The organism is Aquirufa sp. A-Brett2-W8 (genome assembly GCF_054558755.1).
Genome location: NZ_JBPXKS010000002.1, coordinates 57,672 through 173,014, shown reverse-complemented (window position 1 = coordinate 173,014; position 115,343 = coordinate 57,672). Strand labels below are relative to the sequence as shown.

Annotated in this window: 91 protein-coding genes and 1 tRNA gene (1 of these 92 only partly in view); 38 read left to right on the top strand and 54 right to left on the bottom strand. The window is 41.5% G+C overall.

What is annotated here, in order from left to right; genetic code table 11:
* Positions 1 to 126: 126 nt before the first annotated feature.
* Positions 127 to 1,467 (bottom strand): trigger factor, encoded by a 1,341-nt coding sequence (locus ACST13_RS00730; RefSeq protein WP_459521304.1) that lies wholly within the window; start codon positions 1,465 to 1,467, stop codon positions 127 to 129.
* Positions 1,468 to 1,536: 69 nt separating this feature from the next.
* Positions 1,537 to 1,621, bottom strand: a tRNA-Leu gene (locus tag ACST13_RS00725).
* A gap of 184 nt (positions 1,622 to 1,805) precedes the next feature.
* Here ACST13_RS00725 and ACST13_RS00720 point away from each other — a divergent pair.
* Positions 1,806 to 3,467, top strand: coding sequence for a sodium:solute symporter family protein (locus ACST13_RS00720; protein WP_459521303.1), 1,662 nt, complete (start codon positions 1,806 to 1,808; stop codon positions 3,465 to 3,467).
* On the opposite strand, the gene ACST13_RS00715 is transcribed toward ACST13_RS00720, so the two are convergent.
* Positions 3,427 to 4,002, bottom strand: coding sequence for a peptidylprolyl isomerase (locus tag ACST13_RS00715; protein ID WP_459521302.1), 576 nt, complete (start codon positions 4,000 to 4,002; stop codon positions 3,427 to 3,429). The two genes, ACST13_RS00720 and ACST13_RS00715, sit on opposite strands and share 41 nt — an antisense overlap.
* Before the next feature lie 47 nt (positions 4,003 to 4,049).
* Positions 4,050 to 5,258: an MFS transporter gene (locus ACST13_RS00710; RefSeq protein WP_459521301.1), complete on the bottom strand. Its 1,209-nt coding sequence runs from the start codon at positions 5,256 to 5,258 to the stop codon at positions 4,050 to 4,052.
* A gap of 272 nt (positions 5,259 to 5,530) precedes the next feature.
* Here ACST13_RS00710 and ACST13_RS00705 point away from each other — a divergent pair, with 272 nt between their 5' ends.
* From ACST13_RS00705 to ACST13_RS00695, 3 genes are read left to right on the top strand one after another with little or no spacing between them, the layout of a single operon-like run.
* The gene (locus ACST13_RS00705; protein WP_459521517.1) at positions 5,531 to 6,670 is read left to right on the top strand and encodes a Gfo/Idh/MocA family protein; all 1,140 of its coding nucleotides are present in this window, start codon (positions 5,531 to 5,533) and stop codon (positions 6,668 to 6,670) included.
* A 7-nt stretch (positions 6,671 to 6,677) separates the two neighbouring features.
* Positions 6,678 to 7,823 (top strand): Gfo/Idh/MocA family protein, encoded by a 1,146-nt coding sequence (locus ACST13_RS00700; protein WP_459521300.1) that lies wholly within the window; start codon positions 6,678 to 6,680, stop codon positions 7,821 to 7,823.
* Positions 7,824 to 7,836: 13 nt separating this feature from the next.
* Positions 7,837 to 8,889 (top strand): sugar phosphate isomerase/epimerase family protein, encoded by a 1,053-nt coding sequence (locus tag ACST13_RS00695; RefSeq protein WP_459521299.1) that lies wholly within the window; start codon positions 7,837 to 7,839, stop codon positions 8,887 to 8,889.
* A gap of 36 nt (positions 8,890 to 8,925) precedes the next feature.
* Here the strand turns inward: ACST13_RS00695 and ACST13_RS00690 are convergent, their stop codons facing one another.
* The 14 genes from ACST13_RS00690 to ACST13_RS00625 form a co-directional block, all read right to left on the bottom strand.
* Entirely contained in the window at positions 8,926 to 9,354 is a 429-nt protein-coding gene (locus tag ACST13_RS00690; RefSeq protein WP_459521298.1) for a hypothetical protein, read from the bottom strand.
* Positions 9,355 to 9,365: 11 nt separating this feature from the next.
* Positions 9,366 to 10,874 (bottom strand): vanadium-dependent haloperoxidase, encoded by a 1,509-nt coding sequence (locus ACST13_RS00685; RefSeq protein WP_459521297.1) that lies wholly within the window; start codon positions 10,872 to 10,874, stop codon positions 9,366 to 9,368.
* A 1-nt stretch (position 10,875) separates the two neighbouring features.
* Entirely contained in the window at positions 10,876 to 11,760 is an 885-nt protein-coding gene (locus ACST13_RS00680; protein WP_459521296.1) for a hypothetical protein, read from the bottom strand.
* A gap of 75 nt (positions 11,761 to 11,835) precedes the next feature.
* Positions 11,836 to 12,354 carry a hypothetical protein gene (locus ACST13_RS00675; RefSeq protein WP_459521295.1) on the bottom strand — a complete coding sequence of 173 codons (519 nt, stop codon included), beginning with the start codon at positions 12,352 to 12,354 and terminating at the stop codon, positions 11,836 to 11,838.
* Positions 12,355 to 12,371: 17 nt separating this feature from the next.
* Complete coding sequence (gene dnaG, locus ACST13_RS00670; RefSeq protein ID WP_459521294.1) at positions 12,372 to 14,324, bottom strand: DNA primase; 1,953 nt, start codon at positions 14,322 to 14,324, stop codon at positions 12,372 to 12,374.
* Between the two features lies 1 nt (position 14,325).
* Positions 14,326 to 15,564, bottom strand: a complete 1,239-nt coding sequence (locus ACST13_RS00665) for a NupC/NupG family nucleoside CNT transporter (RefSeq protein WP_459521293.1) — start codon at positions 15,562 to 15,564, stop codon at positions 14,326 to 14,328.
* A gap of 24 nt (positions 15,565 to 15,588) precedes the next feature.
* Positions 15,589 to 17,877 carry a polyphosphate kinase 1 gene (gene ppk1, locus ACST13_RS00660; protein ID WP_459521292.1) on the bottom strand — a complete coding sequence of 763 codons (2,289 nt, stop codon included), beginning with the start codon at positions 17,875 to 17,877 and terminating at the stop codon, positions 15,589 to 15,591.
* Positions 17,878 to 17,880: 3 nt separating this feature from the next.
* Positions 17,881 to 18,099, bottom strand: coding sequence for a hypothetical protein (locus ACST13_RS00655; RefSeq protein ID WP_459460714.1), 219 nt, complete (start codon positions 18,097 to 18,099; stop codon positions 17,881 to 17,883).
* Position 18,100: 1 nt separating this feature from the next.
* Positions 18,101 to 20,071: a DNA topoisomerase (ATP-hydrolyzing) subunit B gene (gene gyrB, locus ACST13_RS00650; protein WP_459521291.1), complete on the bottom strand. Its 1,971-nt coding sequence runs from the start codon at positions 20,069 to 20,071 to the stop codon at positions 18,101 to 18,103.
* Positions 20,072 to 20,164: 93 nt separating this feature from the next.
* Entirely contained in the window at positions 20,165 to 21,688 is a 1,524-nt protein-coding gene (purH, locus tag ACST13_RS00645) for a bifunctional phosphoribosylaminoimidazolecarboxamide formyltransferase/IMP cyclohydrolase (RefSeq protein ID WP_459521290.1), read from the bottom strand.
* A gap of 53 nt (positions 21,689 to 21,741) precedes the next feature.
* Positions 21,742 to 22,905, bottom strand: coding sequence for a glycoside hydrolase family 88 protein (locus ACST13_RS00640; RefSeq protein WP_459521289.1), 1,164 nt, complete (start codon positions 22,903 to 22,905; stop codon positions 21,742 to 21,744).
* 176 nt (positions 22,906 to 23,081) lie between these two features.
* Complete coding sequence (locus tag ACST13_RS00635; protein WP_459521288.1) at positions 23,082 to 23,846, bottom strand: SDR family oxidoreductase; 765 nt, start codon at positions 23,844 to 23,846, stop codon at positions 23,082 to 23,084.
* Between the two features lies 1 nt (position 23,847).
* A complete protein-coding gene (locus ACST13_RS00630; protein WP_459521287.1) occupies positions 23,848 to 25,143 on the bottom strand; it encodes a glycoside hydrolase family 88/105 protein in 1,296 nt (431 codons plus the stop codon).
* A 59-nt stretch (positions 25,144 to 25,202) separates the two neighbouring features.
* Positions 25,203 to 28,034 carry a PQQ-dependent sugar dehydrogenase gene (locus ACST13_RS00625; protein ID WP_459521286.1) on the bottom strand — a complete coding sequence of 944 codons (2,832 nt, stop codon included), beginning with the start codon at positions 28,032 to 28,034 and terminating at the stop codon, positions 25,203 to 25,205.
* A 205-nt stretch (positions 28,035 to 28,239) separates the two neighbouring features.
* Between ACST13_RS00625 and ACST13_RS00620 the strand changes: the two genes are divergently transcribed.
* Positions 28,240 to 28,665: a YybH family protein gene (locus tag ACST13_RS00620; protein ID WP_459521285.1), complete on the top strand. Its 426-nt coding sequence runs from the start codon at positions 28,240 to 28,242 to the stop codon at positions 28,663 to 28,665.
* Between the two features lie 113 nt (positions 28,666 to 28,778).
* Here the strand turns inward: ACST13_RS00620 and ACST13_RS00615 are convergent, their stop codons facing one another.
* The 6 genes from ACST13_RS00615 to ACST13_RS00590 all read right to left on the bottom strand — a co-directional run bounded on the left by ACST13_RS00615 (position 28,779) and on the right by ACST13_RS00590 (position 32,996).
* Positions 28,779 to 29,384, bottom strand: a complete 606-nt coding sequence (locus ACST13_RS00615) for a low molecular weight phosphatase family protein (RefSeq protein ID WP_459521284.1) — start codon at positions 29,382 to 29,384, stop codon at positions 28,779 to 28,781.
* A gap of 1 nt (position 29,385) precedes the next feature.
* A complete protein-coding gene (locus ACST13_RS00610) occupies positions 29,386 to 29,901 on the bottom strand; it encodes an ArsI/CadI family heavy metal resistance metalloenzyme (RefSeq protein WP_459521283.1) in 516 nt (171 codons plus the stop codon).
* Between the two features lies 1 nt (position 29,902).
* Positions 29,903 to 30,238, bottom strand: coding sequence for an ArsR/SmtB family transcription factor (locus tag ACST13_RS00605; RefSeq protein WP_459521282.1), 336 nt, complete (start codon positions 30,236 to 30,238; stop codon positions 29,903 to 29,905).
* A 70-nt stretch (positions 30,239 to 30,308) separates the two neighbouring features.
* Complete coding sequence (locus ACST13_RS00600; RefSeq protein ID WP_459521281.1) at positions 30,309 to 31,727, bottom strand: amidohydrolase; 1,419 nt, start codon at positions 31,725 to 31,727, stop codon at positions 30,309 to 30,311.
* Positions 31,724 to 32,575 carry a diacylglycerol/lipid kinase family protein gene (locus ACST13_RS00595; RefSeq protein WP_459521280.1) on the bottom strand — a complete coding sequence of 284 codons (852 nt, stop codon included), beginning with the start codon at positions 32,573 to 32,575 and terminating at the stop codon, positions 31,724 to 31,726. The genes ACST13_RS00600 and ACST13_RS00595 overlap by 4 nt, the downstream gene beginning before the upstream one ends.
* Positions 32,568 to 32,996, bottom strand: coding sequence for a CBS domain-containing protein (locus ACST13_RS00590; protein ID WP_459521279.1), 429 nt, complete (start codon positions 32,994 to 32,996; stop codon positions 32,568 to 32,570). Before ACST13_RS00590 ends, ACST13_RS00595 begins: the two co-directional genes overlap by 8 nt.
* A gap of 123 nt (positions 32,997 to 33,119) precedes the next feature.
* Here ACST13_RS00590 and ACST13_RS00585 point away from each other — a divergent pair, with 123 nt between their 5' ends.
* The 4 genes from ACST13_RS00585 (at position 33,120) to ACST13_RS00570 (ending at position 38,084) form a co-directional block, all read left to right on the top strand.
* On the top strand, positions 33,120 to 33,836 hold the full coding sequence (locus tag ACST13_RS00585) for an SDR family oxidoreductase (RefSeq protein WP_459521278.1): 717 nt from the start codon (positions 33,120 to 33,122) through the stop codon (positions 33,834 to 33,836).
* Between the two features lie 76 nt (positions 33,837 to 33,912).
* Positions 33,913 to 35,223, top strand: a complete 1,311-nt coding sequence (locus tag ACST13_RS00580) for an MFS transporter (protein ID WP_459521277.1) — start codon at positions 33,913 to 33,915, stop codon at positions 35,221 to 35,223.
* Positions 35,220 to 36,161: a carbohydrate kinase family protein gene (locus tag ACST13_RS00575; protein WP_459521276.1), complete on the top strand. Its 942-nt coding sequence runs from the start codon at positions 35,220 to 35,222 to the stop codon at positions 36,159 to 36,161. The genes ACST13_RS00580 and ACST13_RS00575 overlap by 4 nt, the downstream gene beginning before the upstream one ends.
* A 6-nt stretch (positions 36,162 to 36,167) precedes the next feature.
* Positions 36,168 to 38,084 (top strand): alpha-amylase family glycosyl hydrolase, encoded by a 1,917-nt coding sequence (locus ACST13_RS00570; protein ID WP_459521275.1) that lies wholly within the window; start codon positions 36,168 to 36,170, stop codon positions 38,082 to 38,084.
* A 75-nt stretch (positions 38,085 to 38,159) separates the two neighbouring features.
* Here the strand turns inward: ACST13_RS00570 and ACST13_RS00565 are convergent, their stop codons facing one another.
* Positions 38,160 to 39,050 (bottom strand): sugar phosphate isomerase/epimerase family protein, encoded by an 891-nt coding sequence (locus ACST13_RS00565; protein ID WP_459521274.1) that lies wholly within the window; start codon positions 39,048 to 39,050, stop codon positions 38,160 to 38,162.
* Between the two features lie 60 nt (positions 39,051 to 39,110).
* Positions 39,111 to 40,067: an alpha/beta hydrolase gene (locus ACST13_RS00560; protein ID WP_459521273.1), complete on the bottom strand. Its 957-nt coding sequence runs from the start codon at positions 40,065 to 40,067 to the stop codon at positions 39,111 to 39,113.
* A 32-nt stretch (positions 40,068 to 40,099) separates the two neighbouring features.
* Here ACST13_RS00560 and ACST13_RS00555 point away from each other — a divergent pair, with 32 nt between their 5' ends.
* Positions 40,100 to 41,173, top strand: a complete 1,074-nt coding sequence (locus ACST13_RS00555) for a Gfo/Idh/MocA family protein (RefSeq protein WP_459521272.1) — start codon at positions 40,100 to 40,102, stop codon at positions 41,171 to 41,173.
* A gap of 65 nt (positions 41,174 to 41,238) precedes the next feature.
* On the opposite strand, the gene ACST13_RS00550 is transcribed toward ACST13_RS00555, so the two are convergent.
* A complete protein-coding gene (locus tag ACST13_RS00550) occupies positions 41,239 to 43,284 on the bottom strand; it encodes a S9 family peptidase (RefSeq protein WP_459521271.1) in 2,046 nt (681 codons plus the stop codon).
* A gap of 57 nt (positions 43,285 to 43,341) precedes the next feature.
* Between ACST13_RS00550 and ACST13_RS00545 the strand changes: the two genes are divergently transcribed.
* Entirely contained in the window at positions 43,342 to 45,372 is a 2,031-nt protein-coding gene (locus ACST13_RS00545) for a M13 family metallopeptidase (protein WP_459521270.1), read from the top strand.
* A gap of 121 nt (positions 45,373 to 45,493) precedes the next feature.
* Here ACST13_RS00545 and ACST13_RS00540 read toward each other — a convergent pair whose 3' ends face one another.
* From ACST13_RS00540 to ACST13_RS00520, 5 genes are all read right to left on the bottom strand, one after another.
* Positions 45,494 to 47,905 (bottom strand): alpha/beta hydrolase family protein, encoded by a 2,412-nt coding sequence (locus ACST13_RS00540; protein ID WP_459521269.1) that lies wholly within the window; start codon positions 47,903 to 47,905, stop codon positions 45,494 to 45,496.
* Positions 47,906 to 47,972: 67 nt separating this feature from the next.
* Entirely contained in the window at positions 47,973 to 49,454 is a 1,482-nt protein-coding gene (locus ACST13_RS00535) for a RagB/SusD family nutrient uptake outer membrane protein (protein ID WP_459521268.1), read from the bottom strand.
* A 10-nt stretch (positions 49,455 to 49,464) separates the two neighbouring features.
* On the bottom strand, positions 49,465 to 52,617 hold the full coding sequence (locus ACST13_RS00530) for a SusC/RagA family TonB-linked outer membrane protein (RefSeq protein WP_459521267.1): 3,153 nt from the start codon (positions 52,615 to 52,617) through the stop codon (positions 49,465 to 49,467).
* Between the two features lie 266 nt (positions 52,618 to 52,883).
* Complete coding sequence (locus ACST13_RS00525) at positions 52,884 to 54,314, bottom strand: SusD/RagB family nutrient-binding outer membrane lipoprotein (RefSeq protein ID WP_459521266.1); 1,431 nt, start codon at positions 54,312 to 54,314, stop codon at positions 52,884 to 52,886.
* 21 nt (positions 54,315 to 54,335) lie between these two features.
* Entirely contained in the window at positions 54,336 to 57,542 is a 3,207-nt protein-coding gene (locus ACST13_RS00520; RefSeq protein ID WP_459521265.1) for a SusC/RagA family TonB-linked outer membrane protein, read from the bottom strand.
* 276 nt (positions 57,543 to 57,818) lie between these two features.
* On the opposite strand from ACST13_RS00520, the gene ACST13_RS00515 reads away from it, so the two are divergent.
* Genes ACST13_RS00515 through ACST13_RS00505 form a run of 3 tightly spaced genes read left to right on the top strand, consistent with a single transcriptional unit; the run spans position 57,819 to position 63,683 of the window.
* The gene (locus ACST13_RS00515) at positions 57,819 to 61,055 is read left to right on the top strand and encodes a SusC/RagA family TonB-linked outer membrane protein (protein WP_459521264.1); all 3,237 of its coding nucleotides are present in this window, start codon (positions 57,819 to 57,821) and stop codon (positions 61,053 to 61,055) included.
* Positions 61,056 to 61,073: 18 nt separating this feature from the next.
* Positions 61,074 to 62,729 carry a SusD/RagB family nutrient-binding outer membrane lipoprotein gene (locus tag ACST13_RS00510; protein ID WP_459521263.1) on the top strand — a complete coding sequence of 552 codons (1,656 nt, stop codon included), beginning with the start codon at positions 61,074 to 61,076 and terminating at the stop codon, positions 62,727 to 62,729.
* Between the two features lie 24 nt (positions 62,730 to 62,753).
* Positions 62,754 to 63,683, top strand: coding sequence for a hypothetical protein (locus tag ACST13_RS00505; RefSeq protein ID WP_459521262.1), 930 nt, complete (start codon positions 62,754 to 62,756; stop codon positions 63,681 to 63,683).
* 156 nt (positions 63,684 to 63,839) lie between these two features.
* On the opposite strand, the gene ACST13_RS00500 is transcribed toward ACST13_RS00505, so the two are convergent.
* Genes ACST13_RS00500 through ACST13_RS00475 form a run of 6 tightly spaced genes read right to left on the bottom strand, consistent with a single transcriptional unit; the run spans position 63,840 to position 70,030 of the window.
* Entirely contained in the window at positions 63,840 to 65,141 is a 1,302-nt protein-coding gene (locus ACST13_RS00500; RefSeq protein WP_459521261.1) for a gluconate:H+ symporter, read from the bottom strand.
* 40 nt (positions 65,142 to 65,181) lie between these two features.
* Entirely contained in the window at positions 65,182 to 66,051 is an 870-nt protein-coding gene (locus tag ACST13_RS00495) for a sugar phosphate nucleotidyltransferase (protein WP_459521260.1), read from the bottom strand.
* Positions 66,048 to 67,103, bottom strand: coding sequence for a GHMP family kinase ATP-binding protein (locus tag ACST13_RS00490; protein WP_459521259.1), 1,056 nt, complete (start codon positions 67,101 to 67,103; stop codon positions 66,048 to 66,050). Before ACST13_RS00490 ends, ACST13_RS00495 begins: the two co-directional genes overlap by 4 nt.
* A 1-nt stretch (position 67,104) precedes the next feature.
* Positions 67,105 to 67,494, bottom strand: coding sequence for a group III truncated hemoglobin (locus ACST13_RS00485; RefSeq protein WP_459521258.1), 390 nt, complete (start codon positions 67,492 to 67,494; stop codon positions 67,105 to 67,107).
* Complete coding sequence (locus ACST13_RS00480; protein ID WP_459521257.1) at positions 67,494 to 68,807, bottom strand: vanadium-dependent haloperoxidase; 1,314 nt, start codon at positions 68,805 to 68,807, stop codon at positions 67,494 to 67,496. The genes ACST13_RS00485 and ACST13_RS00480 overlap by 1 nt, the downstream gene beginning before the upstream one ends.
* Before the next feature lie 59 nt (positions 68,808 to 68,866).
* The gene (locus tag ACST13_RS00475; RefSeq protein WP_459521256.1) at positions 68,867 to 70,030 is read right to left on the bottom strand and encodes an NAD(P)/FAD-dependent oxidoreductase; all 1,164 of its coding nucleotides are present in this window, start codon (positions 70,028 to 70,030) and stop codon (positions 68,867 to 68,869) included.
* Positions 70,031 to 70,120: 90 nt separating this feature from the next.
* Here ACST13_RS00475 and ACST13_RS00470 point away from each other — a divergent pair, with 90 nt between their 5' ends.
* From ACST13_RS00470 to ACST13_RS00460, 3 genes are read left to right on the top strand one after another with little or no spacing between them, the layout of a single operon-like run.
* The gene (locus ACST13_RS00470) at positions 70,121 to 70,882 is read left to right on the top strand and encodes an alpha/beta fold hydrolase (RefSeq protein ID WP_459521255.1); all 762 of its coding nucleotides are present in this window, start codon (positions 70,121 to 70,123) and stop codon (positions 70,880 to 70,882) included.
* 1 nt (position 70,883) lies between these two features.
* On the top strand, positions 70,884 to 71,528 hold the full coding sequence (locus tag ACST13_RS00465; RefSeq protein WP_459521254.1) for a CBS domain-containing protein: 645 nt from the start codon (positions 70,884 to 70,886) through the stop codon (positions 71,526 to 71,528).
* Positions 71,528 to 72,409: an NAD kinase gene (locus ACST13_RS00460; RefSeq protein ID WP_459521253.1), complete on the top strand. Its 882-nt coding sequence runs from the start codon at positions 71,528 to 71,530 to the stop codon at positions 72,407 to 72,409. Before ACST13_RS00465 ends, ACST13_RS00460 begins: the two co-directional genes overlap by 1 nt.
* A gap of 224 nt (positions 72,410 to 72,633) precedes the next feature.
* Here ACST13_RS00460 and mutS read toward each other — a convergent pair whose 3' ends face one another.
* A complete protein-coding gene (gene mutS / locus ACST13_RS00455) occupies positions 72,634 to 75,264 on the bottom strand; it encodes a DNA mismatch repair protein MutS (RefSeq protein WP_459521252.1) in 2,631 nt (876 codons plus the stop codon).
* Between the two features lie 73 nt (positions 75,265 to 75,337).
* Here mutS and ACST13_RS00450 point away from each other — a divergent pair, with 73 nt between their 5' ends.
* From ACST13_RS00450 to pgeF, 3 genes are read left to right on the top strand one after another with little or no spacing between them, the layout of a single operon-like run.
* Positions 75,338 to 77,095 (top strand): GMC family oxidoreductase, encoded by a 1,758-nt coding sequence (locus ACST13_RS00450; RefSeq protein ID WP_459521251.1) that lies wholly within the window; start codon positions 75,338 to 75,340, stop codon positions 77,093 to 77,095.
* A 1-nt stretch (position 77,096) separates the two neighbouring features.
* The gene (locus tag ACST13_RS00445; RefSeq protein WP_459521250.1) at positions 77,097 to 77,720 is read left to right on the top strand and encodes a gluconate 2-dehydrogenase subunit 3 family protein; all 624 of its coding nucleotides are present in this window, start codon (positions 77,097 to 77,099) and stop codon (positions 77,718 to 77,720) included.
* Positions 77,710 to 78,453 (top strand): peptidoglycan editing factor PgeF, encoded by a 744-nt coding sequence (pgeF, locus tag ACST13_RS00440; protein WP_459521249.1) that lies wholly within the window; start codon positions 77,710 to 77,712, stop codon positions 78,451 to 78,453. The genes ACST13_RS00445 and pgeF overlap by 11 nt, the downstream gene beginning before the upstream one ends.
* Here pgeF and ACST13_RS00435 read toward each other — a convergent pair.
* Genes ACST13_RS00435 through ACST13_RS00425 form a run of 3 tightly spaced genes read right to left on the bottom strand, consistent with a single transcriptional unit; the run spans position 78,430 to position 81,001 of the window.
* On the bottom strand, positions 78,430 to 79,152 hold the full coding sequence (locus ACST13_RS00435; protein WP_459521248.1) for a peptidase associated/transthyretin-like domain-containing protein: 723 nt from the start codon (positions 79,150 to 79,152) through the stop codon (positions 78,430 to 78,432). The genes pgeF and ACST13_RS00435 overlap by 24 nt on opposite strands.
* Before the next feature lie 53 nt (positions 79,153 to 79,205).
* Positions 79,206 to 80,045: a phosphatidate cytidylyltransferase gene (locus ACST13_RS00430; RefSeq protein WP_459521247.1), complete on the bottom strand. Its 840-nt coding sequence runs from the start codon at positions 80,043 to 80,045 to the stop codon at positions 79,206 to 79,208.
* A gap of 5 nt (positions 80,046 to 80,050) precedes the next feature.
* Complete coding sequence (locus ACST13_RS00425) at positions 80,051 to 81,001, bottom strand: CPBP family intramembrane glutamic endopeptidase (protein ID WP_459521246.1); 951 nt, start codon at positions 80,999 to 81,001, stop codon at positions 80,051 to 80,053.
* Positions 81,002 to 81,034: 33 nt separating this feature from the next.
* Between ACST13_RS00425 and dusB the strand changes: the two genes are divergently transcribed.
* Positions 81,035 to 82,030, top strand: coding sequence for a tRNA dihydrouridine synthase DusB (gene dusB / locus ACST13_RS00420; RefSeq protein WP_459521245.1), 996 nt, complete (start codon positions 81,035 to 81,037; stop codon positions 82,028 to 82,030).
* Positions 82,030 to 82,905, top strand: coding sequence for a DMT family transporter (locus ACST13_RS00415; RefSeq protein WP_459521244.1), 876 nt, complete (start codon positions 82,030 to 82,032; stop codon positions 82,903 to 82,905). The genes dusB and ACST13_RS00415 overlap by 1 nt, the downstream gene beginning before the upstream one ends.
* Here ACST13_RS00415 and ACST13_RS00410 read toward each other — a convergent pair.
* Positions 82,894 to 84,663, bottom strand: coding sequence for a family 43 glycosylhydrolase (locus ACST13_RS00410; RefSeq protein WP_459521243.1), 1,770 nt, complete (start codon positions 84,661 to 84,663; stop codon positions 82,894 to 82,896). The two genes, ACST13_RS00415 and ACST13_RS00410, sit on opposite strands and share 12 nt — an antisense overlap.
* A gap of 42 nt (positions 84,664 to 84,705) precedes the next feature.
* On the opposite strand from ACST13_RS00410, the gene ACST13_RS00405 reads away from it, so the two are divergent.
* From ACST13_RS00405 to frr, 3 genes are read left to right on the top strand one after another with little or no spacing between them, the layout of a single operon-like run.
* Entirely contained in the window at positions 84,706 to 85,407 is a 702-nt protein-coding gene (locus ACST13_RS00405; RefSeq protein ID WP_459521242.1) for a fatty acid desaturase, read from the top strand.
* Between the two features lie 48 nt (positions 85,408 to 85,455).
* Positions 85,456 to 86,166: a UMP kinase gene (pyrH, locus tag ACST13_RS00400; RefSeq protein ID WP_459521241.1), complete on the top strand. Its 711-nt coding sequence runs from the start codon at positions 85,456 to 85,458 to the stop codon at positions 86,164 to 86,166.
* A gap of 7 nt (positions 86,167 to 86,173) precedes the next feature.
* Positions 86,174 to 86,734 carry a ribosome recycling factor gene (gene frr / locus ACST13_RS00395; protein WP_459521240.1) on the top strand — a complete coding sequence of 187 codons (561 nt, stop codon included), beginning with the start codon at positions 86,174 to 86,176 and terminating at the stop codon, positions 86,732 to 86,734.
* Between the two features lie 28 nt (positions 86,735 to 86,762).
* Here the strand turns inward: frr and ACST13_RS00390 are convergent, their stop codons facing one another.
* On the bottom strand, positions 86,763 to 87,623 hold the full coding sequence (locus tag ACST13_RS00390; protein WP_459521239.1) for a patatin-like phospholipase family protein: 861 nt from the start codon (positions 87,621 to 87,623) through the stop codon (positions 86,763 to 86,765).
* 61 nt (positions 87,624 to 87,684) lie between these two features.
* Between ACST13_RS00390 and ACST13_RS00385 the strand changes: the two genes are divergently transcribed.
* The gene (locus ACST13_RS00385) at positions 87,685 to 88,659 is read left to right on the top strand and encodes a polyprenyl synthetase family protein (protein ID WP_459521238.1); all 975 of its coding nucleotides are present in this window, start codon (positions 87,685 to 87,687) and stop codon (positions 88,657 to 88,659) included.
* A 50-nt stretch (positions 88,660 to 88,709) separates the two neighbouring features.
* Here the strand turns inward: ACST13_RS00385 and ACST13_RS00380 are convergent, their stop codons facing one another.
* The gene (locus tag ACST13_RS00380) at positions 88,710 to 91,322 is read right to left on the bottom strand and encodes a TonB-dependent receptor domain-containing protein (RefSeq protein WP_459521237.1); all 2,613 of its coding nucleotides are present in this window, start codon (positions 91,320 to 91,322) and stop codon (positions 88,710 to 88,712) included.
* 102 nt (positions 91,323 to 91,424) lie between these two features.
* Here ACST13_RS00380 and ACST13_RS00375 point away from each other — a divergent pair, with 102 nt between their 5' ends.
* From ACST13_RS00375 to argH, 5 genes are read left to right on the top strand one after another with little or no spacing between them, the layout of a single operon-like run.
* A complete protein-coding gene (locus ACST13_RS00375; RefSeq protein WP_459521236.1) occupies positions 91,425 to 91,973 on the top strand; it encodes a GNAT family N-acetyltransferase in 549 nt (182 codons plus the stop codon).
* A gap of 48 nt (positions 91,974 to 92,021) precedes the next feature.
* Positions 92,022 to 92,996 carry a Rossmann-fold NAD(P)-binding domain-containing protein gene (locus ACST13_RS00370; RefSeq protein ID WP_459521235.1) on the top strand — a complete coding sequence of 325 codons (975 nt, stop codon included), beginning with the start codon at positions 92,022 to 92,024 and terminating at the stop codon, positions 92,994 to 92,996.
* Positions 92,996 to 93,778: an acetylglutamate kinase gene (gene argB, locus ACST13_RS00365; protein WP_459521234.1), complete on the top strand. Its 783-nt coding sequence runs from the start codon at positions 92,996 to 92,998 to the stop codon at positions 93,776 to 93,778. Before ACST13_RS00370 ends, argB begins: the two co-directional genes overlap by 1 nt.
* Position 93,779: 1 nt before the next feature.
* Positions 93,780 to 94,850: a M20 family metallo-hydrolase gene (locus ACST13_RS00360; protein ID WP_459521233.1), complete on the top strand. Its 1,071-nt coding sequence runs from the start codon at positions 93,780 to 93,782 to the stop codon at positions 94,848 to 94,850.
* A 4-nt stretch (positions 94,851 to 94,854) separates the two neighbouring features.
* On the top strand, positions 94,855 to 96,195 hold the full coding sequence (argH, locus tag ACST13_RS00355) for an argininosuccinate lyase (RefSeq protein WP_459521232.1): 1,341 nt from the start codon (positions 94,855 to 94,857) through the stop codon (positions 96,193 to 96,195).
* Here the strand turns inward: argH and ACST13_RS00350 are convergent.
* Entirely contained in the window at positions 96,173 to 96,757 is a 585-nt protein-coding gene (locus tag ACST13_RS00350; RefSeq protein ID WP_459521231.1) for a riboflavin synthase, read from the bottom strand. The two genes, argH and ACST13_RS00350, sit on opposite strands and share 23 nt — an antisense overlap.
* Before the next feature lie 46 nt (positions 96,758 to 96,803).
* Here ACST13_RS00350 and ACST13_RS00345 point away from each other — a divergent pair, with 46 nt between their 5' ends.
* The gene (locus ACST13_RS00345) at positions 96,804 to 97,403 is read left to right on the top strand and encodes a DUF1684 domain-containing protein (RefSeq protein ID WP_459521230.1); all 600 of its coding nucleotides are present in this window, start codon (positions 96,804 to 96,806) and stop codon (positions 97,401 to 97,403) included.
* Here the strand turns inward: ACST13_RS00345 and ACST13_RS00340 are convergent.
* Genes ACST13_RS00340 through ACST13_RS00330 form a run of 3 tightly spaced genes read right to left on the bottom strand, consistent with a single transcriptional unit; the run spans position 97,396 to position 100,896 of the window.
* Positions 97,396 to 98,100 (bottom strand): head GIN domain-containing protein, encoded by a 705-nt coding sequence (locus tag ACST13_RS00340; protein ID WP_459521229.1) that lies wholly within the window; start codon positions 98,098 to 98,100, stop codon positions 97,396 to 97,398. The two genes, ACST13_RS00345 and ACST13_RS00340, sit on opposite strands and share 8 nt — an antisense overlap.
* 49 nt (positions 98,101 to 98,149) lie before the next feature.
* Positions 98,150 to 100,546 carry a PspC domain-containing protein gene (locus ACST13_RS00335; RefSeq protein ID WP_459521228.1) on the bottom strand — a complete coding sequence of 799 codons (2,397 nt, stop codon included), beginning with the start codon at positions 100,544 to 100,546 and terminating at the stop codon, positions 98,150 to 98,152.
* 11 nt (positions 100,547 to 100,557) lie between these two features.
* A complete protein-coding gene (locus tag ACST13_RS00330; RefSeq protein WP_459521227.1) occupies positions 100,558 to 100,896 on the bottom strand; it encodes a PadR family transcriptional regulator in 339 nt (112 codons plus the stop codon).
* Positions 100,897 to 101,034: 138 nt separating this feature from the next.
* On the opposite strand from ACST13_RS00330, the gene ACST13_RS00325 reads away from it, so the two are divergent.
* The 4 genes from ACST13_RS00325 (at position 101,035) to porT (ending at position 104,658) form a co-directional block, all read left to right on the top strand.
* On the top strand, positions 101,035 to 102,240 hold the full coding sequence (locus ACST13_RS00325) for a sensor histidine kinase (protein WP_459521226.1): 1,206 nt from the start codon (positions 101,035 to 101,037) through the stop codon (positions 102,238 to 102,240).
* The gene (locus tag ACST13_RS00320) at positions 102,241 to 103,167 is read left to right on the top strand and encodes an AEC family transporter (RefSeq protein WP_459521225.1); all 927 of its coding nucleotides are present in this window, start codon (positions 102,241 to 102,243) and stop codon (positions 103,165 to 103,167) included. It begins immediately after the preceding gene.
* A gap of 70 nt (positions 103,168 to 103,237) precedes the next feature.
* The gene (ubiE, locus tag ACST13_RS00315; RefSeq protein ID WP_459521516.1) at positions 103,238 to 103,975 is read left to right on the top strand and encodes a bifunctional demethylmenaquinone methyltransferase/2-methoxy-6-polyprenyl-1,4-benzoquinol methylase UbiE; all 738 of its coding nucleotides are present in this window, start codon (positions 103,238 to 103,240) and stop codon (positions 103,973 to 103,975) included.
* Complete coding sequence (gene porT / locus ACST13_RS00310; RefSeq protein WP_459521224.1) at positions 103,972 to 104,658, top strand: type IX secretion/gliding motility protein PorT/SprT; 687 nt, start codon at positions 103,972 to 103,974, stop codon at positions 104,656 to 104,658. The genes ubiE and porT overlap by 4 nt, the downstream gene beginning before the upstream one ends.
* Here the strand turns inward: porT and ACST13_RS00305 are convergent, their stop codons facing one another.
* Both ACST13_RS00305 and ACST13_RS00300 read right to left on the bottom strand, forming a co-directional pair.
* Complete coding sequence (locus ACST13_RS00305; RefSeq protein ID WP_459521223.1) at positions 104,659 to 105,567, bottom strand: DUF4249 domain-containing protein; 909 nt, start codon at positions 105,565 to 105,567, stop codon at positions 104,659 to 104,661. It lies immediately after the preceding gene.
* A 1-nt stretch (position 105,568) separates the two neighbouring features.
* The gene (locus ACST13_RS00300) at positions 105,569 to 107,938 is read right to left on the bottom strand and encodes a TonB-dependent receptor (RefSeq protein WP_459521222.1); all 2,370 of its coding nucleotides are present in this window, start codon (positions 107,936 to 107,938) and stop codon (positions 105,569 to 105,571) included.
* Positions 107,939 to 108,092: 154 nt separating this feature from the next.
* Between ACST13_RS00300 and ACST13_RS00295 the strand changes: the two genes are divergently transcribed.
* Both ACST13_RS00295 and nagB read left to right on the top strand, forming a co-directional pair.
* A complete protein-coding gene (locus ACST13_RS00295; protein ID WP_459521221.1) occupies positions 108,093 to 108,308 on the top strand; it encodes a helix-turn-helix domain-containing protein in 216 nt (71 codons plus the stop codon).
* A gap of 4 nt (positions 108,309 to 108,312) precedes the next feature.
* Positions 108,313 to 110,214 carry a glucosamine-6-phosphate deaminase gene (gene nagB / locus ACST13_RS00290; RefSeq protein WP_459521220.1) on the top strand — a complete coding sequence of 634 codons (1,902 nt, stop codon included), beginning with the start codon at positions 108,313 to 108,315 and terminating at the stop codon, positions 110,212 to 110,214.
* Here nagB and ACST13_RS00285 read toward each other — a convergent pair.
* From ACST13_RS00285 to ACST13_RS00275, 3 genes are all read right to left on the bottom strand, one after another.
* Positions 110,211 to 113,135 (bottom strand): FAD-binding and (Fe-S)-binding domain-containing protein, encoded by a 2,925-nt coding sequence (locus tag ACST13_RS00285; RefSeq protein WP_459521219.1) that lies wholly within the window; start codon positions 113,133 to 113,135, stop codon positions 110,211 to 110,213. The genes nagB and ACST13_RS00285 overlap by 4 nt on opposite strands.
* 3 nt (positions 113,136 to 113,138) lie before the next feature.
* Positions 113,139 to 113,783: a lysoplasmalogenase gene (locus tag ACST13_RS00280; protein ID WP_459521218.1), complete on the bottom strand. Its 645-nt coding sequence runs from the start codon at positions 113,781 to 113,783 to the stop codon at positions 113,139 to 113,141.
* Between the two features lie 78 nt (positions 113,784 to 113,861).
* Positions 113,862 to 115,343 carry the 3' portion of a ribonucleoside-diphosphate reductase subunit alpha gene (locus ACST13_RS00275; protein WP_459521217.1) on the bottom strand. 969 nt of this gene lie beyond the right edge of the window, so the window shows 1,482 of its 2,451 coding nt (coding positions 970-2,451); its start codon lies beyond the right edge, outside the window; it ends in the stop codon at positions 113,862 to 113,864.

The following is a 115,343-nucleotide window of genomic DNA, read 5'->3' as shown; positions in this document are numbered from 1 at the left end:
TCAATGTTTAAAAATCAAAATTAAAATATTTCTGCAATTAATAAGCAAAACACAAATATACGAACCTTAGTTCACAGAAAACCCCGCGGTATGCGGGGCTTTCAAAAAATAATGACAATTCTAGGATTAAAGCGCCGCAGCGATCGCCTTAAATTTGTCAACTTCTATTTTCGTTACTTTATGAGGGATATTTTCTACGATTGCAGTAGAAACTTTATCCGCGAAAGCTTGATTATACAAATTCATGAAGTTATCTGATTTCGATTTATCACTCAAATAACCCATCGCAATTTTTTCAATCATTTCTTCGATACCTGGCTCATTAGACGATAAATATCCGCCAAATTGCCCACGCACCATTTCTTTTGCCTTCTCTACCACCTCGGCATATTCTACTTTGACGTCGAATTTCTCAGCGATTTCATTTTTAATCAAGTTCCAACGCATGTCTTTCTTCACATTATCAAAGTCTTGATCAATTTGCTCTGCCGTAAATTTACCTTCGTTGATACGAATCAACCAAGTACGTAAAAATGCTTCTGGTAGAGCGATTTTTACTTGCTCTAAAATTGCCTTTTCTGCATCAATACGTAATAAATAGTCTGCCTCACGCTTGTAGTTCTCTGTGACAATTGTTTCTACTTGCTCGCGGAATGATTTCTCATCTGTCGCTTTTCCAGCACCTAACACTTTGTCATAAAAAGCCACATTCAATTCTGATGGCACTTGACGTGTGATATCTTCCACTACGAAAGAAACCTCGCCAGTTAAATCAGCTACTTCGTCTTCTTTTTTACCTGTTGCTAAGGCTAAAGCTTTCGCATCTACGAACACTTTATCAATCGCAAATTTCAAGGTATCCTCTTTTTTAGCGCCGATGAAAACCTTTTTTGATTTGTCATTGATAGCGTGCATTGGAATAGCCGATTTCTCTACCCAGTCACCTTGTGTGAAAGTTCCGAATACTAAATCACGGTCTTCTACTGAATCTGGATGAGTTTGATCGCCAAATTGCTTCTTCAAGTTTTCGATCGTTTCTTCGATTTCCTTCTTGTCTGCTTTGATTTCGTAGGAGTTGATTGATTTGATTTTGGCCAAATCCACCGTGAAATCTCCGTGAAAACCTAAATCATAATGGAACGTAAATTCTGTATCTTTTTCCCAATCGATCGCATCTGCCTCATCTACTGCTGGCAAAGGCTCCCCTACTAGGTTCAATTTATTCTCCTTAATATAATCAGAAACGGCATGGCCTAACAAGTGATTTATCTCGTCTACTAAAGCAGATTGACCATATAATTTCTTTACTAACGCTACTGGAACCATACCCGGACGAAATCCTTTGATGGATGCTTTTTTGCGATAATCCTTCAATTTAGCCTCTACTTTTTCCGCGTAATCTGCCGGTGAAACTGCAACGGTCAAACGACCTTCTAAATCCCCTGCCTTGTTAAGTGAAATGTTCATTTGTTCTTATTTATAATTAGCTATTAAAATAAAACCCTCAAAACCTTTTTGGTGTTGAGGGCTTGCTATTGGTACGGGTGAAGGGACTCGAACCCCCATGCCTCGCGGCGCCAGATCCTAAGTCTGGTATGTCTACCAATTCCACCACACCCGCGTAATTTGGAGTGCAAAGGTAGTCAGCAATTTTAAAATTTCAAAAGCTTTTAAATATAAATATTGGATTAACTTTGGACAAAATTGTAGTGCTATGAATTTCAATCGCTGGTACGGAACCTTGCTCGCCTTCTTAGGAGGGATCATTCTTTTGTTTATCTACCTGACTGAAACATTTAACTAAAATGCAAGGACTAGATTGGATTGTTTTATTGTGCACGATTGGTGGAATTGTGGCTTATGGAAGCTGGAAAGGGAAGAAAACGAAGCATTCTTTGCAGGGATTTTTATTAGCTGACCGGGAACTTCCTTGGTACCACATTTTACTTTCTGTGATGGCCACTCAGGCCTCTGCGATCACCTTTTTATCAGTTCCGGGTCAGGCTTACCACGATGGAATGCGTTTCGTCCAGTTCTATTTAGGTTTACCGATCGCCATGATTATCCTATCGGTGACCTTTATTCCCCACTATTTTTCGTTGAAAGTGTTTACCGCGTATGAGTTTTTGGAGAATCGTTTTGATGCCAAAACCCGGGTGCTCACTTCCTTGCTGTTTTTAATCCCACGGGCCTTGTCTACTGGGGTCACTATTGCAGCCCCCTCCATAATTCTTTCCACTTTATTGGGATGGGATTTGACGTGGACAAACGCCGTGACCGCTGCGATTGTGACTACTTATTGTATGCTAGGCGGATCAAAAGCTATATCCTATACACAAATGCTACAGATGGCGGTGGTGTTAGTCGGCATGATTTTCGTAGGCTTTTATGCTGTTTCCTCTTTGCCAGATGGGATTGGAGTGAAAGAATCCTTGCAGATTGCGGGCAAGATGGGGAAAGTCAATTTGATTGATTGGAAGTTTGATTTGAATAATCGATACAATATATGGTCTGGAATTATCGGTGGGTTCTTTTTGCAACTCTCTTATTTCGGTACTGACCAAAGCCAGGTAGGCCGTTACCTTTCAGGCGTTTCAGCTTCAGAGATTAAGAAAGGTCTTTTAATGAATGGATTTCTGAAAATCCCCATGCAGTTTTTCATTTTGCTCGTAGGGATTTTGGTATTCACTTTTTACCAGTTTAACGCCCCTCCTACTTTTTTCAATAAAAATACGGAGGCCGTGTTTAGCACTATTCCAGGACATAAAGCCATTGACCAAGAAAAGGGAGCTATTTTTGAGGCGAAGAAATCAGCTATTTTACAGCAGGATTTTGATCGACTTGATGGTTTGAATAAACAAGCTACGAAGAACCAAGAAAAGGCGGTGGAGCTCCTAAAAACGGCCAAACCAAACACCGACGCGCAAGACACTAATTACATTTTCTTACGCTACATCATCGATCATTTACCGATTGGATTCATAGGATTCCTCATCGCGATGATTTTACTTTCCTCCATGGGCTCGATGGCATCGGCATTTGGTTCTTTGACCTCCATCTCCATGGTGGACATCTATCAGCGATTTATAGCACCTGATCGTGGAAATCAGCATTATTGGTGGATATCTAAAATCATCACACTAGGCTGGGGAATTCTCTGTTTAGTGGTAGCTCAGTTTGCCGTCAATATGGGAAGTTTAATTGAAGTCGTCAATATTTTAGGTTCTTGGTTTTATGGTACGATCTTAGGTATCTTCTTGTGTGCCTTTTATTTACCTAGAACGACAGGAAATCAAGTGTTTATCGCAGCATTGATTGCTGAAGCCTTTGTGATTTATGCGTGGAAAATGGACTGGATGGCCTTCCTTTGGCTTAATGTCTTAGGCTGTTTATTAGTGATGGCGATTGCCTTACTTTTGAGTCTTTTTATGGGGCCAAAACAGACATCGAAAACTTCACCGGAATAACCGGTTTCTCATCGAAGGAGCGTTCTTTTTTAATTGAATCCACAACGGCCATGCCTTTAGTGACTTTTCCAAAAACCACATATTTACGATAAAAGCGACTCGCCTGCTCTGTGTCCGTCACAATAAAAAATTCTGTGGGCGAAGATGATTGCAGGGGATTTCCTTCGTCATAACGAGCCATCGCAATCGAACCCCGTACCGGCCTCAATTCATCGTAATATTCTGCTGGAACTAAGAAATTTAAGCGATCAAAGTACTCTCCTCCTCCTTGAATTCCTATTTCATACACATTACGATAGAAATAACGGTCTTCGAAATAACCCATCTTTACCAGTCGAATAAAGTTCACCGAATGTAGAGGTGTTCTAGCATCTAACTCTAGTTCAAAATCACCTAGATGGGTACTTACCTGAATCCGACGCTCCATATTTTGCGCTGATTGCGCCTGTAATTCCTCCTGTACTTTGGCAGGATCAATGCGCCAATTAGGCTTACACGCAAATAACAAGAAGGGAATCAAAAACAGATAACGCATAAAAAAAGGGGGCCTTTCGAGCCCCCTAAATTAATTAAAATTCTAGATTAAGCGTTTGATGTTTTCTTTCCGGAGAAATAAAGAATCGCAAATGCTACAATTAAGATGGCTGGAAATAATAACATATTTGACAAGGTTGCTTGGCCTGCCGCTAAATCAGCTACATCACCCGTTAAGCCATTGCTAACTGCCACCACTTTATTTTTATCAATCCATCCACCAATAATTGGCTGGAACATAGAAGACGAAAACATCCCGATTCCACCCATAATGGAAAGACCCAAAGCACCTGTTTTAGGCATCGCTTCCGCGACATAACCTAACATGTTTGGCCAGAAATAACAAATACCTAAGGCATAGATGAAGGCAGCGAAGTACAAGGTAGTTCCTGACATCGTACTCATCATATATAATCCGGCTAATGCAAATACCGCAGAAGCTAATAAAACACCTACTGTATTAATCTTAGCAATAATGGAACCAGCGAAATAACGACCCACGGCCATCAAACCTGTCACCAAGGCTAATATTAACATCGGACTAGCACCCGCTTTTGCTAAAATCGGCCCTACCCATTGCTGAGGACCAAATTCTGAAATAGCTGTTAACGCCATACAAGCCGCCATAAATAAATACAATGGATTAAGCATAGCCTTAAAACTATCCAAAGTCGAACTAGCATCAGCCTTTGGTTTAGGGAAAGCTTGACCAAAGAACAAGACTGCATAAATGACAGTTGGGATAATAATTACCCAAACTTGTGTTTGCCAAGCCATTCCTGCATCCGTCATGAACTTAGAGATTAAAGAACCTACCACAATTCCACCTGGGAACCACATGTGAAAACGATTCAGCTTACTACTCATCTCGTTACCCGTGTAGGCATCAGCAATCATCGGATTACAAGCTGCTTCTGTGCAACCATTTCCTAATCCAATTAAAAGAGTAGAAATTAATAGGGTATTATAGTCAACTGCATAAATGGTCAATAAAATACCAGCAGCATGTGCTACTAAAGCAATTTGCATAATCAACTTTGGCCCGATGGACGTGTAAAAAACACCCCCCAAGATCATGGAAATAGGAAAGCCTAGAAACCACATTTGATTTATATGACCTAATTGTTCATTCGACAAATTTAATTCTAGTCCTAATTGCGGTAAAATACCTGCACGGATACTAAAAGAGAAGGCAGTCGTAATGAGGGCAAAACAGGACGCCAAAAATAATCGATTGGCATTAACAGTTTGATTCATAATTGTTTGGGGTTTAGATAATAGATTATGATTTGGTTAATCTTTAAAAAATTAAATTCTTCATTAGAAAAATCGTAACAAAAAAACAAAAAGTTTTTGGGATAATGGCATGCAGAGGCAATTATTTTTGATAAAATTTTAAAAAAAGAGCTATTTAGAGGCTATAAAACCAAATTTTGCTCTATTTTTGTGAGATATCTAAATCTATAATACTTATGATTCAAGGAGGTTCTGCTACACAGGCAAAATCACGCCAAAGCAGGAAAATCAGAATGGGAATGATCGGAGGAAGTCAAGAGGCTTTCATCGGTGCAGTTCACCGTCGCGGTTCCCAACTAGACGGAGAAATCGAATTAGTTTGCGGCGCATTTAGTTCCAGCGCGGAGAAATCTAAAGCCACAGGAAACGCTTTATATCTTCCAGAAAACCGTGTTTACGGATCTTATGAGGAGATGATTCTGAAAGAAAAAGAATTGCCTGAAGGCGAAAGAATGGATTTCGTTTCCATCGTTACCCCTAACCACGTGCATTTTCCGGCGGCTAAAATGGCCTTAGAAAATGGATTCCACGTGGTTTGCGATAAGCCGGCTACGTTGAATTTAGCTGAGGCAAAAGTATTGAAGCAAATCATCGATAAATCGGGGTTGATTTTTGCTTTGACCCATAATTATACGGCCTATCCGATGGTCAAAGAGGCGAAACACCTCGTGGACTCCGGACAATTAGGCGAAATTCGCAAAATCATCGTGGAATATCCTCAAGGGTGGTTAATCGACTTAGTAGAAGCAACCGGCCAAAAACAAGCCGCTTGGAGAACCGATCCAGCTCGTTGTGGTGCCGCAGGTGCCATCGGCGACATCGGTACGCACTGCGAGAATTTGATCGAATACATCACGGGATTACATATAAAAGAACTTTGCGCAGATCTAACCATCTTCGTGGAGGGACGCTTATTAGATGATGATGGCAATATTTTAATCCATTATGATAATGGAGCAAAAGGTGTTTTGCATTGCTCTCAAATCTGTAATGGCGAAGAAAATGACTTCAACTTCCGTATCTATGGAAGCAAAGCGGGAATTACGTGGCACCAAATGGAGCCGAATACGATGGTGTTTAGGACGCGCGACGACGGAGCGCGGATTATTCGTACGGCCGTAGGCCAGCTATCTCCTGCCGCTAATGCGCATACGCGTCAGCCTGCTGGACACCCGGAAGGCTACGTAGAGACTTTCGCGAACATTTACCGCAATTTTGCCTTTGCTTTAAGAGCGAGATGGGAAGGAAAAGCACAAGATCCTTTGTACGATTTCCCTGGAATCGACGAAGGAATTATGGGAATGGCCTTCATCGAAAATGTGGTGAGATCAGCCCAAGACAATACAAACAAGTGGACAAAATTTGAACTATAATATAACCATGACTAAAATCAAAGTTGGAATCGTAGGAACCGGATTTATCGGACCCGCTCATATCGAGGCTTTACGCCGTTTACCTAATATTGATGTCGCTGCGCTTTGCGAGGTGACTATCGAACTAGCTGAGGCGAAAGCAAAGCAATTAGGCATCAGCCGTTGGTATACCTTCGAAGACCTATTAAAACAAGACGACATTCAGTGTGTGCATATTTGCACGCCTAACTTCTTACATTATTCACAGTCGAAAGCGGCTTTATTAGCTGGAAAACATGTCGTGTGCGAGAAACCTTTAGCAAAAGACCTACACGAAGCGGAGGAATTAGTCGCGTTAGCTGCTAAAACTGGCTTAGTGAATGCCGTTCACTTCAATCTGCGCTACTATCCTCTCGTACGTCAAATGAAGACGATGCGCGAGAAAGGTGATTTAGGCGAGATTTATTCGATTATCGGTAGTTATTTACAAGACTGGTTATTCTACAATACGGATTATAACTGGCGTTTAGAGCCGGACAAATCGGGGGATTCACGTGCTATCGCAGATATCGGATCTCACCTATTAGATATTATTGAATACATCACTGGTTTGAAAACGGTCGAAGTAATGGCTGATTTTAATACGGTTCACAAAGTGCGTAAGAAGCCTTTGAAGCCCGTAGAGACTTATTCAGGCAAAATGTTGCAACCAGAAGATTATGCAGATGTGCTAATTAACACGGAAGACCACGCGAACGTTTTATTACGTTTTGACAATGGAAACCGTGGTTCTGTAACAGTATCACAGGTTTCAGCAGGTCGTAAGAACCAATTGAAATTAGAGATTTCAGGATCCAAAAAGACATTTGCATTTAACTCGGAGTCCCCGAACGAAATGTGGATCGGTAACCGTGATCAAGCAAACCAAGTTTTGATGCGTGATCCATCTTTAGCTTATCCAGAGGCAACTGCCTTAATGACTTTCCCTGGAGGACATAACGAAGGCTTCTCTGATACTTCGAAGCAATTATTCAAAGAGGTGTATGCAGCTGTAGAAGCTGGTAAGCAACCAGAGAATCCAATGTACCCTACTTTTGCAGATGGATACCGAGAGTTATTAATTTGCGAGCGCATTTTAGATTCAACAAGGTCTCAAAAATGGGTTAAAATCTAAACCTTTAAAAAATATGAAAACGATTCAAGGGCCAGCGATATTTTTGGCACAATTTATGGGCGACGAAGCCCCTTTTAATTCTTTAGACAGCATCACGACTTGGGTAGCCTCTTTAGGTTACAAAGGAGTTCAAATTCCGTCTTGGGATTCCCGCTGCATTGACTTGCAGAAAGCGGCAGAATCTAAGACCTATTGCGATGAAATCGTAGGGATGTTAGCTGCTAAAGGCTTACAAATCACCGAATTATCAACCCACCTTCAAGGTCAATTAGTAGCGGTTAACCCAGCTTACGACCTAGGTTTCGACGCTTTTGCTCCAGATTCCGTAAAAGGGAATCCGAAAGCACGCACTGAATGGGCGATCCAACAATTGAAATATGCTGCCAAAGCATCTCAAAACCTTGGTTTAAATGCCCACGCCACGTTCTCTGGCGCTTTGATGTGGCACACGGTTTATCCTTGGCCACAACGTCCCGCTGGGTTAGTGGAGCAAGGTTTTAAAGAATTAGGTCGCCGTTGGTTACCCATCTTAAATACGTTTGATGATTGTGGCGTGGATTTATGCTACGAGATTCATCCAGGCGAAGATTTGCACGATGGAGTGACGTTCGAAATGTTCTTAGACGAAGTAAAAGGCCACAAGCGCGCGAATATATTATACGATCCATCGCACTTTGTGTTACAGGCTTTGGACTACAAACAATACATCGACTTCTACCACGAGCGCATCAAGATGTTCCACGTAAAAGACGCCGAATTCAATCCAACGGGAAAACAAGGGGTTTACGGTGGCTACCAATCTTGGATTAACCGCGCAGGCCGTTTCCGCTCTTTAGGCGACGGACAAGTAGATTTCAAAAGTATCTTCTCTAAATTAACCCAATACGGATACGACGGATGGGCGGTTTTAGAATGGGAATGCTGTATTAAAGATCCTGTTCAAGGAGCTACGGAAGGAGCACCATTTATCTCGAGCCACATCATCAAGGCAACCGAAAAGGTCTTCGATGATTTCGCTGGAACCGGAGCTGACGAAGAGTTTAATAAGAAGATTTTAGGTCTATAAGTAAAAAGCCCCCGACGTGTCGGGGGCTTTTTTTCTTTATTCTTTCTCCCAGAATATATAAACAAACCAGGCGGCAGACAACAAAACCACATTCTTGATAATGTATTGCCCTGTCAGAGTCAATGAGAAAAAGGATTGCCACGTATCTTCTACCAAAAACAATACCGGTAAAAAAGTAGTAAATAAATGCCCTGTCATCACCCAAAACGCGATTTTAGTCAAACGAGGAGACAACCACAACATTCCAATCGCACACTCCCCTATTCCTAAAATCAACAGAAACGTCTGAATGCCCATGAAGGGCTCTAACGTGATATTAAAAAGCTTAGACACAATTCCTTCTGCCGGAGAAGTGCCCAAAACCTTTAAAAATCCAAACCAAATATACACCACCGCGATCATCGCGCGGTTTAACCAAGCTGCCGTAACAAGGGCTTGGAGGCGTGTTTTGCTAATAGTTACCATCGTGTTTATAGTTAATTAGCCCCCTCTGATTTCGCTCGTTGCACGGCGTAATCACCAATTATCTTTCCGTGTTTTCCACCCATCGTACAATCCACTCGGAAGTGAATCAACCCATAGACGCGAGAATCAGAGGCCTGTTGTGCATTCGCCATAAAGGTATTCGCCCTATCCGGAAAAAAGTCTGCTAATACAGCTGCTGCTGCAAATGAGAAGGTCGAGTGACCTGACGTATAACTAGGAAAATTAGGCAACCCAACAGAGGTCTTCAAATCGAACTGTTGAGGACGAGGACTATAATAAAAATATTTTGTTTCCCAACAAGCCACACCTGCATCCATCAAAGCCGTTCCTACATAAGCTAACATACGCGCCATCCGAACCTCTGAGTATTTTGCGTCTACACCCGCTTCACACGCATAGCGATGCCAGTGTCCTGGTGGCGTATACGAGCCTGGTCCATCTGCCCAGTAATTAGCAATGGCTGCTTGTTCTCTAGTTTGGGTTTTGTTAATGGTCTGCAATTCCGCCAAATCTTTATTAAATGCTTCGGAACCTGGCAAATAAGGAATAGCTGGACGAATCGACTCTAAGGTGGTTCGGTCAAAATTCCACGTTTTTACCGCACCATAGTTTGGCAACATCGGCGGTCGTGCGGGCAATTCTTGACTCGCCCAAACCGTGGTAAATCCGATTGATTTTGCATGTGCAATCAAATCAGGTACGATCGCTTGGTTATTTGAGGCGCTCATACCATCCGTTTTCGCTCTAGCCATTACCTTAGCTGCTACAGCAGCACCTAAATTAGCCCCTGCAATCACGTCCGAATTCACATTTGTTTTAGCCCAAAGCGGTACATTTTTAGCTTCCGCTAGTTTAGCCGCTAAAAAAGGTCCCTCTCCTGGAAACATCGCTAATAAAATCACATAGCTTGCTTGAGCCACCACCGCATCTTCAGATGGATAGGCTGGTAAAGTCGAAACCGGCAACAAAGGTTTAATAGAGGCATCCAAAACAGATGGTGCAGGGCGATTGTATTGGTATTTATACTTCCAGGCGCTGACTAAGGCATCGTATTGCGCTACACTTAGATAAGCTAAAGCTCTAGCTGTATAAGGCGGATTAGCAAAAGGAAATTTAGGATCTGCCAAAGGATCCGCTGCATTAGGCACCGGATAAACACCCGCAGCATTTGCAGCCGGAGGAATGTTATATCGAGCTGCTAATTCTCTAGCAATTTCATTCCAACGCAATACCGCTCCGGCACCCCAATAGAGTACCGCTGCTTTTTGAGAAGCCGTCACTTCGATAGACTTCAACGAATCTACTTCTTTCTTATAAGCAGCATCCGAATTTAAGCCAGGCAATACCACTTCCGTAGAATTGGTTAAAATAAAAGTTTTCCAGTTACCGGCCGCTTCATCGACTTTAGCTGGAGAATAGGGTTCGATAATCGATTCAGAGACCGATTTATCGCAGGATACTAAACCTAGTAGCATCCATAAACTTAACATATATCTCATCTTATTTGATTTTAAAAAGGTATAGTAAACCAATGGAAACGGTCGTACTTTGACCCACATTTTGGCCATCGACTACATAGGCAACGCGCGCATTCACCCCAATGGACTTAGGTTGGTATTTTCCATACATTCCCACAGTAGTCATCGTCATATCATTCGTCAAGAAAGGCATATCATTCCGGCGAATGTCATCACCTTTTGTACACGAAAAATGTTCAGCAAATACTTCTAGTTGATTATCTTTTTTCAGATAGCCCAAACGAAGAGCCGCATCAAAGGCATCCGGAACGGCTACCTGATTAGTTTGGTACAACTTAGAACCCGCTAGATAGGAATCACGATCTGCTTTTACCTGACTTCTCGCTTGATAAGCGATCGAGGAATTTACATATAAATGCTTTGGTAAAGCATAAGAAAGCATTCCACGAACCACCATAGTTTTTGCTCCTAATCCAATCGACATAGGCATAAAATCCGGCACATAATTCGTTACCGGGATGCTGAATCCCACCACACCGTGAGCCGTGATACCATGGTATGCCTTCGTTTTTGTTTTAACAAACACAGAGGCATCCTGCAAACCTTCTTGACCCATTAAATTGCCTTGACTTGCATCTGTCTTTACGTAAGGAACCATCGCAATCACATTAATGTCCCGTGTAATGCCGTAGGCAATCATCGCAATAGCCGATTGAGTCGTTAATCGACCAATATTGGGATTATCCCGTTTTAATCCATTTTCCCAATAAGTAGTCCAAGAACTAGTACCATAGACCAAAGCCCCACAGGCTAGTTTTTTGTTCATATAGATCGCGTCATGAGGCATTTGTGCCTTTAATCCGACGAAACCTAGCAAACAAAATAAAAGAGTACATAACTTTTTCATTTGCTTCATTTTAAAAATAATACACCATCGCCTGGGACAGATTTGTCCTAGGCTAAAAAGGGAATCAAAAAAAAATTAAGCTTGCCGCGGCGGCGAGAAAAAATCAGACGAGAAGTCTTTGGTAGATAAAATAGAATGAATGGGCGCCTCAATCGAAACAGGCCATTCGATAATATAAAATACCCAGCCAGACGACTGAGCACAATATTCTTTTATTAGGGTATTGATTAATTTCGATTTAGCTGGGGTCGAACCCGGCTCATCCGTTAAATGCTCATTCACTTGCTGTGCTAAATCGAAGAAATTTTCGCGGGCATTTCGGTCTTTTACCATGACCGTCACCAAGGTATCATTTTCCACCTTACGCTCCTTCATTTCGTAGAATTCATCGCCTTGACGAACGGAACCCTCTACTTCTTCTGAAGAAACCCAATCCGTTTGGTAAGGTAAATTAATAGGGATTTTAATGACTACCGTTTCTTCCGTCTCTGAATCAATCGCTACCTTATTACCTTCGGATAAATACTGCAATGCAAATCCACCTGCTTGATAAAGCAGAATTCCGAATAGCATTATGGCAAGTATTTTTTTCATTCAAAGGCAAAAATAGGCTATTTTTCGATTACTGTGCCTAATTCCTGGGAAATATTTTTTTGAATTTCTTTCAAACGGATGAATTCGTTGAAGACCTCCCCCATTTCTGAGGCATCTGCTTGCAAGGATTGTAAACGCGAAAGTGTTTCCTGCAAATGCTGATCGTTATACACTTTTCTCAAGCGCAAGACATTTTTATAGGCTAAATCCTCCAACATTTCTTCATCCGTATTCACCCGAATCTCGTGCTTATCCTTCCATTCAGAAGAAATAGAATGCTTATCGGAGGAGATATTGATGGAGAAAGACTGAATTTCTTCGTCGGTATGATGCAGAAAGAAATCAGCTTGAGGAGCTCTTTTGGCAGCAAATTCCATTTTACATAAGTCCAAAATCCGAATAAATAAAGGCGTTTGAAAAACAGTGCCTTCTAATTCATCGATGAGATAATGTACCACTGTTAAACCGGGTGCCTTCTCCGGATTAATTTCTAAGTGTCCGTAATTGATCATCAATCGAACACATTCTAATTCTTGGTAATAGGCTAAATTTTGAACCTCTAAAGGCTGATCCGCTCCCACCGGTTCAATAAGATCCCGTACCTCCGCATATTGCAGCGCTGAGATTTGTTGAGGATCAGAACTGGCGCCCTTTATTTTCTTCAGCTGAATCTTATTCAATTCCGCTAAAAGGACATCTTCGTCCATCCGCATCATGGCCGCGGTCTTTTGAATGAAAAGACTACGCTGAATGGCATCTGGAATTTTAGAAATGGATTGAACCATTTCCTTTATCATTTCTGCTTTTTTGAAAGGATCGTCCCCAGCTTCTTCTTTAAAGAGATTCGCTTGAAAAGAAATCACATCCTTCGCTTCCTTTTTGATATACTCAATGAAGGCCTCTGAACCGATCTTTCTGACGAATGAATCGGGATCATTTCCTTCCGGAAAAACGACTAAGTTAACTTGCAATCCTTCTTCGAGGATTAAATCCATTCCTCTCAAAGCGGCCTTAATACCCGCCGTATCCCCATCATATAGCACTGTCACGTGTTGCGTGAAACGACCAATTAATTTGATCTGCTCGATGGTTAAAGAGGTGCCAGAAGAGGCCACCACATTTTTAATGCCCGCCTGATGTAAGGAAATAACATCCGTATAACCTTCTACCAGGTAACAAACATCTTTTGTGCGAATTTCATTCTTCGCTTGCGCGATGCCATAGAGCGTCGCTGATTTATGGTATACTTCGGTCTCGGGGGAATTAAGGTATTTGGCCTGATTCTTCGCATCATTTCGGAGGATACGCGCGCCAAAAGCAATAATCTTTCCAGAGACATTATGAATCGGAAATATGACACGGTTACGGAAGCGATCGTAGACCTTTCCGTCGTCATTCTTTTGCGTGACTAGTCCCGCTTTTTCGATTATTTCTTGAGTAAAACCCTGTTTTAACGCTGACTTCAGGAATGCATCCCAGGCTTCTGGGCTATAGCCTAAATCAAAGGATTGAAGCGTCGCATCTGAGAATCCACGCTCCTTAAAATAAGGCAAGGCGATTGATTTTCCTTCTTCTGTATCGTATAATTGTTTTTTGAAGAATTCTTTCGCGTATTCGAGGATGATAAGTAAACTTTCTCGTTCGTTTTGACGTACGAGCTGATCATCTGTCATTTCCTCTTCTTGGATGTCAATGCCGTATTTTTTGGCCAAATGACGTAAAGCCTCTCCGTAACCTAGGCCTTCCATATCCATCACGAAACGAACAGAATCGCCGGCCTTACCACAACCAAAACATTTATAAATTCCCTTCGCGGGCGAGATAGAAAAGGACGGAGTTTTCTCTCCGTGAAAAGGACAGCAAGCCCAATAATTCGCCCCTTTTTTCTTAATCGTTACATAATCCCCGATCACGTCTGCTAACGCAGCCGTTTGCTTAATTCGCTCGACGGTTTCGGGATCAATGCGCATATTAAAATAATAAACCGGCTAGAGTTGCAGATAAATAAGAGGCTAAAGTTCCTGCGATCAAGGCCTTAAAGCCTAATTTCGCCAAATCTGAACGACGTGAGGGAGCTAATTCTCCGATACCCCCGATTTGGATCGCAACAGAAGAAAAATTAGCAAAACCACAAAGTGCAAAGCTCGTAATCGCGATCGTCTTAGGATCTAATGTCGCTTTTAAATGCACCATATCTAAATACGCTACAAACTCATTCACGACCATTTTCTTACCCATTAAAGCACCAGCCACCTCGATATCTTGTGCTGGAACGCCCATTGCAAAAGCGAAAACGGAGAATACTTTTCCTAAAATAGTGTTCATCGATAACTCAGGGTAATTAATCAAAGATCCAATGTGGCCTAAACCTAAATTCACTAAAGCAATCAAGGCAATGAAACCAATCAACATGGCAATCACGTTTAAACCTACTTTTAATCCTTCGCTTGCTCCTGCAGCAATCGCATCCACTAAATTAGCATGTGTTTTAGATAATTCTAATTTCACTTCTCCTTGCGTTTCCGACTTCTCGGTTTCAGGGAACATGATTTTGGAAATAACCAAAGCCCCTGGAGCCGCCATTAAACTAGCCGCTAATAAATACGCAGCGGGAACACCTAAGGAAATATAAACGGCCATTACTCCTCCTGCAATACAAGCGAATGAGCCAGTCATCGAAGCCATTAACTCCGAGTTCGTCATATTTTTCAAATAAGGTTTGATCATGATTTGGGCCTCTACTTGACCTACAAACGTGGATGCCACATTCGAAAGCGCTTCTGCCCCACTCACACCCATTAACCTGTGAACACCCTTACCAATAAAGGAAACAACACGTTGTAGTATGCCTAAATGATAAAACATGTTCACTAGAACGGCCACAAAAATGATGGTAGGAACTACTTTAAAGAAGAATATATAATCATTACCTGGACCAAAAGCTTTTATCATCATGTCGCGATTCACTAAGGAACCGAACACAAATTGAGCCCCTTTATCCGCTTGCCCTAAGAGTGTATTGATGGCATCACCTAACCATTGAAATAGGTTTCGGCCTACTTCCGTCTTCAAAATGAACACAGCTAACAACACCTGCATTAAAAGACCTACCCCTACCGTCCGGTAATTGATTGCTTTTCGGTTATTTGACATTAAAAATGCCACGCCCAAAATCAATACGATACCGAGCAATCCAGTAAATCTTTCCATGTGTTGTTTGTTGGTGTAATCAGCCTATTTTTTTTCTAGTTTTGTTTCTAGGCTAACAGTAAATTTATCAAATGCTAATTCGGCAACCAAATCCTCTTCTTTGATTTCAAAAAATTTCGTATGTATATCAAAAGGAATATCACTGTCAATTTTCCAATACGTGCCATCCTCCTGCATCTCATAAGAATTCTTCGTATCTCGTAGATTCCAATCTAAGATGGTGATAGCTAAGTTTTTAGCGCGCGTATTCACTAATTCAAAAAGAGACTCAATACGTCTATCAAAGCTTCGAACCATCACATCCGCACTACCACCATAAATTGTAGGAGCCCCGGCATTATGGAAGTAATAAAGTCGTGTATGCTCTAGATATTCTCCCACAATCGACTTGATAAAGATATTTTCTGATAAGCCCTTCCTTTGTGGACGCAAACAACAAATTCCACGTACAATTAAAAGGACTGGCAAACCCGCTTGCGACGCCTTATAAAGCGCTTCCATCGTCTTTAAATCTTGCAATGAATTAATTTTCCAGCAAATACCCGCTGGCAAACCTTCTTTGTGATTCTTCACCTCATTCTCGATCATTTCAATCAAGCGATTCCGCATATCGCGAGGCGCAGTGATTAAATGCTCATAATGAGTGGGCATCGAATGACCCGTTATTACATTAAAGAACTCGGCTATATCTTGTGTAATACGCGTATCCGTTGTTAAAAGTCCAATATCCGTATATAATTTTGCTGTATCCTCATTATAATTTCCAGAAGATAAATGAGCATAACTCACCACATGATTCCCCTCATTACGAATGACTTGCAATAATTTCGTATGCGTTTTTAATCCTGGAATACCATAAATCACGAAACAACCTGCTTTCTGTAATCTAGTCGCCTCCTTTATATTATTTTCCTCATCAAAACGGGCCTTCACTTCAAATAAAACAGAAACGTGCTTCCCTTGTTCAGCCGCGCGTAATAAAGCACTCGAAATACGCGAATTTTTCGAAATTCGATAGAGCGTTATTTTAATTGCTAGCACATTCGGATCATCCGCCGCTTGCTCTAAGAGTTGAATGACCGGCTCAAAATTATTATACGGATGGTGCAATAAGATATCACCCCGCTTAATCGTATCGAAAATATCATCGATTACGACTGATTTTAAGCCTAAGGCTGGAACAACCGCAGGACTTATAGCCTGATGTGATTTGAATTCCGGGTGTTTTAATATTTGCCAAAAAGACGTAAAGTCCAAAATGGAGTTCTTTACAAAAATGTCAGCTTGATCTAGATTCCAACGCTTCAACATTTCAGTCAATAAGAATTCCGAATGAAACTTCTCCACCTCTACCCGCGTCACCCGACCCAAACGACGATCTTTGATCTTCTTCTTTACTTCATCAACAAAATCCGTATCCGAATCCTCATGCTCCACTAAATCAAAATCCCCATTCCGAGTAATGCGGAATAAAGTCGTAGATTCAATTTCCACATTTCGATATAAGAGCTGTAAATGATGGCGAATAATTTCCTCAATCGGGACAAATAACACTTTATCATCCCGCTCAATCACATAGAAACGCTTTAAATTTAAAGGGATTTGGACGAAAGAGATTTTTTGTTCCTTTTCATTCCTCGTCTTCTTCTTATCCGAAAGACCTACCGTCACTACCCCAAAAATCAAGGTCTTCGCCAGCAAACTTGGGAAAGTATGCGTATGATCGAAAACCATCGGGGTTAACATCGGATAAATAGTCCGTTGAAAATAAGACGCCACTTCTTCTTTTTCCTCCGCATCTAAATCATCTAAGCAAGCTAATAGGAGTCCATTCTCAGGGAAAAGAGGTAAAATTTCCTCCATGAAAAGACGGTGCTTCTCCTGTGTAAATTCCTGTGCTTCGTTAATTATCGCTTGCTTAAAGGGAATCTCACGCAAGCCACAATAATCCGTTCTCTCTTTCCCTAAATCGATATAATTTAACAAAGAACCCATTCGGATAGTAAAGAACTCATCTAAATTAGAGGCCGTAATAGCTAAGAATTTTAAGCGATCAAATAAGGATTTCGAACTATCTCTAGCCTGATCTAAAACGCGCTCATCAAACTTTAACCAAGATAAATCGCGGGAGATAAACTTTGCCTTGGCAATAGTTTCATTCGACTTTTGAATTGACTTATCTATCTTCCGATTTTGCTCTCTAGGAGCCATCAAATTAATCTTCCAATTCGTAGGCGTAAGTAAAGACAAAAGATTCCCAGTAAGGGAATCTTTTGTCTCTTCGTGTTTCAGTATTTTATCTAATTCACTCATAGGTTATTCAGTAGGGACTTGATTTTTAATTGCTTGGTAATCAGAACCTAATCGCCCCATTTCGGTAGCCAAAAACTTCTGAAGTTCTAAATTAAACAAGCGTTTCTCCTCTTCTGTTAAGGAATTGTAAAAGTCCTTCAACTCTTGATTGATCTTTTGCTTTTCTTCTACGGTTTCCGCATGAATGCCACGCAAATGATAGGATTTAAAATCAAAACTCATTCTAAACGTCTACCTTAGCGTATTTAGCATTCTTTTCAATAAAGTCACGACGTGGCGCCACTTCATCACCCATCAGCATAGAGAACAATAAATCTGCATCAATGGCGGATTCAACAGTCACTTGCTTCAACGTACGGGATTCAGGATTCATGGTTGTCTCCCATAATTGCTCCGCATTCATCTCTCCAAGACCCTTATAACGTTGAACACCCACATTATCTTCTTTACCTCCACCAGCTAATTCCTGAATAGCTTGTGCTCGTTGATCTTCTGTCCAAACATAACGCACTTGCTGCCCCTTCTTCACTTGGTAAAGCGGTGGCTGTGCGATATAAATACATCCACGATCCACTAATTCACGCATGTAACGGAAGAAGAACGTTAAAATCAACGTACGAATGTGGCTACCATCAATATCCGCATCGGTCATGATGATCACCTTGTGGTAACGTAATTTATCCATATTTAACGCACGCTCATCTCCATCTTTTCCGAAGGAAACACCTAACGCCGTAATCATATTCTTAATCTCTTCGTTCTCGTAGATACGGTACTCTTGTGCTTTCTCTACGTTCAGAATCTTTCCACGTAAGGGAAGAATCGCTTGGAATGCACGGTTACGACCTTGTTTCGCCGTACCACCCGCTGAATCTCCCTCGACAAGGTAAATCTCACAGGTTTCTGGATCAGAATCCGAGCAATCGGCTAATTTACCTGGCAACGAGTTAGAACCTAAAACTGTTTTACGCTGTACCATTTCACGTGCCTTACGAGCAGCATGACGCGCTTGCGCAGCTAATATAACTTTAGCCACGATTTGACGAGCCTCTCTAGGATGCTCTTCTAACCAAGACTCTAGCATATCTGACATAGCAGAAGAAACCGCACCAGATACCTCGCCATTACCTAGCTTGGTCTTTGTTTGGCCCTCAAACTGAGGCTCAGCCACTTTCACTGAAATAACCGCCGTCAAACCTTCCCGGAAGTCATCCCCTGCGATGTCAATTTTTAATTTTTCTAAAGCACCTGACTTATCTGCATAATTTTTCAACGTACGAGTCAATGCTCCACGGAAACCCGCTACGTGCGTTCCTCCTTCGATCGTATTAATGTTATTCACATAAGAAACCACATTCTCCGAGTAAGATGTGTTATACATCATCGCCACTTGAACAGGTACGCCATTCTTATCGCCTTCCATGTAGATAGGCTCAGAGAGTAATGGCTCACGTGTCGAATCTAGATACAAAACGAATTCACGAAGACCACCTTCAGAAAAGAATTCATCTGATTTAGCTACGCCCTCTTCATCTAATTCACGCAAATCCGTTAATTCAATACGGATACCTGCATTTAAGAACGATAATTCACGTAAACGACCTGCAACGGTTTCATATTTATATTCAGTTACGGTAAAAATCGATTCATCCGGCTTAAATAATACCGACGTACCCGTACGATCCGTAACACCTACTTCTTTCACCGGGTATTGAGGAACTCCAATTTTATATTCTTGCTGGTAAATTTTACCATCTCTACTGTAAACAGTTACTTTTAAATCAGTCGACAAGGCATTCACACAGGAAACCCCCACACCGTGTAAACCTCCTGAAACCTTGTACGTGTCTTTATCAAATTTTCCACCGGCGTGTAGAACGGTCATTACTACTTCTAGTGCAGAACGTTGTTCTTTCGTATGCATGCCTGTCGGAATACCACGACCATTATCTTCTACTAAAATGGAATTATCCGTATTAATGGTCACCTTAATGGTGTCGCAATGGCCTGCTAAGGCCTCATCAATCGAGTTATCGACAACCTCCCAAATCAAGTGATGTAGACCCTTAAAGCCGGTATCACCGATGTACATGGAAGGACGTTTACGAACTGCCTCTAATCCCTCTAAAACTTGAATATTATCTGCACCGTAATTTGCCCGATCTTCAGCTGATGAATCTTTTGCTTCTGACATAATATTATTTAACTGGGTTAAACGGAGGGATAAAAACCTCCGCATTTGTTGTTGAATTTAATCCTTAAAAATAGTAATTTTAACTGAATAATCCTAGTGTTTGAAGTGACGAATTCCTGTCATTACCATCGCTAAATCATTTGCATCGCAGTAATTTATTGAATCTTGATCTTTGATGGATCCGCCTGGCTGTGTAACAGCCACAATACCTGCATTTCCAGCGATTTCTACGCAATCAGGGAATGGAAAAAATGCATCTGATGCCATTACTGCACCAGTTAAATCGAAGCCAAACTCCTTCGCTTTGTCGATCGCTTGTTTTAAGGCATCTACGCGAGAGGTTTGGCCCACTCCTGAAGCCAATAACTGACCGTCATTCGCTAAAATGATTGTATTCGACTTTGTATGCTTACAGATCTTTAATGCGAAGGCCAAAGCCCGCTTCTGTTCGTCTGTCGGAATGCGTTTCGTCACTGTTTTGAAATCTTCTACACCCTCCATCACTAAATCCTTATCCTGCTCTAAAACACCGTTCAACAGGGTTTTGAACATCACTTTAGGGGAAGCTACTTGGTTACGTTTTAATAATATACGATTTTTCTTCGTCTGCAAGATTTCCATAGCCTCCGCTGTAAAGTCTGGCGCGATCAAAATTTCACAGAATAACGGATTAATCGATTCTGCCGCTGCTTTATCCACCGTATTATTCGTCGCTAAAACACCACCAAAAGCAGAGATAGGGTCACAAGAAAGTGCCTTATCGTAGGCTTCCTTTACGGTAGAACCAGTCGCCACACCACAAGCATTCATGTGCTTGATGATCACGAAAGCTGTTTCCTTAAACTCATCTAATAAAGAAAGACACGCATCTACGTCTACTAAATTATTATAAGACAATTCCTTGCCGTGTAATTTATCGAAAAGTGATTCTAAATCTCCGTAGAAAGTACCTTGCTGATGCGGATTTTCTCCGTAGCGCAAGCTATGTGCTGGCAAGGTCGTGTAATTAGCTAAATCCGCTGATTGACCAGCGAAATAACGTTGAATAGCTCCATCATAGTGAGAAGAAACTGCGAACGCTTTACCCGCAAAGCTTCTACGCTCTTCCAAGGATGTCGAAGCAGAACCATGTGCTGCAAAAATAGCTGACACCTCCGCATATTGATCACGTGACGAAACAATTAAAACATCGTTAAAATTCTTCGCACCACCACGGATTAGAGAAATACCACCAATGTCAATTTTCTCGATAATATCCTCATCTGAAGCCCCAGAAGCTACTGTTTCTTCAAATGGATACAAATCCACCATCACTAAATCTAAGGCTGGAATGTCGTATTGTTTGGCCACTGCAACATCTTCAGTAAGATCCCGACGGTGCAAAATTCCACCAAAAACTTTCGGATGTAGGGTCTTCACGCGACCGCCAAAAATGGACGGATAACCCGTTAAATCTTCGACTGCAATCACGGGAATACCTAATTCTTCGATGAAAGACTGTGTCCCTCCCGTAGAATAAAGTGTCACTCCGTTCTTATGAAGCTCTTGAATAATGGGCGCTAAACCGTCCTTGTAATAAACCGAAATTAAGGCTGATTGAATTTTCTTTACTGACATGGGGCTTGATAAAATTGAAGCCACAAAGGTACGAAATTCAGCCCAAAATTCGTCTATTTTTTAGCCATTTTTTGGTAGCGCAATAAGCCTTCTAAATAATAGTAATCCGCATAGATTAGCGGTACGTCTATCTCCGAATTCAACGATTTCGCTCCCACACAGTGCTTGATCAAGAAGTGATTATTTTCGCCCAAAGCCGCCCGGTAAGCCGGCGAAGAAAGGGATTCTAACATCTTCACCGCATCTGCATAGTAACGCTTGCCTTTTTCCCCAGAATACGTACTCAATTCTAATAAGGCTGACGCTGCAATCGCAGCCGCTGAAGCATCACGCTCTTCTGTAGGAATGTTAGGCGCATAAAAATCCCAATAAGGAACCTTATCAGCCGGCATATTCGGGTGATTTAGATAGAAATCAGAGATTTTTTGCGCGAAATCCAAGTATTTCAGATCCTTCGTGTTCCGGTACATTTCCACATAACCGTACATCGCCCAGGCATGCCCACGTGTCCAGGTCGATTCATCTTGGTAGCCTTGGTGTTGTTTTTTGGCCAAAACCTTACCATCCACATCATAGCAAATCACATGATAACTCGAAAAATCCGGTCTAAAATGATGCTTCATCGTATTATCCGCGTGAATAATAGCAATCTCTTTAAAACGTGGGTCACCCGTCTCGCGTGACGCCCAGAACAATAATTCCAAGTTCATCATATTATCAATGATTACCGGATATTTATAACCACCTTTAAAACCATTCCAAGACTTAATCAAACCAATCTTAGGGTCAAAACGCGTCGCTAAAGACTTAGCCGACTGAATCAATACCTTCTTATACGCTGGATCTTTGGTCAAGCGCAACCCATTCCCGAAAGAATCGTACATCATAAATCCTAAATCGTGTGTCCCTGTGTTATACTGCTCTTTCTTCACAGCCGCCGTCCATAATCTAGCAGCAGACTCCCACTTCGGATCTTTTGTCTTTTCAAATATATACCAAAGTCCACCCGGGAAAAATCCCGAACACCACCAATGGGACGGCTTATTGCTATACGATCCATCTTGTTTTGCGGAGTGAATGGTCGTACTTGTATCTGGTCGAGCAGCAAGCATCAATTGATACTGCTGGCCAGCTAAGGCAATTTGTTTATCTACGTCGGTTTTCTGTGCGAAAAGGGAGGTGGAGATTAAAGCGATTAATAGAGTTAGTTTTTTCATAGGTTTATTATTTAAAAAGCATAAAGAATAGAGCACTCTTTTAAAGAATAGAGCATAAAGCACAAAGAATAAAGTTGGCATCTCCTACGGAGATATTTTCATGAAGTATTTTCCCATAATTCATCCGCGCAGCGGATTCAAACTTTATGCTTTATGCTCTATGCTTTATTATTTAATTACCTGCCCATCCAACCGCCATCAACGGTTAAAATGGTTCCATGTACATAATTAGAAGCGTCAGATGCTAAGAAAACCACTGGACCTTTAAAGTCCTCCGGTTCTCCCCAACGTCCTGCCGGTATTCGTCCTAAAATGGAGCTGCTGCGATCTTTATCTTCGCGCAATGCCGTGGTATTATCAGTAGAAATATAACCTGGAGCAATCGCGTTCACATTCACACCCTTCCCAGCCCATTCGTTCGCTAAAGCCATCGTTAAACGAGCTATTCCTCCTTTGCTTGCTGCATAGCCTGGCACGTTAATTCCTCCTTGGAAACTTAATAAGGAGGCGGTGAAAATGATTTTGCCACTCCCTTGAGCAATCATTGCCGAACCGATTTCACGGCTCAATACAAACTGAGACGAAAGATTCACTTCCAAGACCTCATCCCAAAATTCATCCGAATGTTCCGCCGCTGGATTGCGCTTAATGGTACCCGCATTATTTACTAAAATATTGATGCGGGGATAATCCGCCTTTAATTGCTTGATAAAAGCGTAAAGCGAATCTCGATTCGAAAAGTCTGCTTGGTAGGCTTTGAACTTGCGCCCTAAGCCGGTAACTGCTTTTTCGATGTCAGACCCGGACATTTCCAACGAAGCCGAAACACCAATTATATCTGCACCAGCCTCCGCTAAACCGAGTGCCATCGCCATTCCAATTCCTCGCTTGCATCCCGTAACTAGCGCTATTTTCCCTGTTAAATCAAACGTATTTTTCATATTATTTCAAATTTACGGCGGAATCATTGATTTGGTAATTGTACTGCTTCACTAAATCCAGCATGGCTGCTCCGGCTAATAAAACAGGACCATATCCATGCGCCGCATAAGGTGAGATTGGACGGTGGTAGTAAAATGCCGGGTCCCAGGCTAAGCCTGTTCCCACGCAAGTGCCTTCTACTTGACCTTTTTCGTTTACTTTGGTGTTTACGGCATTCCAGCCTAAAATGGCTGCGGGGCCGAAGATTTTAGGGTCTAACCAGCCTTTATTGATTCCTTTGGCCATCACATAGGTATAAATCGCCGTGCAAGAGGTCTCTAAATAGGAATCGTTTTTATCTAATAACTGATGCCAAAACCCGGTTCCATCCTGCAAGGCCATCAGCCCTTTCAAGTGATTTTTTAATTGCTTTAACATGTCTGGTCGGGCCGGGTGATTCGCCGGCAAATGCTCCAGTAATTCAGCATTCGTTAACAAGGCCCAGCCATTTGCTCGTCCCCAATGGAATTCTGGGTGTTCCGTAGCGTCCACTAAATAACCGTGCATATAAATGTTATGGCTGGGATTGAACATCCGCTTTTGGTAAGCATTAAACTGAAAAACGGCCTCCTTGTACTCCCCTAATTGCAATAAGGCAGGAATTGCCATATAGACATCATCTAACCATAAAGTGTTTTTCAGAGGGCGAATTCGCACCAATGTACCATCGGGTAAACGATGCTCTTCATTTAATATAAAATCGGAGGCACGTTTCGTGATATAAGACATGTCGGTGGTGAAGCCTGCTTTATTTGCTTTAATCACCGCCATCCCCATCGCTCCGATATCATCCAAGGCGCGAGGATGCACTAAACCTCTCAAAACGTGGGATTGGTTCGCTGGTATCTTTATCGCCTCGGGTACGGCAGAATTAATCAAATTCAATCGATTAAAAACATAGTCCTTGTATTTCACATCACCGGTCACCTCCGTTAAAGCTAACATACCGGAATAAGTAACTCCCCATTCATATGAAATAGGTCGAAAATCACCTTGGCTAAAAATGGCATTCGCGTTATATGTTTTCACCTCTGCTCCGGTCGTCTTATCTACAAAACGGTTGGGGGTGGCCACCTCTAAGTAAGAAAATACTCGATCGATCGTTTTTTGGATATTTTCGACTGTGGGCGCGCCATAAGGCGTAGGGTAATCAGGCTGCAAGGCATGCAAAGGCGCTGTGGCATCAGATGCGCTGGTGATGTTTTTTTGACCCAAAACAGACCCAGAAAGCAACAAGAACAAAAATGTATAGCGCATAAAAAAGGGGTTCTCTCTATTAAAGCAGAGAGAACCCCAGAATTACTATAATCGAATGACTATTTTTTCATTTCAATACCCGAAATCTGCAACACAATTTGTTGTTCTGTCGCTTTCGGATTCACTGCCACAAAATACAGATCGTGTGATCCAGAAGTGGCTTGAATGGCTACTTTTTGGGCAGCAGGGCCAGACATTCTTCTTTGACCCGCAGGTGCTGCTGGAGCTGCTGGAGCCGCAGGTGCAGCTGCTGCAGGTGCTGCTACGCCTGTTCCTAGTGGAGCCCCTTTTCCTGGGGTTGCTGCAGCTGTTGGTGGTCCACCAAATCCGCCTTGAGCCACTTCAATAGAAGCAGTTTTACCAATGATGGCCCCCGTAGGAGAATCCAAGTGAATTTCAATTAAACCTCCAGCGGCATTTGCTCTTGCTTGTGCCGAAGCAGCAATCTCAATCGTTGAAATACCTGTTAAATCTAGGTCTTTATAGCCCAAAAAAGGATTTTGGCCTACCATATTCGTCGAACGACCTGGCGTAATTAGTTGCAAAATTCCTTTAGATACATCTGCTTTCTCCACATTTAACGATGGATGACGCAAGAACAACCACTTCTCCGATTGAACCGGAGCAATTTTCTTATTCCCTTTATCTAAATAGGTCGCACGTACAATGAATACCCCTTTCGACGCCGACTGATCAGCTGGTTTCTTTAATCCTAATTCACCTGCTAAAGCAATCGCGTTACTAGCTTTTGCATCGCCTAAACTTACGATATAATTGACCATCGCTTTCGCATCCGCTTTCGAAATGTTCGGGTGGGCAGACATGGCATGCTCTCCCCAAACTCCCATTCCACCTGAAATCACCTTATCAGATAATTTCTCTACCATATCTTGTCCTTTGTACTTCTCAGCTACCTCCTTATAGGAAGGTCCTACTGAACGAAGGGACATTTGGTGACATGATTTACAATCGCTTGCGTTGATTAAACGAAGACCTGCAGAAGCCAGTAAATCGCTATCAGCTTTGCGGTGTGATTGTGCCATCTCGATAGGATCATAACCTGAAGCGATATAATCAACCGTCGTTGCTACGGCCTCCGTCTGAATTCCCATTCCTAAAGATCCGTCTTCCTTATCATCTACCTTCACTTTGTACTTAAGTGGCTGCCCTTCGAAGTAGAATGACTTATTGCCTTCCACCGCGATATCCACTACAGGAGCTTCGTTTCCGACTAATATTTCCAAAGAAGTGGTATTAGACAATCCCTTCGGATCTGATGCTTTCAATATAACTTCATATTTTCCAGCGTCTTTTAAGCTCAAAGTAGGCGAAGCACCTGTTAGATTCTTCACGAATACCCCCGTTTTCTTCACTGTCCAAGTATAGCTTAATTTATCACCGTCGTAATCTTTAGTACCCTCCGCCGAAAGCGTCGTAGTAAATGGAGCGGCACCCGCCTTTTTAGCTGCCGATGCTTCTACATAAGGCTTACGGTTACCACCTTGGTATTCAATCTTAACCAAACGGGCATTTTCATTGCCACGGAACCAAGCTGATCCATATTCTAAAACATATAAATCTCCTTCAGGACTGAAGTCCATATCGATCGCAGAACCAAAAGTCGTCGAAGGCATAAAGCGCTCCATCGATTTGTAATCCCCTTTTTCATCCATAGTCACGGCCATAATCCAGCCACGCATAAACTCAACGATTAACCATTTGCCTTCATAATAAGAAGGAAATGCCCGTTTCGCAGCAGCAAAATCTGACTTTCTAAAGACCGGACCACCCGTCGCCGAACGACCAGATGAACCTACTAATGGAAACTCCTCTGAAGTTCCATATGGATACCAAATCATCGCCTTCGTCGCCGCAGGCAATTCACGTAAACCTGTATTGTTAGGCGATTCGTTAATAGGTGCAGCTGGATTGAACTTAGGTCCAATAGCCATTGTCTCAAAATTCACATCAGTATAGGCTTGGTTATTTCCAATGAAATAAGGCCAACCATAGTAGCCTGGACCTTTGGCCTGATTAAATTCATCATAACCACGAGGACCTTTTTCTGAATCCACCGATGCATCCGGACCTACTTCGCCCCAATACAAGAAACCTGTTTTAGAATCAATGCTAGGTCTCCAAGGATTACGGTGACCCATGGTATAAATCTCAGGCTTAGTCTTAGGCGTGCCTGGAGAAAATAAATTTCCTTTAGGAATCGAATACGTTCCATTCACTTCTGGGTGAATGCGTAAAATCTTTCCACGTAAATCATTCGTATTCGACGCACCGCGTTGATCATCCCAATAGGCTTGACCCGGACGCTCATCGATAGGCGCATAACCGTCTGAATTACTGTTACTTGTATTATTTCCTACCGTTAAGAATAGGTTTCCTGATTTATCAAAAACCATGCCACCACCGGTATGACAACATTCCTCCCGCTGGGTAGGAACCTCTAAAAGCACTTTTTGCTGCTCTACTAATAACTCATCACCACGCAATTCCATACGAGCTAAAATATGTTTAGTCTCGGTCGGATGCGCATAATAAAGATATAACCAGTGATTTTTGCTGAAGTTAGGGTCCAAAACAATGCCCATCAATCCCTCCTCTGCCACACGTTCTTGGCCTAGGCGGTTCTTGTATTTCGTGTTCACATTTAAATGAGCGATTACCTTCGTTTCTTTGGTCTTCGTATTATAGGACTTCACATCCCCTTTTCTTTCAACGAAAAGAATACGTCCATCCGGCAAAAAGGTGAACTCCAAGGGCTCATCTAATTTGTCCACTAGGACCGATTTAACAAAACGATTTTCATCTGGGGCCTGCGCAAGCGACTGCAGCACAGGAAAAGCCACTAAAAGGGCGAGGGTAATTTTCTTAATCATAGGTCTAATTTAGTATTATGCAAAAATGATACAATAATTGGTTTTTTAAAAATCTGTAGGCAAAATTGAGACGAAATGCCGGTTTTTAGAGCACAAAGAATAAAGTCCGAAGGGAATTAGTCCGAAGGAATCAATCAGAATTCATCCCCACAGGGGATTCCTACTTTATTCTTTATGCTTTATTCTTTATTAATATATTTACAAGATGAAAACAATACTCACTCTCCTACTACTTGTTCCCTCCCTCCTATTTGCTCAAACAAATAAAGACGAATCCGATATCAAATCTGTCCTGAATACTCAGATTATATTTTGGAATAAAGGCGATGTTAAAGGCTTTATGGAATATTACGAAAAATCGCCTAACCTAAAATTTGTTGGGAAATCAGGCGTCGTATCGGGCTGGGAGGCTACTTTGCAACGCTATTTGAAATCCTATCCCAATCGCGAGACGATGGGTACCTTGGATTTTGACATTCAAGAAGTAGATGTTACCGAGGGAAAAACGGCTTATGTGTTAGGCCGCTGGCATTTAACCAGACCTACCGTAGGAGATGCTGGTGGATACTTTACTTTGTTGATGAAGAAGATTGATGGGAAGTGGCTGATTACTAGAGATCACACCTCGTAGTAGAGTATAGATTATAGAGTAGAGAGCAAAGATGGTTTTATTTTATCTTCACTCTCCTAACTCTAATCTCATTTCCTCCGGACTAGCAACTCCCGTCTACTGATTACTGGATACTAGATACTGACTCTTGAAAAGACATAAAACATCTCCCCTGCAATCTGTCTTGATCTTGCATCGTATTGCGAAGCCTCCTCAGGGCTGTCATCAAAAGCTTTTGGATCCTCATAACGCACCGGAATGCGAGCTTCAGCACCTGGAATGAACGGGCAATTTTCGTCTGCATGAGAACAAGTCATTACAGCGGCAAAAATGCCATGCGGATTGATAACGTCATCAACTACTTTAGAGAAAAGGATGATGGGGCGTGCATCCTGTGTGTGCAGTACAAAATAAATCGGGTTGGAATGACCGTGTTTGGAAACAATAAAACCCATTCGATCTAATGAAGCGACTGTGCGTTCGTTACAAGCCGTCACTTCCACTCCACCTGAATAGCATTGGGCGGGAATTTGGAAATAATCAGCGGCGGTTTGGGCCCAGACTTGTGAGAATTGGGAGCGGCGCGAATTGTGCGTACAGATAAAATTCAGGCGAATAGGCTGTTCCTTTTTGCGTTTGTCTTTGATGTAATCGATCAAGACTTGTAGAATTTCTCTGCGCTCAGTTGGGATATCGAGAGAGAGAATTTGGTCCAAATTTTGGTTTAAAATAGCTTTCATCTTAGCAACATCCAGAGCCTGGAGCACAAGCGTTTGCAGCTTGAACCTCGGCTATTTTTAATTTTGGTTTTTCTATGGCGACTGCTTCTGGCGGCATGCAGCAAGCCGATGCATCCTGAGAGGCATAATGTGGGTCATTGAATTCTGCGTCTTCATGGAAATAGTAGACTTCCCACTGAACACCGTCAGGATCCGTTGCCCAGAATTTGTCTTGAACCGCAAAGCAACAAGACGTACCTATTTCTTCTTTAGAAACAATTCCTTGTGTTCTTGCCACTTCTAAACGGGAATTCATTTCTTCCGCTGTCTCTACTTGAAATCCTAGGTGGCCAAAATTCGACTGAACGCGTTCCGAATTTTCAATAAATGAAATAATCAGAGATGGACTATTTAACACGTATTTCGCGTAGCCTGGCTTCACTTTCGTGGCTGGCTGACCGAAAAAAGTGGAGTAAAAATTCACCGATGCCGCTAAATTGCTGACATACAAGGAGACATGCATTCGTGGAAAAGACATATTAACAACAAGTAGATTTTTGTGCAACAAAATAATTTTCAAAAAACTCCCCAAAAAGCTGGCTAAATTCTGCCCATTTTTCTGGGTTAATGCAATAACAAACGGAGACGCCTTCGATGGTTCCTTGAATAAAACCGACTTCTTTTAATTCTCTTAAATGCTGAGAAACGGTGGCTTGGGCTAGACCTAGTTCTTGGACTAAATCTCCGTTGATACAGGTATTGGATTTCACCAAATGCTGTAAAATGGCGACGCGTGCAGGATGTCCGAGTACTTTGGCCATCTGCGCAATCGCATTTTGTTCTTCGGTAAAGAGATCTGTTTTGGTAATTCCCATCTTGTCTGTTATTACATTGCAATATTACGATGAATGTAGTAAATAAAAAAGGCCGAAGCCAATTTTATTTTTAATCTCTATAATTCAAAGCCGGCTTTCGATCACCTAAAAGGGCCTTGTATTTAAATTCTGTTCCTTTACGTTTGTTCCATTCAACTTTAGCGGCTTCAATCAAGGCCGGGTTTTTGAATAAATCCAGGGCTGTTGAGGCTAAGGTTTTGGCAGCCACCATCATCCCTTTCTTCCCTATACTCATACCACCTGCTGCTACCGCTTGCCAGCTGTGCGCCGTTGTTCCTGGCACCCAAGTTGCCGTCCCTAAACCAATAGTAGGAACTACCCAACTCACATCCCCCACGTCCGTCGAACCACCACCGCTCGGATCAGGACGACCCGGAACCACGGAAGAAGTGGAGGCTAATTCTGTCTGCAACATACCTGGGGTTTGCTGAATCTGTTTGGCAAAAGCCAATTCCGTTGGATTCAAGGTATATCCTCCTACTGCTTGCAAGTTTGCATTCATCACGGAAGCTAATTTATCATTTGGCAATATTTCATACACACCGCCTATTACTTCTAATTCAAATCGAGTTCCCGTTCCTAAGGCAGCACCTTCGGCAGCTTTTTTCAAGCGATTCCAAACATCCGTCACGATATCGCGTTGCGGTGAACGTACATAATAATAGACCTCTGCGAAATCAGGGACGATATTAGGAGCCTTACCCCCATTCGTAATTACGTAGTGAATTCGGGTCGAAGATGGCACGTGTTCGCGCATCATATTCGCCATAAAGTCCATCGCTTCCACCGCATCTAATGCAGAACGCCCTCTTTCAGGAGAGGCGGCGGCGTGAGACGAAAGTCCGTAGAAACGAAATTTACCTGTTTTATTCGCTAAGGATGAACCTGTGGATACGGAGTTTGCATCACTTGGATGCCAGTGCAGCATTACGTCCGCTTCATTAAAAAGACCTTCGCGCACCATATAAACTTTACCTGAACCGCCTTCCTCAGCTGGGCAACCATATAATTTAATGGTTCCTTTTCCGCCGGTTTCCTTTAACCATTCTTTGACCGCAATCGCAGCAGCGGACGAGCCAGTACCAAATAAATGGTGGCCACAGGCGTGTCCTGACGCTCCTCCTAAAGAACGTTTAGTCGGAATCGAATCCTGTGACAAACCTGGTAAGGCATCGTATTCTGCCATAATTCCGATCACCGGTTTTCCTTGACCGTAAGTCGCCACAAAGGATGTTGGTATTCCAGCTACTCCTGATTCGATGGTAAAGCCAGCTTGTTTCAGGGTTTCTTGCAATAAGGCAGAGGATTGTTTTTCCTTGTAACCGACTTCGGCGAAGTTCCAGATTTTCTGGGCGATGGCACTGTAGTGTGATTCTTGTTGTTGAATTCTGGCTAAGACTTTCTTTTTGTCAGCGTCTTGAGCAAAAGCTTGAAGACTAATTAAGGCAAGAATAAGTATTTTTTTCATAGTTGAGGAATGATGAAAGTAAATTTAGAAGGAAGTACGGAGAAATCAAAAACGTCCGAGGTTTGGACTTCTCCATCCACTTGGGCACTTAGTTCGCGACTCGTTTTTATGACGATCTTTTTCTCTTTTGAAAACTCGACGATAGGTAAGTCTACGTGTTTACCAGATTGAATGATGGGCATGTAATAGAGTCTTTTCCAAACAGGGATAGGCTGACAGAAAAGTAGATCGAGCAGGCCGTCTTGCACAGAAGCTTTGGGAAAGAAATGAAAGCCTCCTCCTGCCCGAGAAGAATTGAAAACCATGCATAAAAAGACCTCGCGACCGACCGTTTTTCCGTAGGTTACCGAATAGGTCTTAAACTTCAATAAGTTTGGGATAGTTGCCAAATAATAGCCTAATCCCCCTTTAAAATAGCGAATGGAATCCATCGACTTCAGCACTTCACCTTCGATACCGATGCCGACACCATTCAAGAAAATTTGCCCATTACAAGAACCGGCATCGAAGGCCTCCGCATGTCCCGCTAAAACAGCATCCAGATGTGCGCGCCGTGACAAATTCCCATATAATTTCCAGTAAAAATCATTCCCAGTACCACCTTTAAACAAAGCAATAGGAATCTCGACTGAAGGATATTTATTTACAAAATAATTGAACGTACCATCACCCCCCATCACCCAAACTTGATCAAAATCACCTAGTTCTGAGGGCCACTCTTTCGCAAAAAGCTGAATTTCCCAATCCGTTTTCTCTACTTTTACGACCTCCATCACCCAAGAAAAATAGTTCGCAATCGCAACAGTCCTCTTTAAAGGATTGATTAGAAATGCAATTTTACTACGCATGTATGTAATTTTTCAAGTGTTCAATTGTTTCCAAATGATCCTGAATCGTTGCTTTAATCAAATCATTGCTAGAAATAATCCCAATTAATTCCCCCTTTTCTATGACAGGAAGGTAGCGAATATTGTTTTCTGACATGAGTATCATGCAGACCTCGACCGAACTGCCTAATTCCACGCCTGGTAAATCCGTAGACATAATTTCAGAAACCACTGTATCAGAAGAATTTTTATCAAGTAATATGACCTTTCGAGCATAATCACGTTCAGTCAAAATTCCTCGGTATTTTCCCTGATCCATAACGACCACGGAACCTACATTACTATCTTGCATTAATTGCAAAGCCTCAATAATCTTTGCTTCAGAAGAAATAGAGATGACCACCGCTCCCTTTTTAGTCAAAATGTCATTTACCTTTTTCATAGTCTTTTAAATTAGAATTATATAAATTAATACAAAAATAATTCAATAAGCAACAGATTTAAAGGTGCTGATTAAATTTTAAACACCCTCCTAGATTAGTGAAATATTACGTAATTTTAAATTATGAACTCTAACCTCCCTACCGCCATCATCACTGGAGCCTCTCGTGGCATCGGTCGTGCACTTGCTCTTTTACTTGCTCAAAACAATTTTCAATTAAGCTTAGTCGCTCGTAATAAAGGAGAATTAAAAGATTTAGCAGCTGAAATCACGGAAATCGGACATCGTCCTTTGTATTTTGACGGAGACGTTTCAGATGAAAATTTCGTCACAGACGCGGTAGAAAAAACGATACATACTTTTGGACATATTGATTTTGTGATAAATAATGCGGGGGTTGGGGCTTTTGGTCCTACGGAATCCTATTCTGCTGCGCAATGGGATCAAGTATTTGATACGAATGTAAAAGGAACTTTTTTATTTTGCCAAAAAGCCCTTCCGCATCTAAAAGCTGCCAAAAAAGGCCATTTCATTACGATTGCTTCCGATGTGGCGAAGCGGGTATTTGATGGTGGATCACTTTATTGCGCCTCTAAATATGCACAGCATGCCTTCACAGAGGCATTGCGCAAGGAAGTTAGAAAAGACGGTATCAAAGTCAGCACCGTTTATTCTGGTCTAGTAGATTCACATTTTCATGCAGATCCTGCTGGAGATCCATCGCACCAGGGTTGGTTAAGCCCAGAAGATATGGCCAATAACATCTATTATGTGATGAATCAACCGGCTCACGTGGTCATTGATGAATTGATGATTCATCCGCTTAATCAAGAATATTAATTCGCTAACAGTGTAGGACAGCTTGCAGGTCTAGATTAGAATTTTTAAATTTAATCTACTAATAACCCTATCAAACATGTCTAAGTGGAAACCCTCTTTAAACTTTAGCCAAATCGTCAACATGAACGTTGGATTTTTTGGCATTCAATATAGTTTTGGTTTGCAGCAAAGCGCTGTAAATCCCATCTATGATTTTTTAGGGGCTAGTCCAGACGAGATTCCATTGTTAAATCTAGCGGGACCTGTGACGGGTTTATTAATACAGCCCTTCATCGGTGCTTTGAGTGACAGTACCTGGCATCCCAAATGGGGACGACGCAAGCCCTTCTTTCTGATAGGTGCCTTAATATGCAGCATCTGCCTTCTTTTATATCCCTTTAGTTCGTCCTTATGGATGGCGGCTAGTTTATTATGGATCTTGGATGCGGGAAATAATACGGCTATGGAGCCCTACCGCGCGTTTGTGGCAGATAAATTAAATGAAGATCAGCAGCCGATGGGCTTTCAGATGCATAGTTTTTTTACGGGTTTTGGCCAAACCTTAGCCAACCTATCCCTCTTCATTTTCCCCCTAATCTTCATCGGGAAAACCGGTTCGTTACCCACCTGGGTTTATGCCTCCTTCTTTTTAGGAGCGGTTTGTTCCATAGGTTCCATCTGGTGGAGTATGCACACCACCTCTGAAATCGAGCCTACAGCCGAAGAACTAGCCGAGATTCGATCTCGTAAATCAAGCATCTTAGAATCCATCTTTGAAATCTTCCATGCGATAGGCGAAATGCCGAAGGTGATGTGGCAATTAGCCTTGGTTTATTTATTCCAATGGTATGCTTTGTTCTGTTATTGGCAAAACTCTTCGAAAAGTATTGCGCTATCTGTTTGGAATGCAACACCTAAAGGCAATCCAGAATTATACGAAAAAGCGGTTTCTTGGACTGGCTTAGTGAATGGATGGTACAATATTGTGACTTTCTTGTCTGCACTAGCTTTAGCTGGTTTTGCTAAGAAATATGGGGCAAAGTCGGTGCATATGATTTGCCTTATATTAGCGGCAGCTGGATTTTTTGCGTTCCCTCACATCGAAAATAAAAATCTGTTATTTTTCGCCATTTCTGGTTTCGGAATCGGTTGGGCAAGTATGATGGGAATCCCTTATTTACTGGTAGTTAGCGACATTCCGAAAGAACGGTATGGTGTCTATATGGGTATCATCAATATGATGATTGTGATTCCGATGATCATACAAAATCTATCGTTTGGTTATATTTTAAAGCATTTTTTAGACAACGATCCCAGAAATGCGATTACCTTTGCAGGGGTTTTATTAGCCATTGCAGCCTTAGCGACTGCCTTTATTCAACCATCCCCATCTAAACAATCCGCATGAGTGTCATCTGTATAGGCGAAGCCTTAATTGATATGATTTGTACAGATAAAGGCTCTAGCCTTTCTGAAGGTCAACATTTTTTAAAAAAACCGGGTGGTGCACCTACGAATGTGGCGGCGGCGATTGGAGCTTTAGGGGGTGATGTTTTATTGAGTGCTAAAGTGGGGGATGATCCTTTTGGCCGTCAACTGATTTCCGTGATGCAAGAGTTCCATGTGGATACGAAACACGTTCACTTAGACTCGCAATCTTTCACGACTTTTGCCTTCGTTTCTCTCATGTTAGATGGAGAACGTGATTTCGTTTTTAATCGAGGTGCTGATGCGGAATTAACCGAGGCAGAAGTATCTTCGATTGATTTAGTGGGCGTGGAAATTGTCCACTTCGGTTCTGCCACCGCTTTTTTAGATGGCCCCTTAAATGCGGCTTATTATTCTTTAAAAGATCGTTCTAAAAAAGCCGGAAAAATCATCAGCTTTGACCCCAATTACCGACATTTATTGTTCGGAGACAAAATACCTTCTTTTATTAAGCAGAGCTTAATTTTCTTAAAGGAAGCGGATTTTACGAAGCTTTCAGATGAAGAAGCCATGCTCATTACGGAAACTGATTCCTTAGAAGTGGCTACGGCTAGGTTATTAGACATCTGTCCAGGCGTATTCGCCATTACTTTAGGAAAGGAAGGAACATTGCTAGGTCTCTCTGGTAAAACGTATGTGATACCAAGCATTCCGGTAAATCCTGTCGATACGACAGGGGCTGGAGATGCCTTCGTGGGAGCCGTACTTTATCAATTAGATGGATTAAAAATCCAAGACCTTGATTTTTTAGCCTGGAAAAAGATGGTTGAAAACGCGAATAAGGCAGGAGCCAGAACTTGTGAATACCTAGGTGCGATGGAAGCCTTCAAGAACCTAAATAATAGTATTTTTAATTAATATACCGTGTACAATTCCGCATTACAAAAGCAGGCGAATGCGCTTGTGAAATCTTATAAAATTAAAGACGCTAGCTTTCAAGAACGTTTGACGGCTAATCTAGATGATATCCATTCGCATTTCAAAGCGATTTACGGAAATAGTCCATTGTTTGCGGAATTAATCAATTCAATTTTTCAAGCCTATGAAGACCGCAGTCCCGCTTTAAAAAAGCGCGATGAGGTGAAGGCACAGCAAGAGGAGAATTGGTTCTTGAGCCAGGACATAGTGGGAATGAGTCTGTATGTAGATCGTTTTGCAGGAAAGATTAACGATTTGGCTTCGAAAATCCCCTATCTGGAAAAGCTAGGAGTGAATTTTCTACACCTGATGCCCTTGTTCAAAAGTCCAGAAGGAGAAAGTGATGGCGGTTATGCCGTGCAAGATTTTCGCGAGGTGGAGGAGAAATTAGGCACGATTGAGGATTTGCGCACATTCCAACAGGAATTGCAGCAAAAGGATATGTACCTAATGATCGACATTGTACTTAATCATACGTCGCATCACCATGAATGGGCGAAACTAGCGAAGGCTGGAATAAAAGAATACCAAGATTATTTCTATATGTACGATGACCGTCGCATTCCTGATGCAATGGAAGAATCGATGCCGGAAATATTCCCTGAAAGCTCGCCTGGTAGTTTCACCTACGACGAGAAATTAGACAAGTGGGTGATGAGCGTTTTCCATCATTACCAATGGGATTTGAATTATACGAATCCCAAAGTCTTCGTGGAAATGCTTTCGAACGTATTCTATTATGCGAATTTAGGCGTGGATGTCGTGCGAATTGATGCCCCGGCCTTTATTTGGAAACAAATGGGTACGACTTGTCAAAACCTACCCGAAGCACATCAATTATTGCAATTAATTAAAATGTGTGTTGAAGTAGCTACACCGGGAATGGCCATTTTGGGTGAGGCGATTGTGGCTCCAGCTCAGATTATGGAGTATTTTGGTACAGGTCGTTTTGCAACCCATGAATGTGATTTTGCCTATAATGCCACCCAAATGGCGGTTCAATGGGATGCTCTCGCAACGGGGGATATTCGCGTGATGCGTTTAGCACAAAATGAATTACTGCGCAAGCCGAAGGGGGCCACTTGGTTAACCTACACCCGCTGCCATGACGATATCGGTTTAGGTTATGATGATTGGATGATCGAACAGTCAGGTTATAGCCCCTATGATCACCGGTCTTATGTTAAAAACTATTATAGCGGTGGAGTGGAGTCTCCGGCTACAGGAGCACTTTTTGCGATTAATCCCAAAACACAGGATGCTCGAATTTCCGGCTCCTTAGCCTCCCTCTGCGGACTAGAAAAAGCGATTGCATCGAAAAATGCATCGGCCATTCAGACTTCGATTGATAAAATAACTTTGATGCAAGCGCAGAGTTTGTTCGTGGGCGGTGTTCCCATGTTATTCTACGGAGATGAAGCAGCCTATACGAACGACTATAGCTATTTAAAAGATACAGGAAAATCCTATGATAACCGTTGGATGCATCGTCCTATAATTGATTGGAAGAAAAATGCGGCAGTTGATAAAAAGGATACAGTGGAGAATAAAGTCTTTACTAACCTACAGAAACTAATCAAGCTGCGCAAATCCTTGAAGGTGCTTGCCGATTTAAAAAATATCCATTGGCTAGAGGTTCATAATAACTCGATCATTGGTTTTGAGCGGTATTTGAATGGAGAGAAAGTGTATTTTCTATTCAACTTCGGTGTAGAGCCGCAAGAGGTAACGTATTATATGTTAGGAGCGTACGGAGAACGAGCGAATCAGATGATTGACCTTTGGTCTGACAAAATAATATCGATCGGAATGGATCACGAGCATTTAACTTTCGCTCCCTATCAATTTTATGTCTTAAAATAAAAAAACATCCTCCAATGGGGGATGTCTTTCCAGATTCTAAATTCAATCATTAAACACTAAAAAACAATAGGCGGATTATAATATTATGTCCAAAGCCTTCTTACTAATGCGAAGACTTTCAAAGGCATCTTTTGGGAAGTCGTGTTCAACAAAGAAGTGCTCAAGTCCTCCTGATTTTGCCGCTTCAAAAATGCGTTTGTAGTTCACTACTCCCTCTCCCACGGGAAGAATATTTTTAAACTCCGCATCTAGGTCTTTAATATGGCATAAGGGGAAACGACCTGGATGTTGTTTAAACAATTCCACGGGATCCACACCTGCCTTTACAGCCCAACCCAAATCAATTTCAAATTTCAACAAATCGGCAGGTACCTGGGAGGTAAATACGTCGAAGGCTTTTTGGCCATCTACTTCTTTAAACTCTGCATCATGGTTATGGTAACAGAAAACTAGTCCTGCTTTCTTCGCTAATTCTGCCGCCTTGTTCAACGTAAGCACCGAAGCAGAAACTTCATCTTTTGTCTCGATCGGCGTATTCGCACACACTAAATATTTCACGCCTGCTTCGGCAGCTAAATCTACGGCCTTCTGAGCATCGTCGCGCAGATTCAGCATCTTAGGAAAACGAGACATATCTGCGCCTGGACGAGGCTTCATGGGTGCCCCACCGACGTGATGAGATAACCATTTTAAGCCTAAATCTTTATTCAAAGTCATAAACTCCTTACCCGTCATACCATAGTAGCCTGGCAACATGCTGAAGGCTGATTCAATTTCTGAATAACCTAAATCCGCAATTTTCTGAAGATTTCCCTTTACATCTTGATCAAATTTCCCAAAAAAGGTAAACAATTGAATTCCTACCGGACGGCTAGTAAAGGATTGAGCTGACAAGAAATGAGGAGCTAAAACACTAGCGGCTAAGAAGGCGCTGGATTGTTGAAGAAATCTTCTTCTAGAATTCATAAAAATAGGTTTAGAGGTTGTAATCAAAGTTAATGTATTTTGTTGATACAATAACTTATTTTAGTGAAAATTCTTCATAAATTGATCCATTCGATGTACGACCTGATCGAACCAATGATTCATTAAGACAAAGGTATGCGGTGATTTTTCAAAGGTATAATATTCCGTATGAATGCCGTTCGATGCCATTTTTTTCATAAAATCGGTTCTGCCCGCATGCATACGTTCCACACCGGAATTCAAGAATAACACAGGTGGATCCCCTGCCGAAACATGACTCAGCGCAGAACCTTCATTCCAAATCGCCTCTCCATCTACTTTATTATAACCGAAATAATAGGTCGCCGCCGATGTTCGCTTACTATCGTCCCCCTCCCCTGATTCCGGATGAATAAAGGCCAAAATCCCATCGATATCAATTACTGCTGCGACTTTGACTCCTTCACCATAGGTGTTTTCATCTTGAACTGATCCCAAAAGTACGGCCATTTGGCCACCTGCTGAATAACCTGCCACATATATTTTTCCCACATTCTTCCGCTTCGAAACCCATTGCAAGGCGGCTTGCGCATCCAACATAGCAGCTGGGTATAAGGCTTCGGTGGACAAGCGGTATTCCACTAAAAAGACGCGACAGCCGCGATCAGCTAAAGCTTTCGCCAATGGAATATGTTGCGAACGATGCCCTGTTCTCCATCCACCGCCGTGAAAAAACACCAAAGTAGGCAGCACGCGCGAGGTGGAAATCGCATATTCATCTACTACCAGTTTCCGGGTACCCTGCGTCTTGTAGACAAAACTTTGCTCTTTGCTCTTTGAACTTTGAAATTTGGCTAGGCGAACCGTGGAATCCTCTTTTAACAGACTCTGCCAGGCAGAATAATTGGCAAAAGAGGTGTCTGGTTTCCCGGTGATGCCCGTTTTGTTTTGGGCTTGAAGGCCCCACGAACTAAGTAAGATCAAAATTAGGAGGTTGCGCATAATTTGTAAAGGCGAAGATTCGATTATTCTAATCATTCTTCCTAATTTAAGGGTCTAAATCGATTAACATGAAAAATATACGCGTACTCGTAGTGGGCTGCGGAAACATGGGAGCCTCCCATGCGAAAGCCTACCAAAACCTAGCTGGATTTGAAATTTGTGGTCTCGTTTCTCCTGGAAATAGTAAAGAAACCCTAAATGAAGCATTAGGTGGTGGCCAAAAGCTCTACAGCGAATACTATAGCGCACTAGCAGATTCAAAACCCGATGCGGTTTGCATCTCCACTTACCCCGATACCCACGAAGCTTATTCCATTGCTGCTTTAGAGGCTGGATGTCATGTATTCCTAGAAAAACCCATTGCAGATTCGTTAGCAGGTGCCATTCGCGTGGCTGATGCAGTGCAGAAAAGCGGCAAAAAACTAGTCGTGGGCTATATTTTACGCCACCACCCCTCTTGGATTAAATTTATTGAGATCGCGAAAACGATGGGCAAACCATTAGTGATGCGAATGAACCTCAATCAACAATCGCACGGATATATGTGGGATGTGCATCGGAATTTAATGAAATCCTTAAGCCCTATCGTGGACTGCGGAGTGCATTATATTGATGTAATGTGCCAAATGACGCGCTCTAAGCCCGTTCGCGTTTCTGCCATCGGTGCGAGAATGACGGAAGATATTCCAGCAGGAAATTATAATTACGGTCAGCTTCAAATCCATTTCGAAGACGGATCCGTGGGCTGGTACGAAGCTGGTTGGGGACCGATGATCTCGCAGAATGCGTATTTTGTGAAAGATGTTTTTGGGCCAAAAGGTTCCGTTTCCATCGTCGCTAAAAATGCAGGGGGTGAAGGAAAATCAGATGATGTGGAATCACATACTAAAACGGAATCCCTTCGCGTGCATCACGCAGACATCGATTCCAAAAATGAATTTAACCGCGATGATGAATGGGTTAATCTAACAGACGAACCCGATCACCAAGGTCTTTGCGATCGCGAACAATCTTATTTCCTCCAGGCCATAAATGAAGGCATCGATTTAACTGATCACGTAGAAGATGCCGTAAATAGTTTGCGCATTGCCTTTGCTTGTGATGAGTCGGTGAGGACGGGGGAAATGGTTAGGTTAAGTTAGTCCGAAGTCCGGAGGGAGAGAGTCGATAGTTTAGACTCATTCCCTTCGGACTCATTCCCTCCGGACTACTTTAAATACTTCACTAACCAACCCTGAATTTCCGAATAATGAAACTTCGAATTATCAGGATTTAGGATCCAATGGTTCTCGCCTGGGAAGACAATTAGTTTACTTGGAATTTGTAAACGTTGGTGAATGCTCCAGTTTTCTAAGGTATTGTTAATAGGAACGCGGTAATCATTCTCCCCCACAGTCAACAACATCGGGGTTTTAAAGTTTGCCGCGAATCGCATCGGATTTTGTTCCTTCCATGTTTTAGTCGGAACCCAAGGAGCTCCACCATTCATTAATTCTCTACCCCAAATCACATCTGAAGTACCCCATTGCGCCTCCGAGTTCACTAAACCCGCATGTGCAATTAAACATTTATAATGTGAGGTTGTCGCCTGCATCCAATTCGCTAGGTGTCCTCCGTATGACGCACCTCCGGCAGCTTGCTTACTTCCATCGATATAGGAGAATCGCTTGATGGCGTCTGCAGCGGCTTCTTGGATTTCTTGGCCTGGTCCTTTGAAGGGATCAAACTGAATATCTTGTGCAAATTTCTCGCCATAACCCACCGAACCCGTGTAATCCGTCATCACTAAAACATAGCCCGCTGAACCTAAAATATAGGGATTCCAACGGTACCCGAACACATCCTTAAACGAACTTGCTGGACCGCCGTGCATTAAAACAAAGAGTGGATATTTCTTCGAGGCATCGAAACCAGTTGGTTTCAATACGACCGAGCGGATATTTTTTCCCCTGGATGACTTCGTCCAAATCACTTCCGGCTTTGGTAAATCTAAGCCAGCTAAGACTGCGTCATTTGCCTTTGATATTGCTTTTATAGCACCATTAGTTGATACCCACACTTCTGGTGGAGATGCCACATTTTGGTATTGATAAGCAAAAACGGATGGCATGGAAGAAAGACTTAGTCCTGTATAGGATCCAGATTCCGATCCTAAAACAGGTTTTACAGAACCATCAGCCACAGAAATTTCCACAATACGATCTACCCCTTGATCTTCAATACTTGCATAAATAGATGATCCCGAGATCTCCATATCATTGATGGGACGATCTAGGGTGGCGGCTAGTTCTTTTTTGGCAGACGTAGACGACGCATCAAAACGATACATGCGATTCAAGTAATAGATTTTATTTCCAATCGAAGATCCAGTCGTAAGTAGGTATTTACCATCCTCCGTGAATTCTACAGTTGAATAATCAGTCTCATCATTGACAAGAACAGATTCTTTACCTCCAGCTATACTCACCGAATATATATTCGATTTCGCGGATTGATAGGCAGTTGTATTGTATTCTGTGGTGGCCACAAATACGACAGATTTGCCATCTGAGCCAAAATTAAAGCCACCTAATCGGAAACCGGGGGAATTCACAAGTGAAACATTTGCCATTAAATTCACCGGCTTTGAACCTGACTTTAGTTCCATCGTGAAGATGTGGCCTTGTTTTTCATCTAACCAAGCGTCCCAATAGCGCACGGGGAAAGATTGGTAGACGCGGGCTTTGGTTTTGATTTTTTTCTTTTCATCCGCTAATTTCTTACTAGCTGAATCGGTGAAAGCCGTAGGAAAAACACGGCTAGAGAAAATGATTCGTGAACCATCCGCTGAGAATTTAACATCACTCACTCCGGTAGAAAGGGAAGTTAGTCGTTGGGATTCACCTCCGGCTAAAGGCAATACATATAGTTGCGCTGCTTCGTCGCCATCGCGTTTTGCGATGAAATAAATCTTATCTGAGGCGGCTGACCATTGGTAATTATCCTCACCTCCTTTTGAATTAGTTAATTTACGAGGTTCAGAAGAACCATCAGCTGAGGCAATCCACAGGTCGGAGGTTTGTTCGTCTAAATTATAGGATGTCTCCATGCGAGAATAAATGACGAAGCGTCCATCCGGCGAAATCTTGGGGGCTCCCACTTTTTTAAGCTTGATCATTATCTCATGTGACATGGGATAAGTGATGGGCTTTTGGCCGATAACAGAGAGGGTAAATGCTAAAAAGCAGGACAGTGATAGTAACAATTTCTTCATATAGGTTTTTTAGATGCATTAAATTAATTAATTTAATGGCACATCAACCTTTTTCAAATGAAAAATAATTACTTACAACTCGTCCTTGCCTGCTCTGTTTTAACAACAAGCAGCCTTTATGCGCAAGAAAAACCGGGAAAATTTATTGATCGCGATAATATGAATCTTAGCGTAAAAGCGGGAGACGACTTCGTGGAATATTCCAACGGTCCTTGGGTAAAGAAAAATCCAATTCCAGCCAAAGAAACTCGCTGGGGAGCCTTTAATCAATTGCGTGATTTTAATATCAATGCGATTAAAACAATTTTAGATGAGACCAAAGACACGAAAGCTGCCGCTGGTTCAATCGAAAAAAGAGTAGCGGATTTCTATGCTGCCGCTATGGATAGCTTAGCGATCGAAAGACTAGGATTCACTCCTATTCAAGCTGATTTACAGCACATTGCTGGATTGCAGTTCAAGTCTCAAATCGTGACTGAAATTGCTCGTTTACGTTCATCGGGTACAGCATCACCCCTATTTGGTTTCTACATCGGTCAAGACCGCAAAAATGTAGAGAAAATGGTACCGCAATTAGGCCAAGGTGGAACTTCCCTTCCTGATCGCGATTATTATTTAAAGAATGATTCGCGCAGCGTAAAGATTCAAGAAGCATTTAAAAAATACGTGGCGACTTTATTTACTTTAACAGGAACTCCGGAGGCTCAAGCGAAAGCGAATGCAGAAACGGTTTTCCAATTAGAGAAGATATTAGCCGAGGCTCAAATGGCTCGTGTTGAAATGCGTGATCCATACAAAACGTATAATAAGTATGCTTTCGCAGATTTCAATCAAAAGACACCAGCATTTAACTGGGCGTTGACTTTCCAAGACTTTGGTACATCTGCTCCTGATTCCATCTTAGTAGGTGCACCTAAATTCTTCGAAACAGTTAACAAAATGTTAATTGAAACGCCTGTAGATACGTGGAAAACGTATTTGACATGGAATGTTTTACGCAGCAGCGCAGGCTATTTGAGCTCTCCATTCGTGAAAGCAAGCTTTGCGTATTCTCAAGTATTATCAGGCCAAAAAGTGCAAGCCCCAAGATGGCAACGTATGTCTTCTATGACGGACGGAACCTTAGGTGAACTTTTAGGTCAATTATATGTAGCCAGATTCTTCAAGCCAGAAGCAAAGGCGAGAATGGTGGAATTAGTAGCCAACCTACGTAAAGCATTCGCCGTTCGCATCAACAAATTAGATTGGATGAGCGCGGAGACGAAGGAAAAGGCTTTGGCAAAATTAAACGCCTTCACTCCTAAAATAGGATATCCTGACAAATGGAAAAACTACGATGGCTTAGAGGTAACAGCCACTGAATACTACGGAAACATTCGCCGTGCAGGTGCATGGGGCTTCCAAGAGAATTTAGCACAATTAGGCAAGCCGGTAGACAGAAGCCGCTGGGGCATGACGCCACCAACGGTGAATGCTTACTACAGCCCTGTGATGAACGAAATCGTTTTCCCTGCAGGTATACTTCAATTCCCTTTCTTCGCGGCTGATGCAGATGACGCGATCAACTATGGTGGAATCGGAGCGGTTATTGGACACGAAATGTCACATGGATTTGACGATTCAGGTAGCCAATACGACAAAGACGGTACGCTACGTAACTGGTGGACAAAAGACGATTTAGCTAAATTCAAAGCAAGAACAGAGCTTTTAGGCAAGCAATTCGATGCCTATACAGTTCAAGACACCATCCACGTCAATGGTAAATTAACGATGGGGGAAAACATTGGTGATTTAGGTGGTTTGAATATGGCTTTTGAAGCTTTCAAAATGACGAAGCAAGGAAAGTCAACGAAGAAAATCGATGGCTTCTCACCAGACCAACGTTTCTTCTTGGCTTGGGCGCAAGTTTGGAGAGGATCATCTCTTCCTGAAACAGAGGCTCAACAAGTATTAACAGATCCTCATTCGCCTAACCAATACCGAACGATCGGTGCTCCAGTGAATATGGACGCTTGGTACACGGCTTTCGGTGTGAAAGCAGGTGATAAGCTGTACAAGAAGCCGGAAGATCGAATTAAGATTTGGTAGAATAAGTCCGGAGTCCGCAGGAAATGAGTCCGAAGGAATTTAGTCCGGACTCTTTCCCTCCGGACTTCTTAAAAAAAAGAGGGCGCCCCGTAGGGGCGCCCTCTTTTTTTTTAACCCTATTTTACTTGACGTATTTTTCTAACCATTGGAATTGCTCCCATAGCAAGTGTAATACATTTTCTTTTCCTCGGTAGCTATGCGCTTCGTAAGGCAAGTAGACAAAACGAGTCGTTCCCCCGTTTCCTTTCAAAGCCGCGTAAAGGCGCTCCGAATTAATGGGGTAAGTACCTGTATTATCATCTTGCTCGCCGTGCACTAATAATATTGGTTCTTTGATTTTATCTGCATAGCTAAATGGACTCATTTCAAAGTATAATTGAGGTGCTTGCCAGTAGGTGCGATCCTCGTTTTGGAAACCAAACGGAGTCAACGTACGGTTATAAGCTCCACTACGTGCGATACCCGCTTTAAATAAATCGGTATGTGCTAGTAAATTAGCTGTCATAAAGGCACCATAACTATGTCCACCTACGGCCATACGTTTGCGATCGCCTACACCTAAAGAAACTAAATAATCAATTGCCGCAGAAGCATTTAGCTTTAATTGATCGACAAAGTTATCATTGGGCTTTTTCGAAGCATCTGTTGATACAATTGGCATCTCCGCATTGTCTAAAATCGCGTAGCCTTGTGTCGCATAATAGATAGGCGACGCCCAGCTTAACATGGTGAATCGATCCTTGCTTCCACGAATCTGAGCCGCATCGGCAGCTGAATTAAATTCACGTGGATACGCCCAAATCAAAACCGGAAGTGGACCGTCTTTTTCTTTGTTATAGCCTTTTGGCAAATATAAATCACCCGTTAGATCTACTCCATCCGCGCGCTTGTACTTGATTTTCTCTTTAGTGATACCCACTAAATTAGGATATGGATTTTCAAATTGCGTCAACGCTTTATCTTGAGCAGGATTTAACAAGTTCTTGATGAAATAGTTCGGCACCTCGGTTTGAGATTCCTTTCTGCTTAAAACAATCAATTTTTCGGCATCAATCACTTCCTCTACTTGTTCGAAATAACCTGGTTTAGCGCGCCAAATGATCTCGTTTTTCTTCGTCGCTAAATCAAATTTGGAAATAAAAGGAAGATCCCCCTGATCAGATGATCCAACTGGATTATTCATCAAAATTTTAGTTCCATTATCCGTTAACTGGATCACATCACGCCCTAAAGCATTTTTTGTACGAACTGGGCTTCCCGGATTTCGGTAAGCATCCGTTATATTTCTTTCATAAAGTAGTTCCATGGTACCATCAGCCGAAGAATAACGACTCACCTTAGAGCTCTGTTTCCCACGCAAAACCTCGGTCACTAAAGCCACCTTATTATTTCCCCAACTCACATCGGCAAAACGTGTTTTAGTCTTAAATAACTCCTTAGGCGCCTGTGTGAAGGGTGCAGATAGAGAGTAAACCGCATCATGGAATTCAACTGATTTTTTAATCAACCCACTATCTAAAGGCATCGCATAAACAAGCGATGCGGGTTCATCATCGCGCCATTCAAATCCACGAGGCACATTCTGTACATTATCGTTCCCAGCTGGAGCACTTTCAGCTGAAGGTAATTTGGCAATTTCTTTGATCATTTTACCTTCCAAATCAAGCACTTTCACTGTCGTAGGAAATCCATACGCAGGTACGGCATACGAAAAAGGCTTCGCTACGGAACGCGTCAAAATGTAGCGACGGTCTGGAGATAATTGAAAAGAATTGAACAAGGCAGGCTCCCCTATTTTCTTATTTACGCCATTTTTATAAACGACTAATTGAGCCTCCGCATAATAGGAGAATAAACTTTCATCGTAAGGCGATTTAATCAAATCCTGGAACGTAGGTCTTGGAGCCGATTTGCCCACATTCTGTTGAATAGTGGGTCCTTTAGGCGTAATCGGACGCTTAGGAGCGCCCGCAGCCTCATGTGTGGTTACTTTATAAAGAATCGTTTGATCATCCACCCAAGTAAAGGAATTTCCTAGAACTTGATTCAAAGGAGCACTATTAACACGAGATGCTTTCTTTGTTGCGATATCAATCACATACAAATCGATACCATTCACCTCTGTTTGAGCAAAAGCGATTTTCGTCTCCGATGGATTCCAAGCAATGGATCCGGCAGCTAAGTTTTTGGGTAATCCCGTAATTTCCACCTTCGCCCCATTTCGAATGGTTTGCAAGGTTATGCTGCTGATAGGACTTTGGCGCGTAGGAGAAAAATTCAATGGATTCAAACGAAGCCCAGCAATCTTCATCTCCGGCTGACCTAATTCCTCTACAGTAGGATACGAGTTTCGGCCTAATAATAAAAGGTACTCAGCCTTCGAATCAATGCGAACTAAAGGAATAGGTTTTTCCAAAAGCAAATCCGAAATGGCCCTAGGTGGCAATTGATACGAATCGATATCTTGAGCTTGACTAAACAATTGAGTAAAGAGCAACACACTCAGCGTCACTAAAATCACTGATTTTTTCATAGTATAGGATAGATTTAAACAAAAAAAGGTGGCTAATAAATTAGCCACCTTTAAATTACACAATAAATTATAATGGATTTTGAACAATCGCAGGATTTGCATTAATCTCGCGACGTGGAATTAAGAATTCCCAACGTACATCACCCGGAGCCACATCAAATAATAAGGCAACAGAGGCAATGGCATTCGTACCATTTCTATTTAATGCAGCATTTGTACGCTTCAAGTCTAAGAAACGATGTCCTTCACCCCAAAGCTCTACACGACGCTGAACTAAAATTTCATTAATTAAGGAAACGCCTGTATTAGTCGATTTCACATAACTAGCATCTCTTGTCTTCACTAAATCAAATAAAACTTGTGAAGCACCTGCCGCATCATTTAATCTAGCTTTTGCTTCCGCCTCGATTAAATACATTTCTGCTGCACGCATATAAGGCACATCTCCCATCGCTGAAGTAGACGGAACACCAGGTAGTCTAAACTTCTGATTTAAGAATTTAGGACGAACACCGCCCGGAGGAACGATTGAGTTCGTAGCCGTAGGAGTTTCCACCCACATTTTTGATCTAACGTCAGTTGCTGGGATAACCTTATATAACAAGCTATTGATTACCTTAGGATAGGTACGAATTACGGTTGAGTTATAGTTACAAGAGATATATGAGTGATAAGCACCGAAATATTCCGTTTGATCTTCTAAGTGGTCAAAGCCCCACATCCACTCTGAATTGGCTATATCTTGAAAACCATCCGTGTACATAGTTGATGTCATAGGTACATATCCTGCACGTGCCTCAGCAGCAAACTTCGCTGCATTTGTCCAATCTTGTTGAACTAAAGCAACGCGTGCTTGTAAGCCTTTTACCACACTTAAATTAATGTGTGATTTGTTTACACGTGAAGTAGATAACAAAGCTGCAGCATCCGTTAAATCCTTATTGATTTGGGAGTAAACCTCTTCCACTGTGTTACGCGGCTTTCCTTCCGTCGTTGGCTCTAATACTAAAGGCACACCTAATTGAGAATTAGGTTTCGCTGTCGCATCATAACGCTTACCATACAATTGCACTAAGTTGAAATAACCAAAAGCACGTAAAGCTAAGGCCTCCCCTTTCAACGCATTACGCTCTGCCGCAGGACCCACCGCCTTATCAAGGTTCGCTATTCCAATGTTTGCATTACCAATGATTCTATAATACATCTCGTAGGGAAATTGCACCATCGTATTGACATCAGAACGGTGAGCCACCCAACGTGTCTCGTTTTGATGCCAAGACACTGATGTAGTTCCAATGACCATGTCCTCTCCCATGTGATCTAAAATAATCATCATAGCTGGATGACCCGAGTGGCCTTGAGAACTTAAATAACGTACGATAAACGAACGGTAAATACCGTTAATGGCAGATGCTGCATTCTTTGTAGTAGCATAAGCTGAACTCGCATCAATACTAGCCGTAGGCGTAGTATCTAAATAAGCTTCCTCGCATGAAGTAAATAACAATGCGAATACAAGCGAAAAGTAAACTAAATATTTATTTTTCATGATTCAAATATTATAAAGTGAATGAAAGACCTAAAACCAATGATTTAGCAGGACTGTAGACGTTACTAGTCGTTCCTCCAAAATTCTGTTGCACATTCATACCGCTACGGCGAGATAACATCAGGAAGTTCTCCCCACTCAAATATACCTGAGCGTTATCAATTTTTAATCGAGACAATAAAGTCTTCGGTAAACGGTAAGATAAAGTCACTGTACGGATGTTTAAGAAACTACCATCGATTAACCAACGATCCGAAGCCGCATCAAAATCAGCGGTACGGCCATTATCCATACGTGGCACTTCCGTAACATCTCCTGGATTAATCCAACGCTTTAAGATATCCGTATGCTTCGCACTATGATAACCTGCGCCCATTAAACTAGCATAAGCTCCATCATAAATTTTACCTCCTACTTGATACACCATCAAAGCAGTTAAAGAGAAACCTTTATAACGTAAAGACGTATTCACGGAACCCGTTAAATCAGCAATAGAAGTTCCATTATACCAATACCTTGCGTTTGCAATGTTATTCGTTAAGGTATCACCATTCGCTGTAATTCTCGAGTTAGACGCTACAAAAGAAGTTGCACGGTACTCAGCCACACCCGTCTCCGGATTAACTCCTTTGTATTCGCGTAACCAATAATCATAAAGAGAGCTTCCTTCCTTTAATTTCTTCGTACCATCGATGATCTCCTTGCTTTCAGCAGGCATCTTCGTAATCTTATTCTCTAATTTCGTAGCATTTAAATCTACATTCCAAGTGAAGTCCTTTGTTCTAACAAGGTCAGCACTTAATTGAAGTTCAATACCTCTGTTGTACATAGATCCAATATTACGAGTCTCAGAACCAATACCCACTGAAAGTGGTAATGGCACGGCAAAGATTAAGTTCGTAGATTGACGATCAAAGTATTCAATCGTACCTGAAACTCTGTTTTTGAATAAACCGAATTCTAAGGCCACATCAAAAGCCGTATTTGTCTCCCACTCTAATGATTTACTACCTAGAGAAGATTGTAAAATACCTGGCTCTGTTGCGTTATTCCAACCCAAAGCATATAATGGCTGCCAAGCATAGTTGCTGATACCGCCATCGTTACCTGTTTGGCCCCAAGAACCTCTTAATTTCAAGTTATCAATGAACGTTAATTCTTTGATGAAGTCCTCTTGATCTAAACGCCAAGCGGCAGAAGCAGAATAGAAATTACCCCAACGCTTGTCTTTGAAGAATTTAGATGAACCATCGCGACGTGCGGAGAATGAAACGAAATACTTCGAATCATAATCATAATTCAAACGAGAGAAGAAACCTTCCACGCGACGAACATCATATTGAGATGTTAAATTCGTTGTCGTCGTGAAGTTGATCAACTCATAATTACCATCTAAGATCTGTTGTGAACGAGAACCATCTAAACTATTACTTACTAAGTTGTAGTTTTCATGACCTAAAAGGGCATCTACATTGTGCTTCCCAAATGAATGGTTATAGGTCAACAATTGAGATAAGTTATAAGATGTAACATTCTCAAATGTATTTGATGCACGACCTGCCGGAGCTCCATCACCGATTTCTGGATTACCAAAAACGATTGAATTCGCATTCGTGATATCCACACCTACGTTATTCGTTAATTTAAAATCTTTCAAGAATGACATCTCGGCAAATCCACGACCACCTATTAAGTTTCTACGGAAGAAGTTTTCATTCAATTCCGTTTCAGCCACTACGTGACGACCACCATATTGAGGACGGTTAGATAAACCTAAACCACTTAAATTACCATAATCATAGCGATTCTTTCCATTCTCTAATTGTAAGAATGAACCTGGACTTGCTGGATTGTAAGCATATACCGGGTAGATAGGTGCCATTGCACGCGTAAAGAAGAATGGATTCACGAAAGAGGTTCCCCCATCAGCCGTAGACTGATTTGAAGTTGTCAATGTCGTATTCATGTTAGCTCCTACTTTGAACCAATCATTCATTTGGCTATTTACATTCAAACGAGCTGTGAAACGATCGTAATCAGATTTGATTTGGTAACCCTTATCATTTAAATAGGAAACAGATAAGAAATAATCTGATTTACCATTTGATCCTGAAAAATTAGCCGCTACTTCATCACGAATACCTTCACGCATTACTGCCTTCTCCCAGTTCAAATCATCTGGATTGTAAATCAACTGAGCAGCCGCATTTAATTTACCATCTGTACCTACTAGCTGTGCAAAAGGAACATTATATACATTATAACCTGTTCCCACAATCGCACCTAAACCAGCAGACGCCGTTGTATTTGCTGTACCAATAGCCACAGGATTAGTTGCTCTGTAAGCCAAATTATTACGATTAGACTCCCACATTAAAGGATAATAGTCCGCAGTACCTACCCGATCATATTCTGGCATGGCACGCGTATTAAAACCTTTTGTGTACTTGATATTAATCGTATTCTTTCCTTTTGTACCCTTTTTAGTGGTAACCATCACCACACCATTTGCTGCACGAGCACCATAAAGTGCAGTGGAAGCTGCATCTTTTAATACAGTGATTGACTCAATATCATCATTGTTCAAATTCGCAATACTTGCTGAATAAGGAATACCATCGACTACGTATAAAGGATCGTTAGAAGAGGAGATAGAACCAAAACCACGAATACGAACGGCAGGAGCCGATCCAGGTTGACCTGAAGTAGAGGTAGTAGTCACACCGGGTGCAATACCTTCTAAAGCTTGTCCAATGTTCGTAATAGGTCTTACCCCTAATTTCTCAGCTGTGACTTTAGCAGAGGAACCTGTAAAGGATGATTTTTTAGCTGTTCCAAAAGTCGTAACAACCACCTCATCTAAGGTAGACGCACTTGACTCTAAAGACACATTAATCACTGTTTTGTTACCCACACGAATTTCTTGTGGAGAATAACCAACAGAACTAACGACTATAACAGCATTCGGTGAAACTGTTAATTTAAATGAACCATTTGCATCGGTATTTGTACCTCTGCTGGTTCCCTTGATAGAAACGTTAACGCCCGGTAAAGATGAACCATCATCTCCGGTAACCTTTCCAGAAATTGATCTGTCTTGTGCTTGAAGCGGAATCATTGCTATCAAGCATAAGAAGATACTTACTAGTACTGTTTTTTTCATAATAAAACTATTTGAAATGAAGGATAATGTAAACACTATATTATGGTTACATAAACAAATTGTGAACCCCAAAATTATTGCTAAGGTTTAAAGAAAAATAATTAAAAATTTTAATGATAATTATTAAAAAATATTATGTTAATTTTTTTTGCTTAAAAAAAGGTCCGACTTATTAATTCAAACTTTAGATTCCAATTATCAAACAGGCACAAAAAAAGAGGCGACCCTTCCGGGTCGCCTCTTTCAATTTAATATAAAAACTAAAATTAGTTTTTATCCCAGAATAACTTCGTAGTTACCACATCACCACCGATTGCCGAAGCAGCCGCAGTGTAGTTAGTTCCGTTTAAAGTTTGCTCATTAGCCGGATAAGACAAACGAGTTGGGAATCCAGACTTAGCATTGACTGGAGTAGCAATTTTAGGAAAGTCTAAACGACGTAACTCAGTCCAACCTTCGTAAGGACGGTTATAAAGCGCAATCCATTTCTGAGTTGCAATCTTTTCTTTCCAAGTTCCAGCAGCAGTTGAATAAGCAACTTCAGCTTGAGCTAAGTAAGCGTCAGCAGCTGCTTGCGTTCCACCCCAATATAAGATAGAAGCAGTAATCGCTTTGTTGTAGTGAGATTCTGCAGAACCAGCTACCGTGTAACCACGCTCAGCAGCTTCAGCACGTAAGAATTCTGTTTCTACTACGTCAGCAAATACATAAGGATCAGCAGCTGCGATCACTTTTGCACCCGCACGAGAGAAATCTACGAACGTATTTGATTTTCCTACAATACCACCAGCATAATTACCAGCATTATTTTTAGAGAAATAAAAGGCTGTGCGAGGGTCATTCCATCCTAATAACTTATCCATTAAGTCTTTCGCTCCGATGTAATCTTGACGACCACCTGTTACGATATCAGCAAATAATGGATTCTGATTAGGGGATGCTGACTGGTAAGTGAAATAACCATTGTTAGCAGAAGCTGAGATTGCACCAGCATCAGACGCTTCTACTGCCGTTTTAGCAGCAGCAGCATTTTCGTCCGCAACGATCATACCTAACTTCATACGTAATGTGTTAGCAAATTTCAACCAGTTAGAAATAGATCCTTTATAAACTAAATCTTCACCTGAAGCAAAACCTGCAGCTGATGTATTTAATTTAGTGATATCTGAATTCAAACGAGCCATTAAATCAGCGTGAACCGTTTTCGCATCATCATACTTAGGGAATAAATTAGTCGGTTGTAATGCTTCTGTATAAGGAACATTTCCGAAAGTATTCACTAAGATAGAATACGTATAAACTTGCATGATATCAATGATCGCTAATTTATTCGCTTTCTCACCTGCCGTTAACGTAGCATCGGCAGTGATTAACTTAGCTGATTCAGCATAATCTGCTAAAACATCACGGTACATGGTAGTCCACCATCCTTGAGGGATAGCACGTGTATTGAAGTCATATTGCGCTTCATCTTGGTATACAGCCATAGCCCAGTGGCTAACTGTAAAACGGAACACGTTCGTGTTCACACTAGCAGACGCTAAAGAACCAGCAAGGGTTTTCGTAGCATTCGAGAACAAAGTAGGAGCTGGAACAGCTGCTGGCCTTTTAGTCTCAGTATTTAATTGAGAGATATCTTCTGTACAAGCCGAGAACAATAGCAACAGCGGTACAAAAACTTTTAACATATTTTTCATCTTTATATCAATTTAGGATGATTAAAATAACAATTTAACGTTAAATCCGATCGATCTAGTAGTTGGATATGCACCTGATTGATTTCCTTGGATATTACCAGAAGACAAGTTTTCTTCAGGATCTGAATAAGGAACATATTTTTTAATGATCCATAAGTTACGTCCAAAAATAGACACGTCTACACCTTTCACGCCACCTAATTTAGCAACGACTGATTTAGGTAAAGAATACGTCAAGTTAGCCTCACGTAATTTCACGAAAGTCGCATCATAAACGAACCCAGCAGCTGGGTTATAAGCATAACCATACGTACCGTACTCATTTTCAACGCGGATATCATTCGGAGTTCCGTCTGCTTTTACACCTGGCATGATAATTCCACCACCATCAGCAATTGAATTACGAGATGGATTTCCTTTATCATTAAGTGCAGCTGATTCAGCATAAACACCCGTCGCAGCACCATAGTACTGATCAAGTGAGAATACGTTACCACCTTTCTTCATATCAATTAAGAAAGAGAAGGATACATTTTTGTATTTGAATGTGTTATTCAAACCACCAATCCAATCTGGATTCACATTACCGATATTGTTCGTAGTCGTAGTAGAGATCGCATAACGTCCGTTAGACTTAATAGACTTTTCTCCATTTACTAATACCCACGTCTTTCCTTGTAATACACCATAAGGTTGTCCTACCGTTGCGTTCAAAGAAACGCCACCTTGGAAAGAACCTAATTGAAGGTTTTGAGATACACCGTATAAGCTCAATACTAATGATTGATTCTTAGTCCAGTTTGCATTTACATTCCAAGAGAAATCAGCTGTTTTGATGGGTGTAGCGTAAACGCTTAATTCAAAACCTTTGTTCTCAATATTACCCGCATTCACATAAGAATAACTAAAACCAGTTGCAGAAGAAACCGCTGCTGGTAAAATTTGATCTAAAGTATTTGATTGATAATACGTCGCATCAAAACCTAAACGGTTCTGTAAGAATGACATCTCTAAACCAATCTCACGAGATTGAGTTTGCTCTGGCTTCAATACCGGATTGTTTTGTGTACTAGGTACAGAGAACAAAATGGTAGAACCAAACGGAGATGGTTGATCATATACGTTTTTGATAGCACCCCAAGGAGCATCATTACCTACAGTCGCCCAGTTAGCACGTAACTTACCAGAAGTCAACCAAGGAAGATCTTGAATGTGGTGAGAGAATAACCAAGACGCAGAACCTGAATAGTAGTTATATTGGTTATTTTCAGTGGGTAAAGTAGACGACTTATCACGACGGATAGTACCATCTAATGTTAAGAAATCTTTATACGTTACCGTTAAACCACCAAACAGACCGAATACCTCACGTGGTGAATATCCTTCAGCCGTAGCCGCCACTGTTCCTTTTGAATTCGCTACAGAATATAAACCTGGAACGATCAAACCTCCGTTAGTACTACCTGACATCGCGCGAACATATGATTTACGTAAGTTCAAACCAGCTAAGGCTTTTACATTTACATCTTTAATTACATTCTTATCGAAGTTAGCCATCAAATCATAGTTCGTTTCGTTAAATGAACGCTCTAAATGATAATAACTCGGTACACCTTGAGAACCTACCGCTGTACGCTCTTCTTGCAATTCACTGTAAGTATCCAGTGTAATACGTCCTAAGAAAGCTAAGTAGGAAGTTGCTTTGTAATCTAATTGAGCATTACCGAAGATACGAGTACGCGAATCCGTCTCGTAGTTTTGGTAACGAGTCCAATAGTAGTTATCTGTATAGATTGGCTTTAAACCAGCTGCAGAGGAAGGATCACCCCAGTTCCAAGTAACGTTTTGATTGTTACGGAAATACGCTTCTTTTTGCTCTACTAAATCTACGTTAGTTTGATACCACTGACGGAAGTTTTGGTTTACGTTACCTCCCGAATAACCTGAACCATAACGACCCTTACCATCTACGATAGAGAAGTTAGCCACTGCTTGAGCGCTTAATTTCTCATTGATTTTATACGAACCTCCTAAGTTAACAATGTTCTTAGTCACATTAGAGTTAGGCAAAGTACCACGCTCTTCATTACGCGTAAAGCCTAATTTATACGTTCCTTTATCATTCGCGCCATCTAACAAAATATTCGTGTTGTTCGAAATAGCTGTCTCATAGAATGTGTCTGGTGTATTAGTAGCAGCAACCCATGGCTTCATTTTCTTGTAGTTAGGACCCGCTGGATCAAAAGCATCCCAGTGGTAAACCAGTAAGCTAGGATTAAATTTCACACCATAAGACGCATCTTCTGCTGTAGGAACAACTAAATCATCTGTACCGTCACCATTTGCATCAAAATACAAGAAACCATCTTTTTGGTAAGGATCAGAATAACCTGCACCGTATTGGTTTTGGTAGGTAGGGAAAGTTGACTTATCAATTGTTCCTACGGTTAAACCAGCGTTAATAGTTAAACCTAAACCACGCTTCGCTTTCTTAGTTGTGATCATGATCACACCATTCGAAGCACGAGAACCGTAAAGAGCAGTTGCCGCAGCACCTTTCAAGACAGTCATGTTTTCGATATCATCTGGGTTAATATCCGCAGCAGCATTACCGTAATCATAACCACCACGACCTGTTTGTTGGTTACCACCATTTTTATTCGTGTTATCGATGGGCACACCATCCACTACGAATAAGGCTTGGTTGTTACCAGTCAATGATTTGTTACCACGAATAACAACGTTAGTTGAACCACCGATCGCATTTCCTTGGATAATTTGTAAACCCGCTACTTTACCAGATAATGCTTGAATTGCGTTACCAGTACGTACACGAGTTAACTCTTCTCCTTTAACTTGCTGTGCAGCATAAGGTAATGAGTTCTTAGTACGCGTAAGACCCAAAGCCGTTACAACAACTTCATTCAACTCAGACGCATCTGAAGCTAAAACTACGTTGATTGAACTTTGGCTTCCTACTGAAACCGTTTGTGGCTTGTAACCCACAAAGCTGAAAGTGATTGCAGCACCATCACCTACTGAAATAGTGTAAGAACCATCTGCTGCCGAGGTTGTACCTCGAGATGAACCTTTTAGGCTAATACTAACTCCCGGAAGAGCAGTACCATCCTCAGAAGCAGTAACCTTACCAGTTACTTGCCTTGTTTGAGCTATCGATGTGCTAAATACAGCTAACACCAATACCCCAAGGAGTAATAGTTTTTTCATGTGTTTGAGTTTAATTAATGAAAAAATAATGAAAATTATTAAAAATAATTATGCAATATATAAATAAATTTAATGTACCCAAAGAAATATCAAATAAAAGGGGGTTCCATTTTCGAAAAAACCTCTTTAATGAGTTAAAAGTACATTTTACATTGGATTCTTAGCAGGAGTAGAACCTGCGCCACGTTGATTTAATGGCTATTTCTTTTTTGAAATAAAAAAAATAAAAATTATCTTTCAGTTAAATAATATTAAACACCTTTAAATTAACACCTTATGAGAAAAGTTTTACTCTTGGTTGTTGCGGTATTTACATTGGCACTCAGTTTTGAGGCGTCAGCGCAGCAACGGGTAGTTACCGGTACGGTAATTTCCGAGGAAGACGGTCGAGGTTTACCAGGTGCAACGGTTCTTGCAAAAGGGACAAAAGTGGGTGCTACCACCGATTCGGATGGTAAATATTCCATTAATGTTCCAGCGGGATCCGCTGTATTGATTTACTCTTTCGTAGGCCTTAAGGCTCAGGAAGAGGCGATCGGTAGCCGCTCCGTAGTCAATGTAACCCTTAAAACTGATGCAGCGCTACTAACCGATGTGGTAGTAACAGCGATCGGTATTGAAAGGGAGAAAAAAGCACTGGGTTATGCTGTAACTTCAGTAAGCAAAACACTATTGGAAAATCGTCCAGAAGCTGATGTTGCCCGCGTATTACAGGGTAAAGTGCCAGGGGTAAACATTACCTCCACTAATGGTATGACAGGATCTGGAACTAATATGATTATCCGTGGTTACAAATCAGCTACTGGTAACAACCAGCCGTTGTTCGTTGTGGATGGAGTTCCATTTAATACCTCTACTAACGCGCAGAACGGATTTACTACCGGTGGTGCTACTACTTCATCTCGTTTCTTGGATATTGATCCTAACAACATCGAGAGCATGTCTGTATTGAAAGGACTTTCTGCAACGGTACTTTATGGTGACCAAGGTAGAAATGGAGTAATCTTGATTACTACTAAATCTGGCTCATCTAAGAAAAAAGCTGCTGAAGTAACTGTCAACCAGTCTGTATTCGTTAACGAGGCAGCATCTTTGCCTACTTATGGTACAGAATACGGTAACGGTTTTCAACAAGCTCCAGGTTTCTTCTTCTCTAACTTCGGTCCGAGTATGAATACTGGCTTACAGATTAATCATCCGTTTGCTACTTCTTCTGTAGCTGCAATTCGTGAAGCCTTCCCTCAGTTCTGGGTAGACGGTAAAGTGGGTGGTACTCCTATTAAGTATGATTACAAAGCCTACAAGGATCCTTCACAAATCTTCTTTAGACAAGGTTTAATTTCCAATAGTTCTGTTCAAATAGCAGGTGGTGGAGAAAAAACAGGCTTCAATGCTAGCTTTGGCTACACAGACGAAGAAGGCTTTACACCTGGCAACAAATTGAATAAGTATAACTTTGGATTGGGAGTGAACTCTGCTATCACCGACAAGCTTTCGGTTAACTCTTCGTTCACTTTTGCCATTACAAATCTACTTTCTCCTCCTGCTAACGCATCATATGGTTCAGGTTCTGAAATTCCATCTGTGTTTGGACACGTATTGTTTACCCCACGTTCTGTGGATTTGGAAAACCTTCCGTTCGAAAACCCAGTAGATAAAAGTTCTGTATACTATAGAGGTGGTAACGATATCACTAACCCAAAATGGTTAGTTAAATATTATAAGAACACTTCCGATGTAAAGCGTTTCTTTAATTCTACTTCGTTGAACTATAAACTAAACGATAACTTCACAATGACGTATCGTTTAGGTCTAGATACCTACTCTGAATTGCAAGAGATCTTGTACAACAAAGGTGGGGCTACGGCTAACTTAGCAACTAAAAACGGTTACTATAGAACGATTAACATCAATAACACGATCTGGAACCAAGACTTGATCTTGAACTGGAAAAAGGAGTTATCTGAAAAATTCGGCATGAGTGCCTTATTGGGTGGAAACTCCAGATTTGACTCCTATATGCAGTCTGGTGTGGCTTCTCAAGGCCAATTGGCTTTCGGTTTATTTAGACATTCGAACTTCTCTACTTCTTCAAGCAATGATGCCTATTCTGGTGGTAGCATGAACTCAGGAGTAGACGAGAGAAGATATGGTTTGTACACGAACATTACTTTAGACTATTCTGATTATTTGTTCTTGAACTTGTCTGCTCGTAATGACTGGACCTCTACGGTAGAAGCGGAGAACAGAAGTGTCTTTTATCCAGGGGGATCCGTTTCATTCATCCCAACTACGGCATTTGATTGGACATCTTCTAATTTAAAATACTTGAAGTTGAGATTTGGTTACGGTACTTCAGCTGGTTATCCTAGCCCATACAGTACGAGAAATGTTTTGGCACAGTCTGCTAGAGCATTTGATGTAGGTGGAGCGGTGACTACTACGCACGCTGTATCTAATACGTTGGGTAACCCGAACTTGAAGCCTGAGCTTCATGCTGAGGCGGAATTCGGTGTGGAAGGTATCATGTTCAACAACAAGTTGCGTTTTGATATTTCACTTTATGAGAAAAACACAACAAATTTGATCACGCAAGCTCCGATTGACCCTTCAACAGGTTTTACCTCTACTGCGCTTAATATCGGTAGAATTAGAACTCGTGGAGCTGAATTCCAGGCTATTGTGACGCCGTTCTCAACTGCATCAGGTTTTGAGTGGAACTCTACCCTTAACTGGTCTACTTATAGAACAGAGGTAGTTGAATTAGGTGGTGGATTGGAAGAAGTTGTAGTCGCTGGTTTTACCGATTTAGGTAACTTCGCGGTTCCAGGTCAGCCTTTCAACGTCATCAAAGGTATTGGATTTGATAGAGATCCTAAAACAGGACAACCTATCATCCTTTCTTCTGGTGTACACAAGCCTACTAACGAGCCTGTAGTATTAGGTGATCCAAACCCAGCTTGGACTGGTTCATTCATTAACAGCTTTACCTATAAAGGATTTACACTAAGTGCAATGATGGAATACCGTCATAAAGGTGTGGTCATGTCCAATACGGTAACTGCTACTTTAGCCCGTGGTGTAACCAAGGATCCGGTAGCTGATCGTGAAATGTCCTTTATCATGCCAGGTGTAAGACAAGATGGTACTAATGCAGACGGAACGCCTCGTTACATTCCTAACGATCGTCAAATTACGGCTGCTGATTACTTCTTCTCTGGATACCAAGGTGCTACTGACGAGCCGAATGTCTTTGATGGATCTACGGTTCGCTTGAGAGAAGTTTCTTTAGCTTATTCCTTGCCAAAATCGTTGATTGCTAAGACTCCATTCAAGAAAGTAAACTTCGCATTTAGCGCTACTAACCTATGGTTCCTTGCCCTTAACTTCCCACCAAACATGAACTTCGATACAGACGTGTTGGGTACTGGTGTAGGTAACGGACTTGGATTTGATTTCGTAACTGGACCTAGCTCTCGTAGATTGGGTGGAACGTTAACTCTTACATTCTAACTCCAAACTGAAATGATAATGAAAAGATTTATATATGGACTGACGATGGTAGCCGGAATGGTTTTTGCCACGTCATGTACGGAAAAACTGGACGAACTATTGGAAAACCCGAATGCAGTTAACGCAACTACTGCATCCCCTGATTTCCTTTTGAACAGTATCCAGCTTAATTACCAAAGTTTATGGTATGGTATGTCAGATCGTGGTGCGCGTTTAACGCGTCAAATAAACCAAGGATCTGCCTTGTATGAAGCAGCTTACTCAGCTGGTTCTACTAACGGTACGTGGTCTAACGCTTATGCGAACATACTAGCGGACGTTGAGTTTTTGTTGCCTTTGGCCCAAAAATCAAATTTGCAGCGTCACATGGGTATTGCTAAGACGATTAAGGCGATGGTCTTGATGGATCTAGTAGATACCTACGGTAACGTTCCTTTTTCTGAGGCGTTGAGCGCAGGTAACTTCAGCCCTAAGACGGATGAAGGTGCTTCTATCTACGCTGCTGCGTTGAAATTGCTTGACGAAGCTTCAGTTCACTTTACTGCGGCTACTTCTAGTGGTACACCGAACGATTATTTTTACGGTAGAAATTATACCCGATGGAATAAGTTTGTGAACACCCAGAAGTTAAAGTATTACCTAAACACCCGTTTAGTGGATGCAAATGCCTCTAAGGCCGCGATCAATGCCTTGATTGCAGGAAATGCACTTATTGGTACAGGAGATGACTTTGTTTTCCGTTTTGGAACTACTGCTGCGGATCCGGATTCTAGACATCCGAAGTTTGCTGGTCAGTATACTGCCGGTGGTGGTGACTATCAGTCTACCTTCTTCATGCACCATTTGACTGTGGAAAAAGGTTTTGATGATCCTCGCACGCGTTACTACTTGTACCGTCAGGTATTGACTAATACCACTAACGTAGATGAGCAGGAGTGTATCTCTCAGATCGCACCTCCTCAATACTTAGTAGGAAACTATTGCTACTGTAATCCTGCGGGTAATAAAGGATACTGGGGTCGTGATCACTTAGATCCAGACGGTATTCCACCCGATGGTTTGAAACGTACTGCTTTTGGAACTTATCCATCTGGTGGTCGTTTTGATAACAGCTCTGGTGCACCTGTAGCTAACCCTGCTTTGGGTATGAAAGGTGCTGGGATTCACCCAATCATGTTAGCTGCTTATGTTGACTTTATGTTAGCTGAAGCTGCGATCACTTTGGGAACTACTGGTACTCCAAAAACCTTATTGCAATCAGGTATCAAGAAGCACATGGACTATGTTCGTGCTTTTGCAGTAGCTGGTGCTGAAGGCGCTACTATCTCCGCATTTGAGCCATCTGCAACCTTTACGGGTCGTGTAACTAACTACATTAAATATGTAGATGCTCAGTTTGATGCTGCATCTTCTAATGACACTAAATTAGATGTGGTAGCAAGAGAATACTGGTTGTCATTGTATGGTAATGGTACGGAAGCTTACAACCTTTACAGAAGAACAGGTAAGCCAAGTCGTATGCAGCCTGGATTGGAAGCGGTAACAGGACCATTTGTTAGATCATTCTTGTATCCTAACAACTACATGGTAACGAATACCAAAGCAGTTCAGAAACAGAATCTAGCAACTCAAGTGTTCTGGGATAAGAATCCTGCATCACCTTGGATTTATTAACCTTTAAAATAAGAAAATATGAAAATGCTTAGATATAGTTTCGGAATATTGGCAACTGCGCTCATCTTTCTAAGTTCTTGTAGAGATTTTGTGGAGCCTGCCGTTCCTTACAAAGATTTTGACACGGGAGCTTACTTGAGAACAATTACCAGGACGAGCACCACCTTTAACTTCTTCAATTTAGCTAGCTCAAAGTTTGCGCTGACCGTTGAAGCAGTAGATAAAGAAGACGGAAAGACGTTGCAGTCTGTAGAAGTTCGTGTACGTCACAGACGTTTGATTGCTGGGGTAGGATTGAAATATACTCCTGCAAATGACGTGGTAGTGAAGACGCTTCAAGCGTCTGACTTCAAGACGAACACAAGTTCTCGTTTCTTGAGATCAAGCTTCGAAGTGACGGCTGCTGAAGCCATCGCTGCGGTAGGTTTGAAAGCTGCAGATATTAGTGGAGGTGATGCATTCGAATTCCGTATGGTATTAATCGATAAGTTTGGAAGAAAATTCTCTTCTGACAACGTGACAACCAACGTAGCGGGTGCTCCTTTCTATGATTCTCCATTCCAGTATCCGGTATCTGTAATTTGTCCTTCGGATTTAGCAGGTACTTATGATTTTGATGCATTGGAGACCTTCTGCGGAGCGACTTACTCAGGAAAAATTACGTTGACTGCGGTTGCTGCCTCTCCTGGTTCTTACACGGTGTCCGATGGTACCTTCGGTGCATGGGATAAGTGTTATCCAGATGCATGGGGAAGTGGAAACGTACGAATCAGTGATGCTTGTGGTAAATTGTCCATGAGTGGGGCAGATAAGTATGGTGATTCTTACTCCATGACCGTTAAGAGTGTTACTCCAGCGGTTGTTACCTTCGAGTGGAAAAACACCTACGGTGAGTCAGGTATTGTTGCATTGAAGTCAAATGCAGGCAAACCTTGGCCGGCTACTTTAAAGTAATAGGTTAAATCTTAAGTACAAAAAAGGCAACGTCTCTATTGACGTTGCCTTTTTTTGTTATACAAGATGGGTTTTCGATTTCCAGGAAAAAGTGGAAATAAGTGACTGAAAACTAGTAATGAAAACTTGCCATTACTGTTAAGTCGCGCAAAAATGCTAGAGGATTTGATTCAAAATCATCACCCCTACCAGGCCCGCCACCGACACGATAGTCTCCATCAAAGACCAAGATCTCAGCGTTTCCTTTACGGTCAAATTGAAATATTCTTTAAATAACCAAAAGCCTGTATCGTTCACATGGGAGAACATTAAACTTCCTGCTCCGATGCTTAAGACCATTAAGTTAGCATTAACAGACCCAGACGCCACCAAAGGATAAATCATTCCAGCCGCTGTCAAGCCCGCAATCGTGGCTGAACCCAAACAAACGCGAATTATCGCCGCCATCATCCAACCTAGTACTAAGGGGTGGATAGGCAATCCTCCTAAATAGGACGCAATCTCCTTACTGACACCCGAAACTAATAATATCTCCTTTAATGTTCCGGCACCAGCAATGATCAATAAAATCATCGCCACATCTTTCACTGCTTCCCCATATACATTCATTACCTCCTCGATTTTCTTACCACGGCGAATCCCTAAGATATAAGTTGCCACTAAAATAGCCACTAACATCACCATCGCGGGATCTGCGATGAATTTTACCACCGGAGAATCAGGCAGTTGCACTTCGGCAATGGTGGTTCCTACTAATAGAAATACAGGAAATAAAGCCGCCACAAAGCTGGCTGATTTACTAGGCAAATTCGATTCATCTATTTCTGCTGCGGCGAAAGCTTTCAATGGTTTGATGGGTAGGTGGGCCAAAGTTTTGGCAAAAATAGGACCTGCCAAAATAATCGCCGGGATAGCTACAATAATACCGAGCATGAGTGTTTCCCCCATATTCGCATGAAACTGAGCCACTAAAGCTGCCGGAGATGGATGAGGTGGTAAAAAACCATGCGCCACGGATAAAGAGGCCATCATAGGAACGCCTGCTAATAGTGGAGGTATCTTATATTGCTGAACTAAAGAGAAAATAAGAGGAATCATCAGCACAAAACCCACATTATAAAACAAGGGAATGCCTATCACGAAACCTGTTAGCATCAGCCCCCAGGTTATATTTTTTAGTCCAAAAAGATCAATCAAGGCTCCCGAAATCTGCTTTGCTGCCCCAGAAGTGGCTACTAGTTTACCTAACATGGCCCCTAAAACGAGAATCACCACTAAAGAACCGAGAGTGTCGCCTAAACCTTTTTGGATAGATTTCGCGATATCAGGCAAAGGCAAACCCAGACAAACACCCGCAAAAAGACTGACGAGTAAAAAGGATATAAAAGAATTGACCTTCCAGTACGTGATTAAGAGTACTAAAAGGCCAAGGCTTGCAATTACGATTAATAAGGTCATAGTGTGAATAGGTTATCATTCACAATTTACCATTTAGCTTTTAAAAATCGCCATACGTTTCTTCTAAATATTTCTGCATCACTAAAATATCCTCTTTAGAGGTTAAATCAGGCACATTTTCGGCTAATGGAATCGCAAAAAATCCTTTACCCTCCCCTTCTCCAAACATCACCACCGAGGTAGGCAATTCTTTTTCGTTACGAACCGCATGGAAAGGCGTCTTAGCTAAATAGGGCAAGAAAGTGCTCGCCTCAAACACAAACACGTTCATGCTCACCCCTAAGCGACCTTGTTTCGCCATTAATTCATCGGCTTGCTCCTTCGTCGGTTTTTCAATAATCTCTAATAAATAACCCTCCGCATCCGTGCGAATCAAGGCAAAAGCCGAAATACGCTCTTCTGGATACAATAAGCTATCGCGGTGATAGGAGATTAACGCTTGGGGTACTTCAGAAGCCCAAAGCGTCTTCAACGCGTTCACCGAATATAAATTATCCGAATTACATACAATTACGCGACCCGTTTGCCAGTCTGCATGTTGCGATAAAGCTTGGTAAACCGCATCTGACGTTCCGGCTGGCTTCACGCGATCTACTGGGATTTGTTGACGAGCAAAAACGATTTGTATTCCCCAGGTAGCGTCTTTTGCCATTAGAGATTCACAGTATTCTTGTGAAACGTTATCCGTCGGATGCAAAAGCAACATCACCTCTTCAATTCCGGCTAAATGCGCGTTATATAATTGGTAATCAATCAAAGTTTTACCATTCTTCCCCACCTGAATCATTCCCTTTGTTACCGCATTGGCTTGCGCTACTAATTTCGGATCTAAATCGCTATTCTCTTCTGACAAGGCTTTCTTCATACGAGAGGCCATGCCTCCCGCTAAAATCAATAATCTCTTCTTCATATACTTTTTGTTGTTCCTTTATCTACTGTTATGATGTAGGCTTTTCCACCTACTTTTTCGATGGCCATAACCACTTTTTCTGGGTTATTAGGTGCATAGGCAAACATACATCCGCCACCACCTGAACCATTTATTTTTCCTCCCAAAGCTCCAGCCTCCAATGCCGCCTCAATCATGCTATTTATTTTAGGGGTGGAAATACGTTTATTTTCCCGCAAATTTACTTGATGTTCATTTAATAAAGAACCCAATTTTTCGTCAGACCACTCAATTTTTCCTTCAAACATCGCTTTAGCCTCTAAAAGCAAATTGCGATCACTGATATTCGCTTGCAAAAGCACCCACTCATCATTGCTTAATAATTCCTGGTATTTCGCTGGGTCATTTTCGGTAACTAAATTAAAATCAGGGTATTTCGCCTGGATTTTATTCATCCCTCCTAACATTCCAAACTTAACATGACTTAAAATACCCAACGTGTCTTTCGGCTCCTGCGAATCGCCTAAAACAAAGGTTCCTAATTCTCTAGTATAGGTTTCAATGTGAATTTTAGGCTCACTGGCTAGATAAATTACATTACCCACCGCCGTAGAATATTGGTCCATCATTCCACCTGGCTCTGAAAACTCGAGCACCTCGGCTTCATAGGTGATTTCGCCAATTTGTTTTTGGGAATAGCCTAAACCGTATATTTCATTCAAAAAATTCACCCAAGATACGAGCAAAGCGGAGGAACTAGACGTACCTGAATTGATGGGAATATTACCGCTTACCGTTAATTCCAAACCTTTTTCTAAACGATGCCCCTTCCGGTGCAAGACGTTTAAGACACTTTTAAAATAGTCCCGCTCTTTTGTATAGACCAATGGGTAATCGAGTGTAAATGTTTCTTCCAACCCCACATCCGGCAAGGAAAAATGAACGATGTTATCTTCTCTGAAATCCCCTTCGATTTGAATGCGCTTAGAAATAGCCGCTGCAATGACTGGTAAACCTAAATAATCTTGGTGTTCGCCAAAAAGACAAATACGCCCCGGGGTTGATACAATCATTTTAAGCAGGGTATTTCGTTAAATAATCTAATTTATAGGCCCAAGTAGCCGCAATGTTCTCTGCTTTCACAATTGCCTCTTCCGTCTTAGGACCTTCAAACAAATCCCGCACTGTTTCTCTAAACATCCCTAACCAACGATCGAAGTGTGCTGGCGTAATCGGATGAATCTGATTAATCTGCAAATGAGGTCGCATGGGTGCACCTTGATAAGCAGTACCTTGAAATAATAACATCTCCCAAAAATCATACATCTTAGGTAGGTGCTTCTCAAAATCTACGTGCATCACTTCCATAAAAACCTTTCCCACTAAATCATCTGAGGGCATTTTAGCATAAAATGCATCCACAAATGTTTTAATGTCAGCCTTCGAAGTAATGTCGTTTTTCATTAATGCGTTTTGATTTTAGCGAGCAATAAGTTCGAAACTTTCGCCCCTTGAATGACTCCCTGATCTAATGCTGGACGAAAGTGAATTCCTCCATACAAACGACTAACCGATGCTTCATCTGCTGCTTGTTTAAAGGAAGTAAATTTGCGCGGAGGTAAACCATAAGGAATTTCTGTAGAGTCATTAAATGACACATTATCCCCGTATAATTTAGTCAAAACCGTAGCGGCCGCACTTGAAATAGTACTATGTCCCGAGGTATATTCTGGGAAGGGAGGCGTCTGTAAAATCGGTATCCATTTTTTGTCGATACTATTATTTATCACCGTCTCTGGACGAATTCTAACCGAACGGTATTTCTCATCCCAGCAAGAAATAAATCCATCAAAAATAGACATCGATGTCATCGCAAATGCTTCTGCTACTTGCACATGGGATTTCTTTAATTGACGTGAAACTTGACCCACGATTCCTAACCAGTGACCACCCGGCGACATTTTTTTTGTCGCAAACATGGCATGTCCGGTGATATTCATTTTGAAGGGATTGCAATCCCAGAAATTGGCAATATCGCGTTGTTCATCTGTCAAATTCTTCACCGTATTATAGGATTCCATCACTTCCTTATAATAAGGAGTTCCTGGCGTCAAATCGAATTTAGCCGGAACCGGAGCCTGAAATTGCGCAGACGAATCAAGCCCTACCGGGCGAATTTTAGTCCAATAAGGCTCTACCGCATCCATATAGGCAGGAGGCGTCGGAGTCCAAGTTCCTGGATCATTGGTTACCGTGAATCGGAAACCACGCGTTTGCTTGTAATTATCTTTAGCTGCATACCTCATCACCGATTCCGCAATAGAGTCACCTAAGGCAATCGAGCGATCATAAACCTCATTCGGAATTCCGGTTGCACGATAATCATCTTCCAACTTTTTATCAAATTCATCATACAATTCTTGCGCAAAAGTTAATTTCTTACCCACGGATAAAAAAGCTCGCGTAGATGCAAGAGGATAGCAGTATTCTTGGCCTTTCTCTGGCTGAGCCACTTTTTCAAAACCATTGATTTGGCCTACTAAAGATTTATACCCCTTTTCACCATGAATAGCCGCTTCATATCCTGCGATACTCGCATACATATAAATACGGGATGAAACGGGTGGAGCGAAAATATCGTGAATGATACTTTCCGTAAGCATTACTTCCGCACGAATTAAAAATTCAGGATTAGCCGCAGCTTTCTGATAGTCTTTATTCGAGCTAGAACAAGCTGTGAATAGTAGAACGGCGAAAATAAAAGCTATATTTCTCATGTAGGGTTTGATTAACCTCACAAAGGTACAAAAACCATCCTACTTTTTGCTGATGAAAATCAGGATCTTTCCAAAATTTCTTCCGCCGCTTCCCTACCCGAAGCCAGAGCTCCCTGCAAGGAGGGAAACTGCAAATAATCTCCGGCTAATACAATGCCATTAGCTGCCTTTTTGATAGAATCATACGCATCCACCGCCTGCAATGAATGGGGTAAATCAAATTCTTCTAGGAAGCGTAATTCCACTCCAAACAAATGCTTTTCGAGCGCTAATTTAACCTCCTCTTTACTACTATTGCGTAGAGATGTGGCAGAATACAAAGCTATCCCATCCGGAGCTAGTCCCGGATTAACATCTGTCAAACAAGTGAAATGAAGTAGATTTTCGTCACTTATAAGCCTTAATAAAGGAGGCTGAGGCGCTGATTTGTTCGAATAAAAATAAAAAGTTTTGGAGGCTAAAGTGGCTGGGACATCTAAACCTAAAAGTTTCGCAGCCACCGGTAAATCCACAGCTAAAATCACCGCCTCACCCTCAATTTTTTCTCCCGAAATTAAGGTGACGCTCTTCGCATCTAGCATCGTAATTTCCTGATGAAGTCGAATGGATTCTGCCGGTAGATTAGATGCTAATTGAGCGGGAATCGCCTGCATTCCATTTGCGGGAATAGCCGCATTCCCATACAAAAACTGGCGTAAATAATAGAAGAAAAGGGACGCAGGTTGTGCGAGTGATTCTTGCAAGAAAACGCCTTGAAAAAAGGGGATTAGAAATTCGTTTTTGAAGCGATCGGAAAAAGAATAAGATTCAATCAACTCTTGCGTGCTTTGTTTTTTGCCATCTAAAGCTGGGACATTCCCCTGAAGCTTCAACCAAATTTTTATAAGGGAAATAATATCTTTAAAGCGTAAAATATCCGAAGAGAATAAGTCAAAAGGGCGACGTAATGGATTATAGAAAACCTGATCTTTCACCATAGCCCCTGATTCGAAATAGGATAATTGCAAAGCAGAAAGATCTAGCGAACGTTGAACTTCCGTGTAAGAGGTTTGAAGTACTTGAAATCCTCGGTCTAAAATAAATCCATCTTTTGGTATCGATGAAACTCGGCCACCTGGAGCGCCTCCTTTTTCGAACAAAATGAAGTCTCTACCGCTTTGATGTAAAATATTTGCCGCTTGTAAACCTGCAATTCCACCGCCAACTACCAAGATAGGTTTCATAGATAAATTATATTTTTATAAACTCTGCAAAATTAAAATTGTTTAACATTCTTTTTATTAAATTGCAGTATATTAATACAAAATTGCTGAATGGATTACCTAATTAAGGAAGAAGGAGAATACCAATACATAGATGAAGGTCAAGGGGAAACTCTTTTATTGCTTCACGGTTTATTTGGCGCATTGAACAACTGGGAGGGAGTGATTAATCACTTTAAGCAGCATTACAGAGTCATTATACCTTTGATGCCTATTCACGAAATGCCTATTAAAGAGGCGGGATGTGAAGGTTTAACAGAGTTTATCGAAGGCTTCGTAGATTATAAGGCATTAGACAAATTCACTGTCATTGGAAATTCTTTAGGCGGTCACGTTGCCTTGATTTATACCTTACGTCATCCAGAAAAGATTCAGCGTTTGATTTTAACGGGCTCATCGGGCTTATTTGAGAACTCTATGGGCGGTTCCTATCCTAAGAGAGGAAATTACGAATACATTAAAGAACGGGTTGAATACACGTTTTATGACCCGAAAACGGCAAGTAAAGAATTAGTGGATGAGGTATTTGAAATCACGAATAGCATCCCGAAGGTCATGCGTATTATAGCGATTGCAAAATCGGCTCAGCGTAATAACATGGCTAAAGAAATTGTTCACATCAAGGCTCCTACCCTATTAATTTGGGGCTTAAACGATACCATTACCCCACCAGAAGTGGGACACGAATTCAATCAATTAATCCCCGGTTCTACCTTGCGATTCATTGATAAATGCTGCCACGCTCCTATGATGGAAAGGCCGGTAGAATTCAACGAAATAGTAACCGAGTGGTTAAACCATAACCCGATTTAATATGTTAATTCTATCACACCTAAACTATGATTTACCGGTGTTACGAATGCATGATTCAGTGGCGAAAGCCTTGAAAACGCTTCGTATCCAGGAGATTAATGCCTTAGCGGTGGTAGAAAACAAACACTTTATTGGCCTCGTTTCAGAGGAAGTTTTAGCTCAAGCCTTATCTCCAGAACAATTATTATCAGATTTAAAAGGGCACTTTTCGAATTTTCGAATGGAAGAAGAGGAGGATGTCTTAGCTAGTTTACCTTGGTTTGATGCCCCTCACGTAGATGTTATTGCTGTTACTAATACGGAACAGATTTTTAGAGGTTATTTGACCAAATCTGCAGTAGGAAATATCCTTTTGAATTCCGGATTAGAAAATAAAAACGGCGGAATTATCCGCATTCCTTTTCAAGCATCGCGCGATACTTTAAGTACGATCATTCGAATCATTGAAGAAGAAAACGGCTTCGTAGTTCGCACCTTTTTTCAAGAACCGAATCTGGTTATCCAAGTCCAAACAGAAACGTTTGGCAAGATCATATCGAATCTAGAAAGACACGGCATTTTTATTGAAAAAGCTTTTGTTTTTGGAGAACAATTAGAGGTAGACCAGGATCGTTTTGATCATTTAATGCGCTTTATCGACCTATAATGAGTGTACTATTAGCTATTCACGGGAAATCATTTACGGCAGAAACTAAGCCGTTAATGGAAAAAATGTGGGCTGATATTTGTGCCAAAAATTGCCAACCCATCCTCTCCGATTTTTTCAAAAATCACCTCGTAGAACATGGATTCTCTGTAGAGGATGTCCCAAGCTATTCGGCAGAAAAAGGACTCGAAAAAGTAGATATGGCCTGGAGTATTGGTGGTGACGGAACACTCTTAGAGACCTTAACGCAAATAGGGCCTAAAGAAATCCCCATTCTAGGTATTAACACGGGACGATTGGGCTTTTTAGCCACTTTATCTCCCCCTGAAATTAGTGCCGCTTTAGATACTGTTTTGCAAGGAAATTACCGGATTGAAAATAGAAGTCTTGTTTCAGTCGAATCAGCCATTGATTTTTTCGATGGAAAAGGATTTGGCTTAAATGAAGTGGGAATAATGAAGACTGACACCTCATCGATGATTACCATTAAGGCATACGTGGACGGGAATTATTTAAACTCCTATTGGGCAGATGGCTTAATCGTTTCGACGGCTACCGGATCTACTGGTTATTCCCTTTCAGTGGGCGGCCCATTAGTTATTCCGAGTTCCGATATATTTATTATTTCTCCGATGAGCCCGCATAACTTAAATGTGCGCCCTCTACTAGTTTCCAGCTCTGCTATATTAACTTTTGAAGTAAGTTCAAGAAGTAAAAACTTCCTCATTTCGCTAGATTCGCGTTCGAAAGTGGTCGACAGCCACCATAAAATCACCGTTCAAAAAGCGCCATTCTCCGCAAAACTGATAAAGATTCCAGGGGATGATTTTTTGCAGACCTTGAGGAGTAAGTTGAATTGGGGGCTAGATGTTCGTAATTGATTTTACTCATTTAATTGATTTAATTCATTCAAAAACGTGCTGCGCAATGTTTTTCGAATGAATTAAATCAATTACTCTTATAGCGCTTTAGAGTTGGTTTAAATTTCTAATTCACAAAATTATTGCGCAGCACAATTTTAGAATTAGAAAACTAAAGCAACATTTCACAAAGCCTGCCCCGCAGGGGCAACCAACTTTATTCTTTGTGCTTTTTGCTCTATGCTTTAAAGAAGTCTTTTCAGCTCATTAAGCTTCAGCAACGCCTCAATCGGCGACAACGAATTCACATCTAACTCGCTTAATTGTTCTTCGATTTTCTTTAAGCCCTCTGGAATTTCTGCACCAAAAAGACTCATTTGGTAATTCGCCTTAGGCATCTCTTTTAGCTTATCGATATTTTCCTCTAGCACGTGATCCTTCTCTAAGTTTTGAAGAATTTCATGCGCACGCAATACTAAGGAGGTAGGCATTCCGGCTAATTGAGCAACGTGAATACCAAAACTATGGGCGCTTCCACCGGGTAATAATTTACGCAGGAAGATGATTTTATTACCCACCTCTTTCACAGAGACATGGAAGTTTTGGATGCGCGGGAAGTCCTGCGTTAATTCATTTAATTCGTGGTAGTGGGTGGCAAACAAGGTTTTGGCCTTATAAAAAGGGTGATTATGCAAGTGTTCTGCAATCGCCCAAGCCATGGAAACGCCGTCATAAGTAGACGTTCCACGACCGATTTCATCCAATAAAACCAAGGAACGAGATGATAAATTATTCAAAATCGCCGCCGTTTCCGTCATCTCCACCATGAAGGTCGACTCCCCTTTAGAGAGGTTATCCGAGGCACCTACCCGCGTGAAAACTTTGTCCACTAAACCTAAATTAGCCGAATCAGCGGGCACATAAGAACCCATCTGAGCGAGCAAAACAATGAGAGCGGTTTGGCGCAATAAGGCAGATTTTCCGGCCATATTGGGGCCCGTAATCATCATGATTTGCTGCGTTTGATCATCTAAATAAACGTCATTAGGCACGTAATTTTCACCTGCTGACAATTGTTTTTCAATGACTGGATGGCGCCCTCCTTTGATATCGATTACCTCCGTTTCATTTAATGCAGGTCGAACATAGTTGTTTTTCTTCGCTACAGAGGCAAAAGAAAGAAGCACATCTAAGGTAGCAATTCCGAGGGCATTTCGCTGAATTTGAGCTAAATAGGCCAAAGCCTCTTGAACCAAATCTTGGAAAATGCCGAATTCGATGACGGAGATTTTGTCCTCCGCACTCAGAATTTTCTCTTCATAAACCTTTAATTCTTCTGTTATATAACGTTCCGCATTGACTAAGGTTTGCTTGCGAATCCATTCCGGCGGTACCCGATCTTTATGCGAATTAGTCACCTCTAAATAATAGCCAAATACGCGGTTATAGGACACCTTCAACGAAGTGATTCCGGTACGCTCAATTTCGCGTTTTTGGAGATCCGCTAAATAGCCTTTTCCCGAAGTCGAAAGCCCATGTAATTCATCTAATTCAGCCAAAAAGCCTGATTTTATCATCCCTCCCTGGTGCATTAGCACCGGTGGATCTTCCCGCAAAGCCGTGTCAATTTTATACACTAATTCGTCACACGAATCCAGACTGGTTGCAAGTCCAGAAAGACTAGCATATTTCGAGGAAGCAAGACGTGTTTTAATCTCCGGAATTTGCTGCAGGGCATTCTTCAACGCATTTAATTCACGTGGATTAATGCGACCGGCGGCAACTTTAGAAATCATCCGCTCCACATCCCCTATCGGTTTCAATAAGTTAGAAACCTGATCCAATAAAGTGTCTGAATCAAGTAAACCGGCCACTCCTTCCTGACGCTGAACGATAGCTTGCAGGTCTTTTAGAGGCAACACGAGCCATTTTCGAAGCAAACGCCCACCCATCGCGGTTAGGGTCTGATCGATTAATGCAATTAATGGTACGCCCCCTTCTTGCGTGGGATGAATCAACTCGAGATTCCGAATCGTAAATCGATCTAGCCACACATATTTATCTTCTTCTATTCGCTGAATAGAAGAAATATGGCCGATGGAACGGTGCTCCGTTTCGGCTAAATAATGTAGAATAACTCCAGCGGATATGATGCCGAGCGGACTATTTTCGATCCCGAAACCCTTCAGGTTTTGGGTCTTAAAATGTTGTGTTAAAAGCGGATAAGTAAATTCATGGGTAAAAATCCACTCTTCCATAGTAAAGCTATGGAATTGCTCCCCGAACGCGTCGATAAACGCATTCCTATGTTTTTTAGGGTACAGAATTTCGGCTGGCAGAAAGCTTTGGACTAACTTCTGAATATAGGCCAAAGGTCCCTGAGAGCACATAAATTCCCCCGTGGAAATATCCAACAGGGCAATTCCATAGGTCGCCGATTTTTCCTCTATTGAGATCGCCGCCACATAATTATTGCGCTTATTATCTAAAACTTGGTCATTGAAGGACACGCCAGGAGTCACTAATTCCGTCACCCCGCGCTTCACAATTCCCTTCACCGTCGCAGGGTCCTCTAATTGATCACAAATCGCGACACGTTCACCTGCGCGGACTAATTTAGGCAAATACGTATCCAAGGAATGGTGCGGGAAACCGGCTAATTCAGCATCGGCGTTGCCATTATTTCGGCGAGTCAAAACAATACCTAGAATTTTCGAGGCTTTTATCGCGTCTTGGCCAAAAGTCTCATAAAAATCCCCTACCCGAAACAACAAAATTGCTCCAGGGTATTTCGCCTTGATTTGATTAAACTGCCTTGATAGAGGGGTTTCCCCTTTTTTCAATGGCTCCTCTCCGTTTTCTGCTTTCCGTGCCAAATATTTTTATTCTATTAATGACAAAAATAAACCAAATTTTCTATTTTTGATTTCTCTAAACTAGATTAAGAAAATGATTAACAATTCTATTTACATTAAATCTCAACAAGAAGTATTCGATGTCGTGATTGTGGGTTCCGGTGCGGGTGGCGGTATGGCTGCTCACACATTAGCGAAAGCCGGAGCAAAGGTGTGCGTTCTGGAGGCAGGACAGCCTTTTGACCCCGCAGATCCGAAAGATATGACCCAAATGAAATGGCCTTATGAGTCATTGCGTAGAGGGTCAAGTAGTTCGCTACGTAATTTTGGTGATTTTGATGCTGCCTATGGTGGCTGGGACATCGAAGGCGAACCCTATACTCGTAAAGAAGGAACCAAGTTCGATTGGTTCCGCTCCCGCATGGTGGGTGGACGCACGAACCACTGGGGACGTATTTCCCTTCGTTTTGGTCCAGATGATTTTAAAAGAAAAAGTATCGACGGCCTAGGCGATGACTGGCCAATCGGATATGATGATATGAAGCCTTTCTATGATAAGGTGGACAAAATGATTGGGGTTTTTGGGACAAATGAAGGACTTAGAAATAACCCAGATGGCTATTTCTTACCTCCTCCTAAGCCTCGTCTACACGAATTAATGATCAAAAAGGCGAATAAAGCCTTAGGCATCCCGACGTATCCTTCACGTATGTCGATGTTGACGAAGCCCATTAATAATGAACGTGGACAATGTTTCTATTGCGGTCAATGTAATCGGGGTTGTTCTGCTTATGCGGACTTCTCGTCCTCATCGGTTTTAATTAAACCCGCTGTAAATACCGGAAATACCACTGTTTTACCATTTGCAATGGCGCGCGAAGTAATGACCGATCCTATCACAGGTTTAGCGACTGACGTTTCTTATGTACATACAGGTACGATGATGGAATATTCTGTCAAAGGAAAAATCGTCGTTTTAGCTGCCTCTGCAGGTGAAACTGCACGTCTATTATTGAATTCGAAAAGTTCTCGTTTCCCGAACGGTATCGCTAATTCTAGCGGAGTCGTAGGAAAATATATCAATGACTCTACCGGAGCCTCTCGTTCCGCGATCATTCCGTCTTTATTTGATCGCAAGCGCTATAATGAAGATGGTGTGGGCGGCATGCACGTTTATACTCCCTGGTGGTTAGATAATGCAAAATTAGACTTCCCACGTGGATACCACATCGAATATGGTGGAGGTATGGGAATGCCAAATTATGGTTTTGGCTGGGGAATCGAAGGCCTAAATGGTCGTGAAAATTTCACTAGAGATGGTATTAAAAAGGCCGCTGGTGGATACGGAGCTACCTTGAAAGAGGATTACCGCCGTTTCTATGGCGCTTATGTTAGCTTTGCAGGACGTGGTGAACCGGTTCCTCGCGAAGACAATTATTGTGAAATCGATCCAAGCGTAGTGGACAAATTTGGTATCCCTGTTTTACGTTTTAACTATAAATGGAGTGATTACGAGGTGAAACAAGCGAAACACATGCAAGACACTTTCGAAGAAATTATTCACTCGATGGGTGGTGAGGCCTTGGGTAAAAAGCCAGGTGCTGAAAATAATTATGGTTTAGCTGATCCAGGTCGTATTATTCACGAAGTGGGAACAGCGCGTATGGGTAATGACAAAAAGACTTCCGTGCTGAACTCTAATTGCCAAGCACACGATGTGAAAAACTTATTCGTTGCAGATGCGGCTCCATTCGTTTCTCAAGGCGATAAAAATGCGACTTGGACGATCCTTGCGTTATCCCTACGCACATCAGAATACATTATCGATCAACGTAAAAAAGGCAACCTGTAAGATGAAAAGAAGAGACTATTTAAAAAATATGGGCTTAAGTTCACTGGGCTTAGCCGTTTTCAATCCCGATGAAAAAGCGATTGAGAATTTAGAATTAGGAAAAGTTCCGGTCAAAAGACCGAACGGACGTACGCAAGAAGAAGCTGAAATGGAAGCCAAGTTAAAGGCTGAAATATTCTTGAACGCGCATGAATTAGCAACCATCACCGTTTTGTCTGACATCATTATTCCAGCGGACAAGAAATCTGGAAGCGCCTCCCAATCAGGAGTAACCGCATTCATTGAGTTTATCGTGAAGGATAAGCCAGAATTAAAAACACCGATGCGCGGAGGATTACGTTGGTTAGATGTAGAATCGAACAAGCGTTTCTCGAAAAATTTCACTGAATTAACTCCTGCTCAGCGACTAAACATCGTAGATGAAATTGCTTACCCTGGTAAAACACCGAAGCATTTATCACAAGGGGAATCATTTTTCACTTTGATGCGAAATTTAACCGCAACTGGATTTTATACCTCTAAAATCGGAATTGCCGATTTAGACTACAAAGGAAACACGCCTAACCAATGGAATGGCGCTCCTGATGAAGTTTTAAAACAATATGGTTTGAGTTATGACGCCTAAGCGTGTCACTAGACCAGCCATTTTTCAATCCATTCCGGGCCTCGTGGCGGGTGTTAGCACTCGCCACGGCGGCTTAAGTGAAACTCCTTTCGCTTCTTTAAATCTAGGTATTCACACAGATGATTCTCCTGAAATCATCGAAAAAAACCTTGCCTTGTTTTGCGAAGATGTTGGTGTTTCACCATCAGATCTAGCCCGTTCTTATCAAGTGCATGGGGACAAAATTTGGGTGACGGGTCGTCCCGGATATCAATCAGGTTTCGATGCCATGATAAGTGTCGAGCCTGGGGTTTTTCCAGGTGTAAGTATAGCTGATTGCACCCCCATTTTATTGGCTGATCCAGTCACTCGCGTTTGCGCAGCCATTCACGCCGGTTGGAAAGGTACGGTAGCTGGTATCGTGGAGAAGACCGCTAAACGAATGATTGAAAACCGAGGCTCGAATCCTGCAGATATGCTAGCTTATATAGGACCTTGCATTAGTTTAGTACATTTTGAGGTGGGAGACGAAGTGGCAGCACAGTTTGCAGACGAGTTTAAAACACGTGTTAACAATAAGTGGCACGTCGATTTAAAAGAAGCTAATGCGGCGCAACTTAGATCTGTAGGAATTCGGCAAATTGAAATCGATCCCGCCTGCACCGTAGAAGACAATACAGACTATTTTTCTCACCGAAAAGAAAAGGGCATGACTGGCCGAATGCTTGCCTTAATTGGATTTCAGATTGCGTAGGAACATCTGGCGATTCAGATTCTCCTTAGGCATCAATTCGTAGGCTTTTTTATAATCTTTCCGCTTTAAATCCCCATTCTTAATCGATTTAATAAAGCTAATCCAGGCAAATGGATTAGTTAAAGCTAAGGTAGGATCACTAAAGAAATTTTTATTTACCTGAGACGAGATCATCATATCGGAAAAATTTCGAAAATTAGAGGACGCTCCCATACCCGCCTGCAAGGCAAAGATGTTTAACTTAGACTGCTCTAGATTATTTCTAGCATTATCACGTTGTCGAGCATCGCGTAATTCCATCGCTAAGAATGCTTGCTTAAATTCGTCTTCGCTTGAGTGTGGAAAAACTTTTACCTCCCGAAGCATCGTGGTCATTTCATCCATTGGAATGATAACCTGATGAACTAATTCGGTATCACGCGGCACGATATAGTACTTTTTATTGTATCCGATATACGAAATAACTAAACTATCTCCTGGAAAAACATACATATCGACTTGTCCGAAATTATCAGTTAATGCTCCTCGACCAGCCTGAGGATTAAATATATAGGCCAAAGGAAGGAATTCTGCATTGCTCGATGCTATGATACGTCCTTGAAACAAAACTGTTTTATCCTGCCCTTGCGAGTAAGCAGTTAAGGTGAGCAAGCAGAAAGCAAGCACTAAAAAAACAAGAACAGTGAATCGTTTCATCATGAAACCGAAATTACGCAAAAAATGAATCCCAAATGGTTAAAACCTGTTAAAGCTTAGTTTTTGGGAAATAATTTCAAGAAAGTGATAATAAATGGAATCGATAAAAGTAAGCCATCAAACCGATCCAAAAATCCACCGTGACCCGGTATCGTATCTGCCGAATCTTTGATCTTTATGCTACGCTTAAATAATGATTCCACTAGATCACCATAGGTTCCAGCCACCACAATAATGACACCGATAGCAAACCACTGCCAGCTTTCATAATTGGTATAATAGATCGATAAAACATAAGCCACGATCATCGTGGCGATTAAACCGCCGATACTTCCTTCCCAGGATTTCTTAGGTGAAACGCGTTCGAATAACTTCGTTTTGCCAAATTTTGTTCCCGCAAAATAGGCCCCTGAATCACTAGCCCATAATAGAAAAAGGCAGCCAAGAATGATTTGAGGATCATAGGTTTCATTTTCAAGGAAGGCTAAAACAGTAAACAAAGCGAAAGGCAATGCCACATAAATAATCCCTAAGAACGTATAGGCGATGTTTTTAAAGGGTTTTTCGTCATTCGCTTTATAGAGCTTTATGAAGAAAATTAAGGCTAATAAAGGCGAAAGGATATAGTAATTAGAATAAGCAATTTCGCCTTTTTCAATAAAAAAGGTCAATAAATGCAGCACAACTCCGCAGAATGTACCGTAAAATGTCAAGGGTAAATTATCACTAATACTACCAACTAACTTATAAAATTCGAGTTGTGCCGCTGCCCCGATCAACAAGAAAAAAACCAAAAAAGTATAATCACTAAACAGCACACAGAAAAGCAAAAACGGCACCGCTACAATAGCTGCGATCACGCGTTGTTGCAAATTAGACATCTCTCGTAAACCCATAAAACTTATTTTTCAAGCCGTAAGCTATGCAAACGACGAATGTAAAATACCACTAATGCTACAGAAATCAACACAGACCACCAGGGCGTAATTTCCCCCAATTTCTCCGGATCAACTGCGATTTGCTTCTGCTGGTACATGTAATGCATCGTCAAAGTCCAGCCATTATTAAATAAATGTGCCACGATCGGAATCCAAATATTGCGGTTCCACACATATAAATACCCGAAAAAGGCGCCTAAAAATAAACGCGGAAAGAATCCGAAAAATTGAAAATGTATAAAACTGAAAATCCCCGCAGATACCCAAATCGCCACGTGGTGATTTCCCACATAGCGTTCAAATAAAGTTTGCAATACTCCTCTAAAGAATAACTCCTCCCCTAAAGCAGCTAGACCAGCGATTACGACTAAACCAATGGCAAAGTCCGTCGGACTTTGAAAGTTGATTAAAAACTTAGTTAATTCTGCTAATTGCGTTTCTGACGCACGCATCCACTTTTCTGTCTCTTCAAATCCAGCAGGTAAAATAAGTGACTGATTCCACTGAATAATGTATTCTAAAAGTGGCATTCCCACTAAAATGGTGATAATCGACCAAAGAAATACCCGGTAATCTGGTTTTGTATTTTCCGATAGGGAATTAAAATCACGCTTTTCAGACCAGCGCAAATAGGCCCATGAACTAGCCACAAAGGTAAAAAGGGCCGAAAACCATTGCATAGCCATCATGGCACGAAAGGCTCCCTCGTAGTTTTGGGGATGGGCCATAAAATCCAAAACGGATTTCTGAAATTGATTCACATCCTGTGTAGGGAAACCTACAATTAATACGACTGATAATAGACCAATAAATTGACCTATAAATCCTCCTAAAAGAAAGAATCCGAATAAAATTAAGATCTTAGACAGCAAACCGAGGTAACGTTCGGGGCCTTGAAAATTGTTATCTACCATAATGCTTGTAAATTTACGGAATTTTTAATCAGAATGGTAAAGATAGGTAACATCGAGCTAGGCTCATTCCCATTGCTTTTAGCGCCCATGGAGGACGTTTCTGACCCGCCTTTCCGCGCGGTGTGCAAAGCGAACGGCGCTGATTTAATGTATACAGAGTTTATTTCGTCGGAAGGATTGATTCGAGATGCCGCAAAAAGTGTACAAAAACTCGATATTTTTGAATACGAAAGGCCGATTGGCATTCAACTTTTTGGCAGTTCCATCGAAACGATGGCGTCTTGCACGGAGATTGCCACTAAGGCTGGTCCGGATTTAATTGACATCAATTACGGTTGCCCTGTAAAACAAGTGGCTTGCAGAGGCGCTGGTGCGGCTTTATTGCAAGATATTCCGAAGATGGTGGCGATGACGAAGGCCGTGGTGGATGCGACGCATCTTCCGGTCACGGTGAAAACCCGTCTCGGCTGGGATGATTCAACAAAAAATATTGTAGATGTGGCGGAACGCCTGCAAGACATTGGAATTCAGGCATTGACTATACATGGCAGAACGCGTGTTCAGATGTATAAGGGTGCGGCAGACTGGGAATTAATTTCGAAAGTGAAAAATAATCCCCGCATTAAAATCCCCATTTTTGGTAATGGAGATGTCGATTCCCCTGAAAAAGCGAAAGAATACCGCGATCGATACGAAGTAGATGGAATCATGATTGGACGTGCGTCCATCGGCTATCCCTGGATTTTTAATGAAATCAAACATTATTTAGCTACAGGAGAACACCTCGCTCCTCCTACGCTTCAACAACGCTTGCAAGTGTGTTTAGATCACTTGGATTTCTCTATCCGTTGGAAAGGAAATCATGGGGGAATCGTTGAAATGAGACGGCATTATTCGAATTATTTCCGCGGAATGGATCATTTTAAACCATTTAGAACACGTTTAGTTACTACGTATGACTTTGAAGAAATCAAAAGCATTTTAACTGAAATTTCGGAACATTATGAAATGGTTCCTTTTAACGCCTAATGGACAACAAACAAAAATCCCCAGTTATATTCATCATTTTAGCCTTTACAGCGCTTTCTTTAATTTGGGGAAGCTCCTTTATTTTAGTCAAAAAAAGTTTAGTCTATTATAGTTCTCCGCAGGTAGGAGCTCTGCGTATTTTTGCGGCCTTCATTTTCTTTATTCCGGTCTTTTTAAAACAAAAACACGAAATTAAAAAAGAACATTGGAAGAGCTTTTTATTAGCGGGATTGACGGGGAATTTAATCCCTGCCATTTTATTTTCCATCGCTGGAAAGCATTTAACTTCTGCCCTATCCGGGATGTTGAATGCCTTTACGCCACTTTTTACGCTCATCGTAGGAATTCTTTTATTTAGACAAGGTTTCCAATGGCGCCAAATGATCGGCATTGTACTAGGTATCGCCGGTTGTTTCGGATTAATTGCCGGAGGGGAAGGATTTGATGTGGACTTTAATTACCATGCTCTGTGGGTGGTATTAGCCACCTTTTTATACGGTATTAATTTGCACATTGTTAAGACGAAATTATCCGGCTTGAATCCATTTACAGCTACAGCAGGTATCTTTATGGCGATTGGACCGCTCTCCTTTATTTTGTTAGCTTCCACTGGATTTTTTGCTCAACCTATTGAATGGTGGCCCTTTTTAGCGGCTTGTTCTTTGGGCGTTTTCGGTTCAGCCATCGCGATGGTTTTATTCAATCAGTTGATTAAATGGACGAATGCAATTGTGGCCAGTTCTGTTACCTATATCATCCCTATCGTGGCTGTAGGCTGGGGTGTTTTCGATGGCGAACAGGTCTATTTATCACAAATTATTGCGATGATTGTTCTGTTGATTGGGGTTTATGAAATCAATCGATCAAAGGTTTGATTTTGATTCTATTATAGGTCCGCGCTCCCCAATTCCATTCTCGTTGAAGGCTTCCATTTGGAAATAATAGGTTTTGCCTCGATCCATCGATTTGAAATAATATTCATTTGTCCCAAAAACTTGGACCGACGTATACATTTTATCGGGAGCAATACCGGAGTAAATCACATAACCCGTCGCTTTCGGGTTATGCCCCCATTTCAGCCAAGCACTTCTAGAATCATGTTCTCCGCGTAAAACAATCAAATCCTTAATTATTCCAGGCTTTTCTCCATGCCCAAACCCAAAGGCGCGAATGCCTGAAATCGCAAATTTACCCGCCGCCATGTGGTGATTTACTAACTTCAGATAACGTACTTCCACTGGCTTTTTTAATTCGATATAATCGTGCGGAACGTCCGTTTTGTTTTGGGACTTATCTATAATCAACTCCCATTTCTGACCATCCTTGCTTCCTAAGACCTGGTACTGGTGGTAAATTCCATTCATTTTGCCTAAGAAACTCGAATCGACATCTTGATCTGCATAATTTAGTTGTAAGGCCTTCAACGTGGAAACCTCTCCTAAATCCGTCTCAATCCACTCGCCCTTTTTCGAAGAGGCCGCAGACCAATAGGTTTTCATTTGCTCATCCACCGCAAAATTCGCCGAATAACCCGGCAAACTCGATGAAACACGCACCGGTTTATTAAAATTTAACAGCATCCAACCCGTGAATAATTCCGATGGTTCATCCACTTTCTTCGTCGGCATTCGATACGGATAATCTCCATAAGCCGTATTCGTGTACAAAATACCGTCCTTATCAAAATAGGTAGGCCAAAGTCCCAACCGACGCTCGAAGCTATTCTTCACCGCAATCGTGATCGTGGAAACGTGCCACCAATTACCATATTGCCCTTCAAAAGTCGCCCCGTGGCCTGCTCCCCTGGTAAATCCACCCGGCTTGAAGGAGAACGGATTATGCGCTTGATACGTAAACGGTCCCATCGGATTATCAGACGTATAAACCCCATCACCATAGGCAGAGAATTCCGTTCCAGGCGCTCCATATTGCAAATAATATTTTCCCTTGTACTTATTCATCCAAGCCCCTTCCATGAAAGGTTTCAAGAAAGTATTGTCTTGGTATTCTCCAAAACGCTCCCAGCCATGCAACTCATCATTCAATTTAATCAAGTCCTTTCGTTCCCCTATCGGCTGCAAAGTCTTGCGATCTAATTCTTGCCCATACATCGGGTAAAAATTGCTAGAACCATGGTATAAATACAGCCGATTATCGTCATCTAAAAAGAAAGCGGGGTCCCAAGCCCCAGCGGTGAAGGCGTGAACGGCTTCTTTCCACGTATCAGTTTCCGGTTTTGAGGCATACCAAAGCGTAAAATCCTTCGCATAGGTCGAACCTATCACCAGCAAACTATCACCCAGCGTCAAAGTCGCAGGTGCACACAATTCATCGTACACTTTATGATAAGGCTGCAAGAATCGACGCGATACGAAGTTCCATTTCAGCATGTCTGTGCTCCACCAATAACCCCATTGATTTGTCGAAAACAAGTAATATTTATTTTTAAAATAAGAAATAACTGGATCAGCAGTGGCTCGATGGCGACCTTGTTCCGAGAAATTAGGAATAGGGGTAAAACCGTAATCCAGATTCATCGGGTTGCAATAAGTCGACTGACCAGAAACGGACTGCGCTTTCGATGAAAAGTTAAAAGTCAAAATAAAAAGCAAAAATGCTGGAACAATTTTCATAGTTTTGGAGTCTTATAGGTGCCTTCACATCTGGCCATATCCATGAGCAAATTAAGTAAATTTCAAGGAATTTTTTGGGCGGTTTTATTAATCTCCTTGTGGAGTGCTAATTTAGCCTATTGGATTCAGGCGGATTTTAGCTGGTCTAATCCCTGGATTTATGTAGCTATTCTGGTTCAAATGCATTTATATACCGGATTATTCATCACCTCCCATGATGCGATTCACGGAGTGGTTTTTGCAGAAAATCCGCGCATCAATCATGCGATTGGGCGTTTTTGCACCCTCCTTTTTGCCTTTAATGACTATAGCACCTTACGGTCAAAACACCACCAACACCATGCCCATGTTAATACAGAAAATGACCCCGACGTATACCAAGGTCCATTTCTACTCTGGTGGTTCAAATTTATTTGGGCCTATGTAACTTGGAAACAAGTACTCGCGATGGCGATTACCTACAATATTTTGAAGTTTTGGTTTCCGATGTGGAATTTGATTTTGTTTTGGGAATTACCCGCCATTTTAAGCACGCTGCAATTATTTATTTTCGGAACGTATTTGCCGCATCGAGGAGAACACGCAAAGGATAACAAACAGCAATCGAGAAGTCAGGGAAAAAACCATATATGGGCCTTTATTTCCTGCTACTTTTTTGGCTATCATTATGAACACCATGCGCATCCCTATTTGCCTTGGTATAAATTAGCTAAAGCGAAGGACGAAAGCCTTGTCAAGACCTAGATTTTTTCTAAATTTGCAAGGCACAAAATCGACATAAATAATCACCTCATGAAAGAACCTAAATACAAACGCATTTTATTGAAATTATCAGGTGAATCTCTTTCGACAGACGGAGAAGTAATTGATCCTGCTATTTTAGGTCAATATGCGGCTGAAATTAAAAAGGTGCATGATTTAGGTGTGGAGGTAGCGATCGTTATTGGTGGAGGAAATATCTTTCGCGGAGCGAGTGCCGCTAAAGCGGGTATCGACCGCGTGCAAGGCGATTACATGGGCATGTTAGCGACCGTAATCAACGGGATGGCAGTTCAGGCTTCTTTAGAAAAACAAGGATTATATACGCGTATGATGACGGCCATCAAGGTAGAAGCGGTTTGCGAACCCTTCATTCGCCGTCGTGCGATGCGCCACTTAGAAAAAGGACGTATCGTGATTTTTGGCGCTGGAACAGGTAATCCTTATTTCACCACGGATTCAACGGCTTCCCTTCGTGCGATTGAAATCGAAGCGGATGTCGTTTTAAAAGGCACCCGCGTAGACGGTGTCTATTCGGCTGATCCAGAAAAAGATCCTGCTGCAACGCGTTACACCCAATTAAGCTTCTCGGAAGCTATTTCGAAAGGATTAAAAATCATGGATACTACGGCATTTACCTTATGCCAAGAAAATAATGTTCCCATCATTGTGTTTGACATGAATAAAGATGGGAATTTAGCGGCCTTAGTTTCGGGTGAGGACGTAGGAACATTAATTAGCTAATTGAAAAATGGAAGAAATTGAATTCTATATTGACGCGACAGTCGAGACCATGGACGGCGCGATCAAGCACTTAAACATTGAATTATCTAAGATTAGAGCTGGTAAAGCGAGCACGTCAATGTTAGATGGTTTGACTATCGATTATTACGGTATGCAAACCGCTATTTCGGGTGCTGCTTCTATCACCACTCCTGATGCACGTACGATTGCGATCAAGCCTTTTGAAAAAGGAATTTTTGCCGAAATCGAGAAGGCAATTCGCAACTCCAATTTGGGATTAAATCCGATGAATGATGGGGAATTAATTCGCTTATCTATTCCTCCGATGACGGAAGAGCGTCGCCGCGATTTAGTCAAACGCGTAAAACAAGAAATCGAGGTAGCAAAAATCAATATCCGAAATGCACGTCAAGACGGAAACAATAGCATCAAAAAATTAAAAGGGGATGGCGTTTCTGATGATGCCATTAAGGAGGCAGAAGATAAGATCCAAAAGAAAACGGATGCCTACATCTCGAGAATCGATCAGATTTTCAACGAAAAAGAAAAAGACATCATGTCAGTATAAATGGAAAGCCTCGAATTCGAGGCTTTTTTTATGTACTCATTCCCTGTGCATAACCCGTTTCTAACATGCGGCGAATATCCATCTTGGTAAAATGCTGAATGTCGATACTCAAGGGTTGTACGGGTCGGATAATCTCTAGCTTAACTTCAGAACGAGAAACTAATAAATCCGCATTCAAGATCTCATTAACAGCAATATCCATCACTCTATCCACCAGGGCTAAAAGATCACCTGAATCGAAATCACCACCTTCTATCATCTCCGTATGACAGGCAATCACCACAACTTCGGTTGCGCCATCATTAATCGCTTTTTGCAGGGGCGCCACATCCCGTAAACCTCCGTCTAAATAGGATTTCTGCTTTAAGCCTTCGATCTTCACCACAGGCATTAAAATAGGGACTGCCGAAGAGGCCAGTAGATAATCTAGAAAATTTTCAAAACTGGGGTCCACATAATGCATGGTACCTTCCATGATGTTCACGGCTCCTACTTTCAAAGCAACCGGACTCGAGTTTAGATTTCGCTCTTGCAACACCTCCGATAAGAGGTCACGCAGTGGACTCGTGTCCACCAGTCCTTTAAAGCTTTTCGTTAAGGCCGTCCAGCCTAATTGAAAAATATTAAAAGGTTTCGATAAACAAGCTGGGCGCGTAATACGAAGTTCCCAAAAGTCCCATAAATCTTGTGCCGCTTGAGGATAAGAAATAGGTGTTCCGGCATTTACTTGTTGACCGAATTGATTGACTAAATAGGCTGCATTTAAACTTCCGGCAGAGACGCCATAAATGGCATCTGGTTGATAGCCTTTTTCAAAAAGAGCCTTGATGACCCCTGCTTGAAATGCCCCTTTAACTGAACCTCCTGCTAAGACTAAAATCTTACTCATAATACCTTTTTCTCCACAAATCTGATTAAATTTACGCAATTTACTGTTCCAAACAACCCGCATGTCCTACTCCATCTCTTCTATTCAAGCACCCATCGATGATTCGATGAAGGCATTCGAAGGGAAATTCAAGACTTTCATGAAGACAAAAGTGATGCTGCTCGACACCATCATGAATTATATTGTCCAAAGAAAGGGAAAACAAATGCGACCGATGTTCGTCTTTTTGACGGCTGGATGCATGGGAGAAATCACAGAAAAAACATTCAGAGGCGCTGCTTTGATCGAATTATTGCATACTGCCACCCTCGTACACGACGATGTCGTCGATGATTCTAATTACAGAAGAGGCTTCTTTTCCATTAATGCGATTTGGAAAAATAAAATCGCCGTTTTAGTGGGGGATTATTTGCTATCTAAAGGCCTATTGCTTTCCGTGGAAAACGAAGATTTCGATCTATTAAAATCTGTCTCGACGGCGGTGCGCGAAATGTCAGAAGGGGAATTATTACAGATTGAAAAAGCAAGAAAGCTAGACATTACAGAAGATGTCTATTTCGATATCATTACTAAAAAGACGGCCACCTTAATTTCTGCTTGCTGTGCCGTCGGATTTCAGTCAGTGGGTGCAGAGCCTGAAATGGTGGAGAAAGCTCGCCTATTTGGAGAGAAAGTGGGAATTGCCTTTCAAATCAAAGATGACCTGTTTGACTACGGAGATGCGGAGATTGGAAAACCTTTGGGAATCGACATCAAAGAGAAAAAGATGACGCTACCGCTGATATATGCCCTTCAAAACACCGATTCATCGACTAGAAAGCATATCATTCAGTTGATCAAAAAAGAATCGGACGATTCGAATAAAGTGCGCGAGGTTATCGACTTCGTGAAATCCACTGGAGGCTTGGCTTATGCTAACCAAAAGATGAATGAAGTCGCTGAAGAAGCTAGAGCTGTCTTAGCGACGTTCCCTGCCTCAGAATACCGAAATTCGTTAGGTGATCTACTCAGCTATACCATAGAGCGAAATAAATAGGTCATAAAAAAAGGGAACCATTTCTGATTCCCTTCCCTTCCTTAGACAGATTAACGAGGTCCGCCACCGCCTCCGCCGTAGCTACCGCCGCCTCCGCCACCACCCATACGCATGCCAGGCATACCCATCGGTTGAGCAGCTGGAGCAGCATCTCCTTCGCCTTTCGTATCATCGTTATTCACTGATTTCTTCTTCTTCGTAGGACCAAAGCTCATCTTACCTATACGGTATGACAAGTTGATTTTAAAGTTCATATTTCTTAATGTGTTCTCACTAATTGAATTGATAACAGGAGTTTGGGTTTCATTACGAATAATAAATCCATTCGGTGTCAAGAAATTCTCCGCACCGAATCCGATACTTCCTTTTTTGTTCTTGAAGTCCTTTTTAAAGCTCAAGCTATAAATTCCAAAACCTCCTTGTGAACCTTGTAATTGAACTTGATTCACCCGGTAGAACGAGAAGATTTGCGCTCCCCAACCATTACCCATGTTGTAATTACCAAACACCCGGAAGTTAGATTGCAAACCTTGATTTTTCGCATTCAATAAAGGATCAGCCACATTATTCGCTAAAACCATGTAAGAAAGGTCTCCTCCTCCACCAATCATTAACTTATTCGAAAGGTTTACGTTTAAGTTAATGTTCATTCCATAGGCATCTTCATTACCAATATTTCTAGAAGTAGTTTTCACCGTATCCCCGAATACCTCTCTGATTTGATTGATAGCCCCCGTCGTATTTCTAATAAAGAAGGACGTAGAAACATAGGTTTGCTTCACAAACTTGCTAAACGAAACTTCATAATTATTAGTGTATTCCGGTGCTAAATTAGGGTTACCCGTAGAAATATTTAATGGATTCGTTGCATTCACGTTAGGATTCAAGTTTTGAATACCTGGACGCTGAATACGGCGATTATAGCTAAATCTCCAAGTTCCTGACTTGAAGGTTTTGGACATATTAAAACTAGGAACTAATACACCATAAGCAGGAATCACGGTATTCTGACCTTCTTTCTTTAGGAAGCTAGCCGAGATATCCGTGTATTCATAACGCGCACCTGATTTAATACTCCACTTGTTTTTTGTTGTAAGGGTATAAGACCCGTACGTGCTAAAAATATTTTGATTGTAATCAAACACATTTGAAGGTAAAATAGCGGAGTTCACCTGAGCATAAATTCCATTAGATCCTGCAGTAAATGATTTATAATCAGATGTTACATTACGAAGTATTCCCTTTCCTCCAAATTCAAGTAGTTGATTCTTTAAGATAGGGGTTTGGTAATCCATTTGGAAAGTAGCCTCCTCATTATAAGATGAATTCTCATTCTTGATTGAACTCATAATCTCCGACATGGTAGCTTTCGGATTCATAATCAAGTTGAAGAAATCATTCGCACGGTTATTACGGCTATACATAGATAGAATAGAAAATTCTTTCTGCGCTTTTGCGAAAGTATGCGTATAATCCACATTGACATCCACGTTAGCCGACTCCTCTAATGAATTCGTATTCCGAAGAGAGGAGACAACTCCATTTCTAATTTGCTGCAAACCATCTTGCCAGTTATTACCGTTACGTACACCAAAACGAACACTTGAAGTAATCGAATTGAATTTGTTCAAATCCCAATCGAAACCTAATTGGTAATTTCCAAACAATCCTTCGCGACGAGATTCCGCCGTCTGAACGTTAGTCGTCTGTAAACCATTATTGGTCGTAATCTGAGTACTCTCGAATTTACCATTCACATTATACTCTGAACGGCCAAAACCACCTAATGACATTCCCCAAGTCTTGTTTCTGAAATTTCCATTCAACGATAAATTCGATCCACGGACACCAGCAGAGGAATCAAATGATAAGGTTAAACCTTGTAAAGTATTCTTTTTAGTAACGATATTAATAATACCAGCGCTACCTTCTGCATCATATCTAGCCGAAGGTGACGTAATTACTTCGACCGTTTTAATCATGTCAGCTGGAATTTGTCTCAAAGCATCAGCAATATTAGATGCCATAATAGTCGAGGGCTTGTTATTAATTAAAACCTTCACACTAGTGGAACCACGTAAAGAAGGATTACCATCTAAATCAACAGAAAGCATAGGTACTTTTTTCAACACATCGGTTGCATCGCCACCCCGATTCGAAGCATCTTTTTCCGCATTGTATATGGTACGATCCACACGCTCTTCGATTAGTGCGCGCTGACCTTCCACAGTTACCTCAGAAAGCATTTTAGAACTTGTCTGCAATTTGATAACCCCTAAATCTCGGTCATCATTTTTTTCTGACACCTCCACAAATAAGGTTTTAGTTTCGTATCCGATGAAGGAAACGACGATCTTGTAAGATCCTACCGCCACCTTATTTAGCGTAAATTTACCTACGCCGTCAGCTACGGTACCATCGACGGGTTTATTTGTTTTTGTGTTGATTAATGCCAAAGTTGCGAATTCAACTGGCTTGGAATCTGTCGAATCTAAAAGGAATCCGATGATTTTTGCACTTCCCTTAGTCCCTGATTGCGCAGTACCGGGAATCACTGTTTCTTTCTTAGGCGCTGCACCGAAACTACCAAATCCACCAGGAATTTGGGAGATAGCTGACAAAGACAAACTCATCAGTGCAAATAGTGTGATTACTTTTTTCATTATTTGTTTTTTAAACTCTTATTTAACGAATGCAAAATTTGTACATTCTATTTAAAGGCCTTCTTTTTTGCGACCAAAATGGGTAATTTGTAGTCCAATATCATGATCAAACTTCAAACGCCGCGTCTTACTTTAATCCCATTGAACCACGAGCTCTTGCTAGTTTGGCTGCAATCAGGGCGCATAGATCTAGAAAAAATACTAGATCTTCAACCTAACCCCTGGAAAATAGAATTGTTTTACGAACAAGAAACCCGTCAAGCTTTAAGCGATTATTGGATTCCTCAGACAGCAAAATTTCCGTTGGATTATTACTGGTACACAAATTGGGAAATAATTCTAAACTCGTCGTCCTGCTCTGTGGGGGGAATTGGGCTTGCGGGTCTGCCTGATAACGAAGGGACAACAGAAATTGGTTATGTGATTGATGAGAAATTTCGAGGACTCGGAATCGCCACGGAGGCAGTGAAGGCTTTAGCAGACTGGGCATTCTTAGATTCCGACTTACAGTTGCTGCGTGCCGAAACGCCGAAAGATAATGAGGGGTCGCAACGGGTTTTGGAGAAAAATCAATTCCAAAAAACCGGGGAGAAAAATCTCCCACTCGAAATCCCCCTGCAAGTTTTCACCTGGGAACGCCTTCGTTACTAATCTTTTTCAGTAATTTTACTGAATTGCCAATGTTAGACAGCTAAAAGCATGCATAATTTTACTTCCGTTAAAGACGCTTATAATATTCAAAACTTAGTCAATGAGGCTTTGTTAATGAAGAAGACTCCATTTGCTGACAAGCATATTGGAAAAAACCGAACACTCGGTCTATTATTCTTCAATTCAAGCCTTAGAACGCGTTTATCTACCCAAAAAGCAGCTCAAAACCTCGGAATGGAGGTAATGATCATGAATGTGGGGGCGGATTCATGGCAACTAGAAATGAATGAAGGCGTCATCATGAATGGTGACAAAGCAGAACATATATCGGAAGCAGCAGCCGTTGTAGGCTCCTATTGCGATATTGTTGGGGTTCGGAGTTTTCCTGGCCTTATAGACCGGGAGCTTGATTATAGCGAGCAGGTTCTAAATCAATTTTTGAAATATACAGGACGGCCATTAATCAGTTTGGAATCATCCACGCGCCACCCTTTGCAATCCTTAACGGACTTAATAACGATTAACGAATACAAAACGGTGGAACGCCCGAAGGTGGTTTTAACTTGGGCTCCCCATGTGAAAGCCCTACCTCAATGCGTGCCTAATTCCTTCTCTGAATGGATGAATCACGCCGATGTGGATTTCACCATTGCTCACCCGAAAGGTTATGAATTAGCCCCTGAATTCGCAGGTAACGCGAAAATATGCTATGATCCGAAGGAGGCTTATGAGGGAGCTGATTTTATTTATGCTAAAAACTGGTCATCCTACCAAGACTACGGAAAGATCCTTTCCTCTGATCCTGCTTGGATGGTGGATGCGGCTAAAATGAGTTTAACGAATAATGCCAAATTCATGCACTGCCTTCCCGTAAGACGGAATTTAGTCGTAGCAGATGAGGTGATTGATTCCCCTAATTCGATTGTGATTCCACAAGCGGGCAACCGGGTTTGGGCGGCGCAAGCTGTTTTAAAGGAGATGATTTTAACCTTAATGAGAACGGAAAGTCCTTATTTATTCTAATGACTAAAATGCCTACTCTTCAAGTAGTTAAAATAGGTGGAAATGTCATCGACAATCCTTTCGCACTAGCTAGCTTTTTGCAGGATTTTGCTTTATTAGAAGGACCTAAATTGCTCGTTCACGGAGGTGGGAAGATTGCCACGCAGATGGCGGCTTCGATGGGTATTGAGAGTCAAATGATTGAAGGAAGACGCGTAACAGACGAGGAAAGCCTTCGCATCGTGACGATGGTCTATGCGGGTTGGATTAATAAATCCATCGTGGCAGACTTACAGGCTTCATCCTGTAACGCGTTGGGATTAACTGGACCCGATGGTGGGATGGTGCTTTCGAAAAAAAGAGCGGCGGAACCGATTGATTATGGTTTTGTGGGAGATATCGTTTCGGTCAATGCAACTTCGCTGGCCAGTTTAATCGCGGCTGGGTTTTCACCCGTCTTCGCTCCTATTACGGCTGATGCTTCGGGTCAATTATTGAATACGAATGCAGATACGATGGCGCAGGCTTTGGCTATAGCACTTAGTACGAGCTATCAGGTGACTTTAACATATTGCTTCGAGAAGAAGGGGGTTTTATTAGATCCTGCAGATGATGAATCTGTTATTTCGTCTATCAACCCAGCTTCTTTCCAAGACTTAAAAGAGAAGGGTATTGTCTCCGCGGGGATGATTCCTAAGTTAGAGAATGCCTTGAAGGCGATTTCTGCGGGGGTTTCGGTGGTGCGTTTATGCCACGCGGATAATTGGCAGAAAACCAACATTGGAACAACAATTAGTGCTTAATATGTACCAGGAAAGTCAATTTCTAGCAGCCAAAAATCTATTAGCCCAGCTAATAGCCTGCCCTTCTTTGAGTAAGGAGGAGCAAGGGACGGCGCAGATTTTGGTAGACTTTTTCGAGGCACAGGGTATTCCTTCCAATCGCTTAGGCAATAATATATGGGCCACTAATTTGCATTTCAATGCAGCGAAGCCTACCCTACTTTTGAATTCACACCACGATACGGTGAAGGCAAATGCATCTTGGACTTTTGATCCATTAGCAGCCACAGAGCTGGAGGGGAAATTAATCGGCTTAGGATCCAATGATGCTGGGGCTAGTTTAGTTTGTTTAATCACCACTTTCGTCTCCTTTTATGCGCTAGAAAATCTTGGATTTAACCTAGTCATGGCGGCTACCGCAGAAGAGGAAATATCTGGCACCGGTGGCATTGTAGCTTTATTAAAATCGGGGGATTTACCTCCTATCGATTATGCCATCGTGGGTGAACCGACAGATTGTGCGATGGCGATTGCAGAAAAAGGTTTGATGGTGGTGGATGCACAGGTAAAAGGAATTGCCGGACATGCGGCTAGAAATGAGGGAGTAAACGCGATTTATTTGGCTTTGGAAGATATACAAAACATTCAAAATCATTCGTTTGCGCGCGTTTCTGATCTTTTAGGACCGATAAAAACCACAGTCACTGTCATTAATGCAGGCAAACAACATAATGTGGTTCCAGATATCTGCGACTATGTGATCGATTGCCGGGTGAATGAATGTTATTCGCTAGAAGAAGTTTTGGCAGAATTGAAAACCATCGTTCAGGCAGAACTGACACCACGGTCGATTCGATTAAATTCCAGTAAAATGGAGGAATCGCATCCCATTGTGAAGGCGGCAAAGGATGTAGGTATTACCCTATTCGGATCGCCTACCCTTTCCGATCAAGCATTATTATCCGTACCTTCCGTTAAAATCGGTCCTGGACATTCTGGGAGATCGCATACGGCAGATGAATTTATATTCTTGGATGAGTTGAGACAAGGCATCCAAACGTATCAAAATCTACTACTTCAAGTAAATAAATAAGATTGTGGCAAAACTTTGGCAAAAAGAAAATCAGACGACAGACGCTAAAATCGAGAAATTCACGATTGGGAACGACCCCGTGTATGACTTGCAATTAGCGCGCTATGATGTACTGGGTTCGCTGGCTCACATCACGATGTTAGAAAAGGTAGGCCTTTTAGGGGCGGATGAATTAAGTCCTCTTTGTGCTGAATTGAAGGCTATTTATGCCAAAATCGAAGCGGGCGATTTCACTATCGAAGACGGAATGGAAGATGTCCACTCGCAAATCGAATACTTATTAACCCAAAAATTTGGCGATCAAGGCAAGAAAATCCATGCTGGACGTTCCAGAAATGATCAAGTTTTAGTGGATTTGAAATTATTTATGCGGGCTGAAATTCAGCACATCGCGGATGCAGTGGAGCGTTTGTTTGATTTACTCATCGCTAAAAGCGAAACACATAAAAACGACTTATTGCCCGGCTACACGCACTTGCAGATTGCGATGCCCTCGTCTTTTGGACTTTGGTTCGGTGCCTATGCGGAGAGCCTAGTAGAAGATATTGAGTTATTAGAGGCGGCCTTTCGTCTAGCGAACAAGAATCCATTGGGTTCTGGCGCGGGATATGGATCGTCCTTTCCTTTGGACAGAAAATATACCACTGAATTATTAGGCTTCGAATCGCCGCACGTCAATGTGATAAATGCACAATTGTCGCGTGGAAAGACCGAATTATATGTCTTAACCGCCATCGCGCAGATCGCCACGACGCTAAGTAAATTAGCCATGGATGTGTGTTTATACAATTCCCAAAACTTCGGTTTCATCGAACTTCCTAGCTCTTTAACGACAGGAAGTTCCATCATGCCGCACAAAAAGAATCCGGACGTAGCCGAATTATTGCGTGGGAAAGCGAATAAATTGAAGGCGCTGCCTAACCAATTGCAGTTATTAACGAGCAATTTGCCGTCTGGCTATCACCGCGAATTCCAGTTAACAAAGGAATTATTAATGCCAGCTATCGAGGAAATCTTAGATGGTTTAGAAATCACGCATTATATGGTCAGCCATATGAAGGTGATGCAAAACCTGTTAGCTGATTCGAAATACGACCTATTATTCTCTGTAGAAGAAGTGAATAAATTAGTGGTACAGGGAGTTCCTTTCAGAGAGGCTTATCAAATCGTGGGTAAAAAGATCGAGGACGGTGCATTCGACGGAAGCACGCGGGACATCAATCACACACATTTAGGAAGTATTGGCAATTTAGGTTTGTCAGAAATTCAAGACCAAAAAGAAATTGCTTGGAAGCGTTTTGGCTTTGAAAAAGTGAACAAAGCTATCGCTGCATTAATTTCTTAATATACTTTCCTAGAATATCGAATTCTAAGTTGACGCGATCCCCTAATTTAATTTGGTGAAAAACGGTATGTTCGTAGGTATACGGAATGATGCAAACGGTAAAAGAATCGTCCTGCGAATCCACCACCGTTAAGCTGGTACCATTCACACAAATCGAACCTTTTTCTACGGTCACGTGGCCGCTACTCGCTGGATAGCTAAATCGGTATTCCCAACTTCCTTGTTGATCTTTTATTTCCGTACAAATGCCCGTTAAATCTACGTGCCCTTGAACAATATGCCCATCGAAACGAGCATTCGCGGCCATGCAGCGTTCTAGATTGACTTTTTGACCTATCACAACATCGCCCATATTCGTCTTCTGTAAGGTTTCATCTATCGCCGTTACTCGGTATTGCTCCCCCTGAATTTCTACGACAGTCAGACAAACACCATTGTGCGCGAGCGATTGATCTACCTTTAATTCCTGCGTAAAAGGTGATGTGAACCAAAATTCTACATTCGTTCCTTTTGCTTCCTTCCTTACTAGCGAACCCATCGCCTCCACAATACCTGTAAACATCTGAATTAATTGTTATTTTTGCGTACCCAAAATTACACGCATTCCTATGAAATTCAATAAATGGCTTCTCTTTCTAGTTCCCATCATCGCAATTCTTGCCTATTTTAGTATTCCCACGGCAAAACCAGTAGAGGAAACAGGTGCAGATGTGTTAAAGATACGCAACGATAAAGACGCCGCATTCAAGGATGGAGAAGAGTCCCCAATTAAAGAAAAGGCAGCATTTAAAGGCCTAAAATACTATCCATTTAACAAAAATTATATCGTGGAATTTATGCTTGAAAAGGCAGAGAAGGCAGAAACGGTCGAATTGAAGATGACAGATGGGACGACAGAGAAATTGATTTTATTCGGGATTCTAAAGGGCGAAATAGGCAGTTTCACTGTTTCCTTGCGACTTTATCAACACGAAGACGGTGATTTCTTTTTACCCTTTAAAGACAAAACCGCCCCCACAGAAACCTACGGAGGCGGACGTTTTTTAGATTTACCCCTAACAAATGTAAAAAACAATCGATTGCGGGTAGACTTTAATCTAGCGTATAATCCTTATTGTGCTTATAATGAAGAATTCGCTTGTCCCATTCCTCCCGCAGAAAACACCCTACCGATTCGCATCGAGGCAGGAGAGAAAAACTTTAATTAACTTGGTGTAAGGAGGCTGCACCAGAAAGATCTTTCGTAATAACTGGGCTCCCTTTGTATTTTACATGTGATGCACCTGATGCATCGACTTTCAAGCTCTTTTGGACCTGCACCTGAGCACTGCTAGCTCCTGAAGCTTCTATATCCACATTTCGCGCTAAGAATTCCAATGCTTTCAAATGACTCGCACCCGAAGATTCTACCTTCAAATAATCTGATTGACCTACGATCTTGAAATCCGAAGCTCCGCTTAGTTCAACACGCAATTTATCTGTCCTCAAACCTTCTGCGGCACCTTTCGAAGCACCTGAAAAGCTTAAACGCATCTCCTCTTCATTCGTAAATCCTTGCAAATCTATTTTACAAGCACCCCCAAATTCTCCACTTTCAAGACGAGGAAGGGTAATATTAATAACGATTTTAGACCGGTTATTATTCCAACCCCAGTTCCAGCTTGACTCATAAGTAATTTCCAATTTATCCGAAGAGGTGGTCACCTCTAATTCATCGATATCTTTTTCACGACCCGTAACGGAAACGGCATATACGTTTCCTTTATGGATGTGAACCTCGAAGGCACTCCCAAGTTCGATGGATTTAAAATTAGCTACTTTGAATTTTTTGGTAACAACTGCAGGATCTGCGAATGAACTAAAAACAACTAAAAAGGCGGCGAATAAAGACAATAATTTTTTCATAAAATTTTAATTTGTTGCAAGATGCAGTTGGGTCAAAATTAGTTGCATGTTATTTTACAATACTCCATTTATAATTTACTCCACTGCTCGATTTATTTGAAAATTTAGAACTATCGAATTTTTTTCCTTGAACTAAATAAGATGCATTAAGCTCCATTTTAGCGTATTTATCGATGGAAACGAAGGCTTTCTCGACGGAAAAATCAGTCGCCAATAATTCTGCTGAATCAAATACACTAGCGTTCAATTGTTTAGCCGAGCCTTTTGCCGTTAAACTGTGAAATCCTCGTAATATTACATCCAAAGTTCCCAGAGTAAATCCTTCTATTTCAGTATTTGCATTACCACCTAATTCGATTTGCTTCAAATCAGGAACCTCAATCTCCACTTGAATGCCTGGTTGAATCTTATCGAAAATTAGTACGTTATTCTCTACGTGAACCGAACTTTCTAAGGCTTGATTTCCGCGGTAAGTAATCTTAGGAAGATCCCCTTTTTTGATCTTGATTTGGGATAACTCCGTATTCAATCCTTTGATAGAAGTAAAATTCTCCAAGTCCTTTTCAATCATTAGACTAATTTTATCATCCGAAATATTCTCCTCCTTCGACTCTTCATCTGAATGTGGCGTTCTATTTAAACAAATTAAGCCCTTATCTGCAGAGAATGTCCACAGTGATCCAATAAACAAATCTTGACCCTCCTCGTGGAAATAACCCGACTCCAGCACATTATCCATGTAATAGGCAAAAGCACGCGTCATACTGAAGGATTTTCCGTAAGGGATCATGACCTTAACCTTCATACGCTGAGCTCTAAATCGAGAGTCCACTAAACTAAAGTGCGTGTCAAAACGAAGATCTTTTTCATTTTGCAAATACTTGTACTGAACCTTTTTTGCATTTGATTCCGCTTCCTTGCGAGTTAAACCCTGCGATTTCGCGTAGGTAATTACCTGAATCGTTTTCCCATCATAACCCTCAATTTCGAGATTCGCCCGATTAAAGCGTTCTTCGTTATAATCATGATTATCATCCTCGTCATCAAAATCAAAGGCAAATTCCTCTACTTTCTCTCCTAACATCATTTGCCAAATCGTTTCATTATCCTTCTTATCGATGTCTAATACATAGGTCGTCGAATCTGAAACTGCTAGATCTCTCACCTCGTTATAGGATGCAGAACGCTGAAAGTTCCGGCCATAAAAAGCTGCCGCAGCAAATAAGCCTACCCAACCCACGATAATCATGGTGGTGGAAGCAATTTTATAGGTCTTATTGTAAAATTTACGATTCGCTAATAAGGATACACCCGCGATGACGAGTGAAACAAAAATGGGTAAGAAGGCCATCACCAAAGCCGGAACAGCCCAGAACGGAAAATCTTTTGCAATCAAATACAGCGGCAATGGACCCATGTGGACAAGCTGCCCTTGGTCAATACCGGTAAATCCAACCGTACACAAAGCAACTAACACGATGATAAACGCGATACCTAAAATCAATAGAATGATCCCTAGCAAAATTTGGAAAAACCAACGAATTACGTTTAATGGCCCTTTTAAAGCAGAGAAAACTTTAGCTGCAATACGGAAGGGAAACAATAAGACTTTTGTCAACCCATTTTCCTCTGTTTCATTCGGTTGAATGCTTTTCTTAATATTGTTCTCGATGTTTTCTAATGTGACAGGCTCCCCAGTCATCTCCATTTTATCCTTCATACTCTTCGCCTCAGGCGTGATGACCATAATAACTAAATAGGCGATAACTCCAGAACCAAATAATCCCACGGACAAAACGGCTAAAACGCGTAATAAACCAACGTCCCAACCCGTGTACGCTGCGATGCCAGCCATCACACCTCCGATTACTTTTTTCTCAGGATCGCGGTAGAACTTGCGATACGATTTATCATCATCTGGGTTCATTTCACCTGGAATGGCCGCCCAAATAATGATATAAGCCCAAAAAACAATGTTACCTAAGGGAAAAAAAAGAAAGTGGACACTCAAAAGAGCAAGTAATACAAGACGCACCCAAATCGGATCCACCTGAAAATAGCGTGCAATACCTGCTGCCACACCCCCTAATTTCTTACGAGTGATGTCACGACGAAAAACCTTAGGCCCATCAACTGATTTAGGGGCTGTATAGCCTTCTTTTTTGTCCTCCTCCTCTTCCACTTGTTTGAAGTCAGCCACAGTTCCTAAAGAAGCGATTAAGGCCTCCACGTGGTTTTCAGATATCGCTTCTACTTTCTCTGTTTCTCGGATGTTCCAAAATTTCTCCGCAATACTCGATTCAATATCCGCAATAATCTCTTTCGATCCTTCAAAGGACTCAAAATAAGCATGAATGGATTTTAAGTAGGCATCTAATATAGCAAAGGCATCTTCTTCGATGTGGAAGACAAATCCCGCGATGTTAATTGATAAAGTCTTTTTCATATGTCTATTTTTTAAGCCTTCGATGAAGCGTTTGATATTTGGTTAACGGATGTTTGTAATTCTTCCCAAGTCGTGGACATTTCGGCTAAAAATTCCTGGCCTTTATCTGTTAACAGATAATATTTACGGGGCGGACCTGAAACAGACTCCACCCAACGGTAATCTAAAAAACCAGCATTTTTTAATCGGGTTAATAAGGGATATAAAGTTCCTTCTACTACCATAATTTTCGCAGACGTTAATTCTGATAACATGGTAGAAGCGTAGACCTCCTCTTTTGAGATAATTTTAAGAATACAAAATTCGAGTATTCCTTTTCTCATTTGCACCTTGGCATTTTCAATATCCATGGATTGTTTGTTTAATTTGATAATACAAAGATAGCCAAGGTACTTTGTATTACATAGTACCTTAGAAAATATATTTGCGAATTTGGATAAACGGTAGGTAATTTGTGTTGAACGTACCCTTTTAAGGGTGACTATTATATGATTTTTAAATATTTCTCTATACCGTTAGCCTTTTACAACCGAGATACTTGGTTGAAAATAGCCTTTTTCGCGGTCAGCGTCGTGATGGCAGGATTCTCCCTGTATTTTACAGATGGTTTAGTCAATAAGCTAGAGGAAAGAGAGAAACAACAAATTGAATTATACGCCGAAACAATTCGCTATGCATTGACCAGTGATAATAATGCGGACATTAATTTCTTTTTTGAACGGATAAAGAAAATTAACGAGAATAATACGATTCCGGTGATTTGGAAAGATGGATCAGGACATCTAAACTCCATCAATATTCCTCTAACGGAAACACTTAGCACCGAAAAAAAACAAGAAATCCTTCAGCAAAAGCTGCAAGAAATAATCGCTGAAAACAACCAGCCCATTGAAATGGATATGGGTTTTCAAAAGGAATATATCTATTATGGTAATTCGAAATTATTGAAATTATTGCGCTATTATCCTTTATCGCAATTATTAGTGGTTTTGATTATCGGATTCTTAGGCTATATATTCCTATCCTATTCACGACGAGCAGAGCAAAATAGAGTTTGGGTAGGCTTAGCTAAAGAAACGGCCCATCAATTAGGAACACCACTGTCCTCATTAACCGCCTGGGTGGAACTATTGCGAAATGAGCCACATATAAATCCAGATATCGTGGTCGAATTATCTAAAGATATTCAACGCTTAGAAACCATTACCACCCGATTCTCTAATATCGGATCTACCCCTGTTTTAAAACTAGAAGACGTAGAAGCCGTCATTCAAAGTTTTATCAGTTATTTGAAGATCCGTATTTCGTCCAAAGTCACCATAGAAATTCATTCCTCCTTAGCAGCTAATCAATTAGCTAATATTAACAAATACTTGTTTGAATGGGTGATTGAAAATATTTCCAAGAATGGGGTCGATGCCATGGGTGGCCAAGGTCATTTGTCCATTGAATTAAAAGAGGGGAAAAATAATAAGATAAACATTGATATCACGGATACGGGTAAAGGTATTTTGCCTAGTAATACATCGAAAATTTTCTCTCCCGGTTTTTCTACTAAAAAAAGGGGCTGGGGATTAGGCTTGACTTTGGCAAAAAGAATCATCGAAAATTACCACCAAGGTAAATTGGTTTTGAAATCGACTGAAATTAATAAGGGATCCACTTTCCGCATTACCCTCCCAAAACCTGAATAAATGACTGATCCTAATATCGTTTTTGGTTCGGCTTTATGCATCATTGCGATCGGTTATGCCCTAAAAAGTGCGGGATTTATTCAAGACCATGACGGAAAATCGATCTCGAAATTCCTGATGCATACGACCTTCCCCGCCTTGGTTTTTTCGACCATGATTCGGGTGAATATCACTTGGGATTTGATCTATCTACCCTTGATTGCGATGCTTTTTGGGATGTTTTTATCCTTTACGGCCTTTCATTTATTTAAACAAGTTGAGCCTGAAAACCGGGGCGTGATGACGGTAGGGAGTGCAGGATTTAATTTAGGAATCTTTGCCTATCCCTTGATTGAAGGCATATTTGATATTCAAGGTTTGACTTATGCGATTATGTTTGACCTGGGAAATTCTGTGGTGAATTTCTTTGTGAATTATGGGATGAGCAACTATTTCAGTCGCGGGCCTAAAAAAGACAATATTGCCGCTCATATCTTCAAACGCATTATTTCCCTCCCACCCTTGCAAGCGATGGTTTTAGGGGTTGTAGTCAATGTGTTAGGTCTCCAATTTCCCACTTTTGCCTTGGATTTAATATCCACTATTGCCTCCGGAAATAAACCTATTGTCCTTTTATTAATGGGTATCTATTTCAGCGTGCGATTAACAAAAAAATCTTATTTCCGAGTTTTTCAGGTTCTAAGTCTGCGTTATGCCATGGGATTTTTAGTGGGAGGGATCTGTTTCTATCTCCTTCCTTTTGATCTAGGCTTTCGTAACCTATTACTGCTTTGCCTCATCTTGCCGGTGGGTATGACCGTCATTACGTATTCAGACGAATTGAATTTAAATACTCCCCTTGCCGCCTCTCTAGTGAATATTTCGCTTGTGATTAGTTTTGCCATTATGTGGATCATGGTGAGTGTTTTTCACATGAGCGCGATTTAAGCGATTTTTTTGGTAATTTTATAAAACATTGGCTTATTGAACTAGTTAAGTTTGTAACCAATCCGCTAAAATTATGGTAGTACCTTATAAGAATCAGTCCAAAGGAAAAAAAGAACAGGTCGCAGACATGTTCAATTCGATCTCGCATAAATATGATTTTTTAAATCATTTATTAAGTGGAGGTATTGATATCATTTGGCGTAAAAAAGCGATCAAATTATTGCAAAATAAAGGAATCAAATCCGTTTTAGATATTGCAACGGGTACAGGTGATTTTGCCATTGAAGCGCTGAAGATTAAACCAGAAAAAATTGTAGGCATTGATATTTCTGAAGGAATGCTAGCCTTTGGGGTAGAGAAAATCAAAAAATTAGGCTACGATAATATCATAACTCTTCAAAAAGGGGATTCAGAAAAAATACCCTTTTCTGACAATAGTTTTGATGCAATAACCGTTAGTTTTGGGGTTAGAAATTATGAAACTTTAGAAAAAGGATTGAAAGAGATGTACCGGGTTTTAAAACCAAATGGACATTGCTTAATTTTAGAGTTTTCCAACCCGAAAAAATTCCCGATGAAGCAATTCTATGCTTTCTATTCGAAATTTTGTCTGCCGGTTTTAGGAAAGTTAATTTCTAAAGATCCAGCCGCCTATACCTACCTTCCTGAATCTGTTCAAGCATTTCCTGATGGCCAGGACTTTTTAAAAATTTATGATGAATGTGGATTTATTAATACCCAATGGATACCTATGACAGGTGGAATTTGTTCTATCTATTTAGGACATAAAAAAGCTAAAAACGCATGAAAAAATCTACTTTAATCGGATTTTCAATCGCTTTCCTCTTAGGCTTTAGTGCCTTAGGTCAGGGGAAAAGTTACATTCAAGTACATGATGAGTTTTATGATGAAAAACCCATACATTTTGGTTTTATGTTTGGCTTAACATCCAGTAATTATTTCACTAATGGCTTCCCAAGTGTTTTAGTTAATAGTGTAACAGGCGAACCTTTAGTTTTAAATTCTCCTAAAACCTTTGGTTTCCAAATCGGTGGGATTGTAAATTATGCCCTAAGCAAACACGTAGAAGTGAAATCAGGGTTAAATATTGCCTTGTATGACCGTCAAATTCAATTTGCAAATGAGGATTTAATCTCTCGAGAGTCCACTTGGTTAGAGATTCCTTTGTTGTTAAAATTTCGTTCGGTTAGGCGCCAAAATCACCGGATGTACTTAATCTCAGGTGTTAAATTAGGTTTAGAGGCAAATGTTAAGAAAAAAAATACCGCCATCACAGCCAATACCTCTGAATTATCCTTAGAATATGGAATTGGATTTGAGCGATTCTATCGATTCTTTAAATTCTCTCCCGAGATTCGAATTTCACATGGATTGAATAATCTATTTGTACCACCAGGTACAGCAAATAGCTATTCGAAATTAAGCCAATTAAATTCGCATACGATCAGCTTGATTTTCAATTTCGAATAATTACTTCAATCCTTTTTTAGCCTTTTTAGGATCTACGGTCGTTTCGAATACGCTTACGGCAGAAACGCCAAACCAGCCAGCTCCTTGAAGTTTCGATGCCGGGTTTGTATTCTTGATGTTAGTCGGAATATTGGCCGCAGGACGGGAGAATAAACCCGCATTATTAAGTTCAAGTCGAGCTTGAGAAAAGAAATTAAATTGATCTTCAGATATAGACCAAAGCTCTACTCGAATCTTGTCATTTTCAAGATATAATTGAGGGGAAATGGAACGGCGAATCGGCAAAATAAACATGAATCCATCCGTCATCGAGCCCTTCTGAAATCCAGCATCATATGCTAATGTCAAATTAGAAGGGTCATTAAATAATTCACCATTGCGGAAAGTCTTCACGCGATAACAATCGCCAGTCCCCCTTACATCACGCGCATAAAACTGCGCATCATACCCGTTTTTAGGATTATCATCGCTCGATTGACGGCCAGTAGCCTCATCAAATTGATACAAAATGGAATCAATAGGAGGAACTCGATTCATCTTAGCCTTCGCAGTCAACGTTTCGCTTTGCCATTTCACTTGTAAGGTAAAGGTGGTTCCTGAATTTCCGAGTTTAGGCTTCTGCGCACTAGGTTCCCACTGGTATATACCGCTTAAGGCCACTTTCTCCGTAAAAGTAAATTTATTCCCCAAGGTATCTGTTATAAATACTTCCGCACCACCGATTTTGGGCGGATTTGTCTGATCAAAATAATCTTGGGAACGTGACACTATAATCTGTTGAGGGGTATTTTGATTAGTTAAATTTGCTTCAACTACCAGGTAATGTTCAGACACCGGACTTGGTAAGTTCACAACCTCCTCGCAAGATGTCAATGCTAAAATCAGGAATAATAAATGGATCCGCTTCATCTTAAAAGGAGAAATTATAGGTGACAGCTGGGACAAAAGAACCAATGATAGATAATTGAACGGCCTCGGTTTGGACTGAATTATCTTCGTTAGGTCGGGTATAAATAGAGAATGGGTTTTTCCGATTGTATACATTATAAACAGAGAAGACCCATTCTGAGCTTCCTTTTCCAAACAAAGCTTTCTTATTCTTCTTAGTCGCAGAAATATCTAATCTGTGGTAATCAGGCACACGAATGTTGCCCCGAGTTCCAGCATTGGTTTGGGGATAAGCGATTCCATCAAATATATATTTCTGGGATGGAACGGTATACGGAACGCCCGTGATATAGGCGAAATTTGCACCAAAAGACCATTTATCAGAAAGCGCATATTGGCCCACGAGGTTTAGAGTATGCGTACGGTCGTAGCGATTTGCATACCATTCATTATTATTTAAGCCTTCTATTTTACGTTCTGTTCTAGCTAAGGTATAGCTAGCCCAACCTGTTAGCTTGCCTACATTCTTCTTTAAGAAAAACTCGATTCCGTAAGCCCTGCCTTTCCCAAACAACAAGTCTTTTTCAAAATAAGGGTTTAGGAATAAACTAGCACGATCTGCATAGTCAATTTGATTTTGCATATCCTTGTAATAGACCTCAATGGATGATTCATAATTATTTCCATCAGGACCAAAATTCTTAAATAAACCCAAAGCCACCTGATCCACAACTTGAGGCTTAATATTATTTGTAGAAGATGTCCATACATCTAAGGGTGTCGAAGCAGCCGTATTCGACATTAAGTGAATATATTGAGCGAGTCGATTATAACTCAATTTCAAGGAAGAAGATTCGTTTCCTGTTATATTTAAGGCGAAGCGAGGCTCCCAATTACCATAGGAAGCCACCGTTGTATTCGGATCCGTCTGATTAATTTTTAACACATATCCCGATGGATTTTCCGTACTAAATGGTACTGGAATACGATCATAATACTCCCCATTTAGACTTTTATAATCATATTGGGAATAGCGAATGCCGTATTGTATGGTAAGTCGAGAATTTATCTTCCAATCGTGTCCGATATAGGCAGAGGCCTCAATGCCTTGTTTATTTGCTTGGCCAAATTCTCTTTTCTCTCCATTAGATGTCGCATTCGCTTTGCCAGGTGTGAAATCATACGTCAGCAATTGCCCTCCAAAACTGATGGTATTATCAGGTCGGATATAATAGGTGAAATCAGGCTTAATACTTAAATTTTCAATATTCGAGGTCCATTTGAAGGCATCTGACGGACGCTTATTTTCAATGTCTGAATCAAGCATATAATCATAATTGCTGTAGAAGGCCGTCGCATTCAAGAATAGCTTATTAGAGAATACATGATTCCATCGAGTCGTCAAAGTAGTATTACCCCAATCAAACCCAAATCCGGTACCAAAAACATCACGACCAAAATAGCCCGACATGAAAACCGTGTTTTTATCGTTGATTTTATAATTGACTTTGGCCGTCAAATCATAAAAACTAAACTTTGAATTCGCATTATTCCCCGTAAGAAATGGTTTAGCTAGAATATCAATATAAGAACGCCGAGCTGCTACTATAAAAGATGCCTTATCTTTCACAATAGGTGCCTCGATGGATAATCGAGAAAAAATAACCCCTATACCCCCATTCACTTCTAACTTCTTCGCATTCCCTTCTTTCATTTTTACATCCAAAATCGAAGATGCTCGCCCCCCATACATGGCAGGAATACCCCCTTTAAATAGCTTGACATCCTTTACCGCATCTGGATTAAATACAGAGAAGAATCCAAAAAGGTGCGATGAATTGTAAACAGGAGCATCATCGAGCAAAACCAAGTTTTGATCCACTCCACCGCCACGAACATTAAATCCCGATGCGCCTTCCCCTACGGTAGAAACACCGGGTAATAATTGAATCGCGCGAACTAAATCAACTTCGCCCAGTAAAGCAGGAATTTTTCGAATGGTTTTAATATCCACTTTATTCACCGACATTTCAATACCCCTCACGTTCTCATCATTAGCACGTGCCTTCACAATCACTTCAGCTAATTCCTGCGAGGCAGGGACTAATTCAATAGATAGCGAGGCAGATTGTTCCTTGATTTGAACTATACGTTCTTGTTTTTTAAAACCCGATGAAGAGAAGACAAGGGTATATTGACCCAAAGGAAGGGTTAGGCTATAAAAGCCATAGGTGTTCGTCACATTCCCCGTCTTTAATTCCTTCACATAAACGGAGGCTCCTATCAGACCCTCTCCATTCGTAGCATCTTTTACATAGCCACTTAAGGAAGACTTTTGCGCCCATAAAAGACTGGGCAAAAACAGAAATATAAAAAGAAGGCGGTTCTGCATTGTTATAAAAACACAAAGATACGGGAAATGTTTTTTCTACATATTAATAAATTGATAAACGGTAGTATATAATATTTTTACAATAATGGTAATATAATTCCGATTTATAATTTATATTGTATTTTTCTGTACATTTGAAAAAAACGGAGCAATAATGGATTTAAAAGTATTCGGGCAAATCGTAAGAGAAAAAAGAAATGCCATCGGATTAAAACAAGATGAACTAAGCCAGCGGAGTGGTGTAGCCATCAAGACGATTCATAGTATTGAATTAGGGAAAGGCAACCCGGCGATAAAGACGATTTTGCGCATCTTCGACGCCTTATCTCTCGACCTACTCATTGTCGCATCTAAAAACGCTCAAAAATAAGCTCATGGAACAAGAAATCAGCTTTGAACGCATTCCAACACATATTTATTTAGATTCCGATTTAGCATCTAAATCTGTTGCGAAAGAAATTGCGGATCTTATTCGCACTAATAATCAACTTGACAAGCCGACCATTTTAGGCCTTGCAACCGGCTCCTCTCCTAAAAAAGTATACCAGGAATTGATTCGAATGCACCGCGAGGAAGGCTTAAGCTTTAAAAATGTGATTACCTTTAATCTGGATGAATACCATCCGATGGAACCCGATTCCATCCAAAGTTATGTCCGATTTATGAAGGAACAGCTCTTTGATCATATTGATATACCAGTAACTAATTACCATTTACCTGATGGAACACTGGCACTTGAGAAAATACCCGAGTTTTGTAGAGACTATGAAGCGAAGATTGAGCGACTAGGTGGCTTTGATTATTACTTATTGGGCATCGGACGTAATGGACACATTGGTTTCAACGAACCAGGTTCGACGATTAATTCAAAGACGCGTTTAATGACCTTAGAAATTGCGACGAAGATTGATGCGTCTGCTGATTTTGGTGGACTACAAAAGGTGCCTAAAAAAGCAATTACGCTAGGTATCGATAGTATCATGAAGTCCAAAAAGATTGTTTTAATCGCCTGGGGAGAACATAAAGCAGACAGCGTTGCTCTGGCAGTGGAAGGATCTGTCAACTCCGACATTCCCGCGTCCTATTTACAATTGCATCCCAACGCCTCTTTCATCTTAGATGAAACTGCTGCATCAATGTTAACACGCATCAAAACCCCATGGGTGGTCGATTCGGTTACCTGGGATCGAAGTATGATTAAAAAGGCAGTCACGCATCTTTCATTAAGCTTGCAGAAACCCGTATTGAAGCTGACTTCGAAAGATTATAATGAACATGGTTTATCTGATCTTCTTTCCTTGTATGGCCAGGCTTATGAGATTAATATCGAAGTTTTCAATTATTTGCAGCATACCATCACGGGATGGCCAGGTGGAAAACCCAATGCCGATGACACCCATCGTCCAGAACGTGCTTTCCCTGCTAAGAAAAAAGTATTAATTTTTAGCCCGCATCCCGATGATGACATCATCTCCATGGGTGGGACATTCCAACGTTTGCATGATCAAGGACATGATGTACACGTAGCCTACCAAACCACAGGTAACATTGCCGTAGCGGATGACGAAGCCCTTCGCTTCGCAGAATTTGTTGTCGATTTCAATGAAAAATTTGAAAGTCCTAACGCAAAAGCAAATCGCATTTATAAGGAAGCCATTAAATTCTTACGCAATAAGCCCGATTCAGAAATTGATATTTCTTCCGTAAGAGAGATAAAAGGTCTGATCCGAAAAGGCGAAGCAAAAAATACCTGTCGATTCGTGGGGATCAAAAAAGAAAATGCGCATTTCCTTGAATTACCCTTCTATGAAACGGGAACCATCCGCAAGAAACCAATTGGGGAAAAAGATATTCAAATCGTGATGGATTTAATCGAAGAGATTAAGCCTCACCAAATCTATGCTGCGGGAGACCTAGCTGACCCACATGGCACACATAAAGTATGCCTAGATGCCGTAATTGAGGCTGTAACTCGTTTGAAACACCGGGAATACATGAAGAATTGTTGGGTTTGGCTTTACAAAGGAGCCTGGGCAGAATGGGATATCGATCAAATCGAAATGGCCGTACCTATGTCACCTGATCAAGTTTTCAAAAAGAGAATGGGTATCTTTAAACACCAATCTCAAAAAGATGGCGTGGTGTTTCAGGGTGACGATTCGAGGGAGTTTTGGCAACGGGCAGAAGAGAGAAACCGAGCAACGGCTTCCATCTACAATGCACTTGGCCTTGCGGAATACGAGGCTATGGAAGCCTTCGTACGCTGGAAATTCTAATCTTTTAAAGCAGCGTACAAGATCTCCGCGGCATGCTTCGCATGCCGCTTCGTGCCGTCATGAATTTGATGACGACAACTTGTTCCCGACGCGACGATATCGACCTCTTCCGGCTGTGACCGCACGGTGGGAAACAAAACTAATTCACCGATTTGCATCGATAAATCATAATGCTCTTTTTCGTATCCAAAAGATCCGGCCATACCGCAACAGCCCGATGGAATTAGCTGTACTTCAAAATTTTCTGGTAAGGATAGCGCCTTCTTCGCTGCCACCAGCGACGAAATCGCTTTTTGCTGGCAATGCCCATGCAATTTCATTAACTTTTTCTCTGAACTAAACGCTGCTGAAGTGATACGCTTCGCATCCGCCTCGCGCGCAATAAACTCCTCTAATAAAAGCGTATGCTTCGCTAATTCTTGTGCCCTATCCACCCATTCATCCGAAACTAAATCCGGATATTCGTCGCGGAAAGTTAAAATGGCAGACGGTTCTATACCCACCAAAGGGGTATTTTCTGAAATCAAAGACGACCACAAACGCACATTTTGAACGGCTAAAACACGCGCTTCATCGAGCATTCCTTTGGACAAATAAGCTCTTCCAGAGATTGGATGAGGAATAGTTTTTACTTCATAGCCTAAACGCTCTAGCAATAAAACGGTTGTACGACCAATTTCAGCATCGTTAAAATTTGTAAACTCATCTACAAACAAGTAAACCGATTTCTCTTGCACAGGACTCCTGCGCGACTTTAACCAAGACCACAAAGTCTGCTTGGCCATCAAAGGCATCGTACGATCCGGGTGGAAGCCCACTACGGCATTCGAGATGCGTCGAATGGCCGGAGTTCCCATCACCACGTTGTATAGGAAAGGTATATAAGAGGCTAGATTTGATATTTTTGCGAAGTTCCCTACTAACCAAGAACGTAAAGGAAGCCCCTTTTCTTTTTGGTATTGATATAAGAACTCCATCTTTAATTTCGCCACATCCACATTCGATGGACACTCTGACTTACAGCCTTTGCAAGCTAGGCAAAGATCCATTACTTCCTTTATCTCCTCATGTGCGAAACGATTCGGCTGCTCGGAATTAGTTAAAAACTCGCGCAGGATATTAGCACGAGCTCTCGTCGTTTCTTTTTCGTTACGGGTTGCCATAAAAGATGGACACATCGTACCACCAGAAATAGGCGTCTTGCGGCAATCGCCAGAGCCATTGCATTGTTCCGCATGTTGCAGCACATCTTGACCCTGATACCGAAACGCTGTTTTAAATTCTGGCGTTTGTTGTCCGGCCTCGTAGCGCAAGAACGTATCCATCGGAGGAGTATCCACAATCTTGTTTGGGTTAAATATACCTTTAGGGTCCCACCAAGACTTCAAATCCCGCATCAATTGATAATTCTCCTCTCCCACCATCCAAGGGATAAATTCCCCTCTCAAACGTCCATCACCGTGCTCCCCCGAAAGAGAACCCTTGTATTTTTTCACTAATCGAGCAATCTCTTCCGCAATGTGACGGAATTGTTGATGGCCTTCTTTGGTCTTTAAATTAATGATCGGACGCAAGTGTAATTCTCCTGAACCCGCATGGGCATAGTGTACACAATACAAATTATTAGCCTGCAGAATTTCATTAAACTCCGCAATAAAGGCAGGCAAATCGTTCACGTCCACCGCCGTATCTTCGATCACAGCCACCGCTTTTTCATCCCCAGGAAGGTTAGATAATAAGCCCAAACCCGCTTTACGCAAGTCCCAAACCTTCTTCACATCCCCTCCCGTCACAAACGGAAAATGATATCCTAAACCTGCAGCGCGCATCGCCTTTTCACACGCCTTTGCTTGTAAAGCTAAATCATCAGCTGAATCCGAACGTAATTCCACTACTAAGATCGCACCCGGATCACCTTCTACAAAGAATCGATTCAAGCTTTGTGCTGGATTCGCCTTCGTGCACTCTAAAATATAATGATCCATCAACTCAGAAGCTGACGGATTGAATTGCAAAGCGATCAGATTAGCTCGTAAGGCTTCATCAATGGTATTAAAATGACCACAAACCAAACCCAAATGAGCCGGAGGCAATACATCCACATGTAATTTTATCCGTGTGGCAAAGCAAAGCGTTCCTTCCGATCCAGAAAGCAAAGAACAAAAATTAAACGGGGCGTCTGTTGACTCAAAAGCCTTCGTATGCAATAACATATCTACCGCATAACCTGTGTTACGGCGACGAATACTTGGCTTGGGGAATTCCTCCGTGATATTCTTTTGATTAGTAGGATCCGATAAGGCCGCTAGGGTATTCTCATAGATACCATGCAATCGAGTCCCCTTTTTTAAAGATTTTATGGTCTCAAATGGATCTTCCGCCTTAAAATGAACGGGGGATCCATCCGATAAAAAACCCTCTACTTCTAAAACATGATCTCTCGTAGAGCCATAGATAATCGAATTAGAGCCGCAAGCATTATTTCCCATCATGCCGCCGATCATCGCCCGATTAGCGGTCGATGTTTCGGGACCAAAAAACAAACCTTGCTTTTTCAACTCTACATTCAACACATCACGAACCACACCTGGCTCTACCCAAACGTAAGATTCTTCCTTATTAATTTCTAAAATTCGACTGAAAAACTTAGACACATCCACGACGAGCGCCTTCCCTACCACTTGACCTGCTAGCGAAGTGCCTGCCGTACGCGGTATCATAGGAATGGAATGTTGATTTGCAAATAAAATGATTTTCTCCAAATCTTCTGTCGACTCCGGAATCGCCACCCCTAAAGGCATCTCCCGATAGGCAGATGCATCCGTTGCATAGAGCGTCTTCATCACGGTATCCGTGTAAAGAGATCCCTGCAAAGTCAGGCCTAAAGTAGACAGAAGCGAATCGGATATTTGTGTCGACATGATTTATTTATTAAGCTTAAATTTACACAAAGCACTCATTAGTAGCAACTGAGCAAGTATATAAGTTAGCATCACCACGGAAGAAATCCCGGGAAAGGAATAATAAAACTTACCAAAAGCCAAAACACTATCTGATACCACAAAGAAAAATGCTCCCCAAACGATGACAGGGTTTTTCAAACGTATCGCAAAATACAACATGGCCCCTAGCGCAAAAGCATATAGTGTAACCGGAATCTTCATGCCCTCCGCTAGATGCGGATTTAAAAACGCTAAAAAACTAAACACATAAATCAGGATTCCCCCTAAAGGCTGTCGCATATGAGCCGGTATCCAAGACCTATCTTCGGTTTGGCGTGCAAAAAGGCGTATATAACTTAGCTGCATTAGTAAAAATGAACCTAAACCCAGCTGAAAATACAGGGGATTATCGCCTGGGATCATCAAAAATACATCCCCTAACAAAGCGAAAATCGCAGTAAAAAATAAGGCTGGTTTGGGATTTTCAAGAGCTATATGGCCGATTAATAAAATCATCAAAAGCGGCTTGCTAACTAATCTAGCTTCCGGAAAAGTGGGCATCAAAAAAGGCAAAACTAATTCGATGAGGGCATCGAGCAAGAAGAGTTTTAAGAATATATGCCTCATATTTATCAATTTTAGAACGAAAAAAAATCACTTAACATAAAATGCCAAGTGATTTTTTTTATTTCAGATGGATGAAGATCAAGATCCGCAAGCCTCACAATCCTCTGGATTATCCAAAGAGCAAGTCATATCTGATTTATTTTGATCATCACTCACATCAAAACTTGCCAATGCCGCCTTCGATGCTGCTTCAGAATACTGCAATTCAGTTTCGTTCACTAAATTCGTTTGCTCGATAGCTGGCTCTGCTTGTTTCTCTACTGTGAACTTAATCGCATCCGTTGCCGCTTTCGTACGTAGGTAATACATACCCGTTTTCAAGCCTAGCTTCCAAGCATGGAAGTGCATCGAAGTTAACTTTCCGAAGTTCACATCTTGGATGTGGATATTTAAACTTTGTGATTGGCAAATATACGCACCACGATGAGCTGCCATTTCTAAGATGGTCTTTTGCTTAATCTCCCAAACCGTTTTGTATAAGTCCTTCAAGTTTTGAGGAATTTCCGGAATGCTCTGAACTGAACCATTTGCGATGATCAATTTATTCTTCATGGAATCATTCCATAAGTTTAATTTGATCAAATCTTTTAACAAGTGCTTATTAACGATCGCGAATTCACCCGATAATACACGACGCGCGTAGATATTAGAGGTATAAGGCTCGAAACACTCGTTATTACCTAAGATTTGGCTAGTAGAAGCAGTAGGCATAGGAGCAACTAATAAAGAGTTACGCACACCATTTTCTACCACTTTCGTACGCAAATCTTCCCAATCCCAGTTTCCTGAAGATGGCGTTACGTTCCACATGTCGAATTGGAATATTCCTTTTGAGATAGGTGAACCTTCCCAAGTAGAGTAAGGACCTTCTACTTTCGCTAATTCCATCGATGTTTCCATTGATGCAAAATAGATCGTTTCGAAGATGTCTTTGTTCAATTGCTGCGCCTCCTCTGACTCAAATGGCATACGCAGTAAAATGAACACATCGGCTAAACCTTGAACCCCTAATCCAATCGGACGGTGGCGCATGTTTGAATTCTCTGCCTCTTTAACTGGGTAATAATTTACATCGATGATCTTATTCAAGTTGCGTGTCGCAATCTTAGTCACATCGTATAATTTCTTGTGATCGAAACGTAAAACACCGTTTTCGTCTGCGTTCACATATTTAGGTAAAGCTAATGACGCTAAATTACAAACCGCCACTTCGTCTTTTGCTGTATACTCAATAATCTCGGTACATAAGTTCGAAGACTTAATGGTACCTAGGTTCTTTTGATTAGACTTATTGTTCGCATGGTCCTTAAACAACATATACGGTGTTCCCGTCTCGGTTTGAGATTCAAGCACTTTAAACCATAAGTCTTGTGCTTTAACAACCGTACGCGCTTTCCCTGCTAATTCGTATTTCTCATACAAAGCTTCGAACTCTGCACCGTGTGTATCAGATAAACCTGGGCACTCATGAGGGCAGAATAATGACCACTCTTCGTTGCTCTCAACCCGCTTCATGAATAAATCTGGTATCCAAAGAGCGTAAAACAAGTCACGAGCACG

Excerpts from the sequence above, each read along its gene's own strand:
- ACST13_RS00730 (WP_459521304.1), bottom strand. The coding sequence starts at position 1,467 with ATGAACATTTCACTTAACAAGGCAGGGGATTTAGAAGGTCGTTTGACC.
- ACST13_RS00720 (WP_459521303.1), top strand. The coding sequence starts at position 1,806 with ATGCAAGGACTAGATTGGATTGTTTTATTGTGCACGATTGGTGGAATT.
- ACST13_RS00715 (WP_459521302.1), bottom strand. The coding sequence starts at position 4,002 with ATGCGTTATCTGTTTTTGATTCCCTTCTTGTTATTTGCGTGTAAGCCT.
- ACST13_RS00710 (WP_459521301.1), bottom strand. The coding sequence starts at position 5,258 with ATGAATCAAACTGTTAATGCCAATCGATTATTTTTGGCGTCCTGTTTT.
- ACST13_RS00705 (WP_459521517.1), top strand. The coding sequence starts at position 5,531 with ATGGGAATGATCGGAGGAAGTCAAGAGGCTTTCATCGGTGCAGTTCAC.
- ACST13_RS00700 (WP_459521300.1), top strand. The coding sequence starts at position 6,678 with ATGACTAAAATCAAAGTTGGAATCGTAGGAACCGGATTTATCGGACCC.
- ACST13_RS00695 (WP_459521299.1), top strand. The coding sequence starts at position 7,837 with ATGAAAACGATTCAAGGGCCAGCGATATTTTTGGCACAATTTATGGGC.
- ACST13_RS00690 (WP_459521298.1), bottom strand. The coding sequence starts at position 9,354 with ATGGTAACTATTAGCAAAACACGCCTCCAAGCCCTTGTTACGGCAGCT.
- ACST13_RS00685 (WP_459521297.1), bottom strand. The coding sequence starts at position 10,874 with ATGAGATATATGTTAAGTTTATGGATGCTACTAGGTTTAGTATCCTGC.
- ACST13_RS00680 (WP_459521296.1), bottom strand. The coding sequence starts at position 11,760 with ATGAAAAAGTTATGTACTCTTTTATTTTGTTTGCTAGGTTTCGTCGGA.
- ACST13_RS00675 (WP_459521295.1), bottom strand. The coding sequence starts at position 12,354 with ATGAAAAAAATACTTGCCATAATGCTATTCGGAATTCTGCTTTATCAA.
- dnaG (WP_459521294.1), bottom strand. The coding sequence starts at position 14,324 with ATGCGCATTGATCCCGAAACCGTCGAGCGAATTAAGCAAACGGCTGCG.
- ACST13_RS00665 (WP_459521293.1), bottom strand. The coding sequence starts at position 15,564 with ATGGAAAGATTTACTGGATTGCTCGGTATCGTATTGATTTTGGGCGTG.
- ppk1 (WP_459521292.1), bottom strand. The coding sequence starts at position 17,877 with ATGAGTGAATTAGATAAAATACTGAAACACGAAGAGACAAAAGATTCC.
- ACST13_RS00655 (WP_459460714.1), bottom strand. The coding sequence starts at position 18,099 with ATGAGTTTTGATTTTAAATCCTATCATTTGCGTGGCATTCATGCGGAA.
- gyrB (WP_459521291.1), bottom strand. The coding sequence starts at position 20,071 with ATGTCAGAAGCAAAAGATTCATCAGCTGAAGATCGGGCAAATTACGGT.
- purH (WP_459521290.1), bottom strand. The coding sequence starts at position 21,688 with ATGTCAGTAAAGAAAATTCAATCAGCCTTAATTTCGGTTTATTACAAG.
- ACST13_RS00640 (WP_459521289.1), bottom strand. The coding sequence starts at position 22,905 with ATGAAAAAACTAACTCTATTAATCGCTTTAATCTCCACCTCCCTTTTC.
- ACST13_RS00635 (WP_459521288.1), bottom strand. The coding sequence starts at position 23,846 with ATGAAAAATACGTTTGATTTAACAGGGAAAATAGCGCTAGTTACGGGA.
- ACST13_RS00630 (WP_459521287.1), bottom strand. The coding sequence starts at position 25,143 with ATGCGCTATACATTTTTGTTCTTGTTGCTTTCTGGGTCTGTTTTGGGT.
- ACST13_RS00625 (WP_459521286.1), bottom strand. The coding sequence starts at position 28,034 with ATGATTAAGAAAATTACCCTCGCCCTTTTAGTGGCTTTTCCTGTGCTG.
- ACST13_RS00620 (WP_459521285.1), top strand. The coding sequence starts at position 28,240 with ATGAAAACAATACTCACTCTCCTACTACTTGTTCCCTCCCTCCTATTT.
- ACST13_RS00615 (WP_459521284.1), bottom strand. The coding sequence starts at position 29,384 with ATGAAAGCTATTTTAAACCAAAATTTGGACCAAATTCTCTCTCTCGAT.
- ACST13_RS00610 (WP_459521283.1), bottom strand. The coding sequence starts at position 29,901 with ATGTCTTTTCCACGAATGCATGTCTCCTTGTATGTCAGCAATTTAGCG.
- ACST13_RS00605 (WP_459521282.1), bottom strand. The coding sequence starts at position 30,238 with ATGGGAATTACCAAAACAGATCTCTTTACCGAAGAACAAAATGCGATT.
- ACST13_RS00600 (WP_459521281.1), bottom strand. The coding sequence starts at position 31,727 with ATGAAAAAAATACTTATTCTTGCCTTAATTAGTCTTCAAGCTTTTGCT.
- ACST13_RS00595 (WP_459521280.1), bottom strand. The coding sequence starts at position 32,575 with ATGCGTAGTAAAATTGCATTTCTAATCAATCCTTTAAAGAGGACTGTT.
- ACST13_RS00590 (WP_459521279.1), bottom strand. The coding sequence starts at position 32,996 with ATGAAAAAGGTAAATGACATTTTGACTAAAAAGGGAGCGGTGGTCATC.
- ACST13_RS00585 (WP_459521278.1), top strand. The coding sequence starts at position 33,120 with ATGAACTCTAACCTCCCTACCGCCATCATCACTGGAGCCTCTCGTGGC.
- ACST13_RS00580 (WP_459521277.1), top strand. The coding sequence starts at position 33,913 with ATGTCTAAGTGGAAACCCTCTTTAAACTTTAGCCAAATCGTCAACATG.
- ACST13_RS00575 (WP_459521276.1), top strand. The coding sequence starts at position 35,220 with ATGAGTGTCATCTGTATAGGCGAAGCCTTAATTGATATGATTTGTACA.
- ACST13_RS00565 (WP_459521274.1), bottom strand. The coding sequence starts at position 39,050 with ATGAATTCTAGAAGAAGATTTCTTCAACAATCCAGCGCCTTCTTAGCC.
- ACST13_RS00560 (WP_459521273.1), bottom strand. The coding sequence starts at position 40,067 with ATGATTAGAATAATCGAATCTTCGCCTTTACAAATTATGCGCAACCTC.
- ACST13_RS00555 (WP_459521272.1), top strand. The coding sequence starts at position 40,100 with ATGAAAAATATACGCGTACTCGTAGTGGGCTGCGGAAACATGGGAGCC.
- ACST13_RS00550 (WP_459521271.1), bottom strand. The coding sequence starts at position 43,284 with ATGAAGAAATTGTTACTATCACTGTCCTGCTTTTTAGCATTTACCCTC.
- ACST13_RS00545 (WP_459521270.1), top strand. The coding sequence starts at position 43,342 with ATGAAAAATAATTACTTACAACTCGTCCTTGCCTGCTCTGTTTTAACA.
- ACST13_RS00540 (WP_459521269.1), bottom strand. The coding sequence starts at position 47,905 with ATGAAAAAATCAGTGATTTTAGTGACGCTGAGTGTGTTGCTCTTTACT.
- ACST13_RS00535 (WP_459521268.1), bottom strand. The coding sequence starts at position 49,454 with ATGAAAAATAAATATTTAGTTTACTTTTCGCTTGTATTCGCATTGTTA.
- ACST13_RS00530 (WP_459521267.1), bottom strand. The coding sequence starts at position 52,617 with ATGAAAAAAACAGTACTAGTAAGTATCTTCTTATGCTTGATAGCAATG.
- ACST13_RS00525 (WP_459521266.1), bottom strand. The coding sequence starts at position 54,314 with ATGAAAAATATGTTAAAAGTTTTTGTACCGCTGTTGCTATTGTTCTCG.
- ACST13_RS00520 (WP_459521265.1), bottom strand. The coding sequence starts at position 57,542 with ATGAAAAAACTATTACTCCTTGGGGTATTGGTGTTAGCTGTATTTAGC.
- ACST13_RS00515 (WP_459521264.1), top strand. The coding sequence starts at position 57,819 with ATGAGAAAAGTTTTACTCTTGGTTGTTGCGGTATTTACATTGGCACTC.
- ACST13_RS00510 (WP_459521263.1), top strand. The coding sequence starts at position 61,074 with ATGAAAAGATTTATATATGGACTGACGATGGTAGCCGGAATGGTTTTT.
- ACST13_RS00505 (WP_459521262.1), top strand. The coding sequence starts at position 62,754 with ATGCTTAGATATAGTTTCGGAATATTGGCAACTGCGCTCATCTTTCTA.
- ACST13_RS00500 (WP_459521261.1), bottom strand. The coding sequence starts at position 65,141 with ATGACCTTATTAATCGTAATTGCAAGCCTTGGCCTTTTAGTACTCTTA.
- ACST13_RS00495 (WP_459521260.1), bottom strand. The coding sequence starts at position 66,051 with ATGAAGAAGAGATTATTGATTTTAGCGGGAGGCATGGCCTCTCGTATG.
- ACST13_RS00490 (WP_459521259.1), bottom strand. The coding sequence starts at position 67,103 with ATGATTGTATCAACCCCGGGGCGTATTTGTCTTTTTGGCGAACACCAA.
- ACST13_RS00485 (WP_459521258.1), bottom strand. The coding sequence starts at position 67,494 with ATGAAAAACGACATTACTTCGAAGGCTGACATTAAAACATTTGTGGAT.
- ACST13_RS00480 (WP_459521257.1), bottom strand. The coding sequence starts at position 68,807 with ATGAGAAATATAGCTTTTATTTTCGCCGTTCTACTATTCACAGCTTGT.
- ACST13_RS00475 (WP_459521256.1), bottom strand. The coding sequence starts at position 70,030 with ATGAAACCTATCTTGGTAGTTGGCGGTGGAATTGCAGGTTTACAAGCG.
- ACST13_RS00470 (WP_459521255.1), top strand. The coding sequence starts at position 70,121 with ATGGATTACCTAATTAAGGAAGAAGGAGAATACCAATACATAGATGAA.
- ACST13_RS00465 (WP_459521254.1), top strand. The coding sequence starts at position 70,884 with ATGTTAATTCTATCACACCTAAACTATGATTTACCGGTGTTACGAATG.
- ACST13_RS00460 (WP_459521253.1), top strand. The coding sequence starts at position 71,528 with ATGAGTGTACTATTAGCTATTCACGGGAAATCATTTACGGCAGAAACT.
- ACST13_RS00450 (WP_459521251.1), top strand. The coding sequence starts at position 75,338 with ATGATTAACAATTCTATTTACATTAAATCTCAACAAGAAGTATTCGAT.
- ACST13_RS00445 (WP_459521250.1), top strand. The coding sequence starts at position 77,097 with ATGAAAAGAAGAGACTATTTAAAAAATATGGGCTTAAGTTCACTGGGC.
- pgeF (WP_459521249.1), top strand. The coding sequence starts at position 77,710 with ATGACGCCTAAGCGTGTCACTAGACCAGCCATTTTTCAATCCATTCCG.
- ACST13_RS00435 (WP_459521248.1), bottom strand. The coding sequence starts at position 79,152 with ATGATGAAACGATTCACTGTTCTTGTTTTTTTAGTGCTTGCTTTCTGC.
- ACST13_RS00430 (WP_459521247.1), bottom strand. The coding sequence starts at position 80,045 with ATGGGTTTACGAGAGATGTCTAATTTGCAACAACGCGTGATCGCAGCT.
- ACST13_RS00425 (WP_459521246.1), bottom strand. The coding sequence starts at position 81,001 with ATGGTAGATAACAATTTTCAAGGCCCCGAACGTTACCTCGGTTTGCTG.
- dusB (WP_459521245.1), top strand. The coding sequence starts at position 81,035 with ATGGTAAAGATAGGTAACATCGAGCTAGGCTCATTCCCATTGCTTTTA.
- ACST13_RS00415 (WP_459521244.1), top strand. The coding sequence starts at position 82,030 with ATGGACAACAAACAAAAATCCCCAGTTATATTCATCATTTTAGCCTTT.
- ACST13_RS00410 (WP_459521243.1), bottom strand. The coding sequence starts at position 84,663 with ATGAAAATTGTTCCAGCATTTTTGCTTTTTATTTTGACTTTTAACTTT.
- ACST13_RS00405 (WP_459521242.1), top strand. The coding sequence starts at position 84,706 with ATGAGCAAATTAAGTAAATTTCAAGGAATTTTTTGGGCGGTTTTATTA.
- pyrH (WP_459521241.1), top strand. The coding sequence starts at position 85,456 with ATGAAAGAACCTAAATACAAACGCATTTTATTGAAATTATCAGGTGAA.
- frr (WP_459521240.1), top strand. The coding sequence starts at position 86,174 with ATGGAAGAAATTGAATTCTATATTGACGCGACAGTCGAGACCATGGAC.
- ACST13_RS00390 (WP_459521239.1), bottom strand. The coding sequence starts at position 87,623 with ATGAGTAAGATTTTAGTCTTAGCAGGAGGTTCAGTTAAAGGGGCATTT.
- ACST13_RS00385 (WP_459521238.1), top strand. The coding sequence starts at position 87,685 with ATGTCCTACTCCATCTCTTCTATTCAAGCACCCATCGATGATTCGATG.
- ACST13_RS00380 (WP_459521237.1), bottom strand. The coding sequence starts at position 91,322 with ATGAAAAAAGTAATCACACTATTTGCACTGATGAGTTTGTCTTTGTCA.
- ACST13_RS00375 (WP_459521236.1), top strand. The coding sequence starts at position 91,425 with ATGATCAAACTTCAAACGCCGCGTCTTACTTTAATCCCATTGAACCAC.
- ACST13_RS00370 (WP_459521235.1), top strand. The coding sequence starts at position 92,022 with ATGCATAATTTTACTTCCGTTAAAGACGCTTATAATATTCAAAACTTA.
- argB (WP_459521234.1), top strand. The coding sequence starts at position 92,996 with ATGACTAAAATGCCTACTCTTCAAGTAGTTAAAATAGGTGGAAATGTC.
- ACST13_RS00360 (WP_459521233.1), top strand. The coding sequence starts at position 93,780 with ATGTACCAGGAAAGTCAATTTCTAGCAGCCAAAAATCTATTAGCCCAG.
- ACST13_RS00350 (WP_459521231.1), bottom strand. The coding sequence starts at position 96,757 with ATGTTTACAGGTATTGTGGAGGCGATGGGTTCGCTAGTAAGGAAGGAA.
- ACST13_RS00345 (WP_459521230.1), top strand. The coding sequence starts at position 96,804 with ATGAAATTCAATAAATGGCTTCTCTTTCTAGTTCCCATCATCGCAATT.
- ACST13_RS00340 (WP_459521229.1), bottom strand. The coding sequence starts at position 98,100 with ATGAAAAAATTATTGTCTTTATTCGCCGCCTTTTTAGTTGTTTTTAGT.
- ACST13_RS00335 (WP_459521228.1), bottom strand. The coding sequence starts at position 100,546 with ATGAAAAAGACTTTATCAATTAACATCGCGGGATTTGTCTTCCACATC.
- ACST13_RS00330 (WP_459521227.1), bottom strand. The coding sequence starts at position 100,896 with ATGGATATTGAAAATGCCAAGGTGCAAATGAGAAAAGGAATACTCGAA.
- ACST13_RS00325 (WP_459521226.1), top strand. The coding sequence starts at position 101,035 with ATGATTTTTAAATATTTCTCTATACCGTTAGCCTTTTACAACCGAGAT.
- ACST13_RS00320 (WP_459521225.1), top strand. The coding sequence starts at position 102,241 with ATGACTGATCCTAATATCGTTTTTGGTTCGGCTTTATGCATCATTGCG.
- porT (WP_459521224.1), top strand. The coding sequence starts at position 103,972 with ATGAAAAAATCTACTTTAATCGGATTTTCAATCGCTTTCCTCTTAGGC.
- ACST13_RS00305 (WP_459521223.1), bottom strand. The coding sequence starts at position 105,567 with ATGAAGCGGATCCATTTATTATTCCTGATTTTAGCATTGACATCTTGC.
- ACST13_RS00300 (WP_459521222.1), bottom strand. The coding sequence starts at position 107,938 with ATGCAGAACCGCCTTCTTTTTATATTTCTGTTTTTGCCCAGTCTTTTA.
- ACST13_RS00295 (WP_459521221.1), top strand. The coding sequence starts at position 108,093 with ATGGATTTAAAAGTATTCGGGCAAATCGTAAGAGAAAAAAGAAATGCC.
- nagB (WP_459521220.1), top strand. The coding sequence starts at position 108,313 with ATGGAACAAGAAATCAGCTTTGAACGCATTCCAACACATATTTATTTA.
- ACST13_RS00285 (WP_459521219.1), bottom strand. The coding sequence starts at position 113,135 with ATGTCGACACAAATATCCGATTCGCTTCTGTCTACTTTAGGCCTGACT.
- ACST13_RS00280 (WP_459521218.1), bottom strand. The coding sequence starts at position 113,783 with ATGAGGCATATATTCTTAAAACTCTTCTTGCTCGATGCCCTCATCGAA.